Consider the following 113358-nt stretch of genomic DNA (forward strand, 5'->3'; position numbering starts at 1 on the left):
GCAGCCTTGCAGCACCGGGATCAAGCTGCGGGCGATGACAAAACCGGAGATCGCAAAAAACAGGTCGACGCCCCACCACGTCTGCGCCCATTCGTGGATCCGGGCAAGCGACGGCACCGGGTCAGTGAACAGATTGTCCGGCAAATGGTGGAACAACACCGCGAGCACCGCGACCGCACGCAGGACTTCAACGTCCATGATGCGCTTGGCGTTCATGCTTGGGGGGCTTCCAAGGCAGCCGCACGATGCTCGAACAACTGCGTCAGAAACCCTCGCAAACGCTGTTCAGCCACAGTCTGGCTGCAGAACGCCTGCAAACTTACGACTGCCTGCGCCGACATCTCGGCATAGCGCTGCGGCTGGTTTTTCGCGACGTCGTAACTGGCCCGATAGGCCTCGCACAATGAGCTCCAGTTGGTCACATAACGCAGGGTTCGGAAGGCTTTGCGCGGGTCGTGGGGCCAGGCTGTCAGCTCGTCGGTGGACTCGATGAGAAAGGCATTTTCCGTGCTCAGGTAATCGATCATCGCCGTGGTACGCGGCGCCACCGCCGGCTTGCCGCAGGACATGAATTCCATCAGCGGCAGACACTGACCTTCGCCGTAGGAGGTGTTGACCACGTACCGCGTGGCCTGCACCAGTTGCTCGTAGTCCGGATCGGCGAGGTAACCGTAGATCAGAACGATGCGGCAACGGTAAGACTGGTTTTTGTACAAATGATGGAGGATATCGCTGAGCGCTTCTTCGGCGTCGTGGTGAGTGAGCTTGAGCACCAGCGTCGCGTCTTCGACATCGCGAAAACTAACGCAAAAAGCGCTGAGCATGTCTTCCCAGTTCTTGCGCCCGTCACCGGGATTGAACACCGAGGTATAAACCACGCCGTCAAGCACCAGCGTCTGCTCGGAGGCCGGCGCGGCGAAGTCGATGCCGTCGCCGCTGCGCAGGTGCGCCGGCCCGAATGCATTCAGATTGAGGGTGCGGCTGTCCGCGACCAGACCTTTGATCGTCAGGCTGTAGGCGGTGGCCAGGGCTTGCTCGGGCATTTTCGCGCCACGGGCAGCAAAGCGGTCCCAGACCGGCGCCGGCACCGCGACGATCGGGTACTCGGCACCCATCGCCTCGTGCACGGCATTGACCGTGTAGCTGGAGTGGGTGATCGCTGCGCCACAGGCATGCAAGACGCTACGCCAGTCATTGCGCGGCTCGCCCGCAAAGGCTTCATTGGGGATCGTGCTGAACTCCCACGCAAACACCGGCAGCGTCGGACAGGCCAGGTGAACGGGAGTGCGATGCGGCGGCGAGAACGACAGAAACACGCAGGGCTCGCCACGGCTCAGACATTCCAGATACAGAGCATCGACTTCTGTCTGCGGATCGGCCACTTCCACGACCCGACCGATGCGTTCGAGCACCGGACGATACTCCTTGAGCACGAAGTAATAGCTGTACTCCGAACGCCCGAGGTTCTGCGCAATGGTGTGCCGGTTGGTTTCCGAATGAATGATGATCAGCATGAGGCGTTATCCGTCACAGGCGCAGCATCGGTGGGGCCTGCTGTCAGCGCAAAGAACTCCGCGAGCCGTTTGCGCACCGGCGCGAAGGCGCAGTATTGCTGCATGCGCGCGACGGCGGCGGCAGACATCCGCTGATACTCCTGCGGCCGGGCCTTGGCCATTCGATAGCTGTTTTCGTAGGCGCTTTTCAGCGAGCCCCAGTCGGGGCGGTGCCGCAGCGTGCGGTAGATGATCCGCGTGTCCTGCGGCCAGATCGTCAGCTCTTCACTGGACCTGACCACGAACGCCACCGAGTCATCGATGTAATCTTCCATCGCCGTGTGATCGGGGGCGATCACCGGTTTACCGCTGGACATGAACTCCATCAAGGGCAGGCACAGCCCTTCGCAGCGTGACGCGTTGACGTAGAAACTGGCCGCCTGATAGAGCCTGGCGTACTGCGCGTCGTCGAGGTAACCGTGCATCACCACGACCCTACAGGCGAACGGCGTGAGTTGCGCCAGCAGGGTCATCAACTCGCTGTAATAGGACGCCAGATCATTCTGGGTAATCTTGAGCACCAGCGTCGCGTCGGGCGTTTCGCGGAACGCCCAGCAGAATGCGCTGATCAGTCGATGCCAGTTCTTGCGGCCATCCTTGGGATTGAATACCGAGACGTACACCACACCCTCGACTGTGGTTTCGACCACCGATGAGGTGTCCGGCAGATCGAGTGGCGCCGGTTCGATCACGGGCACCGGCGCAGCGCCGCACACCTCAGGCCAACGCTGTTGCAGCCAGCCATGCAAAGCGTCCGGCAGCAGATCGCGAATGCCCTCCCAGTACCAGTTGTGCAGAAATTTCACCCGTGGCACTGGTTCCACCTGCTCGTGTCCCAGATCCAGCACCCACAGGCGCAGATAATGTCGAGCAATGACCAGTCGGCGTTTGAACGTCAACGGTGGCGGGCGCGCGGCTTCAATTGCTGCGGCCAGTGCAGCCTGCTCTTCAGGGCTGATTGGCGTTGGGATCAGCGCATCGGCTGACAGGCCGAGGGTGCGTGAATCGAAAATACAGCCCTTGATCGCCAGTGCAGTCCCGGAATTGACCGGCATGGGTTGGTGTTGCTGACGAATCGTTGCGAAGCTGTCCCACAACGGCGTCGGCAAAACCAGCACCGGGAACGCTTCGCCCATGGCGCGGCGGATGGCCGCTGCCGTGTGGCTCGACAGAGTGATGACCCGGCCGTGGCGCGCGAGCATGCGTGTCCAGTCCTGACGCGGATCGTCGTCCCACTGTTCATCGGGGATCGAATCGAACTCCCAGGCCACCACGCAAATCGTCGGGCATTCCAGATCAACCGGGGTCTTCTGCGGTGGGGTGAAGGACAGGAACACAGTGTCTTCACCTGCGGCGAGCAATTGCCGGTAAATCACATCGACGTCGGCGACAGATCCGGCCACGTGCACGCGCCCCAGGCTTTCCAGCACCGGGCGATAGGCTTTGAGGACAAAGTAATAGCTGTATTCCGGACGCCCCAGACTGGCACTGATGGAGCTGTCGTTGACGTCCGAGTAGAGAATGAAATTCATGGCATCCCACGATGAAGCGCCATCCCGGCGACTTCATGCTATGACGGCCGCGCGTCGGATCGGGTCGGCAGGGCCGGCACTCGTCCGTCATCATCGGGCACGTCTCTGTTCTTGTTTTAGTGGTCAGTTTCACCCCGCGTCGCGGCGTCCGGAAAACAATCGGCCAACTCGCGACGAAGGCCATTCTAAACACATCCATCGCGAGTCCGGGAACCGCCGGGCGAGAATAAATCGGACTATGCTGACGAGAACTGACCAGTCACGGTTTGCCCGGTTGAAATTGCCGAGCAATTGGCACAGATTGGCAACCAAACAACTACAACAACGGCTTCGCCTGCTGTTTGCGCGGATATTCCCCGCTGTATTTCAAACTTATCCCAAAAGCATCCGGGAAAGCGGCGCGAGTCATGACCAAGGGGTCGCTGTTTGAAAAAACGTCTGTTCGTCACGGGCCTCAGCGGCTTCGTGGGACAACACATTCAGTCTCGTCTGGCTTCGCCGGGATCGTCGTGGGCGCTGCTGCCTGCCGCATCGGCCTACGACCTTACGAACGCCGACAGCCTCATCGACCTTTGGCCCGAGATGCCGGATGCAGTCATTCATCTGGCCGGACAGACCTTCGTGCCGGAAGCCTTTCGTGACCCGGCCCGCACCCTCGACATCAATTTCTTCGGCACCCTCAATCTGTTGCAGGCGCTCAAGGCTCGCGGCTTTGCCGGGACGTTTTTGTACGTCAGCTCCGGCGACGTTTACGGGCAAGTCGGCGAGCAGCACCTGCCGATCACCGAGCAACAACCACCGCTGCCACGCAATCCGTACGCGGTAAGCAAACTTTCAGCGGAGTTCCTCAGTTTGCAATGGGGCCTGAGTGAAGGCTGGCCAGTGCTGGTCGCACGCCCGTTCAACCACATCGGCACCGCGCAGAAGGACAGCTTCGTGATCGCCAGTGCCGCCCGGCAGATCTGCCGCATCAAACAGAGCCTGCAAGCACCGCAACTGCAAGTCGGCGATATCGACGTGACCCGCGATTTCCTCGATGTCGGCGATGTGATTCGCGCGTACTTCGCATTGCTGGAAAACGGCACACCGGGGCAGGTCTACAACATCTGCTCGGGCCGCGAGCAAAGCATTCGCAGCCTGATCGAGCAATTGGCCGATCTGGCCGAAGTCGACGTTGAACTGGTGCCGGATCCGGCGCGCATGCGTCGCGCCGACCAGCGCCGCGTCTGCGGCAGCCACGCAAAACTGGCCAACGCCACAGGATGGGCGCCAGCCACCACCACACAACAATCCCTGCGGGCGATCCTGTCCGACTGGGAGATGCGAGTACGACAAGAATGACAAAAAGTGCACTGATTACCGGGATCACGGGCCAGGATGGCGCCTATCTGGCCAAACTGCTGCTGGACAAGGGTTACAAGGTTCACGGCCTCGTTGCTCGACGCAGCAGCGATTCACGCTGGCGCCTGCGCGAGATGGGTGTCGAAGCCGACATTGTCTACCTCGACGGCGACATGGCCGATGCCTGCTCGGTGCAGCGTGCGGTAATCAAATCGGCACCGGACGAAGTCTACAACCTCGCCGCACAGAGTTTTGTCGCCGCCTCCTGGGATCAACCGGTGACCACCGGCATCGTCGATGGGCTGGGCGTGACGCATCTGCTCGAAGCGATTCGCCAGTTCAGCCCGCACACGCGCTTCTATCAGGCCTCGACCAGCGAAATGTTCGGCCTGATCCAGGCAGAGCAGCAGGACGAAAACACCCCGTTCTATCCACGCAGCCCTTACGGCGTGGCCAAGCTCTACGGCCACTGGATCACCGTCAACTACCGCGAAAGCTTCAACCTGCACGCCAGCAGCGGCATCCTCTTCAACCATGAATCACCGTTGCGCGGTATTGAGTTCGTCACACGCAAAGTCACCGACGCCGCCGCGCGCATCAAGCAGGGCAAACAGCACGAGTTGGCGCTTGGCAACATTGACGCCAAGCGCGATTGGGGCTTTGCCGGCGATTACGTCGAGGCCATGTGGTTGATGCTGCAACAGGACAAACCCGACGATTTTGTGGTCGCCACGGGCGTCACCACCACCGTGCGCGAGATGTGCCGCATTGCCTTCGATCACGTCGGCCTGAACTACCGCGATTACGTGAAGATCGACCCGGCGTTCTTCCGCCCGGCCGAAGTCGAAGTGCTGCTCGGCAACCCGGCCAAGGCCCAGCGTGTGCTGGGCTGGAAACCGAAAACCGACCTGGATACCTTGATCCGCATGATGATGGATGCGGACATGAAACGCGTCGCCAAGGAGTAGGCCATGCTGATTCCGGTGATTCTGTCCGGCGGTGCCGGCACCCGTTTGTGGCCGGTGTCCCGTGAGGGCCACCCCAAGCCGTTCATGACCCTGCCCGACGGCCAGTCGCTGTTGGGCAAGACCTACCAGCGAGCGGCGGCGTTGCTGGACGGCTGGGGCGACATCGTCACGGTGACCAACCGCGAGTATTACTTCCAGAGCAAGGATCACTATTGCGCGGCTCAGGTGTCGCGCCATCGCGGGCACTTTCTGCTGGAGCCGAGCGGGCGCAATACCGCACCGGCGATCGCAGCGGCAGCACTGTCATTGCAGGCGCTGCATGGTGACGACGCAATCATGGTGGTGATGCCGGCGGATCATTTGATCGTCAATCAGGACGCCTTGAAGTGTGCGGTCGAGCACGCAGTGAATCTGGCGAAGGACGGTTATCTGGTGACCTTCGGCGTGGTCCCTACCGCGCCGGAAACCGGCTTCGGCTATATCGAAACCGGTGCGCCGCTGGACGCCAGAGGCGCGGCCAAGGTGCAGCGCTTCGTCGAGAAACCCGACCTGCAGACCGCCACGCATTACCTGGAGAGCGGCAACTTCCTGTGGAATTCGGGGATGTTCTGCTTCACCACCGCGACGCTCATTGCCGAACTGCAACTGCACGCACCCGAGTTGCTGGAACAGACCCGCGCCTGCATGGCCGTCAGCGCACCGGTCGAAACGGTCGGCTGCCTGCAACAGGAGTTGTCGTCGACCCTGTTTGCCGAAATCACCGACATCTCCATCGATTACGCGCTGATGGAGCGCTCGGAAAAAGTCGTGGTGGTGCCTGCCGGTTTCGACTGGAGCGACATCGGTTCGTGGAGCGCGGTCGCCGCGCTGATTCCCGCCGATGCCGACAACAACCGCGCCAGCGGCGAAGCGATCTTCATCGACAGCCACAACAACTTCGTGCAGAGCGAAGGCCGGCTGGTGGCAACCGTCGGTGTGGATAACCTGATCATTGTCGACACCGCCGACGCGGTGCTGGTGGCCCATGCCGACCGTGCGCAGGATGTACGCCGCGTGGCGAAGCAACTCAAGGACAAGTCCCACGAAGCCTATCGCCTGCATCGTACGGTCAGCCGTCCGTGGGGCACCTACACCGTTCTGGAGGAAGGCCCGCGCTTCAAGATCAAGCGCATCGTGGTCAAACCCGGTGGCAAGTTGTCGTTGCAGATGCACCATCACCGCAACGAGCACTGGGTGGTGGTCGAAGGCATGGCCAAGGTCACCAACAACGGTTCCGGCACGACCCTGGTCGCCAAGAATGAATCAACGTTCATCGCCGCCGGCCACAAGCATCGCCTGGAGAACCCCGGGGTGATCGATCTGGTCATCATTGAAGTGCAAAGCGGCGAATATCTGGGCGAGGACGATATCGTTCGCTTCGAAGATCAATATGGCAGGACGGTCTGAATGCTGCTTTCCCTGTACCGCTCGCTGCACAGCTACCGTGGATTCATCCTCGGCAGCGTGCAGCGCGAGTTTCAAGCGCGTTATCGCAATTCGCTGTTCGGCGCGCTATGGCCGATTTTCAATCCGCTGTCGATGATCATTGTCTACACGGTGATCTTTTCCCAGATCATGCGCGCACGTTTACCGGGTGTGGACGACAGCATGGCCTACAGCGTCTACCTGTGCGCTGGTCTGCTGGCCTGGGGACTGTTTTCCGAAATAACCCTGCGCAGTCAGAACATGTTTCTGGAAAACGCCAACCTGCTGAAGAAAATCAGCTTCCCGAGGATCTGCCTGCCGGTGATTGTATTGATCAATGCCGGGATCAATTTCGCCATCATCATCAGTCTGTTTCTCGGTTTTCTGCTGATCACCGGGCGCTGGCCGGGAATGGCTTTGCTGGCGCTGATTCCGCTGATTGCTCTGCAAATGGTGTTCTGCGCCGGGCTGGGCATGGTCCTAGGGGTGTTGAACGTGTTCTTTCGCGATGTCGGCCAGTTGTTCGGCATCTGCCTGCAGTTCTGGTTCTGGCTGACACCGATCGTCTACCCGGTCACGATCCTGCCGGAATGGGTGCAGCGCCTGCTGCAACTCAACCCGCTGACCAACCTGTTCAGCAGTTATCAGAACCTGTTTCTCTACGGTCAGTGGCCGGTATGGAGTTCGCTGCTGCCGGTTTTCATTACTGGCGTGGTGTTCTGTCTGATCGGTCTGCGGCTGTTTCGCCAGCGCGTCGGCGAAATGGTGGATGAACTCTGATGGGACATATTCGCGTCACCGGCCTGGGCAAGGCCTATAAGCAATACCCAAACCGCTGGGCACGGCTGGCCGAGTGGCTGATTCCGTTTTCGCCGCTTCGGCATCAACAGCACTGGGTACTGCAAGATGTCGAATTCGAGATTGCTCCGGGTGAAGCGGTGGGTATCGTCGGCGCCAACGGAGCAGGCAAAAGCACCTTGCTGAAAATGATCACCGGCACCACTCAACCCACCCAAGGCAAGATTGAATTGCAAGGGCGCGTCGCAGCGCTGCTGGAGCTGGGCATGGGTTTCCACCCAGACTTTACCGGTCGGCAGAACGCAATCATGGCGGGTCAGTTACTGGGCATGCAGCTCGAGGAAATCGAAGCGCTGATGCCCGATATCGAGCACTTCGCTGAAATTGGCGATGCGATCGACCACCCGGTCCGCACTTATTCCAGTGGCATGCAGATGCGCCTGGCGTTCAGTGTCGCCACCGCCCGGCGCCCGGACATCCTGATCGTCGACGAAGCGCTGTCGGTGGGCGATGCCTATTTCCAGCACAAGAGCTTCGAACGCATCCGCAGCTTTCGCAAATCCGGCACGACGTTATTGATCGTGTCCCATGATCGCTTCGCGATTCAGTCGATTTGCGACTCGGCGATCCTGCTCAAGGATGGGCGCGTGGCCATGCGCGGCAAACCGGAGCCGGTTCTCGATTATTACAATGCGCTGATGGCCGAACGTGAGGGTCAGGTAGTACGCCAGGAAACGCTCGCCGGCGGCGAGGTGCAAACGGTCTCCGGCACCGGCGAGGCGGCGATTCTGAGCGTACGCCTGCTCGATGAAAACCAGCGCAGCATTGAGGCTGTCGAAGTCGGCCAACCGGTGGTGCTCGAAGTGCAGGTCGAAGTGCGCAAGGACATCGAACGGCTGGTGCTGGGCTTCATTCTCAAGGATCGCCTCGGCCAGATGATGTACGGTATCAACACCCACCGGCTGAACAAGGCATTGACCGATCTGCGCGCCGGTGAACGCTTCACCTATCGCTTCGCCTTCATCATGGGCCTGGGCAAAGGCAACTATTCGGTGTCGCTGAGCCTGTCGCGTCTGGACTCACATCTGGATCGCAATTTCGAGTGGCGTGACTACGGGATGGTGTTCCAGGTGATCAACAGCCGTCGGGAAGACTTCGTCGGCTGTACCTGGCTGGACGCTAAAACCACCATCAGCCGCGACACCGAGGCCCGGCCTGTCGAGCGTGCGCCATGACCCGCCTCTTGGTTGAATGCACTCACGTATTCAAACACCCCAAGATCAATTCGGGGATCCAGCGCGTGGTGCGCAACGTCATCAAGCAGCTGCCCGCCAGCGCTGACGGCGTTGAGTGCATGCCGGTGGTGGTGATCAATCGCCAGCTCTACCGCGTGCTGCAACTGGCGCCACTCGATACACCGTTCTGGAACAGCCTCGAAACCTTCGGTGAACGCCTGGAGCGCCTCGCCCATCGTTTCTGGCAGTGGCATCAGCGCCGCGATGCGCTATGCACTTCGAAACTGGCGCGGCGGCTCCTTTACGCCAGCTATCGGTTGACCCAGTTTGCCGTGCTCGGCCTGCCGATTCGGCTCGTCAGACGGATCAATCGCAGGCAGCTGCTTAAACGTTGCTCGCCGCTTCAACACCACCCGGGCGATCAACTGGTGCTGCTGGATTCATCCTGGCACTCGGACTTTTTCGCCCATGTCGAGCAGCTCAAACGCGACGGCGTCGGCATGATCGCGGTGATCTACGACCTTATTCCGCTGACGCATCCGCAGTTTTACGACACGCGGCTGGTCGAAGTTTTCAATGAGTGGTTCGCCTGGATCACCCGCACGGCCGATGGCTACATGGCGATTTCCGCCACAGTGCGTGATCAGGTGCGTGGTGAATTGCAACGCAGAATCGGTGCCGAGCAGACTGAAAAGCGCTGGTTCGATTACTTTTATCTGGGGTCCGAGCTCGATCTGCAGCACAGCCAAGCCACGGTCGAACCGCGCCTGAGTGACCTGTTCACTGCGACCGAAGCGGTTTTTCTGATGGTCAGCACCATCGAGCCGCGCAAGAACCATGGGTACCTGCTCGACGCCTTCGAACGCGCCTGGGCTGCCGGCTCGACCGCACGCTTGTGCATCGCCGGGCGTATCGGCTGGAAATGCGAGGCGCTGCTTGAGCGAATCCGCAATCATCCGGAACTGAATCGGCGCCTGTTCATGTTCAATGACCTGAGCGACACCAGCCTTGAATATGCATACGCGCACGCCAGTGCGCTGGTCTTCCCCTCGTTCGTCGAAGGCTTCGGCCTGCCGCTGGTGGAAGCCATGCAGCGCGGTTTGCCAGCGATGGGTAGCGACATCGCGGTATTCCGCGAAATCGGTGGCGAGTTCATGGCGTATTTCGATCTGCTGGATCCACAAAGCCTTGCCGATCTGATCGAAACCTATCAGCGCAGCGGACAGTTTCCCGCCGCCCGCGACGTCGCTGGCTGGCGCTGGATCGGCTGGCGCGAGGCCAGTGAGCAGTTGGCGACACGCAGCCTTGCCCATGTTCAGCAGGCCCCGCGCGTGCAAGCGAGGCCGCATGCGCATTGCTCTTAACGCCCGCATCCTGCAAGCACCGCGCACCGGCATTGGCCACTACGTCGCCGAACTGGTCAACGCCTTGCACAGCGAACCCGATGTGGACGTAAGCCTGTTTCACGGATGGGGCTGGAGTTCGGCCCTGCCGGCCGCAGCCATGCCCGGCTACTCGCGCATGACGCCATTGCTGCGGCAAATTCCCGGGGCTTATCAGGCACGCCGCTGGCTGGAGCAGAAACGTTTTGATCAGGGGCGTGCACAAGGGCTCGATCTTTATCACGAGCCGAGCCTGTGGCCCCTGGCCTTCGACGGCCCGACCGTGATCACCCTGCATGATCTGACGCACCTGCATTTTCCAGAAACCCAGCCACCAGCACGTTTGAGGGAAATCGAACGTCGTCTGGCCGCCGGCGTGGAGCAGGCGCGGGTCATTCTGACCGATTCGCAGGCGATCGCTGACGAGGCGCAGGCCTACTTCAATCTCCCTGCACAGCGATTCGTGGTGGCGCCGTTGGGTGTGGCCGAACGCTTCCGTCCTCGGCCACTTGAGGAAATCGACAGTGTGCTCAAGGCTCACGCCGTCCAGGCACGGGAATATTTCCTCTGTGTCGGCACCCTCGAGCCACGCAAGAACCTGAGTCTGGCGTTGCAGGCCCACGCCCTGCTGCCAGACGCTGTGCGCCAGCGCTTTCCCTTGTTGATTGCGGGCATGGCCGGTTGGCAGCGCGAGCAGTTCAGCGAGCCACTGCGCCAGGCATTGGCCAGCGGCCACGTGTGCCTGCTCGGCTATCTGCCCGATGAGCAATTGGCCCAACTGTTGGCCGGCGCCCGGGCGCTGATATTTCCATCATTGTATGAAGGCTTTGGCTTGCCGGTGCTGGAAGCCATGGCCAGTGGCACGCCGGTGGTGACCACCCGTTCTTCGGCGATGCCGGAAGTGGCCGGTGCGGCTGGCAACTATATTGAAGCGGACGATGCCGAGGGCCTGCGCGATGCAATGAGCCGTCTGCTTGACGACTCGCAGCATTGGCAGGCCTGCCGCGAAGCAGGATTGCAGCAGGCGCGGCTTTTTTCCTGGCAACGTTGTGCACTGGCTACGGCCGGTGCCTATCGCCAGGCCATGGGAGGTTGAATGCGCGTTCTTCATTTCTTCAAGACGTACCTGCCCGATTCGGTCGGCGGCATCGAACAAGTCATCTTTCAGTTGTGCGAAAGCGGCGCCCAGCATGGCATCGATGGGCAAGTGCTGACCCTCAGCACCAATCCGACGCCGCCTGTGGTGCAACTGGGCCAGCACGAAGTACATCGGGCGAAGCTGGATATTCAGTTCGCCTCGACCGGTTTTTCCTGGAGCGTGTTCAAGCAGTTCCGTGAGCTGGCCGCCGAAGCCGACGTGATCAACTATCACTTCCCGTGGCCATTCATGGACCTGGTGCATTTCGCAAGCGCCGTGAACAAGCCGAGCGTGGTCACCTATCACTCGGACATCATTCGCCAGAAGCATCTGCTCAAGCTCTATCGGCCACTGATGAATCGCTTCCTCGCCAGCGCCGACCGCATCGTTGCTGCATCGCCGAACTATCTGCACACCAGCGATGTGCTGCAGCAGTTTCAGGACAAGACCCGCGTTATCCCCTACGGCTTGAACAAAGCAGGTTATCCACAGCCGGATACCGAACGCATGAACCGCTGGCGCCAACAGCTTGGGGATAAGTTTTTTCTGTTCGTCGGGGTGATGCGTTATTACAAGGGCCTGCACATCCTGCTCGATGCGCTCAAAGATATCGATTATCCCGTGGTGATCGTCGGTGCCGGTCCGCTGGAGCAGGAACTGCATGCACAGGCCGCCGCGCTGGGCCTGCGCAATATTCACTTTCTCGGCCGTCTGAGTGACGAGGATAAAGTGGCGCTGCTGCAATTGAGCTACGCGATTGTCTTCCCTTCGCACCTGCGCTCCGAGGCTTTCGGGATTTCGTTGCTCGAAGGCGCGATGTACGGCAAACCGATGATCTCCAGCGAAATTGGCACCGGCACCAGTTTCATCAATATCCACAACGAAACCGGGCTGGTGGTGCCACCGAGCAATCCACAGGCCTTTCGTGAAGCCATGCGTACGCTTTGGGAAAACCCTGAGCGTGCTGCCGAGATGGGGGTCAAAGCGGAAGCGCGCTATCGGCAGCTGTTCACCGCCGATGAGATGGGTCGCAAGTGGACAGAGCTGTATCAGGAACTGCTGGCTGAAAAGGCTCTGTCCTACGCTTGAGTGGAGGTCACGCGGTTTTCTGCAACCCGGCCACCGTGCGCGGCATAGCGACAAAACCCGGCAAGGCTTCGATCCGTGTCAGCCAGGCGCGAACGTTGGCGTAGTCATCCAGCGAGACATTGCCCTCCGGCGCATGTGCGATGTAGCTGTAGGCAGACACGTCAGCGATGGTCGGCTCTTCGCCCGCCAGATATGCAGTTTTGCCCAACTCCAGTTCCATGACCTTGAGCAGGTTGTGCGCACGGCCAATGACTTCTTCGGCATTCAGTTGCGCACCAAACACCGTGATCAGGCGTGCCGCCGCCGGGCCAAAGGCAATCGGTCCCGCCGCTGCCGACAACCAGCGCTGCACATGCGCTGCGCCCACCGGATCGGTCGGTAGCCAGCGTCCGTTGCCATATTTCTGCGCCAGATAAACCAGAATCGCATTGGAATCGGCTAACACCACGCCATTGTCATCAATCGCCGGCACTTGGCCGAAGCTGTTGATCGCCAGGTACTGCGGCTGCTTGTGCTCACCCTTGGCCAGATCGACGAAGATCAGCTCGGTCGGCAGTTGCAGCAGCGACAGCATCAACTCGACGCGGTGGGCGTGACCGGAACGGGGAAAGTTGTAGAGTTTGATCGCTTGCATGGTCGACTCCGCTGGAAAGGGGCGTCGCTACGGGGATGAGCGCGCCGATGGAGTCATCATCTATGGGTTGCCGGAACAACAGAATAACCAGCCGCTGCAATCGATTATTTCATCTCGTGCAATAACGCCGCAGCACTCAAGGCTGGATGCTCACGTAGCGCCTTCACGGCGAAGTCGACAAAACTGCGGATCCGCGCCGGTGCCTTGCGCCCGCCCTGATACACCACATGGATCGGCAACGGTGGCAATTCAAACTCGGCGAGGACGATTTCCAGCTCCCCCGCCGCGACTTTGTCCGCCACTTGATACGACAGCACTCGCGTCAGGCCCAGGCCTTTGCGCGCAGCGGTGATCGCCGACTGATTGGCCGTGACGGTCAGGCGCGGTTCGGTGCGCACACTGAGTGCTTCACCGCCGTCGAGAAACGGCCAGTTGCGTTGCTGACCGATCGCCGATGTCGCCACCACCGGCAATCCGGCCAAGGCCTGCGGATGCTCCGGGCGGCCATGTTCAGCCAGAAACCCCGGCGAAGCACAGATTACCCGCCGCACTTCCCCGACGCGAATCGCATGCTGATTGCTGTCCGGCAGCTCACCGATGCGTACCGCGACATCAATGCCCTCCTCGACCATGTTGACGACCCGGTCCAGCAACAGCGCGTTGATCGACACATCCGGATAACGACAAAGGTAATCGGCCATCACTGGCGTCACGAACAGATCGCCAAACAGCACCGGCGCAGTAATCGTCAACTGCCCGCGCGGCAAGGCATGGCTGCCTGCCGCAGAATCCTCGGCCTCCTGCACTTCGGCAAGAATCCGCCGGCAGTCATCGCAGTAACGTTGCCCGGCTTCAGTCAGATGCACAGTGCGCGTGGTACGCACCAGCAACTGCGTACCGATATGCTGCTCCAGCGCCGCCACCGCCCGGGTGACACTCGCCGCCGACAGACCCAGACGCCGCGAAGCCGCCGAAAAGCCTTGCTCCTGGGCGACAACAACGAAGATCTGCATTTCCTGAAAGCGGTCCATCGAATTCCTCCGGGCGGATACGACAATCGCAGCCGAGGCTGCGATTGTGGGAGAGCTTAGATCAACGGTGGATAACTTATTCCACGGTGACCGATTTCGCCAGGTTGCGCGGTTGATCGACGTCGGTGCCCTTGAGCACGGCGACGTAGTACGACAGCAGTTGCAGCGGGATCGTATAAAGGATCGGCGAGAGAATGTCGTGGATGTGCGGCATCTGCACCACGTGAGTGCCTTCGCCGTTGGTCATCGCAGCCTTTTCGTCCGCGAACACGATCAACTCGCCGCCGCGAGCGCGGACTTCCTGCAGGTTGGATTTGAGCTTCTCCAGCAGTTCGTTGTTCGGCGCGACGGTCACCACTGGCATGTCGTTATCCACAAGTGCCAGCGGCCCGTGTTTGAGCTCGCCGGCCGGGTAGGCTTCGGCGTGGATGTAGGAGATCTCCTTGAGCTTCAAGGCACCTTCCATCGCTACCGGGAATTGCGCGCCGCGGCCGAGGAACAGGGTGTGGTTTTTCTCGGCAAACAGCTCGGCGATTTTTTCCACGGTGCTGTCCATCGCCAGCGCTTCGCCGAGACGGGTCGGCAGGCGACGCAGTTCTTCGACGAGTGTGGCTTCGACGCCATTAGCCAGAGTGCCGCGCACCTGTCCCAGCGACAGGGTCAGCAGCAACAGGCCGACCAGTTGCGTGGTAAAGGCTTTGGTCGAGGCCACACCGATTTCGCGGCCGGCCTGGGTCAACAGGGTCAGATCGGATTCGCGCACCAGCGAGCTGATGCCGACGTTGCAGATCGCCAGGCTGGCGAGGAAGCCCAGCTCCTTGGCATTGCGCAGGGCCGCGAGGGTGTCAGCGGTTTCGCCGGACTGCGAGATGGTCACGAACAGCGTGTCCGGCTGCACCACCACTTTGCGATAACGGAATTCGCTGGCGACTTCCACCTGGCACGGAATACCGGCCAGTTCTTCGAGCCAGTAACGCGCGACCATGCCGGCGTGATAGCTGGTGCCGCAGGCGACGATCTGCACGTTGCGTACTTTGGCAAACAGCTCGGCAGCTTGTGGACCGAAGGCCTCAACCAGCACTTGATTGTTGCCCAGGCGACCTTCGAGGGTGCGCTGGACCACGGCCGGCTGCTCGTGGATTTCCTTGAGCATGTAATGGCGGAACTCACCCTTGTCGGCGGCTTCGGCGCCATCGGTGTACTGCACGGTCTGGCGCTCGACAGCGTTGCCGTTCACGTCCCAGATCTGCACGCTGTCGCGACGGATTTCAGCGATATCGCCTTCTTCCAGGTACATGAAGCGGTCAGTGACCTGACGCAGAGCGAGTTGGTCGGAAGCGAGGAAGTTCTCGCCCAGACCCAGGCCGATCACCAATGGACTGCCACTGCGCGCGGCGACCAGACGATCCGGTTGCTGTGCATTGATCACTGCCAGACCGTAGGCACCGTGCAGCTCCTTGACGGTCGCTTTGAGCGCGGCAGTCAGGTCCGGTTGTTCCTTGAGCTTGTGGGTCAGCAGGTGGGCGATGACTTCGGTGTCGGTGTCCGAGCTGAACGCATAGCCCAGCGCTTTCAGCTGTTCGCGCAGGGCTTCGTGGTTCTCGATGATGCCGTTGTGCACCACCGCAATGTCACCGGAAAAATGCGGGTGGGCATTGCGCTCGCACGGCGCGCCATGGGTAGCCCAACGGGTGTGGGCGATACCGAGACGGCCGGCCAGCGGCTGTTCGGCCAGCGCGGTTTCCAGTTCGCTGACCTTGCCCGGACGGCGCATGCGTTCCAGGGTTTCGTCGTTGGTGTAGACCGCCACGCCGGCGCTGTCATAGCCGCGGTATTCGAGGCGCTTCAGGCCTTCGAGAAGGATGGCGGTGATATTACGTTCAGCTACAGCGCCAACAATGCCACACATGGTTATTTCTCCTGACTGACAGCCGCACAGATCAACGTGATCCCACGGGCCTGAAGCTGATCGCGTGCCTCGACAGACAGGCGATCATCGGTAATGAGGGTATGGATGCTGCTCCAGGGCAGCTCCAGGTTGGGAATCTTGCGACCGATCTTGTCGGCCTCGACCATGACGATGACTTCTCGCGCAACGTCGGCCATGACCCGGCTGAGGCCGAGCAACTCGTTGAAGGTTGTGGTGCCGCGCACCAGATCGATACCGTCGGCGCCGATGAACAGTTGGTCGAAGTCGTAAGAGCGTAGTACCTGCTCGGCGACCTGGCCCTGAAAGGATTCCGAGTGTGGATCCCAAGTGCCGCCGGTCATCAGCAGCACCGGCTCGTGTTCCAGTTCGCTCAAGGCATTGGCGACATGCAGCGAGTTGGTCATCACCACCAGACCCGGTTGCTGGCCCAGCTCGGGAATCATCGCGGCGGTGGTGCTGCCGCTGTCGATGATGATGCGCGCGTGCTCGCGGATGCGTTTTACCGCCGCGCGAGCGATCGCCTGTTTGTATTTGGAAATACTCTGCGCCGTTTCTGCGACCAGCTCTTGCGGCATGGTGATCGCACCGCCGTAACGACGCAGCAATAGACCATGGGTTTCCAGCGCGGCGAGATCCTTGCGAATCGTAACTTCCGAAGTTTCGAAACGCTTGGCCAGCTCGTCGACACTGACTTCGCCCTGCTCATTGAGCAAGGCGAGGATGTTATGGCGACGTTGAGGAGTATTGCGCTTGGACATGGCGGCTTAAGTTTCGATTCGAAAGATAACGCAAGCAATGAAACTCTATCGAAAGGTTGCCGTCAAGACGCGAGGAGAAAAATTCAGAAAGATTGAAATGACTGTGGGAGCGAGCCCGCTCGCGAAAGGAGTCTCAGCCACTGAAGACGTGACCGGAAAACCGCATTCGCGAGCAGTCTCGCTCCCACAGGAGTTGTGGATAAATCAGGATTTTTTGATTTTTTCCGGCCGCTTCCAGCCGTCAATGTTCTTCTGACGGGCTCGGCCAACCGCCAGCTGAGCATTATCCACATTTTGCGTGATAGTCGATCCGGCCGCAGTAGTTGCACCGTTGGAGATATCCACAGGGGCGACCAGCGAGTTGTTGGAACCGATGAACACATCAGCACCCAGCACGGTTTTCCACTTGTTGGCGCCATCGTAGTTGCAAGTGATGGTGCCGGCGCCGATGTTGGTTCGTGCGCCGATTTCGGCATCGCCCAGATAGGTCAGATGGCCAGCCTTGGCACCCTCGCCCATGTGTGCATTTTTCAGCTCAACGAAGTTACCCACGTGGGCGCGCGCTTCGAGCACAGTGCCCGGGCGTAACCGCGCGAACGGACCAGCGTCACTGCCTTCACCGAGAATGGCGCCTTCTATATGACTGTTGGCCTTGATCACCACGCCTTTGCGCAGGGTGCTGTCCTTGATCACGCAGTTCGGGCCGATCTGTACGTCGTCTTCAATGATCACCTTGCCTTCGAGGATCACGTTGATGTCGATCAGCACATCGCGACCGACGCTGACTTCGCCGCGTACGTCGAAGCGGGCCGGGTCACGCAGGGTCACGCCCTCAGCCATCAGGCGGCGGCCGGCGCGCAACTGATAATGACGCTCCAGTTCAGAAAGCTGCTTGCGATCGTTGGCGCCCTGCACTTCCATCGGGTCGTGCGGTTGTTCGGTGGCGACGACCAAACCATCGCTGACCGCCATTTCGATCACGTCGGTGAGGTAGTACTCGCCCTGCGCGTTGTTGTTCGACAGGCGACTCATCCAGTCCGCCAGGCGATTGGCCGGCACAGCGAGGATGCCGGTGTTGCCTTCGGTGATCGCACGTTGCGCTTCGCTGGCGTCTTTGTGCTCGACGATTGCCGCGACCTTGCCGTCAGCATCACGCACGATGCGGCCGTAACCGGTCGGGTCATCCAGCTCGACAGTGAGCAAACCCATCTGGCCCGGCACGACATGCTTGAGCAGACGTTGCAGGGTTTCGACTTCGATCAGCGGCACATCACCGTAAAGAATCAGCACGGTGTCGGCATCAATGAACGGCACCGCCTGGGCGGTGGCATGGCCAGTGCCCAGTTGCTTGTCCTGCAACACGAAATTCAGGTCATCAGCTGCCAGCCGCTCACGCACCACATCGGCACCGTGACCGATCACCACGTGAATGCGTTGTGGATCAAGTTGCCGAGCGCTGTGGATAACATGGCCGAGCATGGAATTGCCGGCAATCGGGTGCAGCACCTTGGGCAGCGCCGAGCGCATGCGCGTGCCTTGACCGGCCGCGAGGATAACGATTTCGAGAGACATGACTGGCTACCAATCCTGGGTGGTCAGCAACTGCGACCGGGTTTGAAATTCGGAAAAGAAAAAAGGGTAGCCGAGGCTACCCTTTTTTATCAATCGCACAACAAGCGGATGACGGATTAACCGCCAAACTTCTTGCGGATCTGCTGGACGGTGCGCAGCTGGGCTGCAGCCTCGGCCAGACGAGTGGCAGCGGCGCCGTAATCGAAGTCCGCGCCTTTTTCGTTCAGGGCATTCTCGGCAGCCTTGAGAGCTGCCTGAGCCTGAGCTTCATCCAGGTCGGCGGCACGTTGCACGGTATCGGCAAGTACCTTGACCATGTTCGGCTGAACCTCGAGGAAACCACCGGAGATGTAGAACACCTCGGCTTCCCCGCCTTGCTTGATCAGGCGGATCGGACCCGGCTTGAGATTAGTGATCAGCGGCGCGTGACCCAGAGCGATACCAAGATCACCCAGTGCACCGTGCGCAATCACCATCTCGACCAGGCCGGAAAAGATTTCCCCTTCCGCGCTGACGATATCGCAATGGACTGTCATAGCCATCTGATTGCCTCAACCTAAATTAGCGCCCGTTGCCGGGCGCCGGGATTACAGTTTCTTGGCTTTCTCGATCGCTTCTTCGATGCCGCCAACCATGTAGAACGCTTGTTCTGGCAGGTGGTCGTAGTCACCGTTGAGGATGCCTTTGAAGCCAGCAATGGTGTCTTTCAGGGAAACGTATTTACCCGAAGCACCGGTGAAGACTTCAGCCACGAAGAACGGCTGCGACAAGAAGCGCTGGATCTTACGAGCACGGTTAACCAACTGTTTGTCGGCTTCCGACAGCTCGTCCATACCCAGGATCGCGATGATGTCTTTCAGCTCTTTGTAACGCTGCAGAACATACTGAACGCCGCGAGCGGTGTCGTAGTGGTCCTGACCGATCACGTTCGGGTCCAGCTGGCGCGAAGTCGAATCCAGTGGATCTACCGCCGGGTAGATACCCAGGGAAGCGATGTCACGAGACAGAACGACGGTGGCGTCCAAGTGGGCGAAGGTGGTCGCTGGCGACGGGTCGGTCAAGTCGTCCGCAGGTACGTATACCGCCTGGATCGAGGTGATCGAACCTTCCTTGGTCGAAGTGATACGTTCCTGCAGAACGCCCATCTCTTCAGCCAGGGTCGGCTGGTAACCTACTGCCGAAGGCATACGGCCCAGCAGTGCGGATACTTCAGTACCGGCCAGGGTGTAACGATAGATGTTGTCGACGAACAGCAGAACGTCGTTACCTTCGTCACGGAACTTCTCGGCCATGGTCAGGCCAGTCAGAGCTACGCGCAGACGGTTTCCCGGCGGCTCGTTCATCTGACCGTAAACCAGTGCCACTTTGTCCAGAACGTTGGAGTCCTTCATCTCGTGGTAGAAGTCGTTACCCTCACGAGTACGCTCACCCACACCGGCGAACACGGAATAACCGCTGTGCTCGATGGCGATGTTACGGATCAGTTCCATCATGTTTACGGTTTTGCCTACACCGGCACCACCGAACAGACCGACTTTACCGCCCTTGGCGAACGGGCAGACCAGGTCGATAACCTTGATGCCGGTTTCCAGCAGGTCGTTGCCGCCTGCTTGCTCGGCGAACGAAGGTGCTGCGCGGTGAATGCCCCAGCGCTCTTCGGTGTCGATCGGGCCAGCTTCGTCGATCGGGTTACCGAGGACGTCCATGATCCGGCCCAGGGTCGCTTTACCGACCGGTACGGAGATGGCTGCGCCAGAGTCGGTGACTTCCAGACCGCGCTTCAAGCCCTCGGTGGAACCCATCGCAATGGTACGCACCACGCCGTCGCCCAGCTGCTGCTGAACTTCCAGGGTGGTTGCGGCCGCGCTTTGTACAGTCAGCGCGTTGTAGATGCTCGGTACGCTGTCGCGTGGAAATTCCACGTCGATAACGGCGCCGATGATTTGAACGATACGTCCGCTACTCATAGCTGGATCCTCTGAATATTTGAACCGTTAAACCGCGGCAGCGCCGCCGACGATTTCCGAGATCTCTTGGGTGATCGCAGCCTGACGCGCCTTGTTGTAGATCAGCTGCAAATCGCTGATCAAATCACCGGCGTTGTCGGTAGCGTTCTTCATCGCGATCATCCGCGCAGCCTGTTCAGCCGCGTTGTTCTCGACCACCGCCTGGTAGACCTGCGACTCGACGTAACGGACCATCAAGCCGTCAAGCAGCTCTTTGGCGTCCGGTTCGTAGAGATAGTCCCAGTGGTGCTTGAGATCCTGATCCGGGGTTGCCACCAGTGGAATCAACTGCTCCACGGTAGGCTGTTGTGTCATGGTGTTGATGAACTTGTTGGACACCACGGACAGGCGGTCGATACGGCCGTCCAGGTAGGCATCCAGCATCACCTTGACGCTGCCGATCAGATCATTGATCGACGGCTCTTCACCCAGGTGGCTGATAGCTGCAACGACGTTACCGCCGAAGTTGCGGAAAAAGGCCGCACCCTTGCTACCGACTACACACAGATCAATCTCGACGCCGTTTTCGCGGTTTACCGCCATGTCCTTGACCAGGGCCTTGAACAGGTTGGTGTTCAAGCCGCCGCACAGACCACGGTCACTGCTCACGACGACATAACCGACGCGCTTGATTTCGCGGTCGATCATGAACGGGTGGCGGTATTCCGGGTTGGCGTTGGCCAGATGCCCAATTACCTGGCGGATACGCTCCGCATAAGGACGGCTAGCAGCCATGCGCATTTGTGCCTTGCGCATTTTGCTGACCGCCACTTTTTCCATGGCGCTGGTAATCTTTTGCGTGCTTTTGATGCTCGCAATCTTACTGCGAATCTCTTTTGCGCCTGCCATGTAACACCTATCAGGTTAGCAAGCGGGAGCCTCGCGGCTCCCGCTGCGGCTTACCAGGTTTGGGTGGCCTTGAACTTCTCGATACCGGCTTTCATGCCAGCATCGATTTCGTCATTGAAGTCACCTTTAACGTTGATCTTGGCCATCAAATCGGCGTGATCGCGGTTGAAGAAAGCAATCAGCGCTTGTTCGAAGCTGCCGACCTTGGCGATTTCAATGTCAGTCAGGAACCCACGCTCAGCGGCATACAGCGACAGCGCCATGTCAGCGATCGACATTGGTGCGTATTGCTTCTGCTTCATCAGCTCGGTAACGCGCTGACCATGCTCAAGTTGCTTGCGGGTCGCTTCGTCCAGGTCAGAAGCGAACTGGGCGAATGCCGCCAGTTCACGGTACTGAGCCAGAGCGGTACGGATGCCACCGGAGAGCTTCTTGATGATCTTGGTCTGAGCGGCACCACCCACACGGGATACCGAAACACCGGCGTTCACTGCAGGGCGGATGCCCGAGTTGAACATGGCCGATTCCAGGAAGATCTGACCGTCGGTGATGGAAATCACGTTGGTCGGAACGAACGCGGAAACGTCGCCAGCCTGGGTTTCGATGATCGGCAGTGCGGTCAGGGAACCGGTTTTGCCGGTCACTGCGCCGTTGGTGAACTTCTCTACGTATTCTTCCGAAACGCGGGATGCGCGCTCCAGCAGACGGGAGTGGAGATAGAACACGTCGCCTGGGTAAGCTTCACGGCCTGGTGGACGGCGCAGCAGCAGGGAAATCTGGCGGTAAGCCACTGCCTGCTTGGACAGATCGTCATAAACGATCAGCGCGTCTTCACCGCGGTCGCGGAAGAATTCACCCATGGTGCAACCGGAGTACGGTGCCAGGAATTGCAGCGCAGGAGATTCCGAAGCACTGGCAGCCACGATGATCGTGTTGGCCAGGGCGCCGTTTTCTTCCAGCTTGCGAACCACGTTGGCGATGGTCGATTGCTTCTGACCGATGGCTACGTAGACGCAGAAAATGCCGCTGTCTTTCTGGTTGATGATCGCGTCGATCGCCAGAGCGGTTTTACCGATCTGACGGTCACCGATGATCAGCTCACGCTGGCCACGGCCGACAGGGATCATGGCATCGACAGCCTTGTAGCCAGTCTGTACAGGCTGGTCTACCGACTTACGCCAGATCACGCCTGGAGCAACTTTCTCGACCGCGTCGGTCTCGGTGTTGCCCAGTGGACCTTTGCCGTCAACAGGGTTACCCAGAGCATCGACTACGCGGCCCAGCAATTCCTTACCAACAGGAACTTCGAGGATGCGGCCGGTGCACTTGGCGCTCATGCCTTCAGCCAGCGACTGGTAGGAGCCCAATACCACGGCACCTACGGAGTCCTGCTCCAGGTTGAGGGCCATACCGTAGACGCCGCCCGGAAACTCGATCATCTCGCCGTACATGACGTCGGCCAGACCGTGAATCCGCACGATGCCGTCAGATACGCTGACGACAGTGCCTTCGTTACGGGCTTGGGAGGTCACATCGAGCTTGTCGATGCGGCCCTTGATAATTTCACTTATTTCGGAAGGATTGAGTTGCTGCATTGCTCTGCTGCCCCTTCAAACTCAAGATTTCAATGCTTCGGCAAGTTTCGCGATTTTGCCGCGAATCGAGCCATCGATAACCAGGTCGCCGGCGCGGATCACGACACCACCAATCAAGGCAGCGTCCTCCGCAACTTGCAGGCGCACTTCCCGGTTGAGTCGTGCACTGAGAACCTTGGCGAGTTTGTCTTGCTGTTCTTGGTTCAATGCAAATGCACTGGTTACTTCAACGTCTACCGATTTCTCTTGTTCGGCCTTGTACAGGTCGAACAGAGCGGCGATCTCCGGCAGAAGCAGGAGACGGTCGTTCTCGGCAACGACGTTGATGAAATTGCGTGCCTTTTCATCAAACTTGTCGCCGCACACGTCAATGAACGTGGCGGCCTTTTCTGCGCTCGTCAGTCGCGGGGCCTTGAGCACGCGCTGCAGGGTGTCGTCTTGCGACACCGCTGCTGCCAGGCCGAGCATGGCTGACCAATTGGCCAGTTGCTGGTGGGCCTGAGCGTGCTCGAAGGCCGCCTTAGCGTAAGGTCGGGCCAACGTGGTCAGTTCTGCCATGATCGCCCTCGCTTAGATTTCAGCAGCCAGTTGGTTAACCAGCTCTGCGTGCGCGTTTTGATCGATTGTGGCACCCAGGATCTTCTCGGCGCCGCCAACAGCCAGCAAGCCCACTTGGGCACGCAGCTTGTCTTTGACGCTGTTCAGTTCCTGTTCGATCTCGGCTTGAGCCTGAACCTTCACACGGTCAGCGTCGATACGGGCTTTTTCAACAGCCTCTTCGACGATCTGGTTACCGCGTTTCTTGGCTTGCTCGATGATTTCAGCTGCCTGAGCTTTCGCTTCGCGCAGTTGCTGACCCGCTTTCTCTTGGGCCAACTCCAGGTCGCGAGCTGCACGGCTGGCAGCGTCCAGACCATCAGCGATCTTCTTTTGACGTTCGTGCAGAGCAGCGATGACCGGAGGCCATACATACTTCATGCAGAACAGTACAAAAATCAGGAACGCAACGGACTGGCCAATCAGGGTCGCATTAATGTTCACGCCAACACCTCGCAGTTACGTTGTCCATCACACCAAATTACCCGGAAGATCCGAGTAATCAGCCAGCGATCTGACCAACGAACGGGTTCGCAAAGGTGAAGAACAGAGCGATACCAACACCGATCATGGTTACGGCGTCGAGCAGACCGGCAACGATGAACATTTTCACTTGCAGCATTGGAACCATTTCTGGCTGACGCGCTGCGCCTTCCAGGAACTTGCCGCCCAGCAGGCCGAAACCAATTGCGGTACCCAGTGCGCCCAGGCCGATCAACAGTGCAACAGCGATAGCGGTTAGACCAACTACAGTTTCCATCTTTCCTCCCGACTTTTACGTCGTATGGTTTAGGTTTTTTAGATTAAAGCGGTAAAACAAATCGTTTCAGCTGCCCCGCAAGGAGCTCCCTCCCGTTTGACCGGGAGGAACATCAGACTAGTCGAGACTGGTCTTAATGGTTTTCTTCGTGCGCCATCGACAGGTAGACGATGGTCAGCATCATGAAGATGAACGCCTGCAGGGTGATGATCAGGATGTGGAATACAGCCCACGCCCACTGCAGAACAACGCCCAGGCCGCTGAGCCAGAGCAGGCCGCTGCCGAACATCACAGCGATCAGAATGAACACCAGCTCGCCGGCATACATGTTGCCGAACAGACGCAGAGCCAGAGAGATCGGCTTGGCGATCAGGGTGACGAATTCCAGCAGGAAGTTCACCGGGATCAGCAGGGCCTGAACGAAGATGTTCTTGCTGCCGAACGGGTGCAGGGTCAGTTCGCCGATGAAGCCACCGATGCCCTTGACCTTGATGCTGTAGAAAATGATCAGTGCGAACACCGAGAACGCCATGCCCAGAGTCGCGTTCGGGTCGGTAGTCGACACGGCGCGGAACGGGATGTGGGCATCGCCGGAGATCAGGATGGCCAGCTGAGGAATCCAGTCGACCGGTACCAGGTCGACGGCGTTCATCAGGAACACCCAGACGAAGATGGTCAGTGCCAGCGGTGCAATCACCGGGCTACGGCCATGGAAGCTGTCTTTCACGCTGCCATCGACGAATTCGACCAATACTTCAACGAAGTTCTGCAAGGCACCCGGCTGACCCGAAGTCGCTTTCTTTGCCGCCATGCGGAAAAGAAGAACGAAGATCAGACCCAGCGCGACCGACCAGCCGAGGGTATCGACGTGGAAAGCCCAGAAGCCCATTTCCTTGGCTTCTGCTGCGGTGTGGGCAAAGCCCCAGCCGCCGTTGGGTAGCTGACCGAAAGTCAGGTTCTGCAAGTGGTGCTGGATATAGCCCGAAGCGGTTGTCTCTGCCATGGTTGCCTCAAACGCCCTAAGGTCTCGAAAGTCTTGTTCTCATCAGCAGGGGAGCGAACCAGCTGACCGACTGCGTCAGCACGAACACGCCGAATACTGCGATCGGCGCCAGTGGCTTCACACCTGCGAACACCAGTGCAAACAGCACTGCCGTCAAAATAAGTTTGCCTGCCTCGCCGGCATAAAAAGACCGGACGATGGACTGGGCTGCTCGGGCGCCGGAAAACCGAAATGCCCTGTGAGCGAAATAAACATTGGGCAGCAAGGCTATCAGGCCTCCGCAAAGTCCCGAGTATCCGGCAACGACTCCATGCCATTGCCAGAGCGCCAAAGCGGCAATGAGCAGAATGACAAATTGAGCCATCAACACCGGAAAAACCGCCAGGCGATGGAAAGGCAAGCGGTTTGGCGTGCGGGTTTCCATCACAGTTGCTCTCCAATGGTCGGCTGCCGAAATTCAATAACTTGGCATAATTTGTGCCGACAAAATGCGCGCAGAGTATAGGGGCGGTTCTGCCCCTATTCAACTGTCAGGTAGTGATTTCCGACTGCGCGCTACATGAGGAAATGTTTCAGCGGATGTGTGCGAGCACACCTTGAAGCTCGTCGAGCGAGTTATAACCAATCACCAATTGGCCTTTGCCCTTCTTGCCATGGCGAATCTGCACCGCAGAGCCTAGGCGCTCGGCCAAACGCTGCTCGAGACGGGCGATATCCGGGTCGGGTTTTGCAGCTTCCACAGGCTCCGGTTTGCCACTCAACCACTGGCGAACCAGTGCCTCGGTTTGGCGCACAGTCAGTCCTCGTGCGACAACATGTCGCGCCCCTTCGACCTGCTGATTGTCCGGCAGACCGAGCAAGGCACGCGCGTGACCCATTTCCAGGTCACCGTGCGACAGCATTGTCTTGATCACTTCAGGCAGTGCAATAAGTCGCAACAGGTTAGCCACAGTCACCCGCGACTTACCCACAGCCTCGGCAACCTGCTGCTGAGTCAGCTGGAATTCCTGCTGCAAGCGCTGTAAGGCGACGGCTTCTTCGATCGGATTGAGATCTTCGCGCTGGATGTTCTCGATCAGCGCAATCGCAATGGCGGTTTCATCCGGCACATCGCGAACCATCGCCGGGATGGTTTCCTGCCCGGCCTGCTGACTGGCGCGCCAGCGGCGTTCACCGGCAATGATCTCGAAGCGACCGCCGCCAATCGGGCGCACCACGATCGGCTGCATCACACCTTGGGCCTTGATCGACTGCGCCAGCTCTTCCAGGGCCTGCGGGTCCATGTCACGGCGCGGCTGATATTTGCCACGCTGCAGCAGGTCCAGCGGCAGGTGTTGCAGTTCGCGGGTGTCAGCCTGCGCGGCTTGTTCTTCCAGCGCGCTGACCGTCGGACCACTCAGCAGTGCATCCAGTCCACGTCCGAGACCTCGTTTCTTGACGGCCATGGGGATTCCTTAAGTTGGCTGAGCAGCAGCAATGCGTGAATTTTTGCGCTGACGACGAACCATCTCGCCTGCCAGAGCCAGATAGGCCAGGGCACCACGCGATTGCTTGTCGTAAGCCAGCGCCGGCATGCCGTAGCTCGGTGCTTCGGCCAAGCGAATGTTGCGCGGGATCACCGTGTCGTACAGCTGATCGCCGAAGTGCTCCTTGAGCTGCGCCGAAACATCGTTCATCAGGCTCAAGCGCGGGTCGTACATGGTCCGCAGCAGGCCTTCGACTTTCAGGTTCGGGTTGAGCAGCTCGGCGATGCGCTTGATGTTATCCACAAGGTCGCTCAAACCTTCCAGCGCAAAGTATTCGCACTGCATGGGGATAATCACCCCGTCAGCGGCGACCAGTGCGTTGAGTGTGAGCATCGACAGCGACGGTGGGCAGTCGATCAAAATGTAATCGTAGTTGTCACGGATCGGCGCCAGTGCGCTGCGCAGACGGCTTTCCTTCATCTGCATTTCCAGCAGCACCACTTCGGCCGCGGTCAGATCGCGGTTGGCCGGCAGCAATTGATAACCGCCGTGCTCGGAGAAGTGCATGGCCTGACCCAGGTCGCATTCACCGATCAGCAGATCGTAGACCGAGTTTTCCAGACCATGTTTATCCACACCGCTACCCATGGTGGCGTTGCCCTGTGGATCGAGATCGATCAACAGCACCCGGCGCTTGGTCGCGACCAGGGATGCTGCGAGGTTGATGCAGGTGGTGGTCTTGCCCACACCACCCTTCTGGTTCGCTATCGCGAATACCTTAGCCATTCTTGCTTGTGTTCCCAATCATGCCGTGCGGCGCAGTATCAGCAGATGGCGTTGGCCTTGGCAACCGGGGACGGCCAGGGCGTGTTCGCTATCGAGTTTGAAATCTGCCGGCAATGCTACCAGCTCATCGGCCGGATGAACGCCCTTCATTGCCAGCCAGCGTGTATCGGCATCGCCCAAGTGGCGAGTCCAGTTGGTGAAGTTTTCCATGCTGCTGAAGGCCCGGGAAATGATGCCGTTGAATGGCTGCGCAGGCTGGAAGGCTTCGACGCGACTGTGGATAACTTGCAGGTTATCCAGCTTCAGCTCCAGTTTGACCTGAGTCAGGAAGCGGGTTTTCTTGCCATTGCTGTCCAGACAGGTCACCTGCGAGTCCGGATACAGGATCGCCAGCGGAATACCAGGCATGCCACCGCCACTGCCGACATCGAGCCAGCGACCGTTTTCGATAAACGACATCACGCTGAGACTATCGAGCAAGTGCCGCGAAACCATTTCGTCCGGATCGCGCACGGCGGTCAGGTTGTAGGCCTGGTTCCATTTGATCAACAGGGCCAGGTAACCCAGCAGCAATTCGTGCTGGGTTTCTGTGAGACTGACACTGAGCTCGCGGGCTCCTGTGGATAACTCTTCGGCGTGTTGCGAAGTGACCTTGGCACTCAAGCGCTTTGCTCCAACTGACGGCCCGCGCCGCGTTTTTTCAAATGAATCATCAACAGCGAAATCGCCGCCGGGGTTACGCCCGGGATCCGCGAAGCCTGGCCCAGCGTTTCGGGACGTGTGGCGCCGAGCTTGCTCTGGATCTCCTTGGACAGACCGGAGATGTTGGTGTAATCGATATCCACAGGCAATTTCGTGTCTTCGCTGGCGCGCAGACGGGCGATTTCGTCCTGTTGGCGGTCGATGTAACCGGCGTATTTGGTCTTGATCTCGACCTGCTCGGCGACTTGTGGATCTTCGGCGCCCTGCCCGGTCACTTCGACCAGACCGGCATAGTCGATTTCCGGACGGCTCAACAGGTTGAGCAGGTTGTACTCGTGAGTCAGCGGCGTGCCGAACTTGTCAGCAATAGCATCGCCCTGCGGAGTATTTGGCCGTACCCAAGTGCTTTTCAGACGCTGTTCTTCAAGCTCGATGCTTTCGCGTTTCTTGCAGAAGGCCGCCCAGCGCGCGTCATCGACCAGACCGAGCTCGCGCCCTTTTTCGGTCAGACGCAGGTCGGCGTTGTCTTCGCGCAGAATCAGGCGGTACTCGGCGCGAGAGGTGAACATGCGGTACGGCTCTTGGGTACCGAGGGTGATCAGGTCGTCGACCAGAACGCCGATGTACGCTTCATCGCGGCGCGGACACCAGGCTTCTTTGCCCTTGGCCCGCAGCGCAGCGTTGGCGCCGGCGAGCAGACCTTGAGCGCCGGCTTCTTCGTAACCGGTGGTGCCGTTGATCTGCCCGGCGAAGAACAGACCGCCGATGACTTTGGTTTCCAGGCTGTACTTGAGGTCGCGCGGATCGAAGTAGTCGTACTCGATCGCATAACCCGGACGCACGATGTGCGCGTTTTCCATACCGCGGATCGACTGCACGATCTGCAATTGCACGTCGAACGGCAGGCTTGTGGATATCCCGTTCGGATACAGCTCATGGGTGGTCAGACCTTCCGGTTCGATGAACACCTGATGGCTTTCCTTGTCGGCAAAGCGATGAATCTTGTCTTCGATCGACGGGCAATAACGCGGGCCGACACCTTCGATTTCACCGGCAGCGGAATACATCGGCGAACGATCAAGATTCGCCGCGATGATTTCGTGGGTACGCGCATTGGTATGGGTGATCCAGCAACTGACCTGGCGCGGATGCTGCTCCTTGCTGCCCATGAACGACATCACCGGGATCGGAGTGTCACCCGGCTGCTCGGTCATCACCGAGAAATCCACAGATTTGCCATCAATACGCGGCGGTGTACCGGTCTTCAGGCGCCCGACACGCAATGGCAACTCACGCAGACGGTGGGCCAGAGCAATCGACGGTGGATCACCGGCGCGACCGCCAGAGAAATTCTGCAAACCAATGTGGATAAGTCCACCGAGGAATGTACCGGTGGTCAACACCACGGAATCGGCGAAGAAACGCAGACCCATCTGTGTGACGACACCACGGACTTGCTCCTGCTCGACGATCAGGTCGTCAGCAGCCTGTTGAAATATCCACAGGTTTGGCTGGTTTTCGAGGATTTCGCGGACAGCGGCCTTATAGAGAATTCGGTCGGCTTGCGCACGGGTCGCCCGTACTGCCGGGCCTTTGCGGCTGTTCAACACACGAAACTGGATGCCGCCCTTGTCGGTAGCCATGGCCATCGCGCCGCCGAGGGCATCGATTTCCTTGACCAGATGGCTTTTGCCGATGCCACCGATGGCCGGGTTGCAACTCATGGCGCCGAGGGTTTCCACGTTATGCGTCAGCAACAGGGTTTTTGCCCCCATGCGTGCTGAAGCCAGTGCTGCCTCGGTACCGGCATGACCGCCGCCGATGACGATCACTTCAAAACGGGAAGGGAAATCCACCACGCACCTCGTGCCTGCTTAAGTAGGTCATTCAGGAAATATTGAAACCAGGTTTCTGGACCTGGTCGGCAAGTATAGGGACTTCGCCCTTTCTAAAGAACCCTTTGCACAAAATTTAACCAGCTGTGGAGAACTCGAGGTTAAAAAAATAAAAAAGAGAGAAATTTATAAAACCTTTGTTTTTATGTTTATTCTTACTGAGCACCATTTCTGTGGATAGATCGCTACAGGCCATGTTTTACAGTGTGTACAGAGGTTCAAAACTCTGTGCTCATGTGGCAATGAGGCCCTTGGATAACCGGTGTAAGCCTGTGGATGAAAGGGATGGTTATCCACAGAGCGGGTTATATCCAGTTTTCAACCCCCTCTATCAACTGACCTCAGGAGCAGTTATTCACAGGGCTTAGTCCACAGAAAATCGCCAACATGTCTTTTTCCGGACGCAAAAAAAGCGTCAGCTAGGGATTAGTGACGCTCGGCAAGCCAAGGGCAGGAAATGAAAAGGCTATTGTGAGAGGACGTAACAGAAGCTAATAATAGCCATTATCATTAAAACATCAGTTTCTCCCATGCCCCTACCCGCCCACACCGCTGCGATCGAGCAAATCTACGAGCAACATCATTCGTGGCTGTATGGTTGGCTCAAGGGCAAACTGCACAACGCCTGCGATGCAGCCGATGTGGCGCATGACACGTTTTTGCGAGTTCTGGCGGCGCGCAATGCAGCTCATATTCGTGAGCCGAGGGATTACCTGACGACCATTGCGCGCGGCCTGGTCATCGATCGTTATAGACGCAGGGCGATTGAAAGCGCTTATCTGCAGGCCCTCGCAGCTCGGCCGGAAGCGTCAGTCATCAGCGAAGAAGACAGAGCGCTGATCATTGAAACCCTGATCGCTGTGGATAAAGCATTGACCGGACTGGGTCCGCGAACACGGCAGATCTTCATGCTTTCGCAAGTCGACGGACTGACTTATCAACAGATCGCCGTGCAATTGAGAGTCTCGCTGACCACAGTAAAAAAACACATGATCCGCGCCCTGACTGAGTGCGCCCTGGTCATGGCGCAGCCATGATGGCCGCCGCTGCAAACCGTCAGGTACTGGAAACTGCCGCCAGCTGGTACGTGCAGTTTCAATCCCAGCCACCGAGCCTTGCCGAACAAAAGGCCTGGCAGCTGTGGATAGACAGCGATCCAGCGCATCTGGCGGCGTGGAACCAGATGGAACAATTGCAGCGCCACCTCGGTACGCTGCCGCAGGATCTGAAACGACGTGCGCTCAATAGCGGCCAACAAAGACGCCAGGCACTCAAACTGCTGTTGCTTGCAGCGGGAACAGGTTTCGTTGGCTGGAACGTTCAACGACACACATCCCTGGGCAACGTCTGGGCCGACTATAAAACCGGTGTGGGCCAGCGTCGCACTATCAGCCTGGCCGATGGCAGCCAGATCCAGCTCAACACCGACTCGGCCATCGATGTTTCTTTCGACGCAGCGCAACGCCTGATCCAACTGCGTGCCGGTGAAATCCTCGTCCAAACCGGCAAGCTTGGCGATCAGCGGCCGTTTTATGTGCAAACCCGCGACGGGCGGATTCAAGCGTTGGGCACCCGCTTCTCCGTGCATCAGATGCCGGACTCAACCCGGGTCGGCGTGCTGGAGGATCGAGTCAGCGTTCAACCTGCGCAGTCATCCACTGCTGCGCTCATCCTCAACGCAGGCGAAGGCGCGGATTTCGATAGTCGACATATCGGCCTCAGTCATCCCTTCCAACCATCAGACGTCGGCTGGATCAACGGCCAGTTGATCGTTCTCGACGCGCGCCTGGGCGACGTAATCGCGGAGTTGGGACGCTATCGCAGTGGTGTATTGCATTGTGATCGCCGCGCCCGGGATCTGCGGGTCTCCGGGACTTTCCGGCTCGATTCGACCGACGCAGTGCTGGCCAACCTTCAGGCCTCGTTGCCAATCAACGTGCGTTATTTCAGCCGTTACTGGGTCTCGATCAGCCATAGCGCTTGATCAAAAAATGCCTGGGGAAAAATAATTTCAAGCAGGGTTATCTTTTTTCGCCCTGACCCGGCCCTACAGGTAATCGCGATAAACGCGGCTCTTCGCCACCTTCAGGGCTAATCCACACATGCGTCTTCCCACGTTCCGTCAGCGCTTTTCTCCACATTGCATTGCATGCAGCTTATTGATGGCCAGCGCTGCGTCTTGTCTGGTGATCAGCAACAGCGCCTTCGCGGCGTCGGTATCCCAGCGTTACGCCATTGCCGCCGGCCCGCTGGATAGTGCCTTGAGCCAGTTCGCCTCTGCCGCCAATGTGATTCTGTCGTTCTCGCCGCAGCAGACCAGCCGCTTGCGCAGTGCCGGGTTGAACGGCGATTTCAGCGTCGACCAGGGTTTTGCCCGATTGCTGCAAGGCTCGGGTTTACAGGCAGTGCCACAAGCTCCTGGCAGTTACATTCTGAAGAACGTGCCTAACGGTGACGCCCTGGAACTGGCGCCGACCAACATCAATGCGCAGTTGGGCAATCCAATGCATCTGGATTACGCCGCCGACGTCGGCTACAAGGCACAAAACAGCCGGATCGGTACGAAAACCAGTACGCCGCTGTCGCAAACACCGCGTTCGGTGTCAGTGGTGACCGGTCAGCGGATCAAGGATCAGAAATCCCAGACACTCACCGACGTCCTCGGCTACGTGCCGGGAATCTTCGCCCCACCGTTCGCCGCCGGTGACAGCCTGGCTGGAGACCTGTTTTATATCCGTGGTTTCAACGCCACCGATTACGGCTACGGTCTGCTGCGCGATGGACTGCGCGTGCAGGGCAATCGCTATGACACCAGCACCGAGCCGTACGGACTTGAACGGGTCGAGGTGTTCCGTGGCCCGTCTTCGCTGCTGTATGGCGAAAATGCGCCAGGCGGTCTGGTCAATCTGGTCAGCAAACGCCCGACCGCCGCGCCTCAGGGCGAAGTGCAACTGGGCTATGGCTCGAACAATCGCCGGCAAATCGGCGTAGATGTCTCCGGCCCGCTCAATGACAACGGCAACGTTCTCGGACGCGTGGTGATGCAGGGGCGCAAATCCGATACCCAGACCGAGCACGTTCCTGACGACCGGATTTATATCGCCCCTTCGCTGACCCTGAACTTCGACGATTTCAATACGCTGACGCTGCTGGCCAACTACCAGAAAGACCACACCAACATGGAGCTTGGCCTGCCGGCCGCCGGCACGTTGCTGAGTAATCCCAACGGCCAATTATCCAAAGACACAATGCTCGGCGACCCGGACTGGAATACCTTCGAACGGGAAACCTGGAGCAGCGGTTACGAGTTCAGCCACTCGTTCAACGACGACTGGCAGTTCCGCCAGAACTCGCGCTACATGCAGTCGCGCATCACCCGCCACGAAACCTGGCCGGGCAATCTGAACAACGCCGGTTTCGGCACGCGGTTGAACGTGACCGCTTACGATCGCTTCAACAAATCCATGGTGTATTCGCTGGATAACCAGCTCGAAGGCAAGTTCGAGGCGGGCGAGCTGGAAAACACCGTGCTGTTTGGCGTCAGCTACGATCGCACCTCGTTCAACCAGGACTGGAATGCCGGCGTTGTCGGGCCGATCGATGTGTATAACCCGGTTTACCTGCGCGATCCGACCACGCCAATTGCCGTGCAGAACACTTTGCTCGAGCAGCAGATGAAGGGTGTTTATGCACAGATTCAGAGCAAGTACGACCACTGGCTGTTCCTGCTGGGCGGGCGCCAGGACTGGGTCGACAGTGACTTCCGCGACAAGGTGGCGCGAGGCAGCAACATCAGCTCCGAGGACAAGAAGTTCACCTATCAGGGCGGCGTGATGTATGAGTTCGACAACGGCATGACGCCGTATGTCAGCTATTCAACAGCGTTCGTGCCGGTGCAGCAGATTTCCAATGCCGGCGCACCGCTTGATCCGATCACCAGCAGCCAGTACGAAGTGGGTTTGAAGTACGAACCGATGGGCTGGGACACCGCTTTCACCGCTTCGGTGTATGACCTGCGCAAGAAGGACGACACCTATTTCGACGCAACGACGTCAACCTATCGCCAGGTGGGCGAAAGCCGCGCCAAAGGGGTGGAGCTGGAACTCAACAGTAATTTGACGCAGAACCTCAATGTCACGGCGGCTTATACCTACACCGACGCAAAAATTACCAAGGATTCGGCGACGTCGCTGGTCAAGGGCCACCAAATGACCGGCGTGCCGCGTAATCAAGCGTCGGCCTGGGCGAAATATCGCTTCCTCGACGGTGATTTGAAAGGCTTGTATGTGGCCGGTGGCGTGCGTTATTTCGACAGTGCGTTTGCCTACACTTCGCCTTCTCTCTACGGAAAACTGGATGCCGGCGACGTGACATTGGTCGACGCGGCTGTTGGATATCAGATCGATACACACTGGAGTGTCGATTTGAACGCGAAGAACCTGTTCGATAAGGAATACGTTTCGGGATGCAACGACGCAGGTCGCTGTTACTGGGGCGAGGATCGTACTTTGCTCGGTACGGTGTCCTATAACTGGTGAACAAAAAAGGGGCTGTGGATGAATTATCCACAGCCCCTTTCTTTATTTGCCGATGCAGAAGCTGGAGAAAATCCTTCCGAGCAAATCATCAGAGCTGAACGCCCCGGTAATTTCACCCAGGGAATGTTGAGCCTGGCGCAAATCCTCAGCGAGCAACTCCCCAGCGCCCGCCAGGGTCAGTTGCGCGCGGCCATGTTCCAATGCCGCGCTGGCGTGGCGCAGTGCCTCCAGATGCCGGCGACGTGCGCTGAAGCTGCTCTCCGAGGTCTGCTCGTAACCCATGCACGCCTTTAGATGATCACGCAGCAGGTCGAGGCCTTCAGCGGACTTGGCGCTGAGACTGATGGTCACGTGGCCGTCGTCACTGGTTTCCAGAGCAATCGCTTCACCGGTCAGATCGGACTTGTTACGGATCAGGGTGACTTTCGCAGGGTCCGGTCGTGATTCGAGGAATTCTGGCCACAAAGCAAAAGGATCCAGTGCTTCTGGTGCGGTCGCATCGACCACCAGCAAAACCCGATCCGCTTCACCAATGGCTTTCAACGCCCGTTCCACACCGATCTTTTCCACATGATCATCGGTGTCACGCAGTCCTGCAGTATCGACCACATGCAACGGCATCCCGTCGATGTGGATATGTTCGCGCAGGATATCCCGCGTAGTACCGGCAATCTCGGTGACGATGGCGGCTTCGCGACCGGCCAATGCATTCAACAGGCTGGATTTTCCGGCATTCGGCCGCCCAGCGATGACGACTGTCATACCATCACGCAACAATGCGCCCTGCCCCGCTTCACGCAGCACTGTGGATAACTCATCGCGTACCTTATCGAGCATGCCCAATACATGACCGTCGGCGAGAAAGTCGATTTCCTCTTCCGGGAAGTCGATGGCGGCTTCGACGTAGATACGCAGACCGATCAGTTGCTCGGTCAAGTTATGCACACGCTGGGAAAACGCACCTTGTAATGAACGCAATGCATTGCGCGCAGCCTGTGCAGAACTGGCTTCGATCAAATCGGCGATTGCCTCGGCCTGGGCCAGATCGAGTTTGTCATTAAGGAAGGCGCGCTCGCTGAATTCACCTGGACGGGCCAGACGGCAGCCCAGTTCCAGACAACGCTTGAGCAACATGTCCAGAACGATCGGGCCGCCATGGCCCTGCAATTCCAAGACGTCTTCGCCGGTAAACGAGTTCGGACCCGGAAAATACAAAGCCAGACCTTCGTCCAGCACCTGCTGGTCGTCACTGAAAAACGGCCCGTAATGGGCGTAACGTGGTTTCAGTTCTCGGCCGCTGATGGCTATTGCCGCAACGCTGGCCAACGGCCCGGAAATACGGACGATGCCCACACCGCCGCGCCCTTGAGCGGTGGCGACAGCGGCGATGGTTTCACGGGGTGTGCTCATAAAGCGGCATCCAGACAAAAGTGGCAGATAGCAAAACGCCCCACTAGGGGGCGCTTTGAGTGGTGTTATCCACAGTGCAAGTTACGCCTCGGCTTTTTTCGTCGCCGCTTCGATCTTACGCGTGATGTACCACTGTTGTGCAATCGACAGGCAGTTGTTCACAACCCAGTACAGCACCAGGCCCGCCGGGAACCACAGGAAGAAGAAGGTGAAGATGATTGGCATCATTTTCATGACCTTCGCCTGCATCGGATCCGGAGGCGTCGGGTTCAGCTGCTGCTGGATGAACATGGTTGCGCCCATGATGATCGGCAGAATGAAGAACGGATCCTTGATCGACAGGTCAGTGATCCACAGCATGAACGGCGCCTGGCGCATTTCCACGCTTTCCAGCAGAACCCAGTACAGCGACAGGAAGACCGGCATCTGCACGAGGATCGGCAAGCAGCCGCCCAGTGGATTGATCTTCTCTTTCTTGTACAGCTCCATCATGGCCTGCGACATTTTCTGCCGGTCATCGCCATGTTGCTCTTTCAGCGCAGCCAGTTTCGGAGCCACGGCACGCATGCGCGCCATCGATTTGTAGCTGGCGGCCGACAGCGGGAAGAAAATCCCTTTGATCAGCATGGTCAGGAAGATGATCGACCATCCCCAGTTACCGACAATGGCGTGGATATGTTGCAGCAGCCAGAAGATCGGCTGGGCAATGAACCACAGAATGCCGTAGTCGACGGTCAGTTCCAGACCTGGGGACAACTCTTTCAGTACAGCCTGACTCTTCGGACCGGCGTACAGCACAGCACTGGTTTCAACTTTCGCACCCGGAGCAGCGGTCAGAGTCGGACCGGTGTAACCAATGATGTAGTTGCCTTTGCTGTCTTTACGGGTCTGGACGATGTTGTTTTCGCCCTTGGCCGGAATCCACGCGGTCACGAAGTAGTGCTGCAACCAGGCTACCCAACCACCGGTGACCGTTTCCTTGAGCTGCGCCTTGTCCATGTCCTTCATCGACACTTTCTTGTACGGCTCGGAACTTGTCCACAGGGCGGCGCCCAGGTAAGTCGCGGTGCCAGTAGCAGTGGTCGACGAAGGATCAGCGCTGGCGTCGCGCTTCAACTGGGCAAACATTGCGCCGTTCCAGGGCTGAGCGCTCTGGTTATCCACAATGTAGGAGACAGCGACGTCGTACAGCCCACGTTTCATGGTGAAACGCTTGATGTAGTTGACGCCGTCCTTGCTGAATTTCAGGTCAACGACGAGTTGATCCTGACCGTCAGCCAGTTGGTAAACCTTCTTCTCCGAGGAATAAACCGGACGACCGGCCGGGTTTGCATCCGGGCCGTTGGTACCGATCAGACCGCTTTGCGCCAGATATACACGTTCGCCGCCGTTATCGAACAGCTGGAACGGAACGTCAGGACGATCCTGACGACGTGGATACAAAGGCAGAGTCAGTTGCGCAACGTCGCCACCCTGTGGATCGATCGCCAGATCGAGCACATCGGTCTTGACCTGAATCAGATCCTTGCTGGCGGCGACCGGCGTTTCGGCAGGTGCGCTGGTATCGCTGGCGGCGCGCGGAATATCGTCACTGGCAGCATTTGTGCCAGTGGCGGTGTCCGGCAAACCGGATGTAGTCGTACTGGAAGCAACATTCTGAGTCGGCAGGGCAGCCTGGCCATAATCCTGGTTCCATTTAAGAACCATGACGTAGGACACGATTGCCAGGGCGACGATCAGGATCGTGCGTTTGATATCCATGATTACTCGGCCATCGAAGAAGAACGGGAGGTAGGGACAGGTGGAACCGGGTCATAACCACCGGGATTCCACGGATGACAGCGACCTAAACGACGAAAGGTCAGCCAGCCACCGCGCAGAAGGCCATGATTTTCAATGGCTTCATACGCGTAGCAGGAACAACTGGGGTAGAAGCGACAGTGGCTGGCCATTAAAGGACTAATGGCATAGCGATAAAACTGGATCGGAACGAGGGCCAGTTTACGCATCGGTACTGTCTACCCCTACAGTTTCGGTTTTGACTGCCGGAACGGGCTTGTTGCGTGCCAGACGCTTCCAGAGTTTGCCGAAATGCTGAATCAATTCGGGGTTTTCTACATCACCCAAACCTTTGCGCGCGACGATAACGATGTCCCAGCCGACCAGTGAATCCTGGTGCAGACGGAACGATTCGCGCATCAGACGTTTGAGGCGATTGCGCTCAACGGAGAGCTTTACGCTCTTTTTCCCGATAACCAGCCCGAGACGGGGGTGATCAAGATCGTTGTTGCGCGCAAGGAGCAGGAGATTTTTCCCCGGAACCTTGCCGGTAGGGGAGTCAAAGACTGCCTTGAAATGCCGGGGGGTAAGCAGACGCTTTTCCCGACTGAAGTCCTGACTCACCTCCAGTACCGGATTATCAAACTGCCAGACGCGCACGACCTTTGGCGCGACGACGCGACAGGACTGCGCGGCCGTTCTTGGTAGCCATGCGAGCACGGAAACCGTGGGTACGAGCGCGTTTGATAGTGCTTGGTTGGAAAGTACGTTTCATGTCGTGTTACCTGGTTCGTCCACAACGGGCCGGAATGGCCCCCGTTTTAAGAGACCGGGGATTCTAGAGAAAGCAAGCCTTCAGGTCAATTTCCAACCAGCGTTTCCTTATAAATAGATCAGGGCAGGGTTTGAGCTCGAAAGCCTGTCAGCCAGATATAGAAATAAAGAAGGGAATTATTTAAAGCTTTTCTGTAAAGCTTGTAAAAGCTAGACACGCCATCTTCTGTGGATAACTGCCATGGGGCCTTATTCTTCGGGGTGTACAGAGAATGACAACTACAGTGGAAAACCGTGTTCAGCCTGTGCTGCGCTATCGGAAAAGCTGTGTGTGAAAGGGCTTGTTATCCACAGGCTGGTTATCCACCGGGTTTAGCCCCCAGTTGTCCAGTGCCCTCAGAGGTGTTTATCCACAGGGCTTATTCATGTGCCGTTGGTCGCCTTTTAATGCTTTAACGCATTGATAAATGATGGAGATGGACCTACCTGCATGTGGATAAGTGAACCGCTCGCCGCTACAATGGCCGCTTGTTTTTGCCTCACCGGCTTTCAACTTAGGGGATATCCGTGTCAGTGGAACTTTGGCAGCAGTGCGTGGAGCTTTTGCGCGAAGAGCTGCCTGCCCAACAATTCAACACCTGGATCCGTCCACTACAGGTCGAAGCCGAAGGCGACGAGTTGCGCGTCTACGCACCGAATCGATTCGTGCTGGACTGGGTCAACGAAAAGTACCTGGGCCGCGTCCTTGAATTGCTGGATGAGCACGGCAATGGCTCGACACCGGCGCTGTCCTTGTTAATAGGCAGCAAGCGCAGCTCGGCACCTCGTGCCGCACCCAATGCGCCGCTGGCGGCCGCGCAAGTTGCTCAGGCGCAGGCCAATAATGTGCCAGCGAGCAATCCGGCACCGACGCCAGCCCCTGCTCCGGCCAAACGTTCCACACAGAAGGCCGCTGAAGTCAGCGAAGAACCTTCCCGCGACAGCTTCGACCCGATGGCCGGCGCCGCTTCGCAGCAGGCCCCGGTTCGCGCGGAGCAGCGCACCGTGCAGGTAGAAGGTGCGCTCAAGCACACCAGTTACCTGAATCGCACGTTCACCTTCGAAAACTTCGTTGAAGGTAAATCCAACCAGCTCGCCCGTGCGGCGGCCTGGCAGGTGGCGGACAATCCCAAGCACGGTTACAACCCGCTGTTCCTTTATGGTGGTGTCGGCCTGGGTAAAACCCACTTGATGCACGCGGTGGGCAACCATCTATTAAAGAAGAATCCGAATGCCAAGGTCGTGTACCTGCATTCCGAGCGCTTCGTGGCCGACATGGTCAAGGCGTTGCAACTGAACGCCATCAACGAATTCAAGCGTTTCTACCGTTCGGTGGATGCCTTGCTGATCGACGATATTCAGTTCTTCGCCCGCAAGGAGCGTTCCCAGGAAGAGTTTTTCCACACCTTCAACGCGCTGCTTGAGGGTGGTCAGCAGGTCATTCTCACCAGTGACCGCTACCCGAAAGAAATCGAAGGCCTTGAAGAACGCCTCAAATCCCGCTTCGGCTGGGGCCTGACCGTTGCGGTCGAGCCTCCTGAGCTGGAAACCCGCGTGGCGATCCTGATGAAGAAGGCCGATCAGGCCAAAGTCGAGTTGCCTCACGATGCCGCATTCTTCATTGCCCAGCGCATTCGCTCCAACGTCCGTGAGCTGGAAGGTGCGCTGAAACGCGTAATCGCCCACTCGCACTTCATGGGCCGCGACATCACCATCGAGCTGATCCGCGAATCCCTCAAAGACTTGCTGGCGTTGCAGGACAAACTTGTTTCTGTGGATAACATTCAGCGCACCGTCGCCGAGTATTACAAGATCAAGATTTCCGACCTGCTGTCCAAGCGCCGTTCGCGCTCGGTGGCTCGTCCGCGTCAGGTGGCCATGGCGTTGTCCAAGGAACTGACCAACCACAGCCTGCCGGAAATCGGCGATGTGTTTGGCGGCCGCGACCACACCACCGTGCTGCACGCCTGCCGCAAGATCAACGAACTTAAGGAATCCGACGCGGACATCCGCGAGGACTACAAGAACCTGCTGCGTACACTGACCACTTGATGAACACCAGCGCAGCTTATTAAGGCAAGGGACTAGACCATGCATTTCACCATTCAACGCGAAGCCCTGTTGAAACCCCTGCAACTGGTCGCAGGCGTCGTCGAGCGCCGACAGACCTTGCCGGTACTGTCCAACGTGCTGTTGGTCGTCGAAGGCCAGCAACTGTCGCTGACCGGTACCGACCTGGAAGTCGAGCTGGTCGGTCGTGTGCAACTCGAAGAGCCGGCCGAAACCGGTTCCATCACCGTGCCGGCGCGCAAGCTGATGGATATCTGCAAAAGCCTGCCCAACGATGCGCTGATCGACATCAAGGTCGACGAGCAGAAGCTGGTGGTAAAGGCCGGCCGTAGCCGCTTCACCCTGTCGACCCTGCCGGCCAACGATTTCCCGACCGTCGAAGAAGGCCCGGGCTCGCTGACCTGCAGCCTGGAGCAAAGCAAACTGCGTCGTCTGATCGAACGCACCAGCTTCGCCATGGCCCAGCAGGACGTGCGTTACTACCTCAACGGCATGCTGCTGGAAGTTTCCGCTGGTGTGATCCGCGCCGTGGCCACCGACGGACACCGTCTGGCGATGTGCTCGATGCAGGCCGATATCGGTCAGCCGGATCGCCATCAGGTGATCGTGCCGCGCAAAGGTATCCTCGAGCTGGCGCGTCTGCTCACCGAGCCGGATGGCAATGTCAGCATCGTCCTCGGCCAGCACCACATCCGCGCCACCACTGGCGAGTTCACTTTCACCTCGAAACTGGTCGACGGTAAATTCCCGGATTACGAGCGCGTCCTGCCGAAAGGTGGTGACAAGCTGGTACTCGGCGATCGTCAGGCGTTGCGTGAAGCGTTCAGCCGTACCGCGATTCTGTCCAACGAGAAGTACCGCGGTATCCGTCTGCAACTGGCCAGCGGTCAGTTGAAGATCCAGGCCAACAACCCGGAGCAGGAAGAAGCGGAAGAAGAAGTGGGCGTTGAATACAACGGCGGCTCGCTGGAGATCGGCTTCAACGTCAGCTACCTGCTCGACGTGCTGGGCGTGATGACCACCGAGCAGGTTCGCCTGATCCTGTCCGACTCCAACAGCAGTGCGCTGGTGCAAGAGTCCGACAATGACGATTCGGCTTACGTTGTCATGCCGATGCGTCTGTAATCAGCTGATCCTGAATGTCGTTAAGTCGTGTTTCGGTCACCGCGGTGCGCAATCTGCACCCGGTGACCTTCTCCCCCTCCCCCCGCATCAACATTCTTTACGGCGCCAACGGCAGCGGCAAAACCAGTGTTCTGGAAGCCATTCATCTGCTGGGGCTTGCCCGTTCGTTTCGCAGTACGCGGCTGTTGCCTGTCATTCAGTACGAACAGCTCGCCTGTACCGTATTCGGTCAGGTTGAACTGGCTGAAGGCGGACACAGTGCGCTGGGGATTTCCCGCGACCGTCAGGGCGAGTTCCAGATTCGCATCGACGGCCAGAACGCCCGTAGCGCTGCGCAGCTGGCGGAGATCCTGCCGCTGCAGTTGATCAACCCGGACAGCTTCCGTCTGCTGGAAGGCGCACCGAAGATTCGCCGGCAGTTTCTCGACTGGGGCGTGTTCCACGTCGAACCGCGTTTCATGGCCACTTGGCAGCGTTTGCAGAAGGCGCTGCGCCAGAGAAACTCCTGGCTGCGGCATGGTACACTTGACGCCGTTTCGCAAGCGGTTTGGGACAGGGAACTGTGCCAGGCCAGCGCTGAAATCGATGAATACCGCCGCGCTTACATCACAGCCTTGAAACCGGTCTTCGAACAGACCTTGAGCGAACTGGTTGAGCTCGAGGGTTTGACGCTCAGCTATTACCGAGGCTGGGACAAGGACCGCGAATTGAGCGCCGTACTCGCCGCTTCCGTACAACGGGACCAGCAGATGGGGCACACTCAGGCCGGACCGCAACGAGCTGATTTGCGTCTCAGATTGGGCGCACACAATGCCGCGGACATTTTGTCCCGGGGTCAGCAGAAGTTGGTGGTGTGTGCACTGCGGATTGCCCAAGGGCACCTGGTCAGCCAGGCCCGTCGCGGACAGTGTATTTATCTGGTGGATGATTTGCCGTCCGAGCTGGACGAGAGCCACCGCCGCGCGCTGTGCCGCTTGCTGGAAGACTTACGCTGCCAGGTGTTTATCACCTGTGTAGATCACGAATTACTGAGGGAAGGCTGGCAGACGGAAACGCCAGTCGCTTTGTTCCACGTGGAACAGGGCCGTATCACCCAGACCCACGACCATCGGGAGTGAAGGCATTGAGCGAAGAAAATACGTACGACTCAACGAGCATTAAAGTGCTGAAAGGCCTGGATGCCGTACGCAAACGTCCCGGTATGTACATTGGTGACACCGACGATGGCAGCGGTCTGCACCACATGGTGTTCGAGGTGGTCGACAACTCGATCGACGAAGCCCTCGCCGGCCATTGCGACGACATCAGCATCATCATTCACCCGGACGAATCCATCACCGTTAAAGACAACGGTCGTGGCATCCCGGTAGACGTGCATAAAGAGGAAGGCGTTTCCGCCGCAGAGGTCATCATGACCGTCCTCCACGCTGGCGGTAAGTTCGACGACAACTCCTACAAAGTATCCGGCGGTCTGCATGGCGTAGGTGTGTCGGTGGTGAACGCGCTGTCCGAAGAACTGGTCCTTACCGTTCGCCGCAGTGGCAAGATCTGGGAACAGACCTACGTCCACGGCGTTCCTCAGGCACCGATGGCCATCGTTGGCGACAGCGAAACCACCGGTACCCAGATCCACTTCAAGGCTTCCAGCGAAACCTTCAAGAACATTCACTTCAGCTGGGACATCCTCGCCAAGCGCATTCGTGAACTGTCCTTCCTCAACTCCGGTGTCGGCATCGTCCTCAAGGACGAGCGCAGCGGCAAGGAAGAGCTGTTCAAGTACGAAGGCGGCCTGCGTGCGTTCGTTGAATACCTGAACACCAACAAGACTGCGGTCAATCAGGTGTTCCACTTCAACATCCAGCGTGAAGACGGCATCGGCGTGGAAATCGCGCTGCAGTGGAACGACAGCTTCAACGAGAACCTGTTGTGCTTCACCAACAACATTCCGCAGCGCGACGGCGGCACCCACTTGGTGGGCTTCCGCTCGGCGCTGACGCGTAACCTGAACAACTACATCGAGCAGGAAGGTCTGGCGAAGAAGCACAAAGTCGCCACCACCGGTGACGATGCCCGTGAAGGCCTGACCGCAATCATCTCGGTGAAGGTGCCTGATCCGAAGTTCAGCTCGCAGACCAAAGACAAGCTGGTGTCTTCCGAGGTGAAGACTGCGGTGGAACAGGAGATGGGCAAATACTTCTCCGACTTCCTCCTGGAAAACCCGAACGAAGCCAAACTGGTGGTCGGCAAGATGATCGACGCCGCCCGTGCCCGTGAAGCCGCGCGCAAGGCCCGTGAGATGACCCGCCGCAAAGGCGCGCTGGACATCGCCGGTCTGCCGGGCAAGCTCGCCGACTGCCAGGAAAAAGACCCGGCGCTGTCCGAACTGTACCTGGTGGAGGGTGACTCCGCGGGCGGTTCTGCGAAGCAGGGACGTAACCGCAAGACCCAGGCGATCCTGCCGTTGAAGGGCAAGATCCTCAACGTCGAGAAAGCCCGTTTCGACAAGATGATCTCGTCCCAGGAAGTGGGCACGCTGATCACCGCGCTGGGCTGTGGCATCGGTCGCGAAGAGTACAACATCGACAAGCTGCGCTATCACAACATCATCATCATGACCGATGCTGACGTCGACGGTTCGCACATCCGTACCCTGCTGCTGACCTTCTTCTTCCGTCAGTTGCCCGAGCTGATCGAGCGTGGCTACATCTACATCGCCCAGCCACCGCTGTACAAAGTCAAAAAAGGCAAGCAAGAGCAATACATCAAAGACGACGACGCCATGGAAGAGTACATGACGCAGTCGGCCCTGGAAGATGCAAGCCTGCACCTGAACGAAGAAGCCCCGGGCATTTCCGGCGAAGCGCTGGAACGTCTGGTGAACGACTTCCGCATGGTGATGAAGACCCTCAAGCGTCTGTCGCGTCTGTACCCTCAGGAGCTGACCGAGCACTTCATCTATCTGCCGGCCGTCAGTCTGGAAACCCTGGGCGACCACGCGGCGATGCAAGAGTGGCTGGCGCAGTATGAAGTCCGTCTGCGTACCAACGAGAAGTCGGGTCTGGTCTACAAGGCCAGCCTGCGTGAGGATCGCGAACGTGGCGTCTGGCTGCCAGAGGTCGAACTGATCTCCCACGGTCTGTCGAACTACGTCACCTTCAACCGCGACTTCTTCGGCAGCAACGACTACAAAACCGTGGTCACCCTGGGCGCGCAACTGAGCACCCTGCTCGATGAAGGCGCGTACATCCAGCGTGGCGAGCGCAAGAAAGCCGTTACCGAGTTCAAGGAAGCCCTCGACTGGCTGATGGCCGAAAGCACCAAGCGCCACACCATCCAGCGCTACAAAGGTCTGGGCGAAATGAACCCGGATCAGCTGTGGGAAACCACCATGGACCCAAGCGTGCGGCGCATGCTGAAAGTCACCATCGAAGACGCCATCGGTGCAGACCAGATCTTCAACACCCTGATGGGTGATGCGGTCGAACCTCGCCGAGATTTCATCGAGAGCAACGCACTGGCGGTTTCCAACCTGGACTTCTGATCCTGTTTGCTACCCGCTCATGGAAAACCCCGGCCAATGCCGGGGTTTTTTTGTTGCCTCACTCATTCCCAGTGCCGACACTCTCCAACCGATACCCATACCCATAAATTGTCAGCAACTGCCAACCCCGATCCGCTGTCAGCCCGAGCTTGTTGCGCAATCGGTAGATATGCGTATCCAGTGGCCGCGAGGAAGTTGTCTCCTCGTTCGGCCAGAAGCGCTCGTACAAGTAATCCCGCGACAATGGCCGCCCCAGGTTGCTGAACAGGCAGCGCGCCAAGCGGTATTCGCGTTCGGTCATGAGGATCGGTTTGCCTTCACGGGTGACGGTCAGTTCGGCGTCGTCGAAAGTCAGATCGTGAAACGTCTGTATTTCGCCCGCCGCGCTGCGCGGTTGGCTATGCCGACGCAATACCGCTGCCACCCTCGCCTTCAACTCATTGGGGCGAAACGGCTTGCTGACATAATCGTCAGCCCCGGCATTCAAGGCTTGAACGATATCGCTCTCGCCATCGCGGCTGGTGAGCATGATTGCAGCGGGTGGCGCGTCCATGTGTTCGCGGGTCCAGCGCAGCAGTGCCAGACCCGTGAGATCAGGAAGTTGCCAATCGAGAATCAACAGGTCGAAGGTTTCCCGGCGCAGCTGGCGCAACAAGTCTTCGCCGCGCTCGAAGCTGTGCAGTGACCACGGCTGCTCGCCCGCTTCGGCCATTTGCTCCAGGGTTTGCTCGACCCGGCGCAGTTCGGCGGGTTCGTCGTCCAGAATGGCAACGCGCATCGGCGGTGTTCCTTGTCGCTGGGGCTGGGATGTCGACAATAGCGACTCCCCGGCCGCGATGAAAGAAGCAGCCCGTCGGTGGTCGACGTCCGCTATGATTCTTCGGGTCTACGCCTCCGACCCGAGACCTATGAAACCCTATCCACTGCCCTGCCCTTTGCCTCATGCGTAACCCTCAACGCCGACGTGAAAGTCGTGAGCCGAGCCAGGTCCAGCGTCTGTTCCGGCGGCTGGTGCGCGAGTGGTTGTGGATAAGTCTAGTGCTGTTGCCGCTGACTGCCTTGTTGTCTTATCGCGCCCAGATCAATCTGCACAATCCGTCGCCAGCGCCCGGCGCTCTGTTGTCCGTGGCGATGGTCGCGGGTGTGCTGGGATTATTGCTGTGGCGGCCGCGTTGGGCGCTTTGGGTAACCTTGGCCGGTATGGCCTGTGCGCTGATCGCCAGCGCCCTGCTGGCCGAAGTCCGCTACTGGTGGTCGCCAACGCCAGCAGCCCTGGGGATGTTGTTCGGTTACCTGATCTGGAACTGGCGACGCTTGAGTGTTGTGCTGACGTATTTCGGCTGGGAGCTGGCACGTCTGGACAGCGAACCGAAAGTCTTCCCTGAACGTCGGCGGACCCGCTTCACCGGTGCCGACCGTTTGCAGGGCCAGATCATGGCGCTCGAACAAGCCATGAGCCGCACCCGCGACACCCGGCGCTTCATTGCCGATGGCCTGGAATACCTGCCGGTGGCGACGCTGATCAGTGATCCGCAGGGCAAGATCCTGCTGGGTAATCGCAAAGCTCGAGAGTTGTTCGAGGTTCCGCTGGTGGGCGATGACGTACTCGATCAACTGGCACGGCTCGGCTATCCGGAATTATCCACAGCGCCGCGGCCGCCGCTGGCCACCCTGCCGCTGCTGGAATTTCGCGATCACAAGGAACGCAGTCTGCGCCTGGAAAGAGCGGCGCTGCTGCCGGTCGACGGCGATACGCCGATCGGTTGGCTGCTCAGCCTGACGGACTTGAGTGCCGAGCGTGCGGCTGAGGAGCAGCGCGGCGTCCTGCTGCGTTTTCTTTCCCACGACCTGCGAGCCCCCCATTCGGCGATCCTCGCCCTGCTGGATGTGCATCGTCATCAGGCGGGTGCTGATGCGCCGCTGTTCGAGCAGATTGAGCGTCAGGTGCGCCGCGCGCTGGATCTGACTGATGGTTTTGTCTTGTTGGCGCGCGCTGAATCCGAAACCTACCAGTTCCGCCCGACATTGTTCGCCATGCTGGTACTGGACGTGCTGGATCAGGCCCTGCCGATCGCCCAGCAGAAACGCATCGAGCTACTCAACGAGGTCGATGAGCAATGCCAGGAGCGGCTGATTCTGGCCGATCAGGGATTGCTGACGCGCGCCCTGTTCAACCTGCTGGAAAACGCGATCAAGTACAGCCCCGCAGACAGCACTGTGCAACTGCAGGTCAGCTGTGATGGACAGTGGCTGCGCTGCGAATTGACCGATCAGGGCAAGGGCATTGCCGCCGATGAATTGCCTGACCTGTTCAGCCAGTATCGGCGTTTCTCTTCGGCCCAAGGCATCGACGGCGTGGGCTTGGGTTTGTCGATGGTCAAAGCCGTGATTGATCATCATGGCGGTACGATTGAGTGTCGTAGCGTGGTCGATGCGGGAACCACTTTCCTTATCGAGTTGCCGCTGCTTGCTGAATGAAAAAGGGGCACAAAAAAACCGGCTATAACGGCCGGTTTTTTTACATCCGAATAAAACTTATGCACGGATTTTGTTCAATTCATAAATTTATAAATATCTATGAAAATCAATAAGTTAGAGAACAATTGCGGTCTTTTTTAGCAAAAGCGTACACAGGTTATCCACAAAATTCAGACAGCCAGCTGGTCACTCGCTGCCGGTGCCTGTGGCGCCGGTGGCAGCGAGCCCATTTCACGCTGGGTTTTCTCGTTCCACGCCTGCACACGGTCATTCAGATCAGCGATGGCGCGCGGCCCGCTGCCTTCGGCATACATCGGTTCGCCGATGACCACGGTGATCACTCCGGCCTGTTTGCCCCAGCCGATTTTTGGCCAGAATTTGCCGGCATTGTGTGCAATCGGCAGCACCGGAAGCGCCGCATTCACCGCCAATGCGCTGCCACTGCGAGAGAATTTTCCGACAGTGCCGTAGGGGACTCGTGTGCCTTCGGGAAAGATCAGCACCCAGACGTTGTCCTTGAGCAGCTCGTCGCCTTTAGCCGCGACTTGTTTGAGCGCGGCCTTCGGGTTGTCGCGGTCGATGGCGATCGGGCGCAGCATTGCCATGGCCCAGCCGAAGAACGGCACGTAGAGCAATTCGCGCTTGAGCACTTGGCTCAATGGCGAGAAATAAGCGGAGAGAAAGAAGGTCTCCCAAGTGCTCTGATGGTTCGATTGAATCACGCAGGGCCGGTCAGGCACGTTTTCCGCGCCTTTGATTTCGTAGCGGATGCCAAGGAAAACCTTGGTCAGCCACAGGGCGCAACGGCACCAGTAAACGTTGATGAAACGATAGCGCGCCTTGAAGGACAGAAACGGCGCGATGAAAAAGCTCAGACTGCACCACAGCAACGCTGTTGTGCCCAGCAGCAGGTAAAAAACAAAGATTCTGAAGGCCCGCAGTATCGACATGGCGACGGTTACCGTTACGGGGCAATGCCCCGACTGTTCAAGCGCACTCCCGAGCAATCCCTGGCCAGGAAATTCAGAAGTACTCTAGTTGTGGATAAGTTCTGCGGCAATCGCCGCCAGATCGTCAAAAATCAGGGTGCCAACCGGCAGGGTTTTACCCTGAGTCTTTTCGCCTTTCCCGGTCTTCACCAAAACTGGCTGTGAATCGACGGCTTTGGCGGCCTCCAGGTCACCAAGGCTGTCGCCGACGAACCAGACGTTGGTCAACGGCACCGTGTAATGCTCGGCAATGGTTTTGAGCATTCCCGGTTTCGGTTTGCGGCAATCGCAACCTTCATCCGGGCCATGCGGGCAATACACGATCAAACCGACTTCACCGCCCTGCTCCGCGACCAGCTCGCGCAGGCGCGCGTGCATGGCCTCGAGGGTGGCGAGGTCGTAATAGCCGCGAGCAATGCCCGACTGGTTGGTGGCCACCGCCACCGTCCAGCCGGCCTTGCTCAACTGCGCGATCGCTTCGATCGAGCCGGGCAGCGGGATCCACTCCTCCACTGACTTGATGTAGGCATCGGAGTCGTAATTGATCACGCCGTCACGATCGAGAATCAGCAGTTTCAACAGCAATCCCTCAACCCAGCAGCGAAATGTCGGCAACACCGAGGAACAGGCCACGCAGACGCGCCAGCAGCGCGTAGCGGTTAGCTCGCACATTGGCGTCGTCGGCATTGACCATCACCGCGTCGAAGAACGCGTCGACCGGCTCGCGCAGTGCCGCCAGGCGTGCCAGCGATTCGTTGTACTGACGCGCTGCGGCCATTGGCTGCACGGCCTGATCCGCTTGCTGGATCGCCGAGTACAGCGAGAACTCGTTGGCGTTGTCGAAATACTTGGCTTCGACCACGGTCGGTACCGAGCCTTCGACTTTGCTCAACAGGTTCGACACGCGCTTGTTCACCGCCGCCAGCGCTGCCGCTTCCGGCAGTTTGCGGAAGGCCTGCACCGCCTGCACACGCTGATCGAAGTCCAGCGCCGAGCCCGGCTTGAGGGCACGGACCGACAGGTAAGTGGCGACGTCGACGCCTTCGTCTTCATAACGCGCACGCAGGCGGTCGAAGATGAAGTCCAGCACGGCATCGTTGAGGCCGGCAGCCTTGACCTTGCCGCCGAATGCATTCACCGCGAAAGCCACGGCGTCGTTCAGGTCCAGGTCCAGTTGTTTCTCGATCAGGATACGCAGCACGCCCAGTGCCGCACGGCGCAGGGCATACGGGTCTTTGCTGCCGGTAGGCAGCATGCCGATACCGAAGATGCCGACCAGAGTGTCGAGCTTGTCGGCGATCGCCACGGCTGCACCGGTCAGGGTCGCTGGCAATTCGGCACCGGCACCGCGTGGCATGTACTGCTCGTTCAGCGCCAGCGCGACGTCCTGCGGCTCGCCGTCATTGAGGGCGTAGTAGTAACCGGCGACACCTTGCATCTCCGGGAACTCGCCAACCATTTCGGTGGCCAGGTCGCACTTCGACAGCAGGCCCGCGCGGGCAGCCCACGAGGCGTTGCCGCCGATACGTGCGGCGATGTACGCGGCCAGTTTGGAAACGCGCTCGGCCTTGTCGTAGACGCTGCCGAGTTTTTCCTGGAACACCACGTTTTGCAGGCGCAGGTTGAAGTCTTCGAGTTTGTGCTTCTTGTCCTGCTTGAAGAAGAACTCGGCGTCGGTCAGGCGTGGGCGCACCACTTTCTCGTTACCGGCGATGATCTGCTGCGGGTCTTTGCTTTCGATGTTGGCCACGGTAATGAAACGTGGCAGCAACTTGCCGTCGGCATCCAGCAGGCAGAAATACTTCTGGTTGTCCTGCATGGTGGTGATCAGCGCTTCCTGCGGCACGTCGAGGAAGCGTTCTTCGAACGAGCACACCAGCGGCACCGGCCATTCAACCAGCGCAGTCACTTCGTCGAGCAGTGCCGGCGGCACGATCGCCGTGCCTTCCTGACGGGTGGCCAGCTCTTCGGTGCGCTTGCTGATGATCTCGCGACGCTCGTTGGCATCGGCCAATACGTAAGCGGCACGCAAGTCGGCGAGGTAGCTCGATGGCGAACCGATGCGCACGCTCTCCGGATGATGGAAACGGTGACCACGGGATTCACGGCCAGCCTTCTGCGCGAGGATCGTGCAATCGATGACCTGGTCACCGAGCAGCATCACCAGCCACTGGGTCGGACGCACGAATTCTTCCTTGCGCGCACCCCAACGCATGCGTTTCGGGATCGGCAGGTCGTTCAGCGAATCTTCGACGATGGTCGGCAGCAGGCTCGCGGTCGGCTTGCCGGCGATGTTCTGGCTATAACGCAGTTTCGGACCGCTCTGGTCGATTTCGCTCAGCTCGACGCCGCACTTCTTGGCAAAGCCCAGGGCGGCCTGAGTCGGATTGCCGTCAGCGTCGAACGCGGCCTGACGTGGCGGGCCATCGAGGTTGATGCTGCGATCCGGCTGCTGAGTGGCCAGCGCAGTGATCAGCACAGCCAGACGACGTGGCGCGGCATAAACGGTTTTGCTTTCGTAGCTCAGGCCAGCGGCTTGCAGGCCCTTGTCGATACCGGCGAGGAACGCATCAGCCAAAGTGTTCAGGGCTTTGGGTGGCAGTTCTTCGGTGCCCAGTTCAACCAGAAAATCTTGCGCACTCATTGTGCAGCCTCCAGCTTGGCCAGTACTTCGTCACGCAGGTCCGGGGTCGCCATCGGGAAGCCCAGCTTGGCGCGGGCCAGCAGGTAGGCTTGCGCAACGGAACGCGCCAGGGTGCGTACGCGCAGAATGTATTGCTGACGCGCAGTCACCGAGATCGCCCGGCGCGCATCCAGCAGGTTGAAGGTGTGCGACGCCTTCAGCACCATTTCGTAGCTCGGCAACGGCAGCGGCTGGTCGAGTTCGATCAGGCGCTTGGCTTCGCTTTCATAGAAGTCGAACAGCTCGAACAGTTTGTCGACGTTGGCGTGTTCGAAGTTGTAAGTGGACTGCTCCACTTCGTTCTGGTGGAACACATCGCCGTAGGTGACTTTGCCGAACGGGCCGTCAGCCCAGACCAGGTCGTAGACCGAATCGACGCCTTGCAGGTACATCGCCAGGCGCTCGAGACCGTAGGTGATCTCGCCGGTCACCGGGTAGCACTCGATGCCGCCCGCTTGCTGGAAGTAGGTGAACTGGGTGACTTCCATGCCATTGAGCCAGACTTCCCAGCCCAGACCCCAGGCGCCGAGGGTCGGCGATTCCCAGTTGTCTTCGACGAAGCGGATGTCGTGCACCAGCGGGTCGAGGCCGACATGCTTGAGCGAGCCCAGGTACAGTTCCTGGAAGTTGTCCGGGTTCGGCTTCAGGACTACCTGGAACTGGTAGTAGTGCTGCAGACGGTTCGGGTTTTCGCCGTAACGGCCGTCAGTCGGACGGCGGCTTGGCTGCACGTACGCGGCGTTCCAGGTTTCCGGGCCGATGGCGCGCAGGAAGGTCGCGGTGTGGAAAGTGCCGGCGCCTACTTCCATATCGTAGGGCTGAAGTACCACACAACCTTGCTCGGCCCAGTATTGCTGGAGCGCGAGGATCAAGTCTTGGAAGGTACGCACGGCTGGCGTAGGCTGGCTCACGAAATTCACCTGTTTCTTGGGCTGCGATTTAAAGAGCGGGAGTATACCCGATTCGTTGCTGCGCACGCCCCCTGGAGCCTTATGCCACGCTGCTTTTGGTGTACCGAAGATCCGTTGTACATGGCTTATCACGATCAGGAGTGGGGCACGCCGCTGCGCGATGCGCAGGGTTTGTTCGAGTTGCTTTTGCTCGAAGGGTTCCAGGCCGGGTTGTCGTGGATCACTGTGCTGCGCAAACGCGAGCGTTACCGTCAGGTGCTGTTCGGCTTCGATGTGCAGCGCGTGGCGCAGATGAGTGACGCCGAAATCGACGAACTGATGCTCGACCCGGGCATCATCCGCAATCGCCTGAAACTCAACGCCGCCCGGCGCAATGCCCAGGCGTGGCTGGCGCTGGAGGATCCGGTGGCGTTGCTCTGGTCATTCGTGGGCGACCAACCGATCATCAATCATTTCAAGGATCGCAGCGAAGTCCCGGCGATCACCCCCGAAGCGCTGGCGATGAGCAAGGCGCTGAAAAAAGCCGGCTTCACCTTCGTCGGTCCGACCATTTGCTACGCGCTGATGCAGGCCTCGGGCATGGTCATGGACCACACCCAGGATTGCGACCGCTACGCGCAGCTCGCCAACGCCGGTTAGAATGCCCGCCTCGCGCACAGCACAAAGATCAGGAGTGACCTGTGGAAAAGTTTAAAGGCGCCTTGCTGGTAGGCGCTCTGCGGCTGTTTGCCCTGCTGCCATGGCGGGCCGTGCAGGCCGTGGGTTCGGTGATCGGCTGGATCATGTGGAAAACCCCCAATCGTTCCCGCGACGTGGTGCGGATCAACCTGTCCAAGTGTTTTCCGCAGATGGATGCGGCCGAACGTGAGCGTCTGGTCGGACAGAGTTTGAAGGACATCGGCAAGTCGCTGACCGAAAGCGCCTGCGCGTGGATCTGGCCGGCGCAGCGCTCGATCGATCTGGTTCGCGAAGTCGAAGGCCTCGATGTGTTGAAAGACGCGCTCGCTTCGGGCAAAGGCGTGGTCGGCATCACCAGCCACCTCGGCAACTGGGAAGTGCTCAACCACTTCTATTGCAGCCAGTGCAAACCGATCATTTTCTATCGTCCGCCGAAGCTCAAGGCAGTGGATGAATTGCTGCGCAAACAGCGCGTGCAGCTGGGCAACAAGGTCGCGGCGTCGACCAAGGAAGGCATTCTCAGCGTCATCAAGGAAGTGCGCAAGGGTGGTGCCGTGGGCATTCCCGCCGACCCGGAACCGGCCGAATCCGCCGGGATTTTCGTGCCGTTCTTCGCAACTCAGGCGCTGACCAGCAAATTCGTGCCGAACATGTTGGCCGGCGGCAAAGCGGTCGGTGTGTTCCTGCACGCCCTGCGCCTGCCTGACGGCTCGGGCTACAAAGTCATTCTCGAAGCCGCGCCCGAAGCGATGTACAGCACCGATACCGCAGAGTCCTGCGCGGCGATGAGCAAGGTAGTGGAACGTTATGTTGCGGCGTATCCGAGCCAGTACATGTGGAGCATGAAACGCTTCAAGAAGCGTCCGCCGGGCGAGGCGCGCTGGTACTGAGCAACTTCGATGGGGTGACGGTTGATGCAGACGGGCTCGCCTTGCTCAATCGGTAGCTCAAGGCGCCTGCCGCTCAAGCTTTTTCAGGAATACCGTCATCTCCTTCTCGGCCTGTTTGTCACCCTGGGCGCGGGCCGCTTCCAGGCCTTGTTCCCAGGCCTGACGCGCAGCGGCGTGATCGCCTAGCGCCAGCTGCGCCTTGCCCAGCAGCTTCCACGCTGCCGAGTATTTCGGATCGAAAGCGACACAACGCTGAAAATGCTCGGCAGCCTTGGCGTTTTCACCCAAGTCCAGATAACCCTTGCCCAGACCGAAGCGCAACAGCGCGTTATCCACACCCTTGGCGAGCATTTTTTCCAGGGATTCGAGCATTGGCGGATTCCTTTCTATTGTTCGTCAGAGAACCTGCGAGTCTGTCAAACCGCTTTCGCGAGCAGGCTCGCTCCCACATTTGGAATGCATTCCACTGTGGGAGCGAGCCTGCTCGCGAAGGGGCCATCACGGGCAACGTTGTCTTCAGGTCAGAAAAAGCTCAACCCCACATGAAACAGCTTCTCCACATCGCGAATATGCTTTTTATCCACAAGGAACAGAATCACATGGTCACCCGCTTCGATCACCGTGTCGTCGTGGGCGATGATCACGTTCTCGTTGCGGATCACCGCGCCGATGGTGGTGCCTGGTGGCAGGCCGATCTTCTCGATCGGTTTGCCGATGACCTTGCTCGATTTCGCATCACCGTGGGCAATCGCCTCGATCGCTTCCGCCGCGCCGCGCCGCAGTGAGTGCACGCTGACGATATCGCCACGGCGCACGTGGGCGAGCAAGGTGCCGATGGTCGCCAGTTGCGGGCTGATGGCGATATCAATGTCGCCGCCCTGGATCAGGTCGACGTAGGCCGGGTTGTTGATGATCGTCATGACCTTCTTCGCCCCCAGCCGTTTCGCCAGCAGCGACGACATGATGTTGGCTTCGTCATCGTTGGTCAGGGCGAGGAAGATATCGGCGTCGGCGATGTTCTCTTCCAGCAGCAGATCGCGGTCCGAGGCACTGCCCTGCAACACTACAGTGCTGTCGAGGGTATCGGAGAGGTAGCGGCAGCGCGCCGGGCTCATCTCGATGATCTTCACCTGATAGCGGCTTTCGATGGCCTCGGCCAGGCGCTCGCCGATCTGCCCGCCCCCGGCGATAACGATGCGTTTGTAGGTTTCGTCGAGGCGACGCATTTCGCTCATCACCGCGCGAATGTCCTCACGGGCAGCGATGAAGAACACCTCGTCATCGGCCTCGATCACCGTGTCGCCCTGCGGCAAAATCGGCCGGTCACGGCGGAAGATCGCCGCTACGCGGGTTTCGACATTCGGCATGTGCTCGCGCAACTGGCGCAGTTGCTGGCCGACCAAAGGCCCGCCGTAATAGGCGCGCACCGCCACCAGTTGCGCCGCGCCTTCGGCGAAGTCGATCACCTGCAAGGCGCCGGGATGCTGGATCAGGCGCTTGATGTAGTTGGTCACGACCTGCTCGGGACTGATCAGCACGTCGACCGGAATCGCTTCGTTCTGGAACAGCTGTTCCTCGCGATTGAGGTACGACGCTTCGCGCACGCGAGCGATCTTGGTCGGCGTGTGGAACAGCGTGTGCGCGACCTGGCAGGCAACCATGTTGGTTTCGTCGCTGTTGGTCACCGCTACCAGCATGTCGGCGTCGTCGGCACCGGCCTGACGCAGCACCGACGGCAGCGAGCCCCGGCCCTGCACGGTGCGGATGTCGAGGCGGTCGCCGAGGTCGCGCAGGCGCTCGCCATCGGTGTCGACCACAGTGATGTCGTTGGCCTCGCTGGCCAAATGTTCGGCCAGCGAACCGCCGACCTGTCCCGCACCGAGGATGATGATTTTCATCCAGTCACTCCATGAATCCGTTTAGCCGCGCGCGGCGGCGATCTTGATCAGCTTGGCGTAGTAAAACCCGTCATGCCCGCCCTGCTGGGCCAACAACTGGCGGCCGTGGGGCTGCTTGATGCCGGCCGCTGTGGCCAGATCCAGTTCACGGGCGCCGGGGGTGCGCTCGAGGAATGCGGCGATGACTTCGGTGTTCTCGGTCGGCAGCGTCGAGCACGTGGCGTAGAGCAGGATGCCGCCGACTTCGAGGGTTTTCCACATGGCGTCGAGCAGTTCGCCTTGCAGTTGCGCGAGCGCGACGATGTCGTCGGGCTGGCGGGTCAGCTTGATGTCCGGATGACGGCGGATCACCCCGGTGGCCGAGCATGGCGCGTCGAGGAGGATGCGCTGGAACGGTTTGCCGTCCCACCATTTGTCGATATCGCGACCGTCGGCGGCGATCAGTTCAGCGTTGAGGCCGAGGCGCTCGAGGTTTTCCTTCACCCGCACCAGACGCTTGGCCTCCAGATCCACCGCCACCACCCCGGCCAACGCCGGTTCGGCTTCAAGGATGTGGCAGGTCTTGCCGCCAGGGGCGCAACAGGCGTCGAGTACGCGCTGGCCCGGGGCCAGATCGAGCAGGTCGGCGGCCAGTTGCGCGGCTTCGTCCTGCACGCTGATCCAGCCTTCGGCGAAACCCGGCAGGCTGCGCACGTCGGCAGCGGCTTCGAGGACGATGCCGTCGCGGCTGTAAACGCACGGTGTCGCGGCGATCCCGGTTTCGCCCAGCAACGCAAGATAAGCATCGCGGCTGTGATGACGGCGGTTGACCCGCAGGATCATTGGCGGATGCGCGTTGTTCGCTGCGCAGATCGCTTCCCACTGCTCGGGCCAAAATGCCTTCAGGGATTTTTGCAGCCAGCGCGGGTGGGCCGTGCGCACCACCGGGTCGCGTTCCAGTTCGGCGAAGATCGTCTCGCTTTCGCGCTGGGCATTGCGCAGCACGGCGTTGAGCAGGCCTTTGGCCCAAGGCTTTTTCAGCTTGTCGGCACAACCGACGGTTTCGCCGATCGCGGCATGGGCCGGTACCCGGGTGTATAGCAGTTGATACAGACCGACCAGCAGCAACGCCTCGACATCAGCGTCAGCGGCTTTAAACGGTTTCTGCAGGAGTTTTTCCGCCAATGCCGACAGGCGTGGCTGCCAGCGTGCGGTGCCGAAGGCCAGATCCTGAGTGAAACCGCGATCACGATCCTCGACCTTGTCCAGTTGCGTCGGCAGGGAGCTGTTCAGCGAAGCCTTGCCGCTGAGGACGGCGGCGAGCGCCTTGGCGGCGGCCAGACGCGGGTTCATTGCGCTTCCACCGCAGCGCCGAGGACGCTGCCGACGGCGAATTTCTCGCGGCGGCTGTTGAACAGGTCGCTGAAGTTCAGCGCCTTGCCGCCAGGCAATTGCAGGCGGGTCAGGCACAGCGCTTGTGCACCACAGGCGACGATCAGCCCGTCTTTGCTGGCGCTGAGGATTTCACCCGGGGCGCCAGTGCCTTCGGCCACGGTCGCGGCCAGCACTTTCAACGCTTCGCCATTGAGCGTGCTGTGGGTGATCGGCCACGGATTGAAGGCGCGGACCAGACGTTCCAGCTCCACTGCCGGACGGCTCCAGTCGATGCGTGCTTCGTCTTTGTTCAGTTTGTGCGCGTAAGTGGCGAGCTCGTCGTTCTGCACCTCACCTTGCAGGGTGCCGGCAGCCAGACCGGCAATCGCCTGCACCACAGCGGGCGGCCCCATCTCGGCGAGGCGATCATGCAGGGTGCCGCCGGTATCTTCAGCGCTGATCGCAGTGACGACCTTGAGCAGCATCGGCCCGGTATCCAGCCCGGCCTCCATGCGCATCACCGTTACACCGCTTTCGGCGTCGCCGTGCTCAACCGCGCGCTGGATCGGCGCCGCACCGCGCCAGCGCGGCAGCAGCGACGCATGGCTGTTGATGCAACCCAGACGCGGAATATCCAGCACCGCTTGCGGCAGGATCAAACCGTAGGCGACCACCACCATCAAGTCCGGCTTCAGCGCGGCCAGCTCCGCCTGGGCCTCGGCATTGCGCAACGTCGGCGGCTGCAACACCTGGATATTATTTTCCAGGGCGAGTTGTTTGACCGGGCTTGGCATCAGTTTTTGCCCACGGCCGGCCGGGCGATCCGGCTGGGTGTAGACCGCAACGATCTCGTACGGGCTGCTCAGCAGGGCCTTGAGGTGTTCAGCGGCGAATTCCGGGGTACCGGCAAAAACAATGCGCAGTGGCTCAGTCATGAAAGGCGTCTCATAAAAGAAAAAGGCTTGCCGCAGCAAGCCTTTGAAGAGGGGCATCAAGCGTTCTGGCGGTGCAGCTTTTCCAGCTTCTTCTTGATCCGGTCGCGTTTGAGCGTGGACAGGTAATCGACGAACAATTTGCCGTTGAGGTGGTCGCATTCGTGCTGGATGCACACCGCGAGCAGGCCTTCGGCGATCAGCTCATAGGGCTTGCCGTCGCGGTCCAGCGCCTTGATTTTGACCTTCTGCGGGCGGTCGACGTTTTCGTAGAAGCCCGGTACCGAGAGGCAGCCTTCCTGATACTGGTCCATCTCCTCGGTCAGCGATTCGAACTCGGGGTTGATGAACACCCGTGGCTCGGTGCGGTCTTCGGACAGGTCCATCACGACGATACGTTTGTGCACGTTGACCTGGGTCGCGGCGAGGCCGATGCCCGGCGCTTCATACATTGTTTCAAACATGTCGTCGACCAACTGACGCACTTCGTCGTCCACTACAGCCACTGGTTTGGCGATAGTGCGCAGACGCGGGTCCGGAAATTCGAGGATGTTTAAAATGGCCATAGGCTTCGCTTGCTGCACACGTTGAGTAAAGTCGGGTCGATGGCCTGGCGGGTCCGAAGATGCAGGCTACCGTTGTGAAGCGTAGCTTCTGAAAAACAGAAGCGAGCCACGGGGGCTCTGACGATTCACGCGAATGCACATGATAAAGGGATTCACTGCATGAGGAAAACACTACTCGCCCTGCTGCTTCTGGCTTCGGCCGGCGCCGCGCAAGGGCAAGTGCAACTCAGGGATGGTTTTCCACAGCAATACACGGTGGTTTCCGGGGACACGCTCTGGGACATTTCCGGCAAATACCTGCGCGAGCCGTGGCAGTGGCCACAACTGTGGCGGGCCAACCCGCAGATCGAAAACCCCAACCTGATCTATCCCGGCGACACGCTGACACTCAGCTACGTCAACGGCCAGCCGCAGTTGACCGTCCAGCGTGGCGAGTCGCGCGGCACCATCAAGCTCTCGCCACGGATTCGCACCAGCCCGGTGGCCGAGGCGATTCCGAGCATTCCGCTGAAATCGATCAACAGTTTTCTGCTGAGCAATCGCATCGTCGACAAGGCCGAAGACTTCGACAAGGCGCCGTACATCGTCGCCGGCGATGCCGAAAGGGTGCTCAGCGGTACCGGTGACCGCATCTTCGCCCGTGGCCATTTCGATCCGGAGCAACCGGTGTACGGCATCTTCCGCCAGGGCAAGGTCTACACTGACCCGCAGACCAAGGAATTCCTCGGCATCAACGCCGACGATATCGGCGGCGGCGAGGTTGTTGCCACCGAAGGCGACGTCGCCACTCTCGCCTTGCAACGCACCACCCAGGAAGTGCGCCTCGGTGACCGCTTGTTCGGCGGTGAAGAACGTTCGATCAATTCAACGTTCATGCCCAGCGCGCCGAAGCGTTCCATCGACGGCCTGATCATCGACGTGCCACGCGGCGTCACGCAGATCGGTGTGATGGACGTGGTTACCCTGAACAAAGGCAAACGTGACGGTCTGGCCGAAGGCAATGTCCTGGCGGTGATGAAAACCGGCGAAACGGTGCGCGACCGGATCACTGGCCAGCCGTTGAAGATTCCCGATGAACGCGCCGGCCTGCTGATGGTGTTCCGCACCTACGACAAACTCAGTTACGGCCTGGTCCTCAATGCTTCACGCTCGCTGGCGGTGCTCGACAAGGTGCGAAATCCGTAAGCTTGCTTAACAAGTTACCAACAGAGTTATCCACAACTTGTTCCGAATGGTTCGGAACACAGAACGATCAAGGATGATCCATTCATGTTGTCTGTCAGTACAGCCATTTCCCCGGCGGAACTGGAGGCGCGTCTGCGCCTGCACCGCATGCCGGATATCGGTCCCAAGCGTTTTGCCAAACTGCTCGAAGCCTTCGGCTCGGCGTCCAAAGCCCTCAGCGCGCCGGCCAGTGCCTGGCGCTCGCTCGGGTTGCCGGCGGCGTGCGCCGAGGCACGGCGTTGTCCGACGGTGCGCGACGGCGCCAGCCACGCAATGCGCTGGCTAGAGCGCCCCGGTCAACATTTGCTGATGTGGGACCAGGCGGACTATCCAGCGTTGCTGGCGCAGATTCCTGACCCGCCGCCACTGTTATTCGTCGCCGGCGATCCGTCGATTCTGGAAAAACCGCAACTGGCGATGGTCGGCAGCCGCCGCGCTTCGCGCCCGGGCATGGACACGGCGGCGGCGTTTTCTCGCAGTCTGGCCGGGGCCGGTTTTGTCATCACCAGTGGTCTGGCGCTGGGCATCGATGCCGCTGCCCATCAGGCTGCTCTGGACGTTGGCGGGTTGACCGTGGGGGTGCTTGGCACGGGCCTGGAGAATTTTTATCCACAGCGCAATAAACGCCTGGCTGAGGTGATGATTGCGTCGGGAAGCGCGGTGCTCTCGGAGTTTCCGCTGGACGCCGGGCCAACCGCGAGCAACTTCCCCCGGCGCAATCGCATCATCAGCGGGTTATCCCTTGGCGTGCTGGTGGTCGAGGCCAGTGTTGCCAGCGGTTCGTTGATTACCGCGCGGCTGGCGGCAGAGCAAGGGCGCGAGGTTTATGCCATTCCGGGCTCTATCCATCACCCCGGCGCGCGCGGTTGTCATCAGTTAATTCGCGACGGGGCGGTGTTGGTGGAGACTATCGAACATATCCTCGAAGCCCTGCGCGGCTGGCAGCAACCGTTGCTATCCACAGCGCCGCCGCAGGCTGATCATCCGTTGCTGACGCTGTTGCACGCGGCGCCCCACACCAGCGAGGCGTTGGCCGCGAGCTGTGGCTGGGCGTTGCCGAAAGTGCTGGCAACGTTGACCGAGCTGGAAATCGAAGGCCGTGCGGTATGCGAAAACGGTCGCTGGTTGGCGCGGTCAAGCTAGGTTTTACGATGAAGATCGGTAAACTGCGCGAAACCTGTTTGTGGAGAGTTTTTTCATGGTCAACAGTTGGCGTGTGCAACAAGCCGCGCGTGAAGTTCGCGCCGGCGCGGTGATTGCCTATCCAACCGAAGCCGTCTGGGGGCTGGGTTGCGACCCGTGGAACGAAGACGCAGTGGACCGCTTGCTGGCGATCAAGAATCGCTCGGTGAGCAAAGGGCTGATCCTGGTCGCCGACAATATCCGCCAGTTCGATTTCCTCTTCGAGGACTTCCCGCAGGACTGGATCGACCGCATGGCCAGCACCTGGCCGGGGCCGAACACCTGGCTGGTGCCGCACCAGAACCTGTTGCCGGAATGGGTCACAGGCGTGCATGACACCGTGGCGCTGCGAGTCAGCGATCACCCGCAGGTGCGCGACTTGTGCTCGCTGGTCGGGCCGCTGATCTCGACATCAGCCAATCCACAGGGGCGACCGCCCGCGCGCACGCGTTTGCGCATCGAGCAGTATTTCCGTGGGCAGGTCGATCTGGTGCTCGGCGGCAGCCTTGGCGGGCGCAAGAATCCCAGCGTGATCCGCGACCTGGCCACCGGTAACGTCGTTCGTCCTGACTGACGCCTTTCTTTTTATTTTTTGCGGACTCCTCGGCGCTATCGACGAGGAGTTTTGCGCATGCCCGCAGTTTGTTCCTGCACTCGTTTAAAACTTATCCGTTGCCATTGTTCTTGCATGCGTCAGACGGATCTTCGACTCTGCAATATCTGTAAGTTTTCCCACGCGATTATCAGAACGCGTGCAGTGGCGAGATTTTCAAAAGCATCCATTCTTTCAATGTGCTTGATACAACTTCGAAATGTTAATGGCTGCGGAGAAGTAATGGATATTACGGATTTACACCTCAAGGATTATCTGCAGGGCTTTCAAGAGGCACTCAAGAATCAACAGGCCGACTATCGTGTGGCCATTCTTGAGGCGGGGTCGGACGCCGGAGAATTCGAGCGTTTCATTGGTCGGCAGTTTCGCCTGCGATTGCAGCATTACATGCTCACCTCCAGAGCCCGGGCGCTGGAAACCCGCTTGGCGATCACCTCGCGCAGTACGCACTTCTTGCTCTACCAGCGAGATCAACTCATTGCAGTGCTGCGGGCAACCCCGGCGCCGTTCGAATGGGCCTCACTGGCGCAGCATCATGTGTCTCCCACTGTGGCATTGGCACGGCATGTCGAATTCAGTCGCTTGATCACCCATTCCCAGCAGCACCGGCCGGTGTCGATCAATGGCCTGCTCGCCACCGCCGCCGAATGGGCGATCGATCGCGGATATCAGGGGGTGACGGCCTTGTGCAGATCGCCACAGCGGCAACTGTTTCAGCGCTTCGGCCTGACACCGATCGCTTCGCACGCCATGCATATCGAGCAGCGTGCCCGGGGCGATTATTGGCTGTTGTCCGCCGAATGGCGGCAAATTCTGATGGCCCTGGATCAGCCAGTGAACATGAACGTGCATCAGCCGGAGTATCGTGATGTTCATAACCGTCAGTATTGATCCGCCAATAATCGAAGAGTGGGCAGAGAAATGGCTTGTATACGAGTCGAAGAAGTTGCGCAGGAAGTTTTCCGGTCGTAGGCCAGCGGCGAAGAAACTTCACCGGAAGATGTACTTGATATAGCTGAAAGATACTCGGCGAACTCATGGAAGAGTTCACCGAGTATCAACTTGAAGCGTTATGGCAACAGAATCGTGGAACCGGTAGTGCGCCGTGCCGACAGTTCGGTTTGTGCTTTTGCCGCATCGGCCAATGCATGGCGCTGGCTGATGTCGACCTTCAGCTTGCCGCTGATGATCATCTCGAACAGCTCGTCGGCCATGCGCTGCAGGTTCTCGGCGTTGTTGGCGTAGGTCGCCAGCGTAGGCCGGGTGACGTACAACGAGCCCTTCGCGGCAAGAATGCCCAGGTTGACGCCGTCGACTGCGCCCGAAGCATTGCCGAAACTCACCACCAGGCCACGTGGTGCCACGCTGTCCAAGGACGTGAGCCAGGTGTCCTTGCCGACGCCGTCATACACCACCGGGACTTTCTTGCCGTCAGTCAGCGCCAGCACGCGCTCGGCAACGTTTTCATGGCTGTAGTCGATGGTGGCCCAGGCGCCGTTGGCCTTGGCCAGTTCGGCTTTCTCCTTCGAGCTGACGGTGCCGATCAGCTTCACGCCCAGCGCTTTGGCCCATTGGCAGGCCAGAGAGCCGACTCCACCGGCTGCGGCGTGGAACAGAATGGTTTCGCCGCCCTGCAGTTGGTAGGTCTGGCGCAGCAGATATTGCACCGTCAGACCCTTGAGCATGACCCCGGCGGCAGTTTCGAAACTGATTTCATCGGGCAGGTGCACCAGATTGTCCTGCGGCAGAACATGCAGCTGGCTATAGGCGCCGAGCGGGCCGCTGCCGTATGCCACGCGATCGCCGACCTTGAAACGGGTGACTTCGCTGCCCACCGCTTCGACCGTGCCGGCGCCTTCCGAACCCAGGCCGGACGGCAACGCGGGTGGTGCATAGAGGCCGCTGCGGTAATAGGTGTCGATGAAGTTCAGGCCGATCGCCTGGTTGGCCACGCGCACCTGATTCGGCCCGGGTTCAGCGGGTTCGTAGTCAACATGTTCGAGCACTTCGGGACCGCCGTGGGCGCGGAACTGGATACGCTTTGCCATCTGCCTGCTCTCCTTGGGTCGTTGCTAAGCCCTCTATCCAACTCCCCTGCTTGATCTTCGTCAACTGCGGCGCGCCGGTCTGCGATGGTATGCTACGCGCCCATTTGCGCCGCCCGCCTGCCGGGGCGCCGCCCGATTCAAGGTGAAGCCATGACGACCCGCACCGACGCCGTAAAGGCCTATCTGCTCGATCTGCAAGACCGCATCTGCGCTGCACTGGAAACCGAAGACGGCGGCAAATGCTTCGTCGAAGACGCCTGGACCCGGCCGGCGGGCGGTGGCGGGCGTACCCGTGTGCTGGAAAACGGCACGCTGATCGAAAAGGGCGGCGTCAATTTTTCCCACGTGTTTGGCAGCGGCCTGCCGCCATCGGCCAGCGCCCATCGGCCGGAATTGGCCGGGCGTGGTTTCGAGGCGCTCGGTGTGTCGCTGGTGATCCACCCGCACAACCCGCATGTGCCGACCTCCCACGCCAACGTGCGCTTTTTCATCGCTGAAAAAGAAGGCGAAGAACCGGTCTGGTGGTTTGGCGGCGGTTTCGACCTGACCCCGTATTACGGCGTTGAGGAAGATTGCATTCATTGGCACCGCGTCGCCGAGCAAGCCTGTGCGCCGTTCGGTGCGGACGTCTATCCGCGTTACAAGGCCTGGTGCGACACCTATTTCCATATCAAGCATCGTCATGAGCCACGTGGCATTGGCGGTCTGTTCTTCGACGATCTGAACGAGTGGGATTTCGACACCAGTTTCGCCTTCATGCGCGCCATCGGCGATGCCTATATCGAGGCCTACCTGCCGATCGTGCAACGGCGCAAGAACGACGCCTTCACTGCCCAGCAGCGCGAATTCCAGGAATTCCGCCGAGGCCGCTACGTCGAATTCAACCTGGTTTACGACCGTGGCACGCTGTTCGGTCTGCAATCGGGTGGCCGCACTGAATCGATTCTGATGTCGCTGCCACCGCAAGTGCGCTGGGGCTATGACTGGAAGGCCGAGCCGGGCAGCGCAGAAGCGCGCCTGACCGATTATTTCCTGCAGGATCGCGACTGGCTGGCCGAGGCCTGAGGACGGGTGATGGATCGTTACGTCGTTTTCGGTAATCCGATCGGCCACAGCAAGTCGCCGATGATTCACCAGTTGTTCGCCGAACAGACCGGCCAGCGCCTCGACTACAGCACGCTGCTGGCGCCGCTGGATGATTTTGTCGGCTGCGCCAAGGCGTTCTTTCGCGAAGGGCGCGGCGCCAATGTGACGGTGCCGTTCAAGGAAGACGCCTACCGTCTGGCTAACAGCCTGACCGCCCGCGCGCAGCGCGCCGGTGCGGTGAACACCTTGAGCAAAATGGACGATGGCTCACTGCTCGGCGACAACACCGATGGCGCAGGCCTGGTCCGCGATCTGACGGTGAATGCCGGGTTTAGCCTGACCGGTAAGCGCATCCTTTTGCTCGGCGCTGGCGGCGCGGTGCGCGGTGCGCTGGAGCCATTGCTGGCGGAGAAGCCGGCCTCGGTGATCATCGCCAATCGCACCGTGGACAAGGCTGAACTGCTGGCCGAGTTGTTCTGCGACCTCGGGCCGGTGTCGGCCAGTGGTTTCGACTGGCTGCGCGAACCGGTGGACGTGATCATCAACGCCACCTCCGCCAGCCTGACCGGTGACGTGCCGCCGATTGCGCCAAGCCTGATCGAGCCAGGCCAGACGCTGTGCTACGACATGATGTACGGCAAGGAACCGACCGCGTTCTGCCGCTGGGCCACTGAGCACGGCGCGGCGCTGGCGATGGATGGTCTGGGCATGCTCGCCGAACAGGCAGCCGAGGCGTTCTGGCTGTGGCGTGGCGTACGCCCGGATACCGCGCCGGTACTCGCCGAGCTGCGCCGCCAACTGGCCCTTTAAGCTTTGCTCCCACATTGAAATACGATCAATGTGGGAGCGAGCCTGCTCGCGAATCGCATCACCACCGCGATATCAGATCAATCCTCAAACCTGATCGGGCACTTCTCAGCCCCTTCCAGCTTCCTCAACTCCTCCACGACCGGCGGCCGCGCCCGGCGCAGGGTCAGGCTGCGACCCTGGCCCAGCAGGCGTCGCGCTTCCTGATGCAGCATCTCCACCCCCGAATAATCGATGAAGTTGATCTGCTCTGCCTCGATCACCACCCGTGCGCCATGCAGGCGTTGCAGGCGCACTTGCAGGTAATGGCTGGCGCCGAAAAAGATCGAACCGCCCACGCGCAGCACATCGTCGTCACCGTCGCGCCAATGCTGCACCCGTGGTTGCGAGGTGCGCTTGAGGTAAAAGAACAACGACGCCAGCACCCCGGCGTAAATCGCCGTCTGCAATTCCAGCAGCAAGGTCGCAAGACAGGTCAGGGCCATCACCACGAACTCGGCACGGCTGACCCGCAGCAAAGCGCGAATGCCCCGGTGATCGACCAGACCCCAGGCGATCAACAGGATGCTGCCGGCCATGGCCGGGATCGGAATATGCGCGATCAGCCCGGCGCCGAACACTGCGAACAGCGCCACCCAGAGCGCCGAAAACACCCCGGCCAGCGGCGAGCAGGCACCCGCCTCATAACTCAATCCCGAACGGGTAAACGATCCGGCTGAGAGCGACCCGGAAAAGAACGCACCGACGATGTTCGACAAACCCTGTGCGCGGACTTCCTGATTGGCATCGAGCAACTGTTGCGAGCGCGCCGAAATCGAGCGGGCAATCGACAGGCTGGTGACCAGCCCAAGCATGCCCACCGCCACCGCGCTTGGCAGCAGGCGCAGGATCACCTCCAGATCCAGCGGCAAGGCGCTCAGCGGCGGCAGGCGTCCGACGAAAGCGCTGACCAGATGCACATGACCAAACATCGCCGGCCAGACCCACACCAGCAGGCTGGCCAGCACCAGCGTGAGCAACAGCGTCGGCCAGCGCGGCAGGAGTTTTTTCAGGGCCACGCCGACGATCACTGTGGCGACGCCGAGCATCAGCGAAGGCTTATCCACAGCCCCCAGATGTCGCAGCAGATCCATCACGCTGGCGAGCGCTGTGGTGTTGGCCGGCAATTCCAGCCCGAGCAGATTGGGCAATTGCCCGATGGCGATCACCACGGCGGCGCCGAGGGTGAAGCCGAGCACCACCGAATGCGAAACGAAATTCACCAGTGCGCCAAAACGCAGCAAGCCGAGCAACCATTGGAAAATCCCCGCAAGGAACGTCAGCAGCAGGATCAGAGTGATGTAGTCCTCGGAAGCCGGCACCGCGAGCGGGCTGACGCTGGCGTACAGGACAATCGAAATCGCTGCGGTGGGGCCGCAGATCAGATGCCATGACGAACCCCACAGGCACGCGACCAATACCGGAATGATTGCGGCGTACAGACCGTATTCCGGTGGCAGCCCGGCAATCAGCGCGTAGGCAATCGACTGGGGTAAGGCGAGAATCGCACCGCTGAGGCCGACGGTCAGGTCCCGTCCGATGCTGGCACGGGTTTGCCGTGGCAACCAGTTCAGGAAAGGAAAAAGTGAATGACGGCTGGGGAAGGCCATGGGTCCTCGCGGTTGGGGTTTTGTTGAAGGTTATCAGGGTGTCAGGTGTAAAAGCCCCTCACCCTAGCCCTCTCTCTGAGGGAGAGGGGACTGACCGAGCTGTTTGTTGAAGATTCACCGACCTGCGATTTCGGCGTTGAACGCAAGTTTCGATTCAACAGCGATCGGCTCCCTTTCCCCCTCGCCCCCTTGGGGGAGAGGGCTGGGGTGAGGGGGCAAAAATCTCCAGCCGAACGCTATTCCAGCAACCCTGAGATCAAAGCTTGGCCTTCACCGCCACCAACGCATCCTTGCCATCCACGGTCTTCACGCCATCCAGCCACTTGTCCAGCACCGCCGGATTGGCCTTGATCCACGCCTTCGCCGCTTCGGCATTGCTGATCTTCTTGTTCACCACCTCGGCCATGATGCTGTTCTCCATGTCCTGGGTGAAGGCCAGATTGGTCAGTAACTTACCCACATTCGGGCAGGCCTCGGCGTAGCCCTTGCGGGTCAGGGTAAAGACGCTGCCGGTGTCGCCGAAGTATTTTTCGCCGCCCTTCAGGTAACGCATTTTCAGCTGCACGTTCATCGGGTGCGGGGTCCAGCCGAGGAAGGTGACGAATTTCTGTTTCTTCACCGCCCGCGACACTTCGGCGAGCATCGCCTGTTCGCTGGACTCGATCAGCTTCCACTGGCCCATGTTGAAGTCGTTCTTCTTGATGATCTCCTGCAGCGAAATGTTCGCCGGCGCGCCTGAGCCGATGCCGTAGATCTTCTTGTCGAACTTGTCGGCGAATTTGTTCAGGTCGGCAAAATCATGCACACCCGCCTCCCAGACATAGTCGGGGACGGCGAGGGTGAATTCGGTGCCTTCCAGGTTTTTGGCCAATTGCGTCACATCGCCAGTAGCGACGAACTTGTCATAGAAGCCCTGCTGCGCCGGCATCCAGTTGCCGAGGAACACGTCAACCTGGCCATCCTTCAAGCCGCCGAAGGTGATCGGCACCGCAAGGGTGTCGACTTTGGCCTTATAGCCCATGCCGTCCAGCAGAAACCCGGTGATGGCATTGGTTGCGGCGATGTCGCTCCAGCCCGGATCGGCCATCTTCACGGTCTCGCAGCTTTGCTCGGCGAACGCCGAGGCGCTGCTCAATGCGATCAGGCCGACAGTGACAGCTGTGGATAACTTGCGCATGGACTTCCCCTTAACATTTTTGGTTTTGGCAGGGTTGTGGATAACGGGCCTTGCGCTCCAGATCATCAAGGTCGATGTGGTTGCGCATGTACTGCTGACTGGCATCGACCAGCGGCTGGTGATCCCAGCTCTTCAACTTGCCGATGGTTAACGCATCGGCGACGAAACGGCGTCGGCGCTGGCTGGCCAGCACGTCCCGATGGATCGCCGGAATGTCCCACTTGGCCCGCGCTTCGGCGAGAAAGTCTTCGAACAGCTGACGATGTTGCGGCGATTGGCTCAGCTCTTCTTCTTCGCGCGGATCGTTATCCACATCGAAGAGTAGGCACGGGTCGCTTTCGCTGTAGATAAATTTGTAGGCACCCCGACGGATCATCATCAGCGGGCTGACAGTGCCTTCGGCCATGTATTCGCCGAACACCTCGTCGTGCCCGCCCTGCCCTTGCAGGTGCGGCAGCAAGGAACGGCCGTCCAGCGGCAGGCCCGGCTCAAGCGTGCCACCGGCCAGATCCACGAAGGTCGGCAGCAGGTCGGCGGTGGAAACGGCGGCGCTGACCCGGCCGGCCTCGAATTGTCCCGGGGCGCTGATCAGCAGCGGCACTCGAGCAGCCATCTCGAACCAGTGCATTTTGTACCAGAGGCCTTTCTCGCCGAGCATGTCGCCATGGTCACCGGAGAAGACGATGACGGTGTCATCGATCAGCCCGGTTTCCTCAAGGGTTTGCAGCAGTTTGCCGACATTGGCGTCGATATAGCTGCAAGCGCCGAAGTAGGCGCGACGGGCATCGCGGATCTTATCCACAGGCAGCGGCTTGTCCCACAGGTCGTAAACCTTGAGCAGACGTTGCGAGTGCGGATCGAGTTCGTCCTGGTTCAAGGCTGTAGGCAACGGGATATCGGCATCGTCATACAGATCCCAGAAAGCCTTGGGAATCGTGTACGGATCGTGAGGGTGGGTCATCGACACGGTCAGGCAGAACGGTTGCTCGCCATCCTCGCGAATGTGATCGAAAAGATATTGCTGCGCCTTGAACACCACCTCTTCGTCGAAATCCAGCTGATTGGTGCGCACGCACGGCCCGGCTTGCAGCACCGAAGACATATTGTGATACCAGCTTGGCCGCACGTCCGGCTCGTCCCAGTTCACCGCCCAACCGTAATCGGCCGGGTAGATGTCGCTGGTCAGGCGTTCTTCATAACCGTGCAACTGGTCCGGCCCGCAGAAATGCATCTTGCCCGACAGCGCGGTGCGGTAGCCGAGACGCCGCAGGTAATGCGCGTAAGTTGGAATGTCGGCGGGGAAATCGGCCGCGTTGTCGTAGGCGCCGATCTTGCTCGGCAACTGGCCACTGACCAGGGTGAAGCGCGACGGCGCGCACAGCGGGCTGTTGCAGTAAGCAGCATCGAACACCACGCCTTGGGCGGCGAGGCGGGACAGATTCGGCAGTTTGATCGGCGATGGGCCGTAGAACGGCAACATTGGCGCGGCCATTTGATCGGCCATGATGAAAAGAATGTTCTTGCGCTTCATGTGATCGCGGCATTCCATGTTGAATATTTATGCGAGAGTGCTGCGATCGAGCATGGATTCCATGCCTGTTCCGGTAAAGCCCGCGCCGGACAATGACTAGGATAAGTACAGCTTATGTATGACGCCCTCGGTGACCTTTCCCTCGATCTGCTGCGCGCTTTTGAAGCGGCGGCCCGCCATCGCAGTTTTACCGCTGCTGCGGTGGAGCTTGGCACCACGCAGCCGGCGATCAGCCAGCAAATGAAACGTCTGGAAGAGCAGCTCGGTACGCGCCTGTTCGATCGGATCTACCGGGGCATCGAATTGACTGAGGTGGGCAGCCTGCTTTTCCAGCAAGTTGCCCTCGGTTTGCAGAATATCGACGCAGGATTAAGCGCAATCAGCACTCAGCAGCAACATGAGGTGCTGCAAGTGGCCACGGATTTCGCTTTTGCCGCTTATTGGTTGATGCCGCGCCTGCATCGCTTCCATGAGGCCAATCCGCATATCGATGTCAGCCTGGTCACCAGCGAGCGCAACCACAACATGCTGCGCACCGACATCGACGTGGCGATCCTGTTTGGCGATGGTCGATTCAAGCAGGGTGAGAGCCACTGGCTGTTCAGCGAAGAAGTGTTCCCGGTGTGCAGCCCGCTGCTGCTCAAGGAGCGTTCATTGCCGTTGCCCGCGCAGGCCCTGCTGGAATTGCCGCTGCTGCATCTGCGTGGTGAAAACAGCAGCAACTGGTTCGACTGGAGCGGGCTGTTCCGTCAACTTGGCCTGACCACGCCGCCGGCGCCGGGGCAGCTGCGCTTCGACAATTACACGTTATTGATCCAAGCGGCGATCGGCGGGCAAGGCGTGGCAATCGGTTGGCGCCACCTTGTGGATAACTTGCTGGTGCAGGGTTTGCTGTGCCGACCGCTGGCGGAAACCACGCTGTCGCGGCTGGGGTATTACGTGGTGTTACCGCAACGCAAACGTCGAGGTTTGTTGATTCAAGAATTTGTTGATTGGTTGATGGCGGAACAGGCCAGCAGTGCCGAATCGCTTAACGGTCTGGCCCTGCCCTCGATTGCGGTGTGAAGAGCAAAAGATCGTCCGATCTTTTACGAATCAGAAGCCGCCACAAAATTCACATGCTGCCCCACATGCAGGTTCAACCGCAGTTCATCGGCAATCCCCACCGCGACACGGTTCAAGCGTTCCAGCGGTTCGGCCAATCCCGGTTCGAGATTGCCGCCGACCTGACTGAAGTGCTCGATGGTCAATCCGGCCACTCCATGGGGCGCATTGACCAAGGTCCAGCGCAGTGAGCTGCTTTGTACCGCCTCGAGGATTTCTTCGGCAGCGTGACGTTGCAGGCGCTCGTCATTGTCAGGCTCGTCGAGCACACCGAAGTTGCCGACCAGAAACAGGCGCGGCACGCTGGCCAGTTGCAAACCTTCGACCAAGGCGTCGACTGCCAGCACCTGCTCCACCGGGCCGAGCGTCACCGAGCGCTCAACGTGGTCGCTGCTGAACGGCAGCCCCGGCGCGTCCAGCAGGCAGATCACCGCCGAACTGCCGGCGACGCTCTGATTGACCCGCTCGGCATCGAATAGATCGCCGGTCTTGGTGCGCAACCCCGGACGCGGCGCGAGTGCGGTGAGATCGTCGAGAATGGCGATGACTTCGTGTTGGCGACGCAGCAATTCAGCCATCAATGCACCGCCCAGGCTGGCCATGGCACCATAAAGCACCACTTTGACCACTGGGGTCTCGGCATTTTTCATGGCTGTTTTCCTTATTGTTGTCCTATATGACCTGTGACGGTGTAAACAGCCAAGGGTTCGAACCGATTGAGAGGCGACACGATGCAAGGGATCAAGGGTTATCACGCCCATGTCTATTTCGACGCACAAAGCATCGACCAGGCGCGGGCCTTGTGCGAGCAGGCCGCGCAGTTGTTTGCGCTGAAAATGGGCCGCGTGCACGAACGCCCGGTGGGGCCGCACCCCGACTGGAGCTGCCAACTGGCTTTCGGTCCCGAGCTGATCGGCGAGGTGCTGCCGTGGCTGGCGCTTAACCGCAAGGGGTTGGTGGTGTTCCTGCATCCGGACACTGGCAACGACCTGCTCGACCACACCGAACACGCGATCTGGATGGGCGCGGTGCGGCCGCTGGACCTGTCGATTTTTTAACCAGATGCTGACGCTGAACTGATAACGAATATGTCCAGACTGCCAGCCAGCGTTGTCTGTCCGTTCCCTCGCATCGCTTCTTGGCCCGTATTCATTGGCTGTCGCTGCATCCGACCGCCGGTTGACCATTCATTCATCGCTTTCGGTCGCGAAAGGTAGCTGAAAGCTTCCCCGATTAGGATCGCCCCACTCCCGGCAACAGACCGGTTGGCCCAAGCCCTGTGTTTTTTCCACAGGCCCGGCCCAATTAACAACAACAATGGTGATTCTGATGTCTTCTGCAACCCGCCGTTTCTCCCGCTTCCTGCTGGTCACTCCGCCCGTACGCCTCGCGCCTCCCGTTCTGCGCTGATCCCGCCCGATCCGCTCATTCAACTAGCCGCGCTACGCCTGGAGTATTCCCATGCTGACTTTCCTTGGCTTCGCCATGGTCATCACGTTCATGTTCCTGATCATGACCAAGCGCCTGTCCGCGCTGATCGCCCTGATCATCATCCCGATCCTGTTCGCCCTGTTCGGTGGTTTCGCGCCGAAGATCGGCCCGATGATGCTTGAAGGCATCACCAAACTGGCGCCGACCGGCGTGATGTTGATGTTCGCCATTCTGTATTTCGCCCTGATGATCGACTCCGGCCTGTTCGACCCGGCCGTGCGCAAGATCCTCAAACTGGTCAAGGGCGACCCGCTGAAAGTTTCGGTCGGTACCGCCGTTCTGGCGCTCGTCGTTTCCCTCGATGGTGACGGCGCGACCACTTACATGATCTGCGTGGCTGCGATGCTGCCGCTGTACAGCCGCATCGGCATGAGCCCGCGAATCATGGCCGGTCTGATCATCCTCGCCGGTGGCGTAATGAACATGACCCCGTGGGGCGGCCCGACCGCCCGCGCGGCGAGTGCCCTGCATGTGGATCCTTCGGACATTTTCGTACCGATGATCCCGGCCATGGCCGCCGGTGTCTTGGCGATCCTGGTGATTGCCTACTTCTACGGCAAGCGTGAACGTGCCCGCCTCGGCGAGCTGCACCTGGTTGGCGATGAGATCGATCACAGTGAAATCAGCGTCTCGCAATTCCCCGACGCACGCCGTCCGAAGCTGATCTGGTTCAATGCCGCACTGACTTTCGGCCTGATGTGCACGCTGATCGGCGGCCTGTTGCCGCTGCCGGTGCTGTTCATGGTGGCGTTCAGTATTGCGATGATCGTCAACTACCCATGCCTGCAAATGCAGAAGGATCGCGTCGCCGCGCATTCCGGCAGCGTGCTGGCAGTGGTCGGGCTGATCTTTGCGGCCGGTATCTTCACCGGTATCCTGTCGGGCACCGGCATGGTCGATGCGATGTCGAAGAGCCTGTTGGCGGTGATTCCGGAATTCCTCGGCCCGTACCTGGCGGTGATTACGGCGCTGGTGAGCATGCCGTTCACCTTCTTCATGTCCAACGATGCGTTCTATTACGGTGTATTGCCGGTGCTGACCGAAGCGGCCAGCCACTATGGGATCACTGCGGTGGAAATGGCCCGTGCCTCGATCGTCGGCCAGCCCGTCCACTTGCTGAGCCCGTTGGTGCCGTCGACCTATCTGTTGGTGGCGCTGGCCGGCATCGATTTCGGTGATCACCAGCGTTTCACCTTGAAATGGGCGATCCTGGTGTGTATCTGCATTCTGATTGCTGCACTGCTGTTGGGGACTTTCCCGCTGTTCAGCACTCTATAAGCCCAAGACTCACCGTTACGGGTCCCGGCTTCGCGGTTTGAAGCCCGGACCTGTTTCGGTTTAACACTCGCTCAAAGGAATACACATGGATTGGCTGACCAACCCCGAAATCTGGGTTGCCTTTTTTACCCTGACCGCCCTGGAAATCGTCCTCGGTATCGATAACATCATCATGATTTCGATCCTGGTCAGCCGCATGCCGAAACACATGCAGCAGCGCACGCGGATCTTCGGTCTTGGCCTGGCCATGGTCACCCGGATCCTGTTGCTGCTGTCGATTACCTGGGTCATGCGCCTCACTGCCGACCTGTTCGAGGTGTTCGGCCAGGGGATTTCCGGCCGCGACCTGATCCTGTTCTTCGGTGGCCTGTTCCTGTTGTGGAAGAGTTCGCAGGAGATGTACCACGCGCTGGAAGGTGAAGATGAAAGCGACGACGCGCCATCGGGCAAGGGCGGCAACTTCCTCTACACCATCATCCAGATCGCGATCATCGATATCGTCTTCTCGCTGGACTCGGTGATCACTGCCGTCGGCATGGTCTCCCACGTTCCGGTCATGGTCGCGGCGATCGTCGTGGCGGTGCTGGTGATGATGCTGGCGTCGGGCAAAATCAGCGAATTCATCGACAAGCACCCGTCGCTGAAAATGCTCGCGCTGTCGTTCCTGCTGGTGGTCGGTACCGTGCTGATCGCCGAATCGTTCGACGTGCACGTGCCAAAAGGCTACGTCTACTTCGCCATGGCGTTCTCCCTGGCAGTGGAAGCGATCAACATCAAACTGCGCGGCGCGATGGCCCGGAAAAAGAAACAGCAGGATCCGGTGAAACTGCGCAAGGATGTTCCGGGCCAATAATCCGGTAGTCCCGGCAGCACGCTACACCCCTGTGGGAGCGAGCCTGCTCGCGAAGACGGAGTGCCAGTCGACAACAATGTTGGCTGGCCCACCGCTTTCGCGAGCAGGCTCGCTCCCACATTTGTTTGTGCAGCATTCAGGCACTGCGGACCTTGTGGGAGCTGGCTTGCCAGCGATAGCGGAGTGTCAGGCGACATCAATGTTGGTTGTGCTGACGCCATCGCTGGCAAGCCAGCTCCCACAGGGGCGGCGTTGATTTAAATGGGAGTGTATGAAGCGCTTTTCATGACGCTTTTGTTTCAATCCACGCTTTAGCTGTGCAATGCTGGCGCCGAGGCCGTTAGCCAACTACAGCTTAAGTATCAAGAACGTAGAAACCGCGCGGTGCCGTCCACTTGCCCCTCTGGGGCGCTGCTACTACAGGGGGTCTGCATGCTCACCCTGCTCAATCTGTTGTCCGCCGTCGCCCTGTTGATCTGGGGCACGCACATCGTCCGAACCGGCATCCTGCGGGTTTATGGCACCAATCTGCGACATGTCATCGGCCAGAACATGTCGAAGAAATGGCTGGCGTTCATCGCCGGTATTCTCGTCACCGCCATGGTGCAGAGCAGCAACGCCACGGCGATGCTGGTCACTTCGTTTGTCGGCCAGGGCCTGATGGCGCTGACCCCGGCGCTGGCGACCATGCTGGGCGCCGATGTCGGTACCGCGTTGATGGCGCGGGTGCTGACCCTCGATCTGTCGTGGCTGTCGCCGCTGCTGATTTTCCTCGGGGTGATTTTCTTTCTGTCGCGCAAACAGACGCGGCTCGGGCAGATGGGCCGGGTGTCGATCGGGCTGGGGCTGATCATTCTCGCCCTGCAATTGATCGTCGAGGCCGCCGCGCCGATTACGCACGCGCAAGGGGTGAAGGTGATTTTCGCCTCGCTGACCGGCGACATCCTCCTCGACGCCCTGGTTGGCGCCCTGTTCGCGATGATTTCCTACTCCAGCCTCGCCGCCGTGCTGCTCACCGCCACGCTGGCCGGGGCTGCGGTGATCAGTTTGCCGGTGGCGATCGGTCTGGTGATCGGCGCCAACATCGGCAGCGGCATCCTCGCCTTCATGAGCACCAGCATGCAGAACGCCGCCGGCCGCCAGGTTGCGCTGGGCAGTCTGCTGTACAAACTGATCGGCCTGCTGCTGATCATCCCGGTACTCGACCCGCTGGTGCACTGGATCGACAGCCTCGATTTCAGCCCGCAGGAAATGGTCATCGGCTTCCACCTGCTCTACAACACCGCGCGCTGCCTGATCCTGCTGCCGAGCGTCGGGCCGATGGCGCGGCTTTGTGCGTGGCTGCTGCCAGAGCGGCCGGAGGTCAACGGCGCCGCCAAACCACGCCATCTCGACCCGACCGCGCTGGTCACGCCGAGCCTGGCGCTGGCCAATGCCGCGCGGGAAACTCTGCGCATGGGCGATCTGCTCGACAACATGCTCGACGCCTCCCTCGATGTGCTGCGCGGCAAGCAGACCGCCGTCACGCAGGAGATGCGCCGACTGACCGATGACGTCGAGGCGCTGTACAGCGCGATCAAGCTGTATCTGGCGCAGATGCCCCGCGAGGATCTCGGCGAGCACGACAGTCGGCGCTGGGCCGAGATCATCGAACTGGCGATCAACCTGAAACTCGCCGCAGACCTGATCGAGCGCATGCTGCGCAAGATCCAGCAGCAGAAGACTTCGCAGCGTCGTTCGTTTTCCGAAGAAGGCCTGGAAGATCTTGCCGGGCTGCAACAGCAACTGATCGCCAACCTGCGCCTGGGCCTGTCGGTGTTTCTCAGCGGCGACCGCGAAAGCGCGCGGCAGTTGTTACGGGAGAAACGCCGCTTTCGTGCGCAGGAACGGCGTCTGGCCCATGCGCATGTCAGCCGTTTGCAACGCAAGATCGTTCAGAGCCTGGAGACCAGCTCGCTGCATCTGGAGTTGATCGCCGACATGAAACGGCTCAATTCGCTGTTCTGCAGCAGCGCCTATGTGGTGCTGGAAACGGCGGACACCGGCGCGCTGGCCGTGGATGACATGGCCGACATTACGCATTCGCCTTGAACGTCTGAGGCTGGGGTCAGTCAGTTACAGTGGTTCAGCCTTGAGACCGTCATCGCTGGCAAGCCAGCTCCCACAGGGTTTTGTAAGTGCCGCAGATCCTTGTGGGAGCTGGCTTGCCAGCGATGGGGACCTGACTGACGACACGGATCTCCAAATCAGCCGTATGGAAGCCTGTTATGCGTTGCCTGTTGTTCGCCTGTCTGTTGCTCGGTTCCCTGCCCGCTTTTGCCCTGGATCGGTTTCAGGTCGAAGGCTATGCGCTGCCCAACGGTTTGCAACTTATGCTCAAACCCGGCACCGAGCGTGGGCATGTGGCGATCCGGCTGGTGGTCGGCGTCGGCCTGGATGACTTCGACTGCGACGAGAAAGAGCTGCCGCATTTGCTCGAACACCTGCTGTTCAGCGGTATCGACGCCACTGGCGAAGGCGGCCTGGAAGAACGCATGCAGGCGCTGGGCGGGGACTGGAATGCGTTCACCAGCAATGCCGACACCACGTTCGTCATCGAAGCCCCGGCGAAAAATCAGCGCAAGGTGCTCGACCTGCTGCTCGCGCTGCTGACCCAGACACGCATCGACGACAACGCAATCAACGCGGCGAAACGAGTGGTCGAGCGTGAGGACGGCGGGCATTACACCAAGCTGCAACGTTTCCTCGACCGTCAGGACCTCGGTCATACCGCGAGCAATCAACTGGCTGTCGAGCTGGGACTGAAATGCCCGCAGCGCGCCGAGGTCGGCCATCTGACCCAGGAGCAATTGGAGAAGGTGCGCAAGGCCTGGTATGCGCCGAACAACATGACCCTGATCGTCGTCGGCGAACTCGACAAACTGCTGCCGGCCTATCTGGAGCGTACCTGGGGTGAGCTGGAGCCGGTCGAGCCGAGCGAGCATCGGGCGCTGCCGGACATCCGCACCAGCGCCGCCCATGAACGCACCCTCACCCGTGGCTTTATCGGCGACAGCGCCAAGCTGCACTGGCTGGTGCCGGAACCGGTGCTCGACGATCAGTACGATCAGACGTTCGACATTCTCAAGGATTACCTCGACTGGGCGCTGTACCGGCAGATTCGCCTCAACCATGGCTTGTCGTACGGGCCGTGGGCCGAGCGCGAAGTGTTCGGCGGTGTCGGCTTCATGAGCCTCAACGCTGACCTGGATCGCGATGACGTCGACGAAGCCATCCAGGTGCTTGAAGACCTCAAGGCCGACCTGCTGCAAAACGGCCTCGACCCGAGCACCTTCGCCCGCATCAAACAAGCCGCCATCGCCCACCAGGCCTGGGCCGTGCAGGGCAACAGCGCACTGGCGGACTATTACTGGAGCGCGCTGGCCGACTATCAGGATGGTCGCTTTGCCAATCCCGCGCGGGAGTTGCAGGGGGTGACGCTGGAAGCGGCGAACAAGGCGATGCGCGAGCTGTTGCTGCAGCCGGGGTATATCCGGATCGAGAAGCCGTTGATCAGTGATGATCAAGTGTTGTGGCTGGCTGCAGGTGGGGTGGGGCTGGTGCTGCTGATGTTGATCGGCTGGCGTGTGTATCGTCGCCAAAAAATTGCTGGAAGCCATTAATCCTGTGGTGAGTGAGCACTTGTGGCGAGGGGATTTATCCCCGATGGGCTGCGCAGCAGCCCCGATAAGGGCAGCTCGGTATATCCAGACAGAATTCGCTCGCAGGATCTACGACGGCTGCGCCGCCGATCGGGGATAAATCCCCTCGCCACAGGGGTCATGCGGCGTTAACCTTTCCGGGATTTTCCCCATATCGTCGTGAACCGCCAAAATGCCAAAACTGACCCTCCTTATCCAGCGCCTTCTGGAGCTGATGAAGCGCTACCCCGGGGTGATTGCGGCGGGTGGTTTCATTTCCGGGGTCGGCAGTTTCATCCTCGTCGATCGCCAACAGGGGCTGGCCAGCTGGATCACGGTGATCATGCTGCTCAGCTGGATCTGGCTGATGCTGGAAAACACCCTGACCGGCCTGTTCACGAGAATCTTTAAACGCGAGATTCCCCAGCCGCTGCTGCGCTACGCGACGCAGATGATCCATCAGGAAAGCCTGTTTTTCGTTCTGCCATTCTTCTTCATCACCACCACGTGGAACAGCGGCCAGTTGGTCTTCACGGGGCTGCTCAGCGTTGCTGCACTGATCTCTATCGTCGATCCGCTGTACTACAAATGGCTGGCGCCACGGCGCTGGGCGTTTCTCGCGCTGCACACCCTGACCCTGTTCGCCGCACTGCTCACTGCGTTGCCGGTGATCATGCACCTGACCACCGCGCAGAGTTTCAAATGGGCGCTGGGAATTGCCGTGCTGCTGTCGTTCCCGAGCCTGGCGTCAATCTTCCCGATCCGCACAGTGCGCAATGCCCTGGCGATTCTGTTCATTACCTTCGGCATCGGCGGCGTCGGTTGGGCGCTGCGTTCGTGGGTGCCGCCGGCAACGCTGTGGATGACCGACGTAGCGATCAGCACGCAATTGCAGGATCGCACCCCCGGCGCCAGCCTCGACACCGTCAGTGCCGAGCAGATCCGCAGCGGCGGGCTCTACGCCTACACTGCGATCAACGCGCCGCGCGGTCTCGACGAGCGGATTTATCACGTGTGGACCTTCAACGGCAAAGAGGTCGACCGCATCGCCCTCGACATCCATGGCGGGCGCAAGGAAGGCTACCGGGCGTGGACGCACAAACAGAATTTCCCCGGCAACCCGGCGGGCAAGTGGCAGGTGCGGGTGCTGACCGAGGATGGCCAGTTGATCGGCGTGCTGCGTTTCGCAATTACCGACAGCACACCGGCCAAAGAAAAGTAATCCGGTTCGTGCTATTACGTAGGATCTCGTAACGGCCGTACAAGCACGGAGCTTATGACCAGCAGCCCAACCCCCGGCAGTGCCCACCTGGACACCGCGCTCAGCCCTGCCCGTCTGCGGGTCAGCGGCGACTGGACGCTCGCCCACTACACCGCGCTCAAGCATCTGAGCGAAAAGCTCCGCGGCCAGTACGACGCCAACACTTCCATCGATCTGAACGGCCTCGGAGCCCTGGACACCGCCGGCGCCTCGTTGCTGGTCGAGCTGCTCGGTTCCGAGCGCTTGGGCAAAACCGCCGAACACCCCGATTGCACCCTTTCAACTGCCGACCGCGCCTTGCTGCAAACCGTGTACTGCTCGCTGAGTGATTTCTGCGTGCCGATCAAGGAGCCGGAAATCAGCGTCAGCGTGCAACTGCTGACGCGCATTGGCCGCGCGGTGGACAAGGTCTGGACCGACACGCTGCAACTGCTCGGTTTCGTCGGCCTGATCCTCGAAGTCATCGCCCGTGGTCTGTTGCGGCCCAAGCGCTGGCGCATCACGCCGATGATCGCGCACATTGAGCAGACCGGCCTCGACGCCGCACCGATCGTGGCCCTGCTGACGTTTCTGGTCGGTGCGGTGGTGGCGTTTCTTGGCGCCACGGTACTGGCCAGTTTCGGCGCGACGATTTTTACCGTGGACCTGGTCGGCTTCTCGTTCCTGCGCGAATTCGGCGTGCTGCTCACGGCGATCCTGATGGCCGGGCGCACCGCCAGTGCGTTCACCGCACAGATCGGCTCGATGAAAGCCAACGAAGAAATCGACGCGATCCGCACCCTCGGCCTCGACCCGATCGAGTTGCTGGTGGTGCCGCGCGTGCTGGCGCTGCTGGTGGCGCTGCCGATGCTGACGTTTCTGGCGATGCTCTCGGGGATCGTCGGCGGCGGTGTGGTCTGCGCGGTGTCGCTGGACATCTCGCCGGCGATGTTCCTCTCGCTGCTGCAATCGGACATCGGCATTCAGCATTTTCTGGTCGGGCTGGTGAAGGCGCCGATCTTCGCCTTCCTGATCGCGGCAATTGGTTGCCTGGAAGGTTTCAAGGTCAGCGGCAGCGCCGAATCGGTTGGCGCGCACACCACCTCCAGCGTGGTCCAGTCGATTTTCGTGGTGATCGTGCTCGATGCGGTGGCTGCGCTGTTTTTCATGGAGATGGGCTGGTGAGTCGTCTACCCCGCGCGCCCTCGGAGGCGGTGATCGAAGTCCGTGGCCTGTGCAATCGCTTCGGCCCGCAGAGCGTGCACGAGAACCTTGATCTGGACGTGTACAAGGGCGAGATCCTCGCCGTGGTTGGCGGCTCCGGTACCGGCAAATCGGTGCTGCTGCGCAGCATTGTCGGGCTGAATCGGCCCAGCGAGGGCATGGTCAAGGTCTTCGGCCAGAACCTGCCGAATCTGCCCGAGCATGAGCGCTCGCTGATCGAAAGGCGCTTTGGTGTGCTGTTCCAGAAGGGCGCGCTGTTCTCGTCGCTGACCGTGACCGAGAACGTCGCCCTGCCCCTGATCGAACACGCCGGCCTCAGCCGTCACGACGCCGAGCATCTGGCGGCGGTGAAACTGGCGCTGGCCGGGCTGCCGTTGTCGGCGGCGGACAAATACCCTGCGTCGCTGTCTGGCGGCATGATCAAGCGCGCGGCGCTGGCGCGGGCTTTGGCGCTGGATCCGGACATTCTGTTTCTCGATGAGCCCACCGCCGGCCTTGATCCGATTGGCGCGGCGCAGTTCGATCAGTTGATCCTGACCCTGCGTGACGCGTTGGGTCTGAGTGTGTTTCTGGTCACCCACGACCTCGACACGCTGTACACCATCACCGATCGCGTGGCGGTGCTGGCGCAGAAGAAAGTGCTGGTTGCCGGCCCTATCGACGTCGTCTCGGAAACCGCCGACGCGTGGATTCACGAATACTTCCACGGCCCGCGCGGCCGCTCGGCGCTGGACGCCGCCAAACTGCTCAACGAGGTCTGATATGGAAACCCGAGCCCATCATGTGTTGATCGGCCTGTTCACGGTGATCGTCGTGGCCGGCGCCCTGCTCTTCGGCCTGTTTCTGGCAAAGTCCAGCGTCGACACCGAGTTCAAGGATTACGAAGTGGTGTTCAACGAGGCGGTCAGCGGTCTGTCCAAGGGCAGCTCGGTGCAGTACAGCGGCATCAAGGTCGGAGACGTGGTCAGCCTGCGCCTCGACCCGCAGGACCCGCGCCGGGTGCTGGCGCGGATTCGTCTGGCGGGCGACACGCCGGTCAAGGAAGACACCCAGGCCAAGCTGGCACTGACCGGCATTACTGGCACGTCGATCATCCAGCTCAGCGGTGGTACGCCAGAGAGCCCGAAATTGCGCGGGCATGACGGCAAGCTGCCAACGCTGGTCGCCTCGCCCTCGCCTATTTCGCGTCTGCTCAACGACAGCAGCGACTTGATGACCGGCATCAGCGCCCTGCTGCAAAACGCCAACAACATGTTCTCCGCGGAAAACGTCGAGCGCGTGAGCAAGACCCTCGCCCATCTGGAACAGACCACCGGCACCATCAATGACCAGCGCGGCGACATCAAGCAAGCCATGCAGCAACTGGCAACGGTCGGCAAACAGGCCGGCAGCATGCTCGAGCAGACCTCACTGCTGATGCGCAACGCCAACGGCCTGCTCAACGATCAGGGCAAACAGGCCCTTGGCAGTGCCGAACAGGCGATGAAGTCGCTGGAGCAAAGCAGCGTGACCATCAACGGCTTGCTCAGCAAAAACCAGAATTCGCTGGATAACGGCATGCAGGGCCTCAACGGCCTGGCCCCGGCGATTCGCGAACTGCGCGAGACGCTGACCTCGCTGCGCGCGATTTCCCAGCGCCTTGAGGCCAACCCCAGCGGCTACCTGCTGGGCAGCGACAAGAACAAGGAATTCACCCCATGAAACTGACTCGAATCGCCCTGCTCGGCGCTGGCCTGACCCTGATCGGCGCGTGCTCGATCTTGCCCCAGTCGGAACCTTCGGATGTCTACCGCCTGCCCGCTGCACCGGCGCCCGCCTCGGCCAGCCCGGCGACGGTTCAGTCGTGGTCGCTGCGCTTGAATAAATTGCAGGCCAGCGAAGCGCTGAACCGGCCGAGCATTGCCGTGATTCCGCAGGGCGATGTGATCAGCAGCTACAAGGGCTCGCGCTGGAGCGATCCGGCGCCGGTGTTGCTGCGCAATCGCTTGCTTGATGGCTTCGCGCGGGATGGTCGAGTGACGCTGCTGAGCACCGACGACAGCAACTTCCAGGCGGATCTGGAACTGGGCGGTAGTTTGCAGGCGTTTCAGACGGAATATCAGGGCACCCAGGCCGGCGTTGTGGTGCGGGTTGATGCGTTGCTGGTGCGTGGTTACGACCAGCGCATCCTCGCCAGCCGCCGTTTTGAAGAGCGCCAGTCGTTGAATGATGTGCAGGTGCCAGCGGTGGTCGCCGGGTTTGGCCAGGCCAGTGATCGCCTTACGGCCAAGGTTGTGGCCTGGGCCGTGGAGCAAGGCCAGAAACTGGCCCCCCAAAGGCCTTAAGCCCAACACAATCCCTGTGAGAGCGGGCTTGCCCGCGATGGCGGTGTGTCAGCTACCAGATATTTCGGATGTGCTTCCCTCATCGCTGGCAAGCCAGCTCCCACAGGGTTCTTTATCAACCAAAGAACCAGTAGCAGACCCCGATAGCGCCCACCACACCAGCAAACTCCGCTAGCAACGCACACCCCACCGCATGCCGTGCGCGCTGAATCCCCACCGCGCCGAAGTACACCGCCAGCACATAGAACGTGGTTTCGGTACTGCCCTGCACCGTCGCCGCGACCAGCGCCGGGAAGCTGTCGACGCCGGAAGTCTGCATGGTCTCGATGAGCATCGCCCGCGCGGCGCTGCCGGAGAACGGTTTGACCATCGCCGTCGGCAGCGCATCGACGAAGCGCGTGTCCCAGCCGGCCCACTCGACCAGATGACGAATACCGTCCAGGCCGAAATCCAGCGCACCAGAGGCGCGCAACACGCCAACCGCACAGAGCATCGCCACCAGATACGGCAAGAGGTTCTTCGCCACATCGAAGCCCTCTTTCGCGCCTTCGACGAACGCCTCGTACACCTTGACCTTGCGCAGCGCGCCGATCAGCAAGAACAGCATGATCAAGCCGAACAGCGTGAGATTGCCGAGGATCGACGACAATCCCGCCAGTGCTGTCGCAGAAAGCGTACCAAGCAGGGCCATGAAGCCGCCGAGGATCAGCGCGCCGGGCACCAGATAGGCGAGCACCACCGGGTCCCAGATGCGCAGGCGTTGCATGAAGGCAACGGAGAGGAAGCCGACGATGGTCGAGCAACTGGTCGCCAGCAGAATCGGCAGGAACACCAGCGTCGGATCCGGCGCGCCTTGCTGGGCGCGGTACATGAAGATGGTCACGGGCAGCAGGGTCAGCGACGAGGCGTTGAGCACCAGAAACAGGATCTGCGCGTTGCTGGCGATGGTGGCGCTGGGGTTCAGCTCCTGCAGCGCTTTCATGGCCTTGAGGCCGATCGGCGTGGCGGCGTTGTCCAGGCCCAGACCGTTGGCGGCGAAGTTCAGCGTGATCAGGCCAAGGGCAGGGTGGCCGGCCGGGACTTCCGGCATCAGCCGCAGAAACAGCGGGCCAAGGACCTTGGCCAGCCACTCGACGATCCCGGCCTTTTCGGCGATGCGCAGAAAGCCCAGCCACAGGGTGAGGGTGCCGAACAGCAGCACCATGACTTCGACCGACAGCTTGGCCATGGCGAAAATGCTTTCCACCATCGCCGCAAAGATCCCGGCGTTGCCGCCGATCAGCCACTGCGCCAGCGCCGACACGGCTGCCACGATGAAGAAGCCAAGCCACAGGCCATTAAGCATCAGTCAAATCCCCCGAAGAATGCGGCGAATGATAGCGGGGTCACCAGAAACGACAAACCCCGGATTTCTCCAGGGTTCGTATGGATCTGCCGCCCCCCGATTTACTGGGTGGCCTCAATCTACTGTAGGAGCTGCCGAAGGCTGCGATCTTTTGATTTTGTTTTTTAAAAGCAAGATCAAAAGATCGCAGCCTGCGGCAGCTCCTACAGGGGGGTGTCAGTTCTTGGAAATCTCGCCAGCCGGCAGTTTTTCCTTGCTGCGCCAGTGCGGCAGGGAATTCCAGTAACGCTCGCCCTTGGCGTCGTCGTACATGCCTTCCCAGCGCGCGATAACCAGCACTGCCAAGGCATTACCGATCACGTTCAGTGCAGTACGTGCCATGTCCATGATGCGATCGACACCAGCGATGAACGCCAGGCCTTCAAGCGGGATGCCGACGCTGCCCAGAGTGGCCAGCAGCACCACGAAAGACACGCCCGGTACACCGGCGATGCCTTTGGAGGTGACCATCAGGGTCAGCACCAGCAGCAGTTGCTGGCTGATCGACAGGTCAATGCCATACAGCTGGGCAATGAAGATCGCCGCGATCGACTGGTACAGGGTCGAGCCGTCGAGGTTGAACGAGTAACCGGTCGGTACCACGAAGCTGCAGATGGCTTTCGGTGCGCCATAGGCTTCCATCTTCTCGATTACCCGTGGCAGCACGGTTTCCGAGGAAGCGGTGGAGTAGGCCAGCACCAGCTCATCCTTGAAGATGCGCATCAGCTTGAGCACCGAGAAGCCGAACAGCTTGGCGATCAGGCCCAGTATCACGAAGGCGAAGAACGCGATGGCGACGTAAACCAGGATCACCAGTTTTGCCAGCGGCAACAGCGAAGCGAAGCCGAAGTTGGCGACGGTCACCGCGATCAGTGCGAATACGCCAATCGGAGCGTAGTTCATGATCATGTGGGTGACTTTGAACATGCTTTCCGAAACGCCCTGGAACATCTTTACCAGCGGCTCGCGCAGGTCCGACTGCAGGCTCGACAGGCCGAGACCGAACAGTACGGAGAAGAAGATGATCGGCAGCATTTCGCCGCGAGCCATGGCCGCGAAGATGTTCGACGGGATCAGGTTGAGGATGGTTTCGATGAACGCATGTTCATGCTGCACTTCGGCGGCGGTCGCCTGGTACTTGGAGATATCCACCGTGCCCAGAGTGCTCATGTCGATGCCGGTGCCCGGATGGAACACGTTGGCCAGCACCAGGCCGACAACGATGGCGATGGTGGTGACGATCTCGAAATAGATGATCGTCTTCAGGCCGATACGCCCGAGCTTCTTGGCGTCGCCCACGCCAGCGATGCCGACGATCAGCGAGGAAATGACGATCGGGATCACGATCATCTTGATCAGACGGATAAAGATATCGCCTGCCGGTTGCAGGACGTTGCTGATCCACCAGGCCTTCTCGGCGCTGAAGTGATTGAGCAACGCACCCAGTGCAATCCCCAGAACCAGACCGATGAGGATCTGCCAGGCGAGGCTGATTTTTGCCTTCTTCATTATCTTTACCCTTACTTGCGTTTGACTCAGGCACATGCAGGAACTGGAACGCTCATCAGCGGAAAAGTCTGTGCATCTGCCTCCGTATAAGGTGCCCCGAAGCGCGTGTTTACGGCTCTTCGGCAGGCGAAAAAAGGCGCAACTATTCCGATGCAAGGTGGCGCCGTCTAATGCCGTAAACGCCTACCCTATGCCGAATCGGCATGAGCTTTTTCAATTGAAACTGGCGTCCCAAGCGGTTCGATTGTGACATTTCAGCCGGCATAAGTGCCGTGAACCGGCCATTACAGCTTAGGGCGGTCAAATGTTGTACAGCGGGAATTGGCGGAAATTTCCAGAAAAACTCCAAATCGAAAGACTAGGAGTTACACGAATCGAGCGCGATCTTTGTCGATATACGGTCGTCAGGAAACACCGCGAAATGTTTTTCCGCACAGTGTCGACGATTCTAAGAAGGGGATTGGCGCGCTGGATCAATGGTTTAGCTGATTCAAAGCCCAGCGCAGATTCGTCAGACCATCGGGTCGACGAACCTGCGGCGCAGCTTTTACCCTGACCCGGCCCTTGCGCAGGTACTCCCTGTACCCGTAGGTCACTCCGACCCTGCATCAGTCAGAACGTCCCGGCCCCCTGGTCATGCACCGACCCTCATCGGGCGGCGCAATGGAAAGCAGCGGGGCGCTGCTTTCGTGTTCGAAACCTTTGCGCGTCCTGCGTCAGTACCACTTCGGATCTTTCTTCAGGGTTTCCATCAGCAGATCCTGCATGCCCTGATCAGGTTTGCCGAAGAAGCGATAAGTCGCGTGGCGCGTCGGCGACTTGTCCTGCGGCAGACCTTCCGGCACATCGACCAGCATGGCGTAGGCGTCATCCTTGTCGAAGCTGAAGGCCACGATCAACCGGTGATTCAGGCACTTGTCCTGACTCTCGCAGAGCGGGCCGACCAGATACTGATCACCATCTTCCGTAACGGCGTGCATCTGTTGCTCGGAAGTGCCGGACAGGTTGATCACCCATTCAGGTACGCGCTCTTCCTTTTTGATCACGCCTTCCCAGGTTTCACGGTACTGCGCGTCGGAAGCGAGCAGTTCGTTGACCCGGGTCTGGCCGTCATTGGCCGCCATGGCCATGGCACTGCCGCCCAGAAGCAGGGCGGCGGCCAATGTCTTGAGACCGATCATCGTTAACCTCGGCCGCGACGGCCAAAGAAGAAGGAAGCGATGAACATCACCAGGAACACGACAAAGAGAATCTTGGCGATACCCGTGGCGGTGCCCGCGATACCACCGAAGCCCAGAACGGCGGCGATGATGGCAATGATCAAGAATGTAATTGCCCAGCTCAACATGGTGATTCTCCTTACTTCTCTATTTAGGGGTGTTTCCGGTTTCCGGCGCTACGCGCCCGAATGTATTCACTGACTTAGAAAACCCAGCGCTCTTCCCGTGGCAATTGATCCAGCGGTTGCGCCTGGTCGACATCGATCATGTGCATCGAAGCGTTTTCAGCCTGGCTGCTGCTCACGGCACTGAAGTGCGTCTGAGTGCTGTGCTGCATCGAAATCAATGGCTCGGGTTTACGGCTGTTTTCCCAGCTCATGTACTGCTGGCAGACGATCAGGGTGATCAGCAACGCCAGTACACCGAACAGACCTTGCTGGATCTGCAGTGGCGAAATACGTACTTGGGCGGCGATTGGGCGAGTCATCCTGTGTTCCTCACGCTTGTTCTGTTGGGGCAGTGCTGTTCTGCCCGGGCTGAGTGAGGTATTGCAGCCTGCATGCCAGTTTTTTGATGTCAGAAATTATCAATAAAAACAATAAGTTACGTACTCTTCGGAAATTTCCTGCGACGCATCCTGCACGATGGCTCTTCTGCGGTCGTGCGCAATGCACGATTATTTCGTGGGAAATTTCGATGATATGGAATTGCTACCGGTACGCAGATGTCAGAAGAGGACGCAGGATCTGCCCTGCAAAACGCCGAATGTTTTAAAACTCAACGAAATCAATGAATTGGCCGTTATGGCAGTAGAGAGCTACCCTCCTATGGCTGGTATCGTTCAGAATCAACCATGCAACTTGCCCGATTTTTCCGGGACTAACCCAAGACTAATCACTATGGAGCGTAGGAAAAATGGAATCTGCCACTGAGCAACAAGGCCGCATTCTGCTGGTGGACGATGAATCCGCCATCCTGCGTACGTTTCGTTATTGCCTCGAAGACGAAGGCTATACGGTAGCCACCGCCAATAGCGCGGCCCAAGCCGATGCTTTGCTGCAACGTCAGGTCTTCGACCTGTGCTTCCTCGATTTGCGTCTTGGCGAGGACAACGGTCTCGACGTCCTCGCGCAGATGCGCATTCAGGCGCCGTGGATGCGCGTAGTGATCGTCACCGCCCATTCGGCGGTCGACACTGCGGTTGATGCCATCCAGGCTGGCGCCGCCGATTATCTGGTCAAGCCATGCAGCCCTGATCAACTGCGCTTGGCCACCGCCAAGCAGCTGGAAGTACGCCAGCTCTCTGCGCGCCTTGAAGCGCTGGAAGGCGAGATCCGCAAACCGAAAGACGGCCTCGATTCCCATAGCCCGGCGATGAAAGTCGTGCTGGAAACCGCACGGCAGGTCGCAAGCACCGACGCCAACATTCTTATCCTTGGCGAGTCCGGCACGGGTAAAGGTGAACTGGCCCGTGCGATCCACGGCTGGAGCAAGCGCGAGAAGAAGTCCTGCGTCACCATCAACTGCCCGTCGCTGACTGCCGAGTTGATGGAAAGCGAACTGTTCGGCCATAGTCGTGGCGCGTTTACCGGTGCCAGTGAAAGCACCTTGGGGCGTGTTAATCAGGCTGATGGCGGCACGCTTTTTCTCGACGAGATCGGCGACTTTCCTCTGACGTTGCAACCAAAATTGCTGCGCTTCATCCAGGACAAGGAATACGAGCGGGTCGGCGATCCGGTCACTCGCCGCGCCGATGTGCGCATCCTCGCCGCCACCAACCTCAATCTCGAAGACATGGTCCGTGACGGCCGTTTCCGCGAAGACCTGCTCTATCGCCTCAACGTCATCACCCTGCATCTGCCGCCATTGCGCGAGCGCGCCGAAGACATCCTGACCCTTGCCGATCGCTTCCTCGCACGCTTCGTCAAAGAGTACGCACGCCCAGCGCGCGGCTTTAGCGATGAGGCGCGCGAAGCGCTGCTCGGTTATCGCTGGCCGGGCAACATTCGCGAACTGCGCAACGTGGTCGAGCGAGCTAGCATCATCTGCCCGCAGGAACGCGTTGAAATCAGCCACCTGGGCATGGCCGAACAACCGGCCAACAACGCGCCACGGGTCGGCGCGGCACTGAGCCTGGACGAGCTGGAGAAAGCGCACATCGGCGCGGTTCTGGCCACCGCCGGCACCCTGGATCAAGCGGCGAAAACCCTCGGCATCGACGCCTCGACCCTGTATCGCAAACGCAAGCAGTACAACCTGTGAGCACTGCGCGATGAAACTGGCGATCAAGCTGCGCACGCGCCTGTTCCTGAGCATTTCTGCGTTGATCACGGTGGCCTTGCTCGGACTCTTGCTCGGGCTGGTCAGCGTGATGCAGATGGCCGGGTCGCAGGAAGCGCTGGTGCGCAGCAACTTTGTCACCCTGGATCTGGGGCTCAAGCTGCGCCAGACCCTCGGTGATCAATTGATCATCATGCTCGCCGAAAAACCCGACCCCGTCGCGTTCGAAGCGTCCAAGCAGCACTACTTCGAGTTGCTCGACCAAGGCATCGCCCAACAGCAGGAGGGCGATGACCAGCCTTACGGTTTCCGCCAGGCCAAGGCCGATTACCTGAGCTTCCTCGCCTCATTCGACGTGACTGCCGAAGCGGCAAAGAACGCCAGCACCAGCGCGGATTTCCGCGAGCGCTTCAATATTCTGCGTAATGGGTTGATTGCTGAGCACAAGCACGCGCTGGACAGTATCAATGAGGTGCAGCATGCCGCTCGCGAACGCGCCCTGCTGATAGCCGGGCTGCTTGGCCTGGTCGGGCTGGCAGTGCTGATCATCGGTTTTGTCACGGCGCAGGGCATTGCTCGGCGCTTCGGCGCACCGATCGAAGCGCTGGCCAAGGCTGCGGACAACATCGGCCAGGGTAACTATGACGTGACTCTGCCGATTTCCACGGCCATGGAAGTCAATCTGCTGTCGCGGCGCTTCGGCCTGATGGCCGAGGCGTTGCGCGAACACCAGGCGATGAATGTCGACGAACTGTTGGCCGGCCAGCAGCGCTTGCAAGCGGTGCTCGACAGCATCGACGACGGTTTGTTGATGATTGACCGCCAGGGCCAGCTTGAGCACCTCAACCCTGTTGCTCAGCGCCAGTTGGGCTGGGAAGACGATCGACTGGGCCAAGGCTTGGGCACCGCGCTCGGCCGCCCGGAACTGGATGCACAACTGCAATTGGTCCTGCGCGGCGGCACGCTGGAGCGGGCGCCGGAAGATCTGAGCATCGAAGTCGATGGCGAATCGCGCCTGCTGACTTACAGCCTGACGCCGGTCAGTCATACCCAAGGGCATATTCTCGGTGCGGTGATGGTGCTGCACGACGTCACCGAGCAACGCGCGTTCGAGCGCGTGCGCAGTGAGTTTGTCTTGCGCGCTTCCCATGAACTGCGCACGCCGGTCACCGGCATGCACATGGCCTTCGGACTGTTTCGCGAGAGGGCGAAATTCCCGGCTGAATCGCGCGAAGCTGACCTGCTGGATACGGTCAACGAAGAAATGCAGCGGCTGATGCAATTGATCAACGACTTGCTGAATTTCTCGCGCTACCAGAACGGTCTACAGAAACTCACCCTGGCGCCATGTTCCATTGAGGACCTGCTGGAGCAGGCGCAACTGCGCTTTGCCGACGTGGCTGCGGCCAAAGGTGTTGCGCTGAACGTCGAGATTCAAGGCCCGCTGCCGAGGTTGCAGGCTGATCAGGCGCAACTCGATCGGGTCCTCGACAATTTGATCGACAACGCCCTGCGCCATACCGCCCGCGACGGCCAGATCCGTCTGCAGGCGCGCCGCCATGGCGAGCGGGTCATCATCAGCGTCGAAGACAATGGCGAAGGCATTGCCTACGGCCAGCAGGGGCGGATTTTCGAGCCGTTCGTGCAGGTCGGGCGCAAGAAGGGCGGTGCCGGCCTTGGCCTGGCGCTGTGCAAGGAAATCGTCCAGCTGCACGGCGGGCGCATGGGCGTCTACTCGCGGCCTGGGCAGGGCACCCAGTTCTACATGGCGCTGGCGGTTTAAGCCTCGTCGTCCATACGCCGCCCGGCCAGGCGTCGACCTCGGGTGATCAGTTCGATGAATTGCACGGCGCTCAAGGCGTGGGCGAACAGCCAGCCCTGACCGAACTTGACCCCCTCACTGCTGAGCAGCGCTGCCTGGGATTCCAGCTCGATGCCTTCGGCAATCACTTTCAGATCCAGCGCCTGCGCCATGTGAATGATGTGCGGAGCGACGCCGCTGCTCGCCGCGTCATGGCCCAGCGCATCGATGAACGCCTTGTCGATCTTCAGGCAGTCCACCGGCAAGGTCTGCAGATAGGCAAGGCTGCAATAGCCGGTGCCGAAATCATCGATCAGCACCTGATGGCCGACGTCGCGCAAGGCTTGCAGGTTTTCCCGCGCCACCACCACATCGATCAGGCCGCGCTCGGTGACTTCGAAGGCTATCTGCCGCGCGGCGACCCGGTGCAGGGCAAGCAGCCGCGCCATGACCTGGCCGATGCGCGGCACCATGACGTCGCAGGCCGCGAGGTTCACCGAGATATACAGCTGCGGATTGGCGCGCAGTAACTGGCCCAGTTGTTCGAGCAGACGCTGCAACACGAAGTCGGTCATCTGCCGGATCTGCCCGGTGTTCTCCGCCATGGGAATGAACAGGTCGGGGCTGGTCAGGGTGCCGTCCGGGCGCCGCCAGCGCAGCAGCGCTTCGGCGCCGACGCAGTGGCGGCTGTCGAGGTCGAAGATCGGCTGATATAGCACCTGCAACTCACCCCGGCGGATCGCACCGTGCAGCTCGGCATCCAGTGACTGGCGCTGACGCACCAGCAGCAAGGTCAGAAAGCCGACAACGGCGCCGGCGATCAGGCACACCGGCAACAGCCACCACCACACAGCCGGGACGTGCATGCCCGTGCGCGGCGTGATCAGCACCAATTGATATTCCGGGTTGTCGGTGGGCATGCGATAGATCAGCCGCGTTTGCGTGACTTGCAGCGCATCACGGCTCTTCGGTGGCCAGGGTTCGGTCGGTGGCCAGGTCTGTGCGGTGCCGAGCACCGGAATCGCGCGAGTGCCGTGATCGAGTACCACCAGCAGGCTGCTGCCGGGCGACAGATCAACCATGTCGGTCAAATGTCCGCGCGAGGTAGCGACACGGAAGTTACCGCGCCCGAGCATCAGTGCCGCGCGGTTTTCATCGGGTTCGGTGGTGGTATTCAGCCAATAGCTGTAGGTCGGGCCCTGAATGTCCGGCGCGCGCACCAACGACAGACCTTCCTGGCGCGGACGGTTGGAGCAGAATCGCGAAGCGTCCATATATGCCGCTTCATAGACGAAGCGGTAGTTGAAGGTGACTTGCTGCAGGGTCGCGATCATTTCTTCGTCGCAGCCACGCAAGGGCTGGGCTTCAAGATCGTCGAGACTTTCGCGCAACTGGCCGAACAATTGTTCGAGGCGAGCAAGGAAACGCTCGCCCTGGGCGTTCATTTCCTGGCTCTCGCGCATTTCCATCTGGCGTATCGCTGCGAACATACCGCCGGCGATCAACAGGCTGGCGCTGAGGACAGCCGCGATCATCGCCAAAAAAACAGGGCGATAAAACCAGCTACGCAGCGTCTCTCGGGTCGCAGCCATCAAGGATTTTCCGAAGAATTACCATGAGTTATAGCTGCTGATTGCGATTTCGCCCTGACCGTCGGGCGGGCGTCATTATTTTGTCTGATTGAGGACCAGAAGAAGTGCTGCGGTTTGCGCATCCGGCGTCCCGTCGAAGCGAGCAGGGCGGTAATGCATTTGGAACGCTGCGAGGACATGCCGCGTGGCGACGTCCAGCTCGCCGGTCTGCGGTGTGTCGTAACCCAGACGCGCGAGTTGCGCCTGGAACCAGCCGATCTCCGGCAGCGGATTGGTGTTGAACACCGCCTGCTGACGCGCCACCGCTTGCTCGTTCGGCCACAGGCCAAGGCCTTCGGCGGCGAGACGTTTCCACGGAAACAGTGGCCCCGGATCAAGCTTGCGCAGCGGCGCGATGTCGCTGTGACCGATGATGTGCCGCGGGCTGATGCCGTTGCGCTTGCTGATGTCCTTGAGCAGCGTAATAAGCGACTGGATCTGCGCTTCGCTGTACGGATACCACAGGCGCCCGGTCGGGGTGTCCTTGTAGCCGGGATTGACGATTTCGATGCCGATGGAGCTGGAGTTCAACCAGGTGCGGCCCTGCCATTGACTCTCGCCGGCGTGCCAGGCCCGTTGGTTTTCGTCCATCAGCTTGTAGATTGTGGCGTTGTTGTCATCGCCGATCAGGTAATGGCTGCTGACGTCGCCATGGGTCAGCAATTGCAGCGAACGCTCCAGCGACGCCGAGGTGTAATGCACCACGACAAACTGGATGCGGCTGTCGTAATTGGCCGAAGGGTGGCTGGTGTCGTAACGCGGGCCGCTGGCGCAACCAGCGAGGACGAACAGCGAGGCAACAAGGGCAAAGAATTTCATGGCAGAGGACAATACGCAGAAGACAGTAATGCAACAGTGTAACGTACCGGTTTGGCCAGCGTTCGCCAGCGGGCGGAATTAAACAAAATGGAACAATTGCCTTAGCCGAGCTCCACTCGGTTGCGTCCGGCGTTTTTTGCCCGATACAGCGCCTGATCGGCTCTTTTCAACACTAGATCGCTGTGTTCTCCGACCCTGAACGATGCCAGTCCCATGGAAATCGTAATGGTCACTCGCTCGCCCTTGAAATGAAACGGGCAGGCTTCGATCGCCGCGCGCAGGGTTTCCAGCAGCTTTGCGCCAACCGCTGGCGGCGTCGCCGGCAGCAACAGCACAAACTCTTCACCGCCGAAACGGGCGATGAAATCCGAGCCGCGCAGGCGCTTGCGCAGCACAGTGGCGATGATCTTCAGGACTTTGTCGCCCGCCAGGTGGCCGTAGCTGTCGTTGATCCGCTTGAAGTGATCGAGGTCGAGCATGGCCAGGCTAAGGGTGTTGCCGTGCTGCTGCCATTGCTGGATTTCATGCTCCAGGCGTTCGCTCCACGCCGCGCGGTTAGGCAGGCCGGTCAACGGATCGATCAGGGCTTTCTGCCGCTGTTCCTCAAGGTGTTCGCGGAAACCCAAGGCTTCCTGCTCCATATGCGCGACCCGCTCCGACAGGCTCTTCAATCTGGCGGCGACTTCCTGTTCGCGTGCGTCGCGCTGCTTCTGGTGCTGGTCCATCGTTCCCAGCAGGCCTTCCAGATGATTCTCCAGCACATGCTTGAGGTCATCGAGGTCGGCTGCTTGCTGGACGCTGCTCTGCAAGCCGTCGACCTGCTCGCGAATCTGCGTGTCCATGGCCCGCGCCGCCGAGCTGTTGTCGGCATGCCCTTCGCTGGCCGCTTGCAGGTTGCTCTGAAACGCTTCAAGGCGTTCGTTGAGCTGTTGCAGATAGGCTTCGAATTCGTGCTGACCGCTATCGGTAATCGCCAGCATCAAAGTTGCAAGATCGTCGAGGATCGGCAGCAGTTCGTACCAGTTCAACCCGTGTTTGAGCCGTTCGCGCATGGCTTCGGCTTGCGGCCGGTGACGCTCGGGCAGGGTCAGGTCGTCGAGCAGGCCGATCAGCGTGTCTTCGATATGTCTGGCTACGGAGCTGTAGGACGGCTCCGGGGAATCCGGCAGCGCGAAGAGGATGTCGTGTTCCGACTGCTCCGGGTCGATAGCGGCCAAGGCTTGAGCGATTGGCTCGGGCAAGGGCAGGCTGTCGAGGAGCAGCGGCGAGGGATCGCCGGGGTGGATCAATTCATCGGGGTTGAACGCCTCGGTTGCTTGCGCAGCGACGGTTATCTCGGTGTCAGCGGCTGGCTCAACCTGCGTTGGCTCGGCTTCAACGGCGACCACAGGCGTAGCGAACGCAACGACCTGCGGCTCATCAGGCGGTGTCTGGGCAGGCGTCTCGATGATGGTCCCGGGCGCTGCGATCGCTGGCTCCGCGTTGGCCACCGGTGCCGATTGCGCAGGCTCCGGTTCAGGCTGCTGAGTTTCGACCGGCTGCGGCACTGGTGTTGCTGGTATGTCGGCCGCCGGTGCAACGGCTTCTTCACTGTCGCGAGTACCAAACAAACGCTGCAACAACCCCGGCCGACCCGGCTCGGCAGGCGTCTCCAACTGACTCAAGGCCTTGCCCTGCAAGCCACTGAGTTCGCTCAGCAGCAGCGGCATTTCCCGCGCCTGACCGACGCGGCTGTCCAGTTGTTTGACAAATTTCTTCAGCGGTTGCGCGACTTCGCGCGGCAGCGGCAAAGCCTGCAACTGGGTGACCAGCGCGGTCAGCGCGGTGCTGACCTGATCAATGCGGGTCTCACGGCGCTGCTCGGAGTCGAGCACGGCTTTTTCCAGACGCGGCAGCAGGGCCGCGAGGCCGGCGTCCATGTCATCGGTGCGCACGACTTCGCGCATTTCTTTCATGCACTGATCGACGACCTTGTCGGTGCCCTCGGCCGCCAGCGTGCTGCGCACCAGACCGCGCCGCAGCAGGTCCAGTCGCGCGGCCCAGCGGCGTTCGAGCTTGTCCTGCTGTTCGATGCTCTTGAGGTACTTCTCTTTCCAGCGCTGGGCGTCGTCGCTCATTCACAGGTTCCGCGAGGGGCAGGGCTCAACGCGGGCAATGCGTCGGCCGTGAGCGAACCCGGCAGACGAATTTCCACCGCGACCGGCAGGTGATCGGAAATGGGCTGGGCCAGTACCTCGACCTTTTCCAGGGTCAGGGTCGGGCTGAGCAGAATATGATCAAGGCAACGCTGTGGGCGCCAGCTGGGGAAGGTCGCTTCCACCTGCGGGGCCAGCAGGCCGAGATCGCGTAATGGCGAGTGTTCGAGCAGGTCGCTGGCATGGGTATTCATGTCGCCCATCAGCACCTGATGCTTGTAACCGCTGATCAAATCACGAATGTAGGCCAGTTGCAGGCTGCGCGTCCGCGCGCCGAGGGCCAGGTGCATCATTACCACCACCAGCGCTTCCGGACCTTCGCCGAAACGCAGCAGGATCGCGCCGCGACCTTTCGGACCGGGCAGCGGGTGATCCTCGATCGCCCACGGCTTCAGGCGACTGAGCACGCCATTGCTGTGCTGGGCCAGTCGACCGAGGTTGCGATTGAGTTGTTGATACCAGTAGGGAAAGGCGCCGAGATGGGCCAGATGTTCGACCTGATTGACGTAGCCCGAACGCAGGCTGCCGCCATCGGCTTCCTGCAGCGCGACCAGATCAAAGTCGCCGAGCAGGTCACCGATCTTCTGCAGATTGCCGGAACGCCCGGTGTGCGGCAGCAGATGCTGCCAGCTGCGGGTCAGGTAATGCCGATAGCGCTCGGTGCTGATGCCGACCTGAATGTTGAAACTGAGCAAGCGCAGACGCTGGTCTGCGGGCAGGCCCGTAGACGCCAGATGATGCTCGTTGACCTGCGGATCATGCAGGCCAACGATGCGTTCGGACTTCCAGCGGCGCATGGCGAATGCCGCGCTTAGTTGGCAGCAGCCTTGTTCGCCGCTCGCTCTTTGGCGACCAGATCGTCAGCCAGCTTCAATGCTTGCTCGGCACCACCGGCAGAGCCGATGTCGAAGCGGTATTTACCATTGACGATCATGGTTGGCACGCCAGTGATTTCGTACTTCTTCGCCAGCTCACGGGCCTTGACGATCTGGCCTTTGATAGCGAACGAGTCGAAAGTGGCGAGGAACTTGTCCTTGTCCACGCCTTGAGTGGCGAGGAAGTCAGCCATGTCGTTCTTGTCGGTGAGCTTCTTGTGTTCTTTCTGGATCGCGTTGAACACGGCGTTGTGTACCTGATGCTCGACACCCATGGCTTCCAGAGTCAGGAACATCTGGCCGTGAGCGTCCCATGGGCCGCCGAACATGGCGGGAATGCGCACGAAGTTGACGTCGGACGGCAATTTTTCAACCCATGGATTGATCACTGGCTCAAAAGCGTAGCAATGCGGGCAGCCGTACCAGAACAGCTCGACCACTTCGATCTTGCCAGGCTTTGCAACCGGCACCGGATTGGCCAGTTCGACATAAGGGGTGGCAGGGGCTTCAGCGGCCTGGGCGGTGACGCCGAACAGGCTGGCAGCGACGAGGGCGGCGCTGATGATCAGATTACGCATGCTTTACTCCTGAACAATTTGGGTCGCCTCGCTCGACCTGTTGCGACACAGATCCTGGCGGGCATGAGTGCTGTAGTGTAACGGCAGCGGCCACAAAAAAGGGCGGCCAAAGCCACCCTTTTTATACTTGCTGCGAAGGATTAATCGAGCGTTAACGTGGCAGGCGTTACGCGCCTCGTGCAACCCTCGAATCAGGGTCTCAGTGCAAGCCCTGGATGTAGCTGGAAACCGCAGCGATGTCTTCATCGCTCAGCTTGCGCGCGATGGTGCGCATGGTCATTGCGTCGCCGTCGTTGGCGCGACCGCCGTCTTCCTTGCGGAAATCGGTCAGTTGCTTGGCGATGTATTGAGCGTGCTGGCCACCCAAGTGTGGGAAGCCTGCGGCGGCATTGCCGGAGCCGTTCGGCGAGTGGCAGCCGGTGCAGGCTGGCAGACCTTTTTCCAGGTTGCCGCCACGGAACAGCGCTTCACCGCGAGCGACGATCTTCGGATCGGCGGCGCCGACGCTGCCTTTCTGGCTGGCGAAGTACGCGGCGATGTCGGCCAGATCCTGATCGTTCAGGTTGGTCAGCAGCCCGGTCATTTCCAGCACCACGCGCTTGCCCGACTTGATGTCGTGCAATTGCTTGTCGAGGTAGCGTTCACCTTGACCTGCCAGTTTCGGAAAGTTTGGCGCCATGCTGTTGCCGTCCGGGCCATGGCAGGCTCCGCACACGGCAGCTTTGGCCTGGCCTGCTGCGGCATCGCCGGCAGCATGGGCGACACCTGAAATTCCCACGGTCAACAGCAGACTCACGATCAATTTGTTCATCAGCTAATCCAACTACGGCTAAGGGTTAAGTTATGGACCGGGCTTACTCTCGCTCATCCACAGGATGATGGCCTGGTAATCCTCGGCACTGCAGTCCATGCACAAACCACGCGGCGGCATCGCCTTGAAACCCTGGGTCACGTGTTGCACCAGCGTCCCCATACCTTTCGCCAACCTCGGCGTCCAAGCTTCCTGATCGCCTCTTGCGGGCGCCATGGGTAGTTGGCCGGAATGACAGGCACCACAAACACGGTTGTACACAGCTTCCGGATCCTGTGTAGCCTGTGCGCTGTAAAGCGGCATCAAGACTCCGGCAGCCAGCAGCCATTTCGTCATAAAACGACCTTTTCAGGGTTGAGAGCGTTCTGCGTTCTAATGCGCAATCAAAGTCTGTCGCTCTCGTGAACTTCATCCTTCGCTGGGACAAAGCACACACAAAATCTGCGGCATTATATACTGGCGTCACTGAAACGGAAGCGACACCGCGTTCCGCGCCCAATCCCGGCGCCGCCCACATCGGAAATCCCATGCAACTCAAGAATCCCATCCTCGGCCTGTGCCAACAGTCCACGTTCATGCTCAGTGCCGCCAAAGTCGATCAATGCCCAGACGACGAAGGCTTCGAAGTGGCGTTTGCCGGTCGTTCCAACGCTGGCAAATCCAGCGCGCTGAACACCCTGACCCACGCCAGCCTGGCGCGCACCTCGAAAACTCCGGGTCGCACACAGCTGTTGAACTTCTTCAAGCTAGACGATGATCGCCGTCTGGTCGACCTGCCGGGCTACGGTTATGCAAAAGTACCGATCCCGCTCAAGCAACACTGGCAGCGCCACCTTGAGGCTTACCTCGGTGGTCGGGAGAGTCTGAAAGGTCTGATTCTGATGATGGACATCCGCCATCCGATGACCGACTTCGACCTGCTGATGCTCGACTGGGCCGTCGCCGCTGGCATGCCGATGCACATCCTGCTGACCAAAGCCGACAAACTCACCTACGGCGCAGCCAAGAACACCCTGCTGAAAGTACAGTCGGAAATCCGCAAAGGCTGGGGCGACTCGATCACCATCCAACTGTTCTCGGCACCAAAACGCATGGGCCTGGAAGAGGCCTACACCGTATTGGCCGACTGGATGGAACTGGCAGACAAAAACACCGAGGCGGCAGCCGAGTAAGACAATTTCAAAACTGACTGTGGTGCTGTCAGGCAAGGCGAAAGCACCGCTAAAAAGCGGAGTTTAGGGTACCTAAATGAGCATTTTTAGCGGTGCTTTTAACGCAGCATGACGGCATCACAGCCAGTTTTGGGGCAAAAAAAAGCCCCGGACTTCATTGGGGAGGGAGAAGTTCCGGGGTTTAAGTTCCGAACCGCTAGGGCGGGGTTCAGATATCTGCCAACACTTAACACAACATAGGAGCATCGAAGGGCTTCACCAGCCATTCAGTATCTCTGAGTGTTCGGTCGACAGATTAGTTCAGATTTTTTTCAAAAAGCTTTGGAATAGCCTCAGCATTTATCGTTCTAAGCCGGTTTACGGGACTTGCCGCGACGTCGCGTCGCGGCACCTTTACAAACTCAGTGCGCCTCATCCCAGTTGTTGCCCACGCCAACTTCCACCAGCAGCGGCACATCCAGTTTCGCCGCTTCGCTCATGTGCGTACGAATTTCGGCACTGACCTGCTCGACCAGATCCTCGCGAACCTCCAGCACCAGTTCGTCGTGCACTTGCAGGATGACCCGGGCATCCAGCCCCGACGTGGCCAGCCAGTTATCCACAGCCACCATCGCTTTCTTGATGATGTCCGCTGCCGTGCCCTGCATCGGCGCGTTGATCGCTGTGCGTTCTGCAGCGGCGCGTTCCTGCGGCTTGTTCGAGTTGATCTCCGGCAAGTACAGGCGACGACCGAAGAAAGTTTCGACGTAACCCTGATCCGCCGCTTGCGCGCGGGTACGCTCCATGTATTCGCGCACGCCTGGATAACGGGCGAAGTAGGTGTCGATGTAAGCCTTGGCGGTCTTGGTGTCGACGCCGATGTCCTTGCCGAGCTTCTGCGCGCCCATGCCGTAGATCAGACCGAAGTTGATCGCCTTGGCGCTGCGGCGCTGGTCCGAGGTCACTTGATCAAGCTCGACCTTGAATACTTCGGCAGCGGTTGCAGTGTGCACGTCGAGATTGTTGCGAAAGGCGTTCATCAGGCCTTCGTCGCGGGACAGGTGGGCCATGATCCGCAGTTCGATCTGCGAATAGTCCGCCGCCAGCAGTTTGTAACCCTTCGGTGCGACGAACGCCTGACGAATGCGTCGGCCTTCGGCGGTGCGCACCGGAATGTTCTGCAGGTTCGGATCACTGGAAGACAGGCGCCCGGTCGAAGCCACGGCCTGATGATACGAGGTGTGGATGCGCCCGGTGCGCGGGTTGATCTGTTCGGGCAGGCGATCGGTGTAGGTGCTTTTCAGCTTGCTCATCGAACGGTGCTCCATCAGCACCTTCGGCAAGCGGTGATCGTCTTCGGCGAGTTTCGCCAGCACTTCTTCAGCGGTGGACGGCTGGCCCTTGGCGGTTTTCTTCAGCACCGGCAGGCCGAGCTTTTCATAGAGAATCACGCCCAGCTGCTTCGGCGAGCCGAGGTTGAATTCCTCCCCGGCAATTTCGAAGGCTTCACGCTCCAGCGCGACCATTTTGTTGCCCAGCTCAATGCTCTGAATGCCGAGCAGTTCGGCATCGACGAACGCGCCCTGGCGTTCGATGCGCGCCAATACCGGTACCAGTGGGATTTCGATGTCGGTCAAGACGCTGGCCAGGCTCGGAATCGCGCTGAGCTTGTCGAACAGGATCTGGTGCAGGCGCAGAGTGATGTCGGCGTCTTCGGCGGCATACGGCCCGGCCTGTTCCAGAGCGATCTGGTCGAAGGTCAGTTGCTTGGCACCTTTGCCGGCGATGTCCTGGAAGCTCACCGTGGTGTGGTCAAGGTACTTCTGGGCGAGGCTGTCCATGTCGTGACGGGTCGCGGTGGAATTGAGTACGTAGGACTCGAGCATGGTGTCGAAGGCGATGCCGCGCACGCTGATGCCTTCACTCTGATCGCCGCCAATGGCGCAGTTGGCCAGAATGTTCATGTCGAACTTGGCGTGCTGGCCAACCTTGAGTTTGCTCGGGTCTTCCAGAATCGGCTTGAGTGCGCGCAGCACGGTGTCGCGATCCAGCTGCTCCGGCACGCCGATGTAGGAGTGGGTCAGCGGGATGTACGCAGCTTCGTTGGCCTGTACGGCGAACGACAGACCGACCAGTTGCGCTCGCTGCGCGTCGATGCCGGTGGTTTCGGTGTCGAAGGCGATCAGCTTGGCGTTGCGCAGTTTTTCCAGCCAGACGTCGAAGCGAGCCTGATCGAGGATGGTTTCGTAGGCGGCTTCGGCAGGGGCAGCAGGTGCCTCGGCTTGCGGGGCGCTGAACAGATCATGGGCGAGCGCAGGTTCGGCCGCCGCGCTCAGTTCCAGACGCTTGGCATGGCGATCCAGATCATTGAGCCAGCTCTTGAATTCCAGCAGGGTGTACAGCTCGTAGAGTTTGGCCGGATCTTCCTGGCCCATCTGCAGATCATCGAGGCCGATATCCAGCGGCACGTCGACCTTGATAGTCGCCAGTTGATAGGACAGGAAAGCCATTTCCTTGTGCTCTTCGAGCTTGGCCGGCAGGGTTTTTGCGCCACGGATCGGCAGGGTCGGCACGATGTCGAGGTTGGCGTACAGCTCGGTCAGACCGCCGTTGACGCCGACCAACAGGCCGGACGCCGTCTTCGGGCCGATGCCCGGAACGCCCGGAATGTTGTCGGAGGAATCGCCCATCAGTGCCAGATAATCGATGATCTGCTCCGGTGCGACGCCGAATTTCTCCTTCACGCCCTCCACATCCATCGAGCTACCGGACATGGTGTTGACCAAGGTAATGTGGCCGTCGACCAGTTGCGCCATGTCCTTGTCACCGGTGGAGATGATCACCGGGCGATCGGCCGCCGCACTGCTGCGGGCGAGGGTGCCGATCACGTCGTCGGCCTCGACGCCGTCGACGCACAGCAGCGGGAAGCCGAGGGCGATCACACTCTGGTGCAGCGGCTCGATCTGCACGCGCATGTCATCGGGCATGCTCGGCCGGTTGGCCTTGTATTCGGCGTACATCTCGTCACGAAATGTTCCGCCCTTGGCGTCGAACACCACGGCGAAGGGGCTGTCCGGGTACTGCTTGCGCAGACTCTTGAGCATGTTCAGCACGCCTTTGACCGCACCGGTCGGCAGGCCTTTGGACGTGGTCAGTGGTGGCAGTGCATGAAAGGCGCGGTACAGGTAAGACGAACCGTCCACCAGGACGAGGGGGGCTTGGCTCATGAGCAGGATCAACCTTTTCGGCGGGTCCGGCGCTAGAATAGCGGGACCGTTGACGACAAAGGGACAAGGTTATCATGCGTACGTTAAATCGCTTGCTGCTGGTCGGGTTGATCGCTGTCTCACCACTGGCCGCGATTGCGGCGGATGATGCGCCGGGCGGCGACCCCGAGGTCACCATCCGCACGGAGGGCGACAAGACTATTCAGGAGTACCGTCAGAACGGTTTCCTGTATGCGATCAAGGTCACGCCGAAGGGCGCGCCGCCGTACTTTCTGGTGCGCGCCGACGGAACGGATGCCAACTTCATCCGCTCGGACCAGCCGGATATGCTGATCCCGTCATGGAAGATCTTCGAATGGAAGTAGGTTTTTAATTCACTTGTGGCGCCGCCGTTGCGGCGCCCGTACTGGCAGTCAAGACATGTCTGTGTTCACTCCCCTGGCTCGGCCCGAGCTGGAAACCTTTCTCGCCCCTTACGGGCTCGGCCGCCTGCTCGATTTCCAGGGGATCGCCGCCGGCAGCGAAAACACCAATTTCTTCATCAGTCTGGAGCAGGGCGAGTTTGTCCTGACCCTGGTCGAACGCGGCCCGGTGCAGGAGATGCCGTTCTTCATCGACCTGCTCGACGTGCTGCACGAAGCCGAACTGCCGGTGCCTTACGCCCTGCGCACCACCGACGGCTTGGCCCTGCGTGAGCTCAAAGGCAAACCGGCGCTGCTGCAACCGCGTCTGTCGGGCAAGCACATCAAGGTCGCCAACGCCCAGCATTGCGCGCAGGTCGGCGAGTTGCAGGCGCATCTGCATCTGGCAACCCAGGGCGAGCGCATGATCAAGCGCAAGACCGATCGCGGCCTGGACTGGATGCTGGAGGAGGGCACTGAATTTCTCTCGCACCTGAGCGATGAGCCGCGTGCCTTGCTGCAAAAGGCGCTGGATGAGATCACCGAGCGCAAAGAGAAGATTCTTGCGCTACCTCGCGCCAATATTCACGCCGATCTGTTCCGCGACAACGCCATGTTCGAAGGCACCCATCTGACCGGGTTGATCGACTTCTACAACGCCTGCTCGGGGCCGATGCTGTACGACGTGGCGATCGCGTTGAATGACTGGTGTTCGGACGAGGAGGGCGTGATCGATGGCCCGCGCGCCCGGGCATTCCTCGGTGCCTACGCGGCGCTGCGCCCGTTCACGGCGGCGGAGGCTGAGCTCTGGCCAACGATGTTGCGTGTGGCTTGTGTGCGGTTCTGGCTGTCACGCCTGATCGCCGCCGAGCAGTTCGCCGGGCAGGACGTGTTGATTCACGATCCGCAGGAATTCGAGCAGCGCCTGGCGCAGCGGCAGCAGGTGCACACACCGTTGCCTTTCGCCCTTTAAGATCAAAAGATCGCAGCCTTCGGCAGCTCCTACAAGGGATTGATGTACACCCTGTAGGAACTGCCGAAGGCTGCGATCTTTTTCTATGGGGTTACAGAGATTCCAGGCATCCCGCCAAATCATTGCCCAACTTTTCCAGCACCTGCTCATAGCCCTGAGCCGTCGCCGGGGTGTACCCGCCCAACGCATCCAGTTCCGCCAGCTTCACCGGCAGGCCAGCCACCAGTGTTTCTGCCAGGCGCGGACGCAACGGCGGCTCGCTGAATACACAGGTCTTGCCCACTTCCTGCAAGCGCTTGCGCATCGCCGCCACATGCTGGGCGCCGGGCTGTACTTCGGCGGCCACCGCGAACACCCCGGCGTGCTTCAGGCCGTAAGCGTCTTCGAAATAATCAAACGCCTCATGAAACACGAAGTACGGCTTGCCTTCGACATTGGCCAGACGCTTCTTCAAGCGCTGATCCAGCGCATCCAGACGTTCATCGAAGGCTTTGGCATTGCTCTGATAGCGCTGGGCATTGGCCGGGTCGGCGGCGCTGAGGTCGGCGGCCATTTTGTCAGCGATCACCCGCGCGTTGGCCGGTGACAACCACAGGTGTGCGTCCAGCGAGCCGGGGCGATGGTCGTGATCATGCTCATCGGCCTCTTCGGCGTGGGAATGGTTGTCCGCGCCGAAATGCCGCAGCTTGAGCCCCGGCAGATCCTGCACGGCGACGCTCGGCAGGCTGCGACCGCCGAGTACGCGCGGCAGGAAACCTTCCATGTCCGGGCCGATCCAGTAGAGCAGATCGACTGACTGCACCTTCCGTACGTCGGATGGGCGCAGGGCGTAATTGTGTGGGGAGGCACCCGGCGGCAGCAGCACCTCGGGAATCGCCACGCCGTCCTGCACGGCAGCGGCAATCAGCTGCAACGGTTTGATACTGGTGAGCACTTTGACCTCGGCCTGGGCCGTACCGATCAGCAGAAAACTGGCAACACAAGCCACAAAAACAGAAAAAAGTCGGGACACGATGACCACTCAAGGAAGCGAGAACGGGTAACATAATAACGTCTCCAGCAAATCTCGTCGCCGCTCATGCCTATTACACCGATTGCCAGCCGTCCCCACGACCACTCCCATTGCGTGCACAGCGCTCTGTCCGAGGCCGATACCTTGTGCGCGCAGAAAGGTTTGCGTCTGACTGCCCTGCGCCGCCGCGTGCTGGAACTGGTCTGGCAAAGCCACAAGCCGCTGGGAGCCTACGACATCCTCGCGGTGCTCAGCGAGCAGGACGGCCGCCGCGCCGCGCCGCCTACCGTGTACCGCGCACTGGATTTCCTGCTCGAAAACGGCCTGGTCCATCGCATCTCGTCGCTCAACGCCTTCGTTGGCTGCGTGCATCCTGAACACGCGCATCAAGGCCAGTTCCTGATCTGCCGCGAGTGCCACGCCGCCATCGAACTTGAGCAAAAAGTGATCAGCGACGCGATCATCAGCAGCGCCAAAGATGTCGGTTTCATCGTCGAAGCGCAGACGGTCGAAGTGGTTGGTCTGTGCGCCGGTTGCCAGGGGGCCTGATGAGCAACGCGCTGATCCGTCTGGAGCAGGTCGCCGTCACGTTTGCCGGGCAGACCGTGCTGGACAACATCGAGCTGAGCGTCGAGCCGGGGCAGATCGTCACCCTGATCGGCCCCAATGGCGCCGGCAAGACCACGCTGGTACGCGCCGTGCTCGGGCTGTTGAAGCCGAACAGTGGCAGCGTCTGGCGCAAGCCGAAATTGCGCGTCGGTTACATGCCGCAGAAACTGCATGTCGACCCGACGCTGCCGCTGTCAGTGCTGCGCTTCCTGCGCCTGGTGCCTGGCGTCGATCGTTCGCGTGCCTTGGCCGCGTTGAAGGAAGTTGGCGCCGAACACGTGATCGACAGCCCGGTGCAGAGCGTTTCCGGCGGCGAAATGCAGCGTGTGCTGCTGGCTCGGGCACTGCTGCGTGAGCCGGAACTGTTGGTGCTGGATGAACCGGTGCAGGGCGTCGACGTGGCCGGGCAGGCCGAGCTGTACAGCCTGATCACCCGTCTGCGTGACCGCCACGGTTGCGGCGTGCTGATGGTGTCCCACGATTTGCATCTGGTGATGAGCACTACCGATCAGGTGGTCTGCCTCAATCGTCACGTCTGCTGCTCCGGGCATCCCGAGCAGGTCAGCGGCGATCCGGCATTTGTCGAGTTGTTCGGCAAGAACGCGCCGAGTCTGGCGATCTATCACCACCATCACGACCACGCCCACGACCTGCACGGTTCGGTGGTCAAAGGCCCGCTCGGCGGGCAACCTCATGTTCATGGAGACGGCTGCAAGCATGGCTGATTTTCTTTTGTATGCCCTGCTTGCAGGTCTGGCCCTGGCGCTGGTGGCCGGACCGCTCGGCTCATTTGTGGTGTGGCGGCGCATGGCCTATTTCGGCGATACCCTGTCCCACGCCGCATTGCTCGGCGTGGCACTGGGCTTTTTGCTGGACGTCAGCCCGACCGTGGCGGTGACGGTCGGTTGCCTGCTGCTGGCGGTGCTCTTGGTGACGCTGCAACAGCGTCAGCCACTGGCGTCCGACACACTATTGGGAATTCTTGCACCGAGCACGCTCTCTCTCGGCCTGGTGGTACTAAGCTTCATGCATGAAGTGCGGATCGACCTGATGGCCTATCTGTTCGGCGACTTGCTGGCGATCAGTCCGAGCGATCTTGCGTGGATTCTCGGTGGCACCGCGGCGGTGCTGTTGTTGCTGGTGACGCTGTGGCGACCGCTGCTGGCGGTCACCGTGCACGAAGAACTGGCGCGGGTCGAAGGCCTGCCGGTTGCGGGTTTGCGCTTGGCGCTGATGCTGTTGATCGCGGTGGTGATCGCCGTGGCGATGAAAATCGTCGGGGTGTTGCTGATTACATCGCTACTGATCATCCCGGCGGCTGCGGCACAGCGTCACGCCCGTTCGCCGGAGCAGATGGCCTTGGGCGCGAGCCTGCTGGGCATGCTCGCGGTGTGCGGCGGGCTGGCGTTGTCGTGGTTCAAGGACACTCCGGCGGGGCCGTCTATCGTTGTGACGGCAGCCGCGCTGTTTCTGTTGAGTTTTGTTCTGCCCCGTCGTGGGGTGTAGACTTGGCCGCTTTTTGCGCAATTAGAGAGTCGCAGGAATGAAGCCGTTCGCCTCCCGTTATCTGCTCCTTGTCGCATTTTCAGTGCTGCTGGGCGCCTGCCAAAGCACGCCGCCGGTGGCTGAAGTCCCCGATGCGCGGGCTACGGCCATCGCACAGCTGGAGCAAAGCCTGGCCAGCAGCGAACTGGCCACCGCCGAAGACCAGTTGGCCGCGTTGCAGGCCGCGACCCCCAACGATCAGTCCCTTGAGCAGTACCAGCGGCAGCTGGCCGAGGCGTACCTGCGCCGCAGCCAGATCGTTCTGCAAAAGGGCGATGTCAACGCTGCCGCCACCGCGCTCAGCCGCGCCCGTGCTCTGATGCCCAAGGCGCCAGCGCTGACCGGCGGCGTCAACGGCGCGATCACCGAAGCGCGCAAGGCCGAGCTGGAAAAGGCCGAGGCCGCGTTGCTGGCTGCCGAAGCCAGGCCGAAAGCCAAGGTCATCGACCCGACCGCCGAGAGCACCACTGTTGCGTTGAACATCGGCGATATTCACAAGCTGCAACGACAACTCGATGCTATCGCCGCCGATGTGGTGAATTACGAATGCGCCGTCAGCATCCAGGCGCCGCGCACCGCGGATTATCCGTGGCTGGCGACGTTGCTGAGCAAGCGAGTAAAGAAGCTCGATCCTGATTTTGATTTGCAGATCGAGAAGCAGATCTTGCGCACGGTTCCGGCGCAGATGGTTTTAAGTCCGCGCAAGCCATAAAAAGCTTCGCGAGCAGGCTCGCTCCCACAGGTGCAACAGCGTACCTGTGGGAGCGAGCCTGCTCGCGAAAGCGTCCTCTCAACCAATAAAGATCTTAAGCCGGAATAGCCTTGGCCTTAGGCTCCCGCGCCCAGACCCGATGCTCGCCGATCGCGGCGAAGAACGGTTTGGTCAACGCCCCTACATCCGCGCCCTGCAGCAGCCCAGCATCCGCATCCAGCTTCAGCAAGTCCTGCAATTGCTTGGCCTCGCCGTGCAGCGCGATCGCCTTCAGGTGCTTGTAGGCCTCGAGCAGGTAGTGCAACGCCACGCCGTCACCGCTCAACGCGGTAATCGACGCCGCGCCACCCGGTACGAACACCGCATCGAACGCAATTGAAGGCATGCCTTCCATCGACGCATCCACCGGCAATGCCTTGCCGTCAGCGGTCTTCACTGGCGCCGAGGTCGGGCCGAGCAGTTTCGCGTGGGCGCCTTCGGCTTCAAGTGCTTTCTTCATCGCATCGATGGCCGCAGCATCAACGCCGTTGGCCGCGAGAATCGCCACTTTGCGCGTCTTGATGTTGCCTGGCAGCAGGTTGGCCTGGCTCAGCGCTGGCGATTGCTCCAGCGAGGTCTTGCGCACTTCGACCGTGCCTTTGGCGGGTGCCGGCAAACCAAGGTTTTCAGCCACACGTTTGGCCAGGGTCAGGTCGATATTGGCGAGGATCTCGTTCACTTCACGGGCACGGATGAACTCACGCTCGACCTTGCCCAGCTCGAAGCTGTAGGCAGCGATGATGTGCTCTTTTTCGTGGTCGCTCATGCTGTTGAAGAACAAGCGGGCCTGGGAGAAGTGATCGCTGAACGACTCGCTGCGCTGACGGATCTTCGCCGCATCGATGCGCTCCGGGTAGCTCTCGAAACCACCGTCCTGTGCCGCTGGCGGGGTTTCTTTTGGCCAACCGCCGTCGATCGAGTTCGGCTCGTACGAGGCACGCCCCTTGTCGATGGTGGTGCGGTGTTGCGCATCGCGCTGGCCGTTGTGGAACGGCGCCACCGGACGATTGATCGGCAGCTCATGGAAGTTCGGCCCGCCGAGTCGGCTGATCTGCGTGTCGGTATAGGAAAACAGCCGACCTTGCAGCAACGGGTCATTGGAGAAGTCGATACCCGGCACAATGTGGCCAGGGCAGAAGGCGACCTGCTCGGTTTCGGCGAAGAAGTTGTCCGGGTTGCGGTTCAGGGTCATTTTGCCCAGCGGCGTAATCGGGACGATTTCTTCTGGAATGATCTTGGTCGGGTCGAGGATGTCGAAGTCGAAATCGTGTTCGTTCTCTTCTTCGACGATCTGCACGCCCAGTTCCCATTCCGGGTAATCGCCCATCTCGATCGCTTCCCACAGGTCGCGGCGGTGGTAGTCGGTGTCCTTACCGGCGAGCTTCTGCGCCTCGTCCCACACCAGCGAGCAAGTGCCGGCGGTAGGGCGCCAGTGGAATTTGACGAAGCGTGATTTGCCCTCGGCGTTGATCAGGCGGAAGGTGTGTACGCCAAAGCCCTGCATGCTGCGCAGGCTTTTCGGGATCGCCCGGTCGGACATCGCCCAGATGACCATGTGCGCCGATTCCGGCACCAGCGAGACGAAGTCCCAGAACGTGTCGTGAGCCGAGCCGCCGGTCGGGATTTCGTTGTGCGGCTCGGGTTTCACCGCGTGGACGAAGTCCGGGAACTTGATCGCGTCCTGAATGAAGAACACCGGCATGTTGTTGCCGACCAGGTCGAAGTTACCCTCGTCGGTAAAGAATTTCACCGCAAAGCCGCGCACGTCACGCACGGTATCGCCGGAACCCCGTGGCCCCTGCACCGTAGAAAAACGCACGAACACCGGGGTTTTCTTACCCGGATCCTGCAGGAAACCGGCCTTGGTCAGCGCTGCATGGTTCTCGTAGGTCTGAAAGAAACCGTGGGCGCCGGTACCGCGCGCATGGACGATACGCTCCGGAATGCGCTCATGGTCAAAGTGCGTGATCTTTTCACGCATGATGAAGTCTTCCAGCAGCGATGGCCCGCGCGGCCCGGCTTTGAGGGTGTTCTGGTTGTCGGCGATCTTCACGCCCTGATTGGTCCGCAGTGCCTGACCGGTGGCGTCGGAACGGAATTCTTCCAGGCTGTCGAGCTTGGCGTTGGTGTTGGCGCGATCCGGGGTATCGGTCCCGGCCATTTCGCTTTTATCAGGTGCAGGCTTTTTGATGCTCATCAGACGTAAACTCCTCGTTTGGCCCCGGATGCCTTCCGAAGACCCTTGAGTGATTCCCGGGCACGGCACCCAGGGGTTTCAAGTCGCTTAAGTAGTGACTGATGAGCGTTTCAGCCGTTCCGTTTATCTGACCTTTGATCGCGTTATTGCCAAATTGAAGGTTAATTGCGAAATAAATGCTAAGAACCTCTATACGGACAGGCTAAAATGCGCGCCCGGCTAACCGCTGATCCTTTTCCAACGCGCCCCACAAGGTTCGCTACGTGATCGAGTTTCAAAACGTCCACAAGACTTACCGCGTTGCCGGTAAGGATATTCCCGCGCTGCACCCGACCAGTCTCGCCATCGAGAACGGTCAGGTGTTCGGCCTGATTGGCCATTCCGGTGCGGGCAAAAGTACCCTGCTGCGTCTGATCAATCGCCTGGAAGACTCCAGTGGCGGCAAGATCATCGTCGACGGCGAAGAAGTCACCGCACTGGACGCCAACGGCCTGCGCCGTTTCCGCCAGCAGGTCGGGATGATCTTCCAGCACTTCAACCTGCTCGCCTCCAAGACCGTCGCCGACAACGTGGCCCTGCCGCTGACCCTGGCCGGTGAGTTGTCGAGCAGTGAAATCAATCAACGCGTGGCCGAGCTGCTGGCGCGGGTCGGTTTGTCCGACCACGCGAAAAAGTACCCGGCGCAACTGTCCGGCGGTCAGAAGCAGCGCGTCGGCATCGCTCGTGCGTTGGCGACCAAGCCGAAGATTCTGCTGTGCGACGAGGCCACCAGCGCCCTCGACCCGCAGACCACCGCATCGGTCCTGCAACTGCTGGCGGAAATCAATCGCGAGCTGAAACTGACCATTGTCCTGATCACCCACGAAATGGACGTGATCCGTCGAGTCTGCGATCAGGTCGCGGTGATGGACGCTGGCGTGATCGTCGAGCAGGGGCCGGTGGCCGATGTGTTCCTGCATCCGCAGCACCCGACCACCAAGCGTTTCGTGCAGGAAAGCGAGCAGATTGACGAGAGCGAGCAGCGTGACGATTTCGCCCACGTGCCCGGGCGCATCGTGCGTCTGACCTTCCAGGGCGAGGCGACCTATGCGCCGTTGCTCGGCACCGTCGCCCGGGAAACCGGCGTCGACTACAGCATCCTTGCCGGTCGCATCGACCGCATCAAAGACATTCCGTACGGGCAACTGACCCTCGCTGTCACCGGTGGCGACATGGAGGCGGCGTTCGCCCGCTTCACCGCCGCTGACGTTCACATGGAGGTGTTGCGCTAATGGCTGACCTGATGAGTTTCTTCGCCAATATCGACTGGTACGAAATCTGGCTGGCGACTGGCGACACCATGCTGATGCTCGGCGGTTCGCTGCTGTTCACCGTGCTGCTCGGCCTGCCGCTGGGGGTGCTGCTGTTTCTCTGCAGCCCGCGTCAGTTGCTGGAGAACCGTGGCCTCTACGCCGTGCTGTCGCTGGTGGTGAACATCTTGCGTTCGCTGCCGTTCATTATTCTGCTGATTGTGATGATCCCGTTCACCGTGCTGATCACCGGCACCTCGCTGGGTGTGGCCGGGGCGATCCCGCCGCTGGTGGTGGGCGCCACGCCGTTCTTCGCGCGTCTGGTGGAAACCGCGCTGCGCGAAGTCGATCGCGGCATCATCGAAGCGACCCAGTCGATGGGCGCGACCACGCGGCAGATCATCATGAACGCCTTGCTGCCGGAAGCCCGGCCGGGCATCTTCGCAGCGATTACGGTGACAGCGATTACACTGGTGTCCTACACGGCGATGGCCGGTGTGGTCGGCGCCGGTGGTCTGGGCGACCTGGCGATCCGTTTCGGCTACCAGCGTTTCCAGACCGACGTGATGATCGTCACCGTGGTGCTGCTGTTGATTCTGGTGCAAGTGCTGCAAATGGTTGGCGACCGTCTGGTCGTGCATTTCTCGCGCAAATAAGCGGTTTTTTAATCAAGAGGCGCGGGCCATTCGCTGGCGGGCGCCCTCACAAGGAGTTAGCTGAATGAAAAAACTGATCGCTGCTTTCGCCGCTGTTGCGGCGTTTTCGGCCCACGCCGAGACCCTGACCGTTGCCGCCACTCCGGTGCCGCACGCGGAAATCCTCGAGTTCGTCAAACCGGCCCTGGCCAAGGAAGGCGTGGATCTGAAGGTCAAGGTCTTCACCGACTACATTCAGCCGAACGTACAGGTCGCGGAAAAGCGTCTGGACGCGAACTTCTTCCAGCACCAGCCGTATCTTGATGAATTCAACAAGGCCAAGGGCACTGATCTGGTCGCTGTGACAGGCGTGCATCTGGAGCCACTGGGCGCTTATTCGAGCAAGATCAAGGATCTGAAAGACCTGCCCGGCGGTGCCAACGTGGTGATCCCGAACGACGCCACCAACGGCGGCCGTGCGCTGTTGCTGCTGGACAAGGCTGGCGTGATCAAGCTCAAGGATTCGAAGAACATTCTGTCGACCGTCAAAGACATCGCCGAGAATCCGAAAGACCTGAAGATCCGTGAACTGGAAGCCGCGACCATTCCGCGCGTGCTGACCCAGGTCGATCTGGCGCTGATCAACACCAACTACGCGCTGGAAGCCAAGCTTGATCCGTCCAAGGATGCGCTGGTGATCGAAGGCAACGACTCGCCGTACGTGAACATCCTCGTGTCCCGCGCTGACAACAAGGACAGCGACGCGATGAAGAAACTGGCGGCTGCGCTGCACAGCCCGCAAGTGAAGCAGTTCATTACCGAGAAGTACAAAGGCGCGGTATTGCCGGCGTTCTGATTTGGATGGCTGCAATGAAAAAGGGGACGCCAATGGCGTCCCCTTTTTTGTGTCTGGTGTCTGGCTTTGGACCTGCTTTGAAGCTGCCCCTCACCCCAGCCCTCTCCCAGAGGGAGAGGGGGCCGACCGAGGTGTCTGGCGCTATGCATCGACATGAAAGATCCAGTCGATTATGGATTCAGCACAGCGCTTACAAGTCGGCGTATTGCTTCAGCATCCCCCGATCAGTCCCCTCTCCCTCTGGGAGAGGGTTAGGGTGAGGGGTTTTTCGCTTTCTGCGTTTATTTGCGGTTGAGCATCACCGGCAATTGCGCCACCAGTTTTGTGTTATTCAACGGCGCCCGAATAAACCCACGCTGC

Annotated in this window: 104 protein-coding genes (2 of these 104 cut by a window edge); 47 read left to right on the plus strand and 57 right to left on the minus strand. The window is 60.0% G+C overall.

Annotated elements, in window-relative coordinates:
• The 3 genes in view from AB4N41_RS08740 to AB4N41_RS08750 are tightly spaced (each overlapping or abutting the next) and all read right to left on the minus strand, a layout consistent with a single transcriptional unit that may run on beyond the window.
• Positions 1 to 216, minus strand: partial view of an acyltransferase family protein gene (locus AB4N41_RS08740; protein ID WP_252877157.1) — the 5' portion only. Its footprint begins 939 nt before the window's first position; only the first 216 of its 1155 coding nucleotides appear in the window; the start codon lies at positions 214 to 216; its stop codon lies off the left edge, out of view.
• Positions 213 to 1514 carry a glycosyltransferase gene (locus tag AB4N41_RS08745; RefSeq protein ID WP_252868509.1) on the minus strand — a complete coding sequence of 434 codons (1302 nt, stop codon included), beginning with the start codon at positions 1512 to 1514 and terminating at the stop codon, positions 213 to 215. Before AB4N41_RS08745 ends, AB4N41_RS08740 begins: the two co-directional genes overlap by 4 nt.
• Positions 1508 to 3085, minus strand: coding sequence for a glycosyltransferase (locus tag AB4N41_RS08750; protein WP_460138380.1), 1578 nt, complete (start codon positions 3083 to 3085; stop codon positions 1508 to 1510). Before AB4N41_RS08750 ends, AB4N41_RS08745 begins: the two co-directional genes overlap by 7 nt.
• Positions 3086 to 3511: 426 nt before the next feature.
• Between AB4N41_RS08750 and AB4N41_RS08755 the strand changes: the two genes are divergently transcribed.
• The 8 genes from AB4N41_RS08755 to AB4N41_RS08790 are packed head-to-tail and all read left to right on the plus strand — an operon-like array spanning position 3512 to position 12500.
• The gene (locus AB4N41_RS08755; RefSeq protein ID WP_460138381.1) at positions 3512 to 4426 is read left to right on the plus strand and encodes a GDP-mannose 4,6-dehydratase; all 915 of its coding nucleotides are present in this window, start codon (positions 3512 to 3514) and stop codon (positions 4424 to 4426) included.
• Positions 4423 to 5394, plus strand: coding sequence for a GDP-mannose 4,6-dehydratase (gene gmd / locus AB4N41_RS08760; RefSeq protein ID WP_105704732.1), 972 nt, complete (start codon positions 4423 to 4425; stop codon positions 5392 to 5394). Before AB4N41_RS08755 ends, gmd begins: the two co-directional genes overlap by 4 nt.
• Positions 5395 to 5397: 3 nt before the next feature.
• Positions 5398 to 6840, plus strand: a complete 1443-nt coding sequence (locus tag AB4N41_RS08765; protein WP_095181176.1) for a mannose-1-phosphate guanylyltransferase/mannose-6-phosphate isomerase — start codon at positions 5398 to 5400, stop codon at positions 6838 to 6840.
• Positions 6841 to 7638, plus strand: coding sequence for an ABC transporter permease (locus AB4N41_RS08770; protein ID WP_252868512.1), 798 nt, complete (start codon positions 6841 to 6843; stop codon positions 7636 to 7638).
• Positions 7638 to 8891 carry an ABC transporter ATP-binding protein gene (locus AB4N41_RS08775; RefSeq protein WP_460138382.1) on the plus strand — a complete coding sequence of 418 codons (1254 nt, stop codon included), beginning with the start codon at positions 7638 to 7640 and terminating at the stop codon, positions 8889 to 8891. The genes AB4N41_RS08770 and AB4N41_RS08775 overlap by 1 nt, the downstream gene beginning before the upstream one ends.
• On the plus strand, positions 8888 to 10255 hold the full coding sequence (locus AB4N41_RS08780) for a glycosyltransferase family 4 protein (protein ID WP_460138383.1): 1368 nt from the start codon (positions 8888 to 8890) through the stop codon (positions 10253 to 10255). The genes AB4N41_RS08775 and AB4N41_RS08780 overlap by 4 nt, the downstream gene beginning before the upstream one ends.
• On the plus strand, positions 10239 to 11369 hold the full coding sequence (locus AB4N41_RS08785) for a glycosyltransferase family 4 protein (protein ID WP_073470831.1): 1131 nt from the start codon (positions 10239 to 10241) through the stop codon (positions 11367 to 11369). Before AB4N41_RS08780 ends, AB4N41_RS08785 begins: the two co-directional genes overlap by 17 nt.
• Positions 11370 to 12500: a glycosyltransferase family 4 protein gene (locus AB4N41_RS08790; RefSeq protein WP_280036297.1), complete on the plus strand. Its 1131-nt coding sequence runs from the start codon at positions 11370 to 11372 to the stop codon at positions 12498 to 12500.
• Positions 12501 to 12507: 7 nt separating this feature from the next.
• On the opposite strand, the gene AB4N41_RS08795 is transcribed toward AB4N41_RS08790, so the two are convergent.
• From AB4N41_RS08795 to mnmG, 18 genes are all read right to left on the minus strand, one after another.
• Complete coding sequence (locus tag AB4N41_RS08795; RefSeq protein ID WP_110644604.1) at positions 12508 to 13134, minus strand: glutathione S-transferase family protein; 627 nt, start codon at positions 13132 to 13134, stop codon at positions 12508 to 12510.
• Positions 13135 to 13238: 104 nt separating this feature from the next.
• Positions 13239 to 14165, minus strand: coding sequence for a LysR family transcriptional regulator (locus AB4N41_RS08800; protein ID WP_056791087.1), 927 nt, complete (start codon positions 14163 to 14165; stop codon positions 13239 to 13241).
• Between the two features lie 76 nt (positions 14166 to 14241).
• On the minus strand, positions 14242 to 16074 hold the full coding sequence (gene glmS, locus AB4N41_RS08805; RefSeq protein WP_095181170.1) for a glutamine--fructose-6-phosphate transaminase (isomerizing): 1833 nt from the start codon (positions 16072 to 16074) through the stop codon (positions 14242 to 14244).
• A 2-nt stretch (positions 16075 to 16076) separates the two neighbouring features.
• Positions 16077 to 16853: a DeoR/GlpR family DNA-binding transcription regulator gene (locus AB4N41_RS08810; RefSeq protein ID WP_016772409.1), complete on the minus strand. Its 777-nt coding sequence runs from the start codon at positions 16851 to 16853 to the stop codon at positions 16077 to 16079.
• Positions 16854 to 17057: 204 nt separating this feature from the next.
• Positions 17058 to 18425 (minus strand): bifunctional UDP-N-acetylglucosamine diphosphorylase/glucosamine-1-phosphate N-acetyltransferase GlmU, encoded by a 1368-nt coding sequence (gene glmU, locus AB4N41_RS08815; protein WP_056791096.1) that lies wholly within the window; start codon positions 18423 to 18425, stop codon positions 17058 to 17060.
• Between the two features lie 116 nt (positions 18426 to 18541).
• Positions 18542 to 18967, minus strand: coding sequence for a F0F1 ATP synthase subunit epsilon (locus AB4N41_RS08820; RefSeq protein WP_016772407.1), 426 nt, complete (start codon positions 18965 to 18967; stop codon positions 18542 to 18544).
• A gap of 45 nt (positions 18968 to 19012) precedes the next feature.
• A complete protein-coding gene (gene atpD, locus AB4N41_RS08825; protein WP_016772406.1) occupies positions 19013 to 20392 on the minus strand; it encodes a F0F1 ATP synthase subunit beta in 1380 nt (459 codons plus the stop codon).
• 27 nt (positions 20393 to 20419) lie between these two features.
• The gene (gene atpG / locus AB4N41_RS08830) at positions 20420 to 21280 is read right to left on the minus strand and encodes a F0F1 ATP synthase subunit gamma (protein WP_007911960.1); all 861 of its coding nucleotides are present in this window, start codon (positions 21278 to 21280) and stop codon (positions 20420 to 20422) included.
• 50 nt (positions 21281 to 21330) lie between these two features.
• Positions 21331 to 22875, minus strand: a complete 1545-nt coding sequence (atpA, locus tag AB4N41_RS08835; RefSeq protein WP_016772405.1) for a F0F1 ATP synthase subunit alpha — start codon at positions 22873 to 22875, stop codon at positions 21331 to 21333.
• A 21-nt stretch (positions 22876 to 22896) separates the two neighbouring features.
• On the minus strand, positions 22897 to 23433 hold the full coding sequence (locus AB4N41_RS08840) for a F0F1 ATP synthase subunit delta (protein ID WP_016772404.1): 537 nt from the start codon (positions 23431 to 23433) through the stop codon (positions 22897 to 22899).
• A 12-nt stretch (positions 23434 to 23445) separates the two neighbouring features.
• Positions 23446 to 23916 carry a F0F1 ATP synthase subunit B gene (locus AB4N41_RS08845; RefSeq protein WP_016772403.1) on the minus strand — a complete coding sequence of 157 codons (471 nt, stop codon included), beginning with the start codon at positions 23914 to 23916 and terminating at the stop codon, positions 23446 to 23448.
• A gap of 58 nt (positions 23917 to 23974) precedes the next feature.
• Positions 23975 to 24232, minus strand: coding sequence for a F0F1 ATP synthase subunit C (gene atpE, locus AB4N41_RS08850; RefSeq protein ID WP_003097235.1), 258 nt, complete (start codon positions 24230 to 24232; stop codon positions 23975 to 23977).
• 133 nt (positions 24233 to 24365) lie between these two features.
• The gene (gene atpB, locus AB4N41_RS08855) at positions 24366 to 25235 is read right to left on the minus strand and encodes a F0F1 ATP synthase subunit A (RefSeq protein ID WP_016772402.1); all 870 of its coding nucleotides are present in this window, start codon (positions 25233 to 25235) and stop codon (positions 24366 to 24368) included.
• A gap of 16 nt (positions 25236 to 25251) precedes the next feature.
• The gene (locus AB4N41_RS08860; RefSeq protein ID WP_016772401.1) at positions 25252 to 25659 is read right to left on the minus strand and encodes a F0F1 ATP synthase subunit I; all 408 of its coding nucleotides are present in this window, start codon (positions 25657 to 25659) and stop codon (positions 25252 to 25254) included.
• A gap of 148 nt (positions 25660 to 25807) precedes the next feature.
• Positions 25808 to 26680, minus strand: coding sequence for a ParB/RepB/Spo0J family partition protein (locus tag AB4N41_RS08865; protein WP_007960777.1), 873 nt, complete (start codon positions 26678 to 26680; stop codon positions 25808 to 25810).
• A gap of 9 nt (positions 26681 to 26689) precedes the next feature.
• Positions 26690 to 27487 carry a ParA family protein gene (locus AB4N41_RS08870; protein ID WP_016772400.1) on the minus strand — a complete coding sequence of 266 codons (798 nt, stop codon included), beginning with the start codon at positions 27485 to 27487 and terminating at the stop codon, positions 26690 to 26692.
• 18 nt (positions 27488 to 27505) lie between these two features.
• Positions 27506 to 28150, minus strand: a complete 645-nt coding sequence (rsmG, locus tag AB4N41_RS08875) for a 16S rRNA (guanine(527)-N(7))-methyltransferase RsmG (protein WP_252877166.1) — start codon at positions 28148 to 28150, stop codon at positions 27506 to 27508.
• Positions 28147 to 30045, minus strand: a complete 1899-nt coding sequence (mnmG, locus tag AB4N41_RS08880) for a tRNA uridine-5-carboxymethylaminomethyl(34) synthesis enzyme MnmG (protein ID WP_252877167.1) — start codon at positions 30043 to 30045, stop codon at positions 28147 to 28149. Before mnmG ends, rsmG begins: the two co-directional genes overlap by 4 nt.
• Before the next feature lie 569 nt (positions 30046 to 30614).
• Here mnmG and AB4N41_RS08885 point away from each other — a divergent pair.
• The 3 genes from AB4N41_RS08885 to AB4N41_RS08895 all read left to right on the plus strand — a co-directional run bounded on the left by AB4N41_RS08885 (position 30615) and on the right by AB4N41_RS08895 (position 34622).
• Positions 30615 to 31121, plus strand: a complete 507-nt coding sequence (locus tag AB4N41_RS08885; RefSeq protein WP_252877168.1) for a sigma-70 family RNA polymerase sigma factor — start codon at positions 30615 to 30617, stop codon at positions 31119 to 31121.
• Positions 31121 to 32068 carry a FecR domain-containing protein gene (locus tag AB4N41_RS08890; protein WP_252877169.1) on the plus strand — a complete coding sequence of 316 codons (948 nt, stop codon included), beginning with the start codon at positions 31121 to 31123 and terminating at the stop codon, positions 32066 to 32068. The genes AB4N41_RS08885 and AB4N41_RS08890 overlap by 1 nt, the downstream gene beginning before the upstream one ends.
• 118 nt (positions 32069 to 32186) lie before the next feature.
• Positions 32187 to 34622, plus strand: coding sequence for a TonB-dependent siderophore receptor (locus AB4N41_RS08895; RefSeq protein ID WP_252877170.1), 2436 nt, complete (start codon positions 32187 to 32189; stop codon positions 34620 to 34622).
• Positions 34623 to 34664: 42 nt separating this feature from the next.
• Here the strand turns inward: AB4N41_RS08895 and mnmE are convergent, their stop codons facing one another.
• From mnmE to rpmH, 5 genes are all read right to left on the minus strand, one after another.
• A complete protein-coding gene (gene mnmE, locus AB4N41_RS08900; RefSeq protein ID WP_252877171.1) occupies positions 34665 to 36032 on the minus strand; it encodes a tRNA uridine-5-carboxymethylaminomethyl(34) synthesis GTPase MnmE in 1368 nt (455 codons plus the stop codon).
• Positions 36033 to 36113: 81 nt separating this feature from the next.
• Entirely contained in the window at positions 36114 to 37793 is a 1680-nt protein-coding gene (gene yidC, locus AB4N41_RS08905) for a membrane protein insertase YidC (RefSeq protein ID WP_041476523.1), read from the minus strand.
• 2 nt (positions 37794 to 37795) lie between these two features.
• Positions 37796 to 38041, minus strand: coding sequence for a membrane protein insertion efficiency factor YidD (gene yidD / locus AB4N41_RS08910; protein ID WP_027901580.1), 246 nt, complete (start codon positions 38039 to 38041; stop codon positions 37796 to 37798).
• Positions 38034 to 38435: a ribonuclease P protein component gene (gene rnpA / locus AB4N41_RS08915; protein ID WP_024014946.1), complete on the minus strand. Its 402-nt coding sequence runs from the start codon at positions 38433 to 38435 to the stop codon at positions 38034 to 38036. Before rnpA ends, yidD begins: the two co-directional genes overlap by 8 nt.
• Before the next feature lie 16 nt (positions 38436 to 38451).
• The gene (gene rpmH / locus AB4N41_RS08920; protein ID WP_003213577.1) at positions 38452 to 38586 is read right to left on the minus strand and encodes a 50S ribosomal protein L34; all 135 of its coding nucleotides are present in this window, start codon (positions 38584 to 38586) and stop codon (positions 38452 to 38454) included.
• Between the two features lie 566 nt (positions 38587 to 39152).
• On the opposite strand from rpmH, the gene dnaA reads away from it, so the two are divergent.
• From dnaA to gyrB, 4 genes are read left to right on the plus strand one after another with little or no spacing between them, the layout of a single operon-like run.
• Complete coding sequence (dnaA, locus tag AB4N41_RS08925) at positions 39153 to 40676, plus strand: chromosomal replication initiator protein DnaA (protein WP_024014947.1); 1524 nt, start codon at positions 39153 to 39155, stop codon at positions 40674 to 40676.
• 39 nt (positions 40677 to 40715) lie between these two features.
• A complete protein-coding gene (gene dnaN, locus AB4N41_RS08930) occupies positions 40716 to 41819 on the plus strand; it encodes a DNA polymerase III subunit beta (protein ID WP_016772390.1) in 1104 nt (367 codons plus the stop codon).
• A 14-nt stretch (positions 41820 to 41833) separates the two neighbouring features.
• On the plus strand, positions 41834 to 42937 hold the full coding sequence (gene recF, locus AB4N41_RS08935) for a DNA replication/repair protein RecF (protein WP_056791117.1): 1104 nt from the start codon (positions 41834 to 41836) through the stop codon (positions 42935 to 42937).
• Between the two features lie 5 nt (positions 42938 to 42942).
• Positions 42943 to 45360, plus strand: a complete 2418-nt coding sequence (gyrB, locus tag AB4N41_RS08940) for a DNA topoisomerase (ATP-hydrolyzing) subunit B (protein ID WP_024014948.1) — start codon at positions 42943 to 42945, stop codon at positions 45358 to 45360.
• A 58-nt stretch (positions 45361 to 45418) separates the two neighbouring features.
• Here gyrB and AB4N41_RS08945 read toward each other — a convergent pair whose 3' ends face one another.
• A complete protein-coding gene (locus tag AB4N41_RS08945; RefSeq protein WP_073470814.1) occupies positions 45419 to 46138 on the minus strand; it encodes a response regulator transcription factor in 720 nt (239 codons plus the stop codon).
• Positions 46139 to 46302: 164 nt separating this feature from the next.
• Here AB4N41_RS08945 and AB4N41_RS08950 point away from each other — a divergent pair, with 164 nt between their 5' ends.
• Positions 46303 to 47838: a sensor histidine kinase gene (locus AB4N41_RS08950; RefSeq protein ID WP_252877172.1), complete on the plus strand. Its 1536-nt coding sequence runs from the start codon at positions 46303 to 46305 to the stop codon at positions 47836 to 47838.
• Between the two features lie 170 nt (positions 47839 to 48008).
• Here the strand turns inward: AB4N41_RS08950 and AB4N41_RS08955 are convergent, their stop codons facing one another.
• The 4 genes from AB4N41_RS08955 to glyQ form a co-directional block, all read right to left on the minus strand.
• Positions 48009 to 48788: a lysophospholipid acyltransferase family protein gene (locus AB4N41_RS08955; protein WP_041476517.1), complete on the minus strand. Its 780-nt coding sequence runs from the start codon at positions 48786 to 48788 to the stop codon at positions 48009 to 48011.
• 84 nt (positions 48789 to 48872) lie between these two features.
• A complete protein-coding gene (gmhB, locus tag AB4N41_RS08960) occupies positions 48873 to 49412 on the minus strand; it encodes a D-glycero-beta-D-manno-heptose 1,7-bisphosphate 7-phosphatase (protein WP_164488352.1) in 540 nt (179 codons plus the stop codon).
• Positions 49413 to 49416: 4 nt separating this feature from the next.
• Positions 49417 to 51471, minus strand: coding sequence for a glycine--tRNA ligase subunit beta (gene glyS, locus AB4N41_RS08965; protein ID WP_252877173.1), 2055 nt, complete (start codon positions 51469 to 51471; stop codon positions 49417 to 49419).
• Positions 51468 to 52421 (minus strand): glycine--tRNA ligase subunit alpha, encoded by a 954-nt coding sequence (gene glyQ, locus AB4N41_RS08970; protein ID WP_003187265.1) that lies wholly within the window; start codon positions 52419 to 52421, stop codon positions 51468 to 51470. Before glyQ ends, glyS begins: the two co-directional genes overlap by 4 nt.
• An 81-nt stretch (positions 52422 to 52502) precedes the next feature.
• Here glyQ and AB4N41_RS08975 point away from each other — a divergent pair, with 81 nt between their 5' ends.
• Together AB4N41_RS08975 and AB4N41_RS08980 are read left to right on the plus strand one after the other, a co-directional pair.
• Positions 52503 to 53060, plus strand: a complete 558-nt coding sequence (locus AB4N41_RS08975; RefSeq protein WP_056791133.1) for a DNA-3-methyladenine glycosylase I — start codon at positions 52503 to 52505, stop codon at positions 53058 to 53060.
• 41 nt (positions 53061 to 53101) lie between these two features.
• Positions 53102 to 53989, plus strand: coding sequence for a lysophospholipid acyltransferase (locus AB4N41_RS08980; RefSeq protein ID WP_056791136.1), 888 nt, complete (start codon positions 53102 to 53104; stop codon positions 53987 to 53989).
• Between the two features lie 57 nt (positions 53990 to 54046).
• Here AB4N41_RS08980 and AB4N41_RS08985 read toward each other — a convergent pair whose 3' ends face one another.
• The 5 genes from AB4N41_RS08985 to def form a co-directional block, all read right to left on the minus strand.
• Positions 54047 to 54361: a tetratricopeptide repeat protein gene (locus tag AB4N41_RS08985; RefSeq protein WP_252868526.1), complete on the minus strand. Its 315-nt coding sequence runs from the start codon at positions 54359 to 54361 to the stop codon at positions 54047 to 54049.
• Positions 54362 to 54510: 149 nt separating this feature from the next.
• The gene (gene trkA / locus AB4N41_RS08990; protein ID WP_041476512.1) at positions 54511 to 55887 is read right to left on the minus strand and encodes a Trk system potassium transporter TrkA; all 1377 of its coding nucleotides are present in this window, start codon (positions 55885 to 55887) and stop codon (positions 54511 to 54513) included.
• Positions 55888 to 55908: 21 nt separating this feature from the next.
• Complete coding sequence (gene rsmB / locus AB4N41_RS08995; protein WP_252877174.1) at positions 55909 to 57219, minus strand: 16S rRNA (cytosine(967)-C(5))-methyltransferase RsmB; 1311 nt, start codon at positions 57217 to 57219, stop codon at positions 55909 to 55911.
• Complete coding sequence (gene fmt, locus AB4N41_RS09000) at positions 57216 to 58175, minus strand: methionyl-tRNA formyltransferase (RefSeq protein WP_252877175.1); 960 nt, start codon at positions 58173 to 58175, stop codon at positions 57216 to 57218. The genes rsmB and fmt overlap by 4 nt, the downstream gene beginning before the upstream one ends.
• Positions 58176 to 58231: 56 nt before the next feature.
• A complete protein-coding gene (def, locus tag AB4N41_RS09005; RefSeq protein ID WP_041476509.1) occupies positions 58232 to 58738 on the minus strand; it encodes a peptide deformylase in 507 nt (168 codons plus the stop codon).
• 159 nt (positions 58739 to 58897) lie between these two features.
• Here def and AB4N41_RS09010 point away from each other — a divergent pair, with 159 nt between their 5' ends.
• The 4 genes from AB4N41_RS09010 to AB4N41_RS09025 all read left to right on the plus strand — a co-directional run bounded on the left by AB4N41_RS09010 (position 58898) and on the right by AB4N41_RS09025 (position 62648).
• A complete protein-coding gene (locus tag AB4N41_RS09010) occupies positions 58898 to 59923 on the plus strand; it encodes a LysM peptidoglycan-binding domain-containing protein (protein ID WP_150743208.1) in 1026 nt (341 codons plus the stop codon).
• A gap of 84 nt (positions 59924 to 60007) precedes the next feature.
• Positions 60008 to 61105 (plus strand): DNA-processing protein DprA, encoded by a 1098-nt coding sequence (gene dprA, locus AB4N41_RS09015; RefSeq protein ID WP_460138384.1) that lies wholly within the window; start codon positions 60008 to 60010, stop codon positions 61103 to 61105.
• Between the two features lie 55 nt (positions 61106 to 61160).
• Entirely contained in the window at positions 61161 to 61718 is a 558-nt protein-coding gene (locus AB4N41_RS09020) for an L-threonylcarbamoyladenylate synthase type 1 TsaC (RefSeq protein ID WP_039757175.1), read from the plus strand.
• A gap of 261 nt (positions 61719 to 61979) precedes the next feature.
• Complete coding sequence (locus AB4N41_RS09025; protein WP_056791154.1) at positions 61980 to 62648, plus strand: hypothetical protein; 669 nt, start codon at positions 61980 to 61982, stop codon at positions 62646 to 62648.
• 179 nt (positions 62649 to 62827) lie between these two features.
• Here AB4N41_RS09025 and AB4N41_RS09030 read toward each other — a convergent pair whose 3' ends face one another.
• Positions 62828 to 63805, minus strand: coding sequence for a quinone oxidoreductase family protein (locus tag AB4N41_RS09030; protein ID WP_056791157.1), 978 nt, complete (start codon positions 63803 to 63805; stop codon positions 62828 to 62830).
• A 150-nt stretch (positions 63806 to 63955) separates the two neighbouring features.
• Here AB4N41_RS09030 and hemF point away from each other — a divergent pair, with 150 nt between their 5' ends.
• Both hemF and aroE read left to right on the plus strand, forming a co-directional pair.
• The gene (hemF, locus tag AB4N41_RS09035; RefSeq protein WP_024014963.1) at positions 63956 to 64870 is read left to right on the plus strand and encodes an oxygen-dependent coproporphyrinogen oxidase; all 915 of its coding nucleotides are present in this window, start codon (positions 63956 to 63958) and stop codon (positions 64868 to 64870) included.
• Between the two features lie 9 nt (positions 64871 to 64879).
• Positions 64880 to 65701 (plus strand): shikimate dehydrogenase, encoded by an 822-nt coding sequence (aroE, locus tag AB4N41_RS09040; RefSeq protein ID WP_095182311.1) that lies wholly within the window; start codon positions 64880 to 64882, stop codon positions 65699 to 65701.
• 77 nt (positions 65702 to 65778) lie between these two features.
• On the opposite strand, the gene AB4N41_RS09045 is transcribed toward aroE, so the two are convergent.
• From AB4N41_RS09045 to betC, 3 genes are all read right to left on the minus strand, one after another.
• Positions 65779 to 67347 carry a SulP family inorganic anion transporter gene (locus AB4N41_RS09045; RefSeq protein WP_252877178.1) on the minus strand — a complete coding sequence of 523 codons (1569 nt, stop codon included), beginning with the start codon at positions 67345 to 67347 and terminating at the stop codon, positions 65779 to 65781.
• Positions 67348 to 67603: 256 nt separating this feature from the next.
• Positions 67604 to 68524 (minus strand): choline ABC transporter substrate-binding protein, encoded by a 921-nt coding sequence (choX, locus tag AB4N41_RS09050; RefSeq protein WP_041476503.1) that lies wholly within the window; start codon positions 68522 to 68524, stop codon positions 67604 to 67606.
• A gap of 10 nt (positions 68525 to 68534) precedes the next feature.
• A complete protein-coding gene (betC, locus tag AB4N41_RS09055) occupies positions 68535 to 70055 on the minus strand; it encodes a choline-sulfatase (RefSeq protein ID WP_252877179.1) in 1521 nt (506 codons plus the stop codon).
• 114 nt (positions 70056 to 70169) lie between these two features.
• Between betC and AB4N41_RS09060 the strand changes: the two genes are divergently transcribed.
• A complete protein-coding gene (locus AB4N41_RS09060) occupies positions 70170 to 71120 on the plus strand; it encodes a choline sulfate utilization transcriptional regulator (RefSeq protein WP_252877180.1) in 951 nt (316 codons plus the stop codon).
• Between the two features lie 23 nt (positions 71121 to 71143).
• On the opposite strand, the gene AB4N41_RS09065 is transcribed toward AB4N41_RS09060, so the two are convergent.
• The gene (locus AB4N41_RS09065; RefSeq protein WP_041476500.1) at positions 71144 to 71809 is read right to left on the minus strand and encodes an NAD(P)-dependent oxidoreductase; all 666 of its coding nucleotides are present in this window, start codon (positions 71807 to 71809) and stop codon (positions 71144 to 71146) included.
• A gap of 81 nt (positions 71810 to 71890) precedes the next feature.
• Between AB4N41_RS09065 and AB4N41_RS09070 the strand changes: the two genes are divergently transcribed.
• The 10 genes from AB4N41_RS09070 to AB4N41_RS09115 all read left to right on the plus strand — a co-directional run bounded on the left by AB4N41_RS09070 (position 71891) and on the right by AB4N41_RS09115 (position 83249).
• Positions 71891 to 72217 carry a DOPA 4,5-dioxygenase family protein gene (locus tag AB4N41_RS09070; protein ID WP_252877181.1) on the plus strand — a complete coding sequence of 109 codons (327 nt, stop codon included), beginning with the start codon at positions 71891 to 71893 and terminating at the stop codon, positions 72215 to 72217.
• Between the two features lie 403 nt (positions 72218 to 72620).
• Complete coding sequence (locus AB4N41_RS09075; protein WP_056791180.1) at positions 72621 to 73928, plus strand: CitMHS family transporter; 1308 nt, start codon at positions 72621 to 72623, stop codon at positions 73926 to 73928.
• Between the two features lie 85 nt (positions 73929 to 74013).
• Complete coding sequence (locus tag AB4N41_RS09080; protein ID WP_056791183.1) at positions 74014 to 74781, plus strand: TerC family protein; 768 nt, start codon at positions 74014 to 74016, stop codon at positions 74779 to 74781.
• A 432-nt stretch (positions 74782 to 75213) separates the two neighbouring features.
• Positions 75214 to 76872, plus strand: coding sequence for a Na/Pi cotransporter family protein (locus tag AB4N41_RS09085; RefSeq protein ID WP_110599651.1), 1659 nt, complete (start codon positions 75214 to 75216; stop codon positions 76870 to 76872).
• A 176-nt stretch (positions 76873 to 77048) separates the two neighbouring features.
• Positions 77049 to 78443 carry a M16 family metallopeptidase gene (locus tag AB4N41_RS09090; RefSeq protein WP_252877182.1) on the plus strand — a complete coding sequence of 465 codons (1395 nt, stop codon included), beginning with the start codon at positions 77049 to 77051 and terminating at the stop codon, positions 78441 to 78443.
• A 211-nt stretch (positions 78444 to 78654) separates the two neighbouring features.
• On the plus strand, positions 78655 to 79683 hold the full coding sequence (locus tag AB4N41_RS09095; RefSeq protein WP_236167883.1) for a DUF5924 family protein: 1029 nt from the start codon (positions 78655 to 78657) through the stop codon (positions 79681 to 79683).
• Between the two features lie 54 nt (positions 79684 to 79737).
• Positions 79738 to 80886 (plus strand): ABC transporter permease, encoded by a 1149-nt coding sequence (locus AB4N41_RS09100; RefSeq protein ID WP_073470796.1) that lies wholly within the window; start codon positions 79738 to 79740, stop codon positions 80884 to 80886.
• On the plus strand, positions 80883 to 81686 hold the full coding sequence (locus tag AB4N41_RS09105) for an ABC transporter ATP-binding protein (protein ID WP_071173945.1): 804 nt from the start codon (positions 80883 to 80885) through the stop codon (positions 81684 to 81686). The genes AB4N41_RS09100 and AB4N41_RS09105 overlap by 4 nt, the downstream gene beginning before the upstream one ends.
• 1 nt (position 81687) lies before the next feature.
• Positions 81688 to 82626, plus strand: a complete 939-nt coding sequence (locus AB4N41_RS09110; protein ID WP_150637292.1) for an MlaD family protein — start codon at positions 81688 to 81690, stop codon at positions 82624 to 82626.
• Positions 82623 to 83249 (plus strand): ABC-type transport auxiliary lipoprotein family protein, encoded by a 627-nt coding sequence (locus tag AB4N41_RS09115; protein WP_252877183.1) that lies wholly within the window; start codon positions 82623 to 82625, stop codon positions 83247 to 83249. The genes AB4N41_RS09110 and AB4N41_RS09115 overlap by 4 nt, the downstream gene beginning before the upstream one ends.
• A 115-nt stretch (positions 83250 to 83364) precedes the next feature.
• Here AB4N41_RS09115 and AB4N41_RS09120 read toward each other — a convergent pair whose 3' ends face one another.
• The 5 genes from AB4N41_RS09120 to AB4N41_RS09140 all read right to left on the minus strand — a co-directional run bounded on the left by AB4N41_RS09120 (position 83365) and on the right by AB4N41_RS09140 (position 87849).
• On the minus strand, positions 83365 to 84594 hold the full coding sequence (locus tag AB4N41_RS09120) for a nucleoside recognition domain-containing protein (RefSeq protein WP_041476489.1): 1230 nt from the start codon (positions 84592 to 84594) through the stop codon (positions 83365 to 83367).
• Positions 84595 to 84810: 216 nt separating this feature from the next.
• Complete coding sequence (gene gltP, locus AB4N41_RS09125) at positions 84811 to 86142, minus strand: glutamate/aspartate:proton symporter GltP (RefSeq protein ID WP_252877184.1); 1332 nt, start codon at positions 86140 to 86142, stop codon at positions 84811 to 84813.
• Between the two features lie 716 nt (positions 86143 to 86858).
• Positions 86859 to 87323 (minus strand): inhibitor of vertebrate lysozyme family protein, encoded by a 465-nt coding sequence (locus AB4N41_RS09130; protein ID WP_016772356.1) that lies wholly within the window; start codon positions 87321 to 87323, stop codon positions 86859 to 86861.
• A 2-nt stretch (positions 87324 to 87325) separates the two neighbouring features.
• Positions 87326 to 87490 carry a DUF1328 domain-containing protein gene (locus AB4N41_RS09135; RefSeq protein ID WP_003177151.1) on the minus strand — a complete coding sequence of 55 codons (165 nt, stop codon included), beginning with the start codon at positions 87488 to 87490 and terminating at the stop codon, positions 87326 to 87328.
• A 74-nt stretch (positions 87491 to 87564) separates the two neighbouring features.
• Positions 87565 to 87849 carry a hypothetical protein gene (locus AB4N41_RS09140; protein ID WP_024014979.1) on the minus strand — a complete coding sequence of 95 codons (285 nt, stop codon included), beginning with the start codon at positions 87847 to 87849 and terminating at the stop codon, positions 87565 to 87567.
• A gap of 428 nt (positions 87850 to 88277) precedes the next feature.
• On the opposite strand from AB4N41_RS09140, the gene algB reads away from it, so the two are divergent.
• On the plus strand, positions 88278 to 89624 hold the full coding sequence (gene algB / locus AB4N41_RS09145) for a sigma-54-dependent response regulator transcription factor AlgB (RefSeq protein ID WP_024014980.1): 1347 nt from the start codon (positions 88278 to 88280) through the stop codon (positions 89622 to 89624).
• 10 nt (positions 89625 to 89634) lie between these two features.
• A complete protein-coding gene (locus tag AB4N41_RS09150) occupies positions 89635 to 91425 on the plus strand; it encodes an ATP-binding protein (RefSeq protein ID WP_095182300.1) in 1791 nt (596 codons plus the stop codon).
• On the opposite strand, the gene AB4N41_RS09155 is transcribed toward AB4N41_RS09150, so the two are convergent.
• The 7 genes from AB4N41_RS09155 to AB4N41_RS09185 form a co-directional block, all read right to left on the minus strand.
• On the minus strand, positions 91422 to 93035 hold the full coding sequence (locus AB4N41_RS09155) for an EAL domain-containing protein (RefSeq protein ID WP_252877185.1): 1614 nt from the start codon (positions 93033 to 93035) through the stop codon (positions 91422 to 91424). The genes AB4N41_RS09150 and AB4N41_RS09155 overlap by 4 nt on opposite strands.
• A gap of 75 nt (positions 93036 to 93110) precedes the next feature.
• On the minus strand, positions 93111 to 93893 hold the full coding sequence (locus tag AB4N41_RS09160; RefSeq protein ID WP_150743221.1) for an N-acetylmuramoyl-L-alanine amidase: 783 nt from the start codon (positions 93891 to 93893) through the stop codon (positions 93111 to 93113).
• A 101-nt stretch (positions 93894 to 93994) separates the two neighbouring features.
• Positions 93995 to 96010, minus strand: coding sequence for a GGDEF domain-containing protein (locus AB4N41_RS09165; RefSeq protein ID WP_252877186.1), 2016 nt, complete (start codon positions 96008 to 96010; stop codon positions 93995 to 93997).
• Positions 96007 to 96885, minus strand: coding sequence for an endonuclease/exonuclease/phosphatase family protein (locus AB4N41_RS09170; RefSeq protein WP_024014985.1), 879 nt, complete (start codon positions 96883 to 96885; stop codon positions 96007 to 96009). Before AB4N41_RS09170 ends, AB4N41_RS09165 begins: the two co-directional genes overlap by 4 nt.
• A gap of 14 nt (positions 96886 to 96899) precedes the next feature.
• Positions 96900 to 97541, minus strand: a complete 642-nt coding sequence (locus AB4N41_RS09175; RefSeq protein ID WP_252877187.1) for a thiol:disulfide interchange protein DsbA/DsbL — start codon at positions 97539 to 97541, stop codon at positions 96900 to 96902.
• 199 nt (positions 97542 to 97740) lie between these two features.
• Entirely contained in the window at positions 97741 to 98352 is a 612-nt protein-coding gene (locus tag AB4N41_RS09180) for a c-type cytochrome (protein ID WP_016772348.1), read from the minus strand.
• A 30-nt stretch (positions 98353 to 98382) separates the two neighbouring features.
• The gene (locus AB4N41_RS09185) at positions 98383 to 98688 is read right to left on the minus strand and encodes a c-type cytochrome (protein ID WP_016772347.1); all 306 of its coding nucleotides are present in this window, start codon (positions 98686 to 98688) and stop codon (positions 98383 to 98385) included.
• A 191-nt stretch (positions 98689 to 98879) separates the two neighbouring features.
• Here AB4N41_RS09185 and yihA point away from each other — a divergent pair, with 191 nt between their 5' ends.
• The gene (gene yihA, locus AB4N41_RS09190) at positions 98880 to 99524 is read left to right on the plus strand and encodes a ribosome biogenesis GTP-binding protein YihA/YsxC (RefSeq protein WP_056791221.1); all 645 of its coding nucleotides are present in this window, start codon (positions 98880 to 98882) and stop codon (positions 99522 to 99524) included.
• 401 nt (positions 99525 to 99925) lie between these two features.
• Here the strand turns inward: yihA and polA are convergent, their stop codons facing one another.
• Complete coding sequence (polA, locus tag AB4N41_RS09195) at positions 99926 to 102730, minus strand: DNA polymerase I (RefSeq protein ID WP_252877188.1); 2805 nt, start codon at positions 102728 to 102730, stop codon at positions 99926 to 99928.
• A 74-nt stretch (positions 102731 to 102804) separates the two neighbouring features.
• Between polA and AB4N41_RS09200 the strand changes: the two genes are divergently transcribed.
• Complete coding sequence (locus AB4N41_RS09200; protein ID WP_041476480.1) at positions 102805 to 103095, plus strand: DUF2782 domain-containing protein; 291 nt, start codon at positions 102805 to 102807, stop codon at positions 103093 to 103095.
• Positions 103096 to 103150: 55 nt separating this feature from the next.
• Positions 103151 to 104104 carry a homoserine kinase gene (locus tag AB4N41_RS09205; protein WP_252877189.1) on the plus strand — a complete coding sequence of 318 codons (954 nt, stop codon included), beginning with the start codon at positions 103151 to 103153 and terminating at the stop codon, positions 104102 to 104104.
• A 91-nt stretch (positions 104105 to 104195) separates the two neighbouring features.
• Here the strand turns inward: AB4N41_RS09205 and AB4N41_RS09210 are convergent, their stop codons facing one another.
• Positions 104196 to 105116 carry a zinc ABC transporter substrate-binding protein gene (locus AB4N41_RS09210; RefSeq protein WP_252877190.1) on the minus strand — a complete coding sequence of 307 codons (921 nt, stop codon included), beginning with the start codon at positions 105114 to 105116 and terminating at the stop codon, positions 104196 to 104198.
• 66 nt (positions 105117 to 105182) lie between these two features.
• On the opposite strand from AB4N41_RS09210, the gene AB4N41_RS09215 reads away from it, so the two are divergent.
• From AB4N41_RS09215 to AB4N41_RS09230, 4 genes are read left to right on the plus strand one after another with little or no spacing between them, the layout of a single operon-like run.
• Positions 105183 to 105665 (plus strand): Fur family transcriptional regulator, encoded by a 483-nt coding sequence (locus AB4N41_RS09215; protein WP_024014990.1) that lies wholly within the window; start codon positions 105183 to 105185, stop codon positions 105663 to 105665.
• Positions 105665 to 106450, plus strand: a complete 786-nt coding sequence (gene znuC / locus AB4N41_RS09220) for a zinc ABC transporter ATP-binding protein ZnuC (RefSeq protein WP_024014991.1) — start codon at positions 105665 to 105667, stop codon at positions 106448 to 106450. The genes AB4N41_RS09215 and znuC overlap by 1 nt, the downstream gene beginning before the upstream one ends.
• Complete coding sequence (gene znuB, locus AB4N41_RS09225) at positions 106443 to 107231, plus strand: zinc ABC transporter permease subunit ZnuB (protein ID WP_056791234.1); 789 nt, start codon at positions 106443 to 106445, stop codon at positions 107229 to 107231. The genes znuC and znuB overlap by 8 nt, the downstream gene beginning before the upstream one ends.
• A 37-nt stretch (positions 107232 to 107268) precedes the next feature.
• The gene (locus AB4N41_RS09230; protein WP_016772339.1) at positions 107269 to 107982 is read left to right on the plus strand and encodes a PA5502 family lipoprotein; all 714 of its coding nucleotides are present in this window, start codon (positions 107269 to 107271) and stop codon (positions 107980 to 107982) included.
• A gap of 94 nt (positions 107983 to 108076) precedes the next feature.
• Here AB4N41_RS09230 and katE read toward each other — a convergent pair whose 3' ends face one another.
• On the minus strand, positions 108077 to 110218 hold the full coding sequence (gene katE / locus AB4N41_RS09235; protein WP_024014993.1) for a catalase HPII: 2142 nt from the start codon (positions 110216 to 110218) through the stop codon (positions 108077 to 108079).
• 263 nt (positions 110219 to 110481) lie between these two features.
• On the opposite strand from katE, the gene AB4N41_RS09240 reads away from it, so the two are divergent.
• The 3 genes from AB4N41_RS09240 to AB4N41_RS09250 all read left to right on the plus strand — a co-directional run bounded on the left by AB4N41_RS09240 (position 110482) and on the right by AB4N41_RS09250 (position 112998).
• Positions 110482 to 111489, plus strand: coding sequence for a methionine ABC transporter ATP-binding protein (locus AB4N41_RS09240; protein WP_016772338.1), 1008 nt, complete (start codon positions 110482 to 110484; stop codon positions 111487 to 111489).
• Positions 111489 to 112163 (plus strand): methionine ABC transporter permease, encoded by a 675-nt coding sequence (locus AB4N41_RS09245; protein ID WP_016772337.1) that lies wholly within the window; start codon positions 111489 to 111491, stop codon positions 112161 to 112163. Before AB4N41_RS09240 ends, AB4N41_RS09245 begins: the two co-directional genes overlap by 1 nt.
• 64 nt (positions 112164 to 112227) lie before the next feature.
• The gene (locus AB4N41_RS09250) at positions 112228 to 112998 is read left to right on the plus strand and encodes a MetQ/NlpA family ABC transporter substrate-binding protein (protein WP_095182290.1); all 771 of its coding nucleotides are present in this window, start codon (positions 112228 to 112230) and stop codon (positions 112996 to 112998) included.
• A 281-nt stretch (positions 112999 to 113279) separates the two neighbouring features.
• Here AB4N41_RS09250 and AB4N41_RS09255 read toward each other — a convergent pair whose 3' ends face one another.
• On the minus strand, positions 113280 to 113358 hold the end of the coding sequence (locus tag AB4N41_RS09255) for an SCO family protein (protein WP_252877191.1). It continues 557 nt past the right edge of the window; only the last 79 of its 636 coding nucleotides appear in the window; its start codon lies beyond the right edge, outside the window; it ends in the stop codon at positions 113280 to 113282.

The organism is Pseudomonas sp. S2_A10, assembly GCF_054668465.1.

What these genes read in the sequence shown, in the direction of transcription:
- AB4N41_RS08745 (WP_252868509.1), bottom strand. Translation starts at nt 1,514, where the DNA reads ATGCTGATCATCATTCATTCGGAAACCAACCGGCACACCATTGCGCAG.
- AB4N41_RS08750 (WP_460138380.1), bottom strand. Translation starts at nt 3,085, where the DNA reads ATGAATTTCATTCTCTACTCGGACGTCAACGACAGCTCCATCAGTGCC.
- gmd (WP_105704732.1), top strand. Translation starts at nt 4,423, where the DNA reads ATGACAAAAAGTGCACTGATTACCGGGATCACGGGCCAGGATGGCGCC.
- AB4N41_RS08765 (WP_095181176.1), top strand. Translation starts at nt 5,398, where the DNA reads ATGCTGATTCCGGTGATTCTGTCCGGCGGTGCCGGCACCCGTTTGTGG.
- AB4N41_RS08770 (WP_252868512.1), top strand. Translation starts at nt 6,841, where the DNA reads ATGCTGCTTTCCCTGTACCGCTCGCTGCACAGCTACCGTGGATTCATC.
- AB4N41_RS08775 (WP_460138382.1), top strand. Translation starts at nt 7,638, where the DNA reads ATGGGACATATTCGCGTCACCGGCCTGGGCAAGGCCTATAAGCAATAC.
- AB4N41_RS08780 (WP_460138383.1), top strand. Translation starts at nt 8,888, where the DNA reads ATGACCCGCCTCTTGGTTGAATGCACTCACGTATTCAAACACCCCAAG.
- AB4N41_RS08785 (WP_073470831.1), top strand. Translation starts at nt 10,239, where the DNA reads ATGCGCATTGCTCTTAACGCCCGCATCCTGCAAGCACCGCGCACCGGC.
- AB4N41_RS08790 (WP_280036297.1), top strand. Translation starts at nt 11,370, where the DNA reads ATGCGCGTTCTTCATTTCTTCAAGACGTACCTGCCCGATTCGGTCGGC.
- AB4N41_RS08795 (WP_110644604.1), bottom strand. Translation starts at nt 13,134, where the DNA reads ATGCAAGCGATCAAACTCTACAACTTTCCCCGTTCCGGTCACGCCCAC.
- AB4N41_RS08800 (WP_056791087.1), bottom strand. Translation starts at nt 14,165, where the DNA reads ATGGACCGCTTTCAGGAAATGCAGATCTTCGTTGTTGTCGCCCAGGAG.
- glmS (WP_095181170.1), bottom strand. Translation starts at nt 16,074, where the DNA reads ATGTGTGGCATTGTTGGCGCTGTAGCTGAACGTAATATCACCGCCATC.
- AB4N41_RS08810 (WP_016772409.1), bottom strand. Translation starts at nt 16,853, where the DNA reads ATGTCCAAGCGCAATACTCCTCAACGTCGCCATAACATCCTCGCCTTG.
- glmU (WP_056791096.1), bottom strand. Translation starts at nt 18,425, where the DNA reads ATGTCTCTCGAAATCGTTATCCTCGCGGCCGGTCAAGGCACGCGCATG.
- AB4N41_RS08820 (WP_016772407.1), bottom strand. Translation starts at nt 18,967, where the DNA reads ATGGCTATGACAGTCCATTGCGATATCGTCAGCGCGGAAGGGGAAATC.
- atpD (WP_016772406.1), bottom strand. Translation starts at nt 20,392, where the DNA reads ATGAGTAGCGGACGTATCGTTCAAATCATCGGCGCCGTTATCGACGTG.
- atpG (WP_007911960.1), bottom strand. Translation starts at nt 21,280, where the DNA reads ATGGCAGGCGCAAAAGAGATTCGCAGTAAGATTGCGAGCATCAAAAGC.
- atpA (WP_016772405.1), bottom strand. Translation starts at nt 22,875, where the DNA reads ATGCAGCAACTCAATCCTTCCGAAATAAGTGAAATTATCAAGGGCCGC.
- AB4N41_RS08840 (WP_016772404.1), bottom strand. Translation starts at nt 23,433, where the DNA reads ATGGCAGAACTGACCACGTTGGCCCGACCTTACGCTAAGGCGGCCTTC.
- atpE (WP_003097235.1), bottom strand. Translation starts at nt 24,232, where the DNA reads ATGGAAACTGTAGTTGGTCTAACCGCTATCGCTGTTGCACTGTTGATC.
- atpB (WP_016772402.1), bottom strand. Translation starts at nt 25,235, where the DNA reads ATGGCAGAGACAACCGCTTCGGGCTATATCCAGCACCACTTGCAGAAC.
- AB4N41_RS08860 (WP_016772401.1), bottom strand. Translation starts at nt 25,659, where the DNA reads ATGGAAACCCGCACGCCAAACCGCTTGCCTTTCCATCGCCTGGCGGTT.
- AB4N41_RS08865 (WP_007960777.1), bottom strand. Translation starts at nt 26,680, where the DNA reads ATGGCCGTCAAGAAACGAGGTCTCGGACGTGGACTGGATGCACTGCTG.
- AB4N41_RS08870 (WP_016772400.1), bottom strand. Translation starts at nt 27,487, where the DNA reads ATGGCTAAGGTATTCGCGATAGCGAACCAGAAGGGTGGTGTGGGCAAG.
- AB4N41_RS08885 (WP_252877168.1), top strand. Translation starts at nt 30,615, where the DNA reads ATGCCCCTACCCGCCCACACCGCTGCGATCGAGCAAATCTACGAGCAA.
- AB4N41_RS08890 (WP_252877169.1), top strand. Translation starts at nt 31,121, where the DNA reads ATGGCCGCCGCTGCAAACCGTCAGGTACTGGAAACTGCCGCCAGCTGG.
- AB4N41_RS08895 (WP_252877170.1), top strand. Translation starts at nt 32,187, where the DNA reads ATGCGTCTTCCCACGTTCCGTCAGCGCTTTTCTCCACATTGCATTGCA.
- mnmE (WP_252877171.1), bottom strand. Translation starts at nt 36,032, where the DNA reads ATGAGCACACCCCGTGAAACCATCGCCGCTGTCGCCACCGCTCAAGGG.
- yidC (WP_041476523.1), bottom strand. Translation starts at nt 37,793, where the DNA reads ATGGATATCAAACGCACGATCCTGATCGTCGCCCTGGCAATCGTGTCC.
- yidD (WP_027901580.1), bottom strand. Translation starts at nt 38,041, where the DNA reads ATGCGTAAACTGGCCCTCGTTCCGATCCAGTTTTATCGCTATGCCATT.
- rpmH (WP_003213577.1), bottom strand. Translation starts at nt 38,586, where the DNA reads ATGAAACGTACTTTCCAACCAAGCACTATCAAACGCGCTCGTACCCAC.
- dnaN (WP_016772390.1), top strand. Translation starts at nt 40,716, where the DNA reads ATGCATTTCACCATTCAACGCGAAGCCCTGTTGAAACCCCTGCAACTG.
- recF (WP_056791117.1), top strand. Translation starts at nt 41,834, where the DNA reads ATGTCGTTAAGTCGTGTTTCGGTCACCGCGGTGCGCAATCTGCACCCG.
- AB4N41_RS08945 (WP_073470814.1), bottom strand. Translation starts at nt 46,138, where the DNA reads ATGCGCGTTGCCATTCTGGACGACGAACCCGCCGAACTGCGCCGGGTC.
- AB4N41_RS08950 (WP_252877172.1), top strand. Translation starts at nt 46,303, where the DNA reads ATGCGTAACCCTCAACGCCGACGTGAAAGTCGTGAGCCGAGCCAGGTC.
- AB4N41_RS08955 (WP_041476517.1), bottom strand. Translation starts at nt 48,788, where the DNA reads ATGTCGATACTGCGGGCCTTCAGAATCTTTGTTTTTTACCTGCTGCTG.
- glyS (WP_252877173.1), bottom strand. Translation starts at nt 51,471, where the DNA reads ATGAGTGCGCAAGATTTTCTGGTTGAACTGGGCACCGAAGAACTGCCA.
- AB4N41_RS08975 (WP_056791133.1), top strand. Translation starts at nt 52,503, where the DNA reads ATGCCACGCTGCTTTTGGTGTACCGAAGATCCGTTGTACATGGCTTAT.
- AB4N41_RS08985 (WP_252868526.1), bottom strand. Translation starts at nt 54,361, where the DNA reads ATGCTCGAATCCCTGGAAAAAATGCTCGCCAAGGGTGTGGATAACGCG.
- trkA (WP_041476512.1), bottom strand. Translation starts at nt 55,887, where the DNA reads ATGAAAATCATCATCCTCGGTGCGGGACAGGTCGGCGGTTCGCTGGCC.
- rsmB (WP_252877174.1), bottom strand. Translation starts at nt 57,219, where the DNA reads ATGAACCCGCGTCTGGCCGCCGCCAAGGCGCTCGCCGCCGTCCTCAGC.
- fmt (WP_252877175.1), bottom strand. Translation starts at nt 58,175, where the DNA reads ATGACTGAGCCACTGCGCATTGTTTTTGCCGGTACCCCGGAATTCGCC.
- def (WP_041476509.1), bottom strand. Translation starts at nt 58,738, where the DNA reads ATGGCCATTTTAAACATCCTCGAATTTCCGGACCCGCGTCTGCGCACT.
- AB4N41_RS09010 (WP_150743208.1), top strand. Translation starts at nt 58,898, where the DNA reads ATGAGGAAAACACTACTCGCCCTGCTGCTTCTGGCTTCGGCCGGCGCC.
- dprA (WP_460138384.1), top strand. Translation starts at nt 60,008, where the DNA reads ATGTTGTCTGTCAGTACAGCCATTTCCCCGGCGGAACTGGAGGCGCGT.
- AB4N41_RS09020 (WP_039757175.1), top strand. Translation starts at nt 61,161, where the DNA reads ATGGTCAACAGTTGGCGTGTGCAACAAGCCGCGCGTGAAGTTCGCGCC.
- AB4N41_RS09025 (WP_056791154.1), top strand. Translation starts at nt 61,980, where the DNA reads ATGGATATTACGGATTTACACCTCAAGGATTATCTGCAGGGCTTTCAA.
- AB4N41_RS09030 (WP_056791157.1), bottom strand. Translation starts at nt 63,805, where the DNA reads ATGGCAAAGCGTATCCAGTTCCGCGCCCACGGCGGTCCCGAAGTGCTC.
- hemF (WP_024014963.1), top strand. Translation starts at nt 63,956, where the DNA reads ATGACGACCCGCACCGACGCCGTAAAGGCCTATCTGCTCGATCTGCAA.
- aroE (WP_095182311.1), top strand. Translation starts at nt 64,880, where the DNA reads ATGGATCGTTACGTCGTTTTCGGTAATCCGATCGGCCACAGCAAGTCG.
- AB4N41_RS09045 (WP_252877178.1), bottom strand. Translation starts at nt 67,347, where the DNA reads ATGGCCTTCCCCAGCCGTCATTCACTTTTTCCTTTCCTGAACTGGTTG.
- choX (WP_041476503.1), bottom strand. Translation starts at nt 68,524, where the DNA reads ATGCGCAAGTTATCCACAGCTGTCACTGTCGGCCTGATCGCATTGAGC.
- betC (WP_252877179.1), bottom strand. Translation starts at nt 70,055, where the DNA reads ATGAAGCGCAAGAACATTCTTTTCATCATGGCCGATCAAATGGCCGCG.
- AB4N41_RS09060 (WP_252877180.1), top strand. Translation starts at nt 70,170, where the DNA reads ATGTATGACGCCCTCGGTGACCTTTCCCTCGATCTGCTGCGCGCTTTT.
- AB4N41_RS09065 (WP_041476500.1), bottom strand. Translation starts at nt 71,809, where the DNA reads ATGAAAAATGCCGAGACCCCAGTGGTCAAAGTGGTGCTTTATGGTGCC.
- AB4N41_RS09070 (WP_252877181.1), top strand. Translation starts at nt 71,891, where the DNA reads ATGCAAGGGATCAAGGGTTATCACGCCCATGTCTATTTCGACGCACAA.
- AB4N41_RS09075 (WP_056791180.1), top strand. Translation starts at nt 72,621, where the DNA reads ATGCTGACTTTCCTTGGCTTCGCCATGGTCATCACGTTCATGTTCCTG.
- AB4N41_RS09080 (WP_056791183.1), top strand. Translation starts at nt 74,014, where the DNA reads ATGGATTGGCTGACCAACCCCGAAATCTGGGTTGCCTTTTTTACCCTG.
- AB4N41_RS09085 (WP_110599651.1), top strand. Translation starts at nt 75,214, where the DNA reads ATGCTCACCCTGCTCAATCTGTTGTCCGCCGTCGCCCTGTTGATCTGG.
- AB4N41_RS09090 (WP_252877182.1), top strand. Translation starts at nt 77,049, where the DNA reads ATGCGTTGCCTGTTGTTCGCCTGTCTGTTGCTCGGTTCCCTGCCCGCT.
- AB4N41_RS09095 (WP_236167883.1), top strand. Translation starts at nt 78,655, where the DNA reads ATGCCAAAACTGACCCTCCTTATCCAGCGCCTTCTGGAGCTGATGAAG.
- AB4N41_RS09100 (WP_073470796.1), top strand. Translation starts at nt 79,738, where the DNA reads ATGACCAGCAGCCCAACCCCCGGCAGTGCCCACCTGGACACCGCGCTC.
- AB4N41_RS09110 (WP_150637292.1), top strand. Translation starts at nt 81,688, where the DNA reads ATGGAAACCCGAGCCCATCATGTGTTGATCGGCCTGTTCACGGTGATC.
- AB4N41_RS09115 (WP_252877183.1), top strand. Translation starts at nt 82,623, where the DNA reads ATGAAACTGACTCGAATCGCCCTGCTCGGCGCTGGCCTGACCCTGATC.
- AB4N41_RS09120 (WP_041476489.1), bottom strand. Translation starts at nt 84,594, where the DNA reads ATGCTTAATGGCCTGTGGCTTGGCTTCTTCATCGTGGCAGCCGTGTCG.
- gltP (WP_252877184.1), bottom strand. Translation starts at nt 86,142, where the DNA reads ATGAAGAAGGCAAAAATCAGCCTCGCCTGGCAGATCCTCATCGGTCTG.
- AB4N41_RS09130 (WP_016772356.1), bottom strand. Translation starts at nt 87,323, where the DNA reads ATGATCGGTCTCAAGACATTGGCCGCCGCCCTGCTTCTGGGCGGCAGT.
- AB4N41_RS09135 (WP_003177151.1), bottom strand. Translation starts at nt 87,490, where the DNA reads ATGTTGAGCTGGGCAATTACATTCTTGATCATTGCCATCATCGCCGCC.
- AB4N41_RS09140 (WP_024014979.1), bottom strand. Translation starts at nt 87,849, where the DNA reads ATGACTCGCCCAATCGCCGCCCAAGTACGTATTTCGCCACTGCAGATC.
- algB (WP_024014980.1), top strand. Translation starts at nt 88,278, where the DNA reads ATGGAATCTGCCACTGAGCAACAAGGCCGCATTCTGCTGGTGGACGAT.
- AB4N41_RS09150 (WP_095182300.1), top strand. Translation starts at nt 89,635, where the DNA reads ATGAAACTGGCGATCAAGCTGCGCACGCGCCTGTTCCTGAGCATTTCT.
- AB4N41_RS09155 (WP_252877185.1), bottom strand. Translation starts at nt 93,035, where the DNA reads ATGGCTGCGACCCGAGAGACGCTGCGTAGCTGGTTTTATCGCCCTGTT.
- AB4N41_RS09160 (WP_150743221.1), bottom strand. Translation starts at nt 93,893, where the DNA reads ATGAAATTCTTTGCCCTTGTTGCCTCGCTGTTCGTCCTCGCTGGTTGC.
- AB4N41_RS09165 (WP_252877186.1), bottom strand. Translation starts at nt 96,010, where the DNA reads ATGAGCGACGACGCCCAGCGCTGGAAAGAGAAGTACCTCAAGAGCATC.
- AB4N41_RS09170 (WP_024014985.1), bottom strand. Translation starts at nt 96,885, where the DNA reads ATGCGCCGCTGGAAGTCCGAACGCATCGTTGGCCTGCATGATCCGCAG.
- AB4N41_RS09175 (WP_252877187.1), bottom strand. Translation starts at nt 97,541, where the DNA reads ATGCGTAATCTGATCATCAGCGCCGCCCTCGTCGCTGCCAGCCTGTTC.
- AB4N41_RS09180 (WP_016772348.1), bottom strand. Translation starts at nt 98,352, where the DNA reads ATGAACAAATTGATCGTGAGTCTGCTGTTGACCGTGGGAATTTCAGGT.
- AB4N41_RS09185 (WP_016772347.1), bottom strand. Translation starts at nt 98,688, where the DNA reads ATGACGAAATGGCTGCTGGCTGCCGGAGTCTTGATGCCGCTTTACAGC.
- yihA (WP_056791221.1), top strand. Translation starts at nt 98,880, where the DNA reads ATGCAACTCAAGAATCCCATCCTCGGCCTGTGCCAACAGTCCACGTTC.
- polA (WP_252877188.1), bottom strand. Translation starts at nt 102,730, where the DNA reads ATGAGCCAAGCCCCCCTCGTCCTGGTGGACGGTTCGTCTTACCTGTAC.
- AB4N41_RS09200 (WP_041476480.1), top strand. Translation starts at nt 102,805, where the DNA reads ATGCGTACGTTAAATCGCTTGCTGCTGGTCGGGTTGATCGCTGTCTCA.
- AB4N41_RS09205 (WP_252877189.1), top strand. Translation starts at nt 103,151, where the DNA reads ATGTCTGTGTTCACTCCCCTGGCTCGGCCCGAGCTGGAAACCTTTCTC.
- AB4N41_RS09215 (WP_024014990.1), top strand. Translation starts at nt 105,183, where the DNA reads ATGCCTATTACACCGATTGCCAGCCGTCCCCACGACCACTCCCATTGC.
- znuC (WP_024014991.1), top strand. Translation starts at nt 105,665, where the DNA reads ATGAGCAACGCGCTGATCCGTCTGGAGCAGGTCGCCGTCACGTTTGCC.
- znuB (WP_056791234.1), top strand. Translation starts at nt 106,443, where the DNA reads ATGGCTGATTTTCTTTTGTATGCCCTGCTTGCAGGTCTGGCCCTGGCG.
- AB4N41_RS09230 (WP_016772339.1), top strand. Translation starts at nt 107,269, where the DNA reads ATGAAGCCGTTCGCCTCCCGTTATCTGCTCCTTGTCGCATTTTCAGTG.
- katE (WP_024014993.1), bottom strand. Translation starts at nt 110,218, where the DNA reads ATGAGCATCAAAAAGCCTGCACCTGATAAAAGCGAAATGGCCGGGACC.
- AB4N41_RS09245 (WP_016772337.1), top strand. Translation starts at nt 111,489, where the DNA reads ATGGCTGACCTGATGAGTTTCTTCGCCAATATCGACTGGTACGAAATC.
- AB4N41_RS09250 (WP_095182290.1), top strand. Translation starts at nt 112,228, where the DNA reads ATGAAAAAACTGATCGCTGCTTTCGCCGCTGTTGCGGCGTTTTCGGCC.